Source organism: Ulvibacter sp. 2305UL32-6 (assembly GCF_058148545.1).
This window is the reverse complement of record NZ_JBYVKA010000001.1, coordinates 403,701-519,043: the sequence shown is the minus strand read 5'-3', so window position 1 is coordinate 519,043 and position 115,343 is coordinate 403,701. Positions and strand designations below refer to the sequence as shown.

General features: G+C 37.8%; 99 protein-coding genes, 2 pseudogenes and 1 riboswitch (2 of these 102 cut by a window edge). Of the genes and pseudogenes, 65 read left to right on the top strand and 36 right to left on the bottom strand.

Annotation, left to right across the window (positions count from 1 at the left end; genetic code table 11):
* The 10 genes and pseudogenes from pta to ACY2RU_RS02405 all read left to right on the top strand — a co-directional run.
* Positions 1 to 1,696, top strand: partial view of a phosphate acetyltransferase gene (pta, locus tag ACY2RU_RS02450; protein WP_490137465.1) — the 3' portion only. Its footprint begins 398 nt before the window's first position; the window shows 1,696 of its 2,094 coding nt (coding positions 399-2,094); its start codon lies beyond the left edge, outside the window; it ends in the stop codon at positions 1,694 to 1,696.
* Between the two features lie 14 nt (positions 1,697 to 1,710).
* Positions 1,711 to 2,898: an acetate/propionate family kinase gene (locus ACY2RU_RS02445; RefSeq protein ID WP_490136813.1), complete on the top strand. Its 1,188-nt coding sequence runs from the start codon at positions 1,711 to 1,713 to the stop codon at positions 2,896 to 2,898.
* A gap of 241 nt (positions 2,899 to 3,139) precedes the next feature.
* Complete coding sequence (locus ACY2RU_RS02440) at positions 3,140 to 3,601, top strand: carboxymuconolactone decarboxylase family protein (protein WP_490136812.1); 462 nt, start codon at positions 3,140 to 3,142, stop codon at positions 3,599 to 3,601.
* A 5-nt stretch (positions 3,602 to 3,606) separates the two neighbouring features.
* Positions 3,607 to 4,446, top strand: a pseudogene (locus ACY2RU_RS02435) (5'-nucleotidase, lipoprotein e(P4) family).
* Positions 4,447 to 4,533: 87 nt separating this feature from the next.
* The gene (locus tag ACY2RU_RS02430; RefSeq protein ID WP_490136811.1) at positions 4,534 to 4,920 is read left to right on the top strand and encodes a hypothetical protein; all 387 of its coding nucleotides are present in this window, start codon (positions 4,534 to 4,536) and stop codon (positions 4,918 to 4,920) included.
* A gap of 224 nt (positions 4,921 to 5,144) precedes the next feature.
* A complete protein-coding gene (gene ppsA / locus ACY2RU_RS02425; protein WP_490136810.1) occupies positions 5,145 to 7,535 on the top strand; it encodes a phosphoenolpyruvate synthase in 2,391 nt (796 codons plus the stop codon).
* A 405-nt stretch (positions 7,536 to 7,940) separates the two neighbouring features.
* Positions 7,941 to 9,362, top strand: coding sequence for a PAS domain-containing protein (locus tag ACY2RU_RS02420; protein WP_490136809.1), 1,422 nt, complete (start codon positions 7,941 to 7,943; stop codon positions 9,360 to 9,362).
* 5 nt (positions 9,363 to 9,367) lie between these two features.
* Positions 9,368 to 10,624, top strand: a complete 1,257-nt coding sequence (locus ACY2RU_RS02415) for an HAD-IC family P-type ATPase (protein WP_490136808.1) — start codon at positions 9,368 to 9,370, stop codon at positions 10,622 to 10,624.
* Positions 10,539 to 11,900 carry a cation-translocating P-type ATPase gene (locus ACY2RU_RS02410; RefSeq protein ID WP_490136807.1) on the top strand — a complete coding sequence of 454 codons (1,362 nt, stop codon included), beginning with the start codon at positions 10,539 to 10,541 and terminating at the stop codon, positions 11,898 to 11,900. Before ACY2RU_RS02415 ends, ACY2RU_RS02410 begins: the two co-directional genes overlap by 86 nt.
* 46 nt (positions 11,901 to 11,946) lie before the next feature.
* Positions 11,947 to 13,089, top strand: a complete 1,143-nt coding sequence (locus ACY2RU_RS02405) for a saccharopine dehydrogenase family protein (protein WP_490136806.1) — start codon at positions 11,947 to 11,949, stop codon at positions 13,087 to 13,089.
* 22 nt (positions 13,090 to 13,111) lie between these two features.
* Here ACY2RU_RS02405 and ACY2RU_RS02400 read toward each other — a convergent pair whose 3' ends face one another.
* From ACY2RU_RS02400 to ACY2RU_RS02380, 5 genes are all read right to left on the bottom strand, one after another.
* On the bottom strand, positions 13,112 to 15,943 hold the full coding sequence (locus ACY2RU_RS02400; RefSeq protein ID WP_490136805.1) for an NTP/NDP exchange transporter: 2,832 nt from the start codon (positions 15,941 to 15,943) through the stop codon (positions 13,112 to 13,114).
* Between the two features lie 341 nt (positions 15,944 to 16,284).
* Positions 16,285 to 18,390, bottom strand: coding sequence for a type I phosphomannose isomerase catalytic subunit (locus ACY2RU_RS02395; RefSeq protein WP_490136804.1), 2,106 nt, complete (start codon positions 18,388 to 18,390; stop codon positions 16,285 to 16,287).
* 9 nt (positions 18,391 to 18,399) lie between these two features.
* The gene (locus ACY2RU_RS02390; protein ID WP_490136803.1) at positions 18,400 to 20,046 is read right to left on the bottom strand and encodes a sodium:solute symporter family transporter; all 1,647 of its coding nucleotides are present in this window, start codon (positions 20,044 to 20,046) and stop codon (positions 18,400 to 18,402) included.
* A 212-nt stretch (positions 20,047 to 20,258) separates the two neighbouring features.
* Positions 20,259 to 21,569 (bottom strand): MGH1-like glycoside hydrolase domain-containing protein, encoded by a 1,311-nt coding sequence (locus ACY2RU_RS02385; RefSeq protein WP_490136802.1) that lies wholly within the window; start codon positions 21,567 to 21,569, stop codon positions 20,259 to 20,261.
* An 88-nt stretch (positions 21,570 to 21,657) separates the two neighbouring features.
* Positions 21,658 to 24,321 (bottom strand): TonB-dependent receptor, encoded by a 2,664-nt coding sequence (locus ACY2RU_RS02380; RefSeq protein ID WP_490136801.1) that lies wholly within the window; start codon positions 24,319 to 24,321, stop codon positions 21,658 to 21,660.
* 120 nt (positions 24,322 to 24,441) lie between these two features.
* Between ACY2RU_RS02380 and ACY2RU_RS02375 the strand changes: the two genes are divergently transcribed.
* Entirely contained in the window at positions 24,442 to 25,464 is a 1,023-nt protein-coding gene (locus ACY2RU_RS02375) for a LacI family DNA-binding transcriptional regulator (protein WP_490136800.1), read from the top strand.
* A gap of 100 nt (positions 25,465 to 25,564) precedes the next feature.
* Here the strand turns inward: ACY2RU_RS02375 and acs are convergent, their stop codons facing one another.
* The 12 genes from acs to ACY2RU_RS02315 form a co-directional block, all read right to left on the bottom strand.
* Complete coding sequence (gene acs, locus ACY2RU_RS02370) at positions 25,565 to 27,472, bottom strand: acetate--CoA ligase (protein WP_490136799.1); 1,908 nt, start codon at positions 27,470 to 27,472, stop codon at positions 25,565 to 25,567.
* 18 nt (positions 27,473 to 27,490) lie between these two features.
* Positions 27,491 to 29,386 carry an acetate--CoA ligase gene (locus ACY2RU_RS02365; protein ID WP_490136798.1) on the bottom strand — a complete coding sequence of 632 codons (1,896 nt, stop codon included), beginning with the start codon at positions 29,384 to 29,386 and terminating at the stop codon, positions 27,491 to 27,493.
* A 295-nt stretch (positions 29,387 to 29,681) separates the two neighbouring features.
* Entirely contained in the window at positions 29,682 to 30,047 is a 366-nt protein-coding gene (locus ACY2RU_RS02360; RefSeq protein WP_490136797.1) for a response regulator transcription factor, read from the bottom strand.
* A gap of 13 nt (positions 30,048 to 30,060) precedes the next feature.
* Positions 30,061 to 32,751: a sodium:solute symporter family transporter gene (locus ACY2RU_RS02355; protein ID WP_490136796.1), complete on the bottom strand. Its 2,691-nt coding sequence runs from the start codon at positions 32,749 to 32,751 to the stop codon at positions 30,061 to 30,063.
* Positions 32,752 to 33,062: 311 nt separating this feature from the next.
* Positions 33,063 to 34,838 (bottom strand): sodium:solute symporter family protein, encoded by a 1,776-nt coding sequence (locus ACY2RU_RS02350; RefSeq protein WP_490136795.1) that lies wholly within the window; start codon positions 34,836 to 34,838, stop codon positions 33,063 to 33,065.
* Between the two features lie 25 nt (positions 34,839 to 34,863).
* Positions 34,864 to 35,127, bottom strand: a complete 264-nt coding sequence (locus tag ACY2RU_RS02345; RefSeq protein WP_490136794.1) for a DUF4212 domain-containing protein — start codon at positions 35,125 to 35,127, stop codon at positions 34,864 to 34,866.
* Between the two features lie 11 nt (positions 35,128 to 35,138).
* Positions 35,139 to 36,383: a hypothetical protein gene (locus tag ACY2RU_RS02340; protein WP_490136793.1), complete on the bottom strand. Its 1,245-nt coding sequence runs from the start codon at positions 36,381 to 36,383 to the stop codon at positions 35,139 to 35,141.
* Positions 36,384 to 36,488: 105 nt separating this feature from the next.
* The gene (locus ACY2RU_RS02335; protein ID WP_490136792.1) at positions 36,489 to 36,902 is read right to left on the bottom strand and encodes an IS1/IS1595 family N-terminal zinc-binding domain-containing protein; all 414 of its coding nucleotides are present in this window, start codon (positions 36,900 to 36,902) and stop codon (positions 36,489 to 36,491) included.
* A gap of 407 nt (positions 36,903 to 37,309) precedes the next feature.
* Positions 37,310 to 37,438 (bottom strand): DUF2256 domain-containing protein, encoded by a 129-nt coding sequence (locus tag ACY2RU_RS02330; RefSeq protein WP_490136791.1) that lies wholly within the window; start codon positions 37,436 to 37,438, stop codon positions 37,310 to 37,312.
* Positions 37,439 to 37,533: 95 nt separating this feature from the next.
* Positions 37,534 to 37,818, bottom strand: a complete 285-nt coding sequence (locus ACY2RU_RS02325) for a TIGR03643 family protein (protein WP_490136790.1) — start codon at positions 37,816 to 37,818, stop codon at positions 37,534 to 37,536.
* A 10-nt stretch (positions 37,819 to 37,828) separates the two neighbouring features.
* Positions 37,829 to 37,996, bottom strand: a complete 168-nt coding sequence (locus tag ACY2RU_RS02320) for a Lacal_2735 family protein (protein WP_490136789.1) — start codon at positions 37,994 to 37,996, stop codon at positions 37,829 to 37,831.
* 3 nt (positions 37,997 to 37,999) lie between these two features.
* A complete protein-coding gene (locus ACY2RU_RS02315) occupies positions 38,000 to 38,686 on the bottom strand; it encodes an SDR family NAD(P)-dependent oxidoreductase (RefSeq protein ID WP_490136788.1) in 687 nt (228 codons plus the stop codon).
* A 96-nt stretch (positions 38,687 to 38,782) separates the two neighbouring features.
* Here ACY2RU_RS02315 and ACY2RU_RS02310 point away from each other — a divergent pair, with 96 nt between their 5' ends.
* Positions 38,783 to 39,244, top strand: a complete 462-nt coding sequence (locus ACY2RU_RS02310) for an RNA methyltransferase (RefSeq protein WP_490136787.1) — start codon at positions 38,783 to 38,785, stop codon at positions 39,242 to 39,244.
* On the opposite strand, the gene mqo is transcribed toward ACY2RU_RS02310, so the two are convergent.
* Positions 39,245 to 40,732, bottom strand: coding sequence for a malate dehydrogenase (quinone) (gene mqo, locus ACY2RU_RS02305; RefSeq protein WP_490136786.1), 1,488 nt, complete (start codon positions 40,730 to 40,732; stop codon positions 39,245 to 39,247).
* Positions 40,733 to 40,797: 65 nt separating this feature from the next.
* Between mqo and ACY2RU_RS02300 the strand changes: the two genes are divergently transcribed.
* A complete protein-coding gene (locus ACY2RU_RS02300) occupies positions 40,798 to 42,042 on the top strand; it encodes a cation:proton antiporter (protein ID WP_490136785.1) in 1,245 nt (414 codons plus the stop codon).
* A gap of 69 nt (positions 42,043 to 42,111) precedes the next feature.
* On the opposite strand, the gene ACY2RU_RS02295 is transcribed toward ACY2RU_RS02300, so the two are convergent.
* Together ACY2RU_RS02295 and ACY2RU_RS02290 are read right to left on the bottom strand one after the other, a co-directional pair.
* On the bottom strand, positions 42,112 to 42,261 hold the full coding sequence (locus ACY2RU_RS02295; RefSeq protein ID WP_490136784.1) for a hypothetical protein: 150 nt from the start codon (positions 42,259 to 42,261) through the stop codon (positions 42,112 to 42,114).
* On the bottom strand, positions 42,261 to 44,105 hold the full coding sequence (locus tag ACY2RU_RS02290) for a patatin-like phospholipase family protein (RefSeq protein WP_490136783.1): 1,845 nt from the start codon (positions 44,103 to 44,105) through the stop codon (positions 42,261 to 42,263). Before ACY2RU_RS02290 ends, ACY2RU_RS02295 begins: the two co-directional genes overlap by 1 nt.
* Before the next feature lie 19 nt (positions 44,106 to 44,124).
* On the opposite strand from ACY2RU_RS02290, the gene era reads away from it, so the two are divergent.
* Positions 44,125 to 45,018 (top strand): GTPase Era, encoded by an 894-nt coding sequence (gene era / locus ACY2RU_RS02285; RefSeq protein ID WP_490136782.1) that lies wholly within the window; start codon positions 44,125 to 44,127, stop codon positions 45,016 to 45,018.
* Here the strand turns inward: era and ACY2RU_RS02280 are convergent.
* Positions 45,015 to 45,518 carry a GTP-binding protein gene (locus tag ACY2RU_RS02280; protein WP_490136781.1) on the bottom strand — a complete coding sequence of 168 codons (504 nt, stop codon included), beginning with the start codon at positions 45,516 to 45,518 and terminating at the stop codon, positions 45,015 to 45,017. The two genes, era and ACY2RU_RS02280, sit on opposite strands and share 4 nt — an antisense overlap.
* A gap of 133 nt (positions 45,519 to 45,651) precedes the next feature.
* Here ACY2RU_RS02280 and der point away from each other — a divergent pair, with 133 nt between their 5' ends.
* Together der and ACY2RU_RS02270 are read left to right on the top strand one after the other, a co-directional pair.
* Positions 45,652 to 46,956: a ribosome biogenesis GTPase Der gene (gene der, locus ACY2RU_RS02275; RefSeq protein WP_490137464.1), complete on the top strand. Its 1,305-nt coding sequence runs from the start codon at positions 45,652 to 45,654 to the stop codon at positions 46,954 to 46,956.
* A 21-nt stretch (positions 46,957 to 46,977) separates the two neighbouring features.
* Complete coding sequence (locus tag ACY2RU_RS02270; RefSeq protein WP_490136780.1) at positions 46,978 to 48,543, top strand: helix-turn-helix transcriptional regulator; 1,566 nt, start codon at positions 46,978 to 46,980, stop codon at positions 48,541 to 48,543.
* A gap of 110 nt (positions 48,544 to 48,653) precedes the next feature.
* Here the strand turns inward: ACY2RU_RS02270 and ACY2RU_RS02265 are convergent, their stop codons facing one another.
* Positions 48,654 to 48,893, bottom strand: a complete 240-nt coding sequence (locus ACY2RU_RS02265; protein WP_490136779.1) for a hypothetical protein — start codon at positions 48,891 to 48,893, stop codon at positions 48,654 to 48,656.
* A 523-nt stretch (positions 48,894 to 49,416) separates the two neighbouring features.
* Here ACY2RU_RS02265 and ACY2RU_RS02260 point away from each other — a divergent pair.
* On the top strand, positions 49,417 to 51,276 hold the full coding sequence (locus tag ACY2RU_RS02260; RefSeq protein WP_490136778.1) for a T9SS type A sorting domain-containing protein: 1,860 nt from the start codon (positions 49,417 to 49,419) through the stop codon (positions 51,274 to 51,276).
* Between the two features lie 5 nt (positions 51,277 to 51,281).
* The gene (locus ACY2RU_RS02255) at positions 51,282 to 51,581 is read left to right on the top strand and encodes a hypothetical protein (protein WP_490136777.1); all 300 of its coding nucleotides are present in this window, start codon (positions 51,282 to 51,284) and stop codon (positions 51,579 to 51,581) included.
* A gap of 305 nt (positions 51,582 to 51,886) precedes the next feature.
* Here the strand turns inward: ACY2RU_RS02255 and ACY2RU_RS02250 are convergent, their stop codons facing one another.
* The 5 genes from ACY2RU_RS02250 to ACY2RU_RS02230 are packed head-to-tail and all read right to left on the bottom strand — an operon-like array spanning position 51,887 to position 55,127.
* Complete coding sequence (locus tag ACY2RU_RS02250) at positions 51,887 to 52,681, bottom strand: TPM domain-containing protein (protein WP_490136776.1); 795 nt, start codon at positions 52,679 to 52,681, stop codon at positions 51,887 to 51,889.
* A 26-nt stretch (positions 52,682 to 52,707) separates the two neighbouring features.
* Positions 52,708 to 53,151, bottom strand: coding sequence for a TPM domain-containing protein (locus ACY2RU_RS02245; RefSeq protein WP_490136775.1), 444 nt, complete (start codon positions 53,149 to 53,151; stop codon positions 52,708 to 52,710).
* On the bottom strand, positions 53,151 to 53,759 hold the full coding sequence (locus ACY2RU_RS02240) for a LemA family protein (RefSeq protein WP_490136774.1): 609 nt from the start codon (positions 53,757 to 53,759) through the stop codon (positions 53,151 to 53,153). The genes ACY2RU_RS02245 and ACY2RU_RS02240 overlap by 1 nt, the downstream gene beginning before the upstream one ends.
* 10 nt (positions 53,760 to 53,769) lie before the next feature.
* Positions 53,770 to 54,099 (bottom strand): MerR family transcriptional regulator, encoded by a 330-nt coding sequence (locus ACY2RU_RS02235; protein WP_490136773.1) that lies wholly within the window; start codon positions 54,097 to 54,099, stop codon positions 53,770 to 53,772.
* 50 nt (positions 54,100 to 54,149) lie between these two features.
* Complete coding sequence (locus ACY2RU_RS02230; RefSeq protein WP_490136772.1) at positions 54,150 to 55,127, bottom strand: M23 family metallopeptidase; 978 nt, start codon at positions 55,125 to 55,127, stop codon at positions 54,150 to 54,152.
* 119 nt (positions 55,128 to 55,246) lie between these two features.
* Here ACY2RU_RS02230 and alaS point away from each other — a divergent pair, with 119 nt between their 5' ends.
* The 9 genes from alaS to ACY2RU_RS02185 all read left to right on the top strand — a co-directional run bounded on the left by alaS (position 55,247) and on the right by ACY2RU_RS02185 (position 67,619).
* Positions 55,247 to 57,862: an alanine--tRNA ligase gene (alaS, locus tag ACY2RU_RS02225; RefSeq protein WP_490136771.1), complete on the top strand. Its 2,616-nt coding sequence runs from the start codon at positions 55,247 to 55,249 to the stop codon at positions 57,860 to 57,862.
* A gap of 30 nt (positions 57,863 to 57,892) precedes the next feature.
* Positions 57,893 to 58,843, top strand: coding sequence for a GSCFA domain-containing protein (locus ACY2RU_RS02220; RefSeq protein ID WP_490136770.1), 951 nt, complete (start codon positions 57,893 to 57,895; stop codon positions 58,841 to 58,843).
* A gap of 74 nt (positions 58,844 to 58,917) precedes the next feature.
* On the top strand, positions 58,918 to 59,433 hold the full coding sequence (locus ACY2RU_RS02215; protein WP_490136769.1) for a Riean_0653 family protein: 516 nt from the start codon (positions 58,918 to 58,920) through the stop codon (positions 59,431 to 59,433).
* Positions 59,434 to 59,671: 238 nt separating this feature from the next.
* On the top strand, positions 59,672 to 61,543 hold the full coding sequence (locus ACY2RU_RS02210) for an outer membrane protein assembly factor BamB family protein (RefSeq protein WP_490136768.1): 1,872 nt from the start codon (positions 59,672 to 59,674) through the stop codon (positions 61,541 to 61,543).
* A gap of 102 nt (positions 61,544 to 61,645) precedes the next feature.
* A complete protein-coding gene (locus ACY2RU_RS02205) occupies positions 61,646 to 62,368 on the top strand; it encodes a DUF6498-containing protein (RefSeq protein ID WP_490136767.1) in 723 nt (240 codons plus the stop codon).
* A 435-nt stretch (positions 62,369 to 62,803) separates the two neighbouring features.
* On the top strand, positions 62,804 to 64,765 hold the full coding sequence (locus ACY2RU_RS02200; RefSeq protein WP_490136766.1) for a tetratricopeptide repeat protein: 1,962 nt from the start codon (positions 62,804 to 62,806) through the stop codon (positions 64,763 to 64,765).
* Between the two features lie 61 nt (positions 64,766 to 64,826).
* Positions 64,827 to 65,063, top strand: coding sequence for a hypothetical protein (locus ACY2RU_RS02195; protein WP_490136765.1), 237 nt, complete (start codon positions 64,827 to 64,829; stop codon positions 65,061 to 65,063).
* A gap of 71 nt (positions 65,064 to 65,134) precedes the next feature.
* Positions 65,135 to 66,892: a tetratricopeptide repeat-containing sensor histidine kinase gene (locus ACY2RU_RS02190; protein ID WP_490136764.1), complete on the top strand. Its 1,758-nt coding sequence runs from the start codon at positions 65,135 to 65,137 to the stop codon at positions 66,890 to 66,892.
* Between the two features lie 76 nt (positions 66,893 to 66,968).
* Positions 66,969 to 67,619, top strand: a complete 651-nt coding sequence (locus ACY2RU_RS02185; RefSeq protein WP_490136763.1) for a response regulator — start codon at positions 66,969 to 66,971, stop codon at positions 67,617 to 67,619.
* On the opposite strand, the gene ACY2RU_RS02180 is transcribed toward ACY2RU_RS02185, so the two are convergent.
* From ACY2RU_RS02180 to ACY2RU_RS02170, 3 genes are all read right to left on the bottom strand, one after another.
* Positions 67,616 to 69,298, bottom strand: coding sequence for an amidase family protein (locus ACY2RU_RS02180; protein ID WP_490136762.1), 1,683 nt, complete (start codon positions 69,296 to 69,298; stop codon positions 67,616 to 67,618). The genes ACY2RU_RS02185 and ACY2RU_RS02180 overlap by 4 nt on opposite strands.
* A gap of 77 nt (positions 69,299 to 69,375) precedes the next feature.
* Positions 69,376 to 70,629, bottom strand: a complete 1,254-nt coding sequence (gene metK / locus ACY2RU_RS02175; RefSeq protein WP_490136761.1) for a methionine adenosyltransferase — start codon at positions 70,627 to 70,629, stop codon at positions 69,376 to 69,378.
* Positions 70,630 to 70,803: 174 nt separating this feature from the next.
* On the bottom strand, positions 70,804 to 71,358 hold the full coding sequence (locus ACY2RU_RS02170) for a hypothetical protein (protein ID WP_490136760.1): 555 nt from the start codon (positions 71,356 to 71,358) through the stop codon (positions 70,804 to 70,806).
* Positions 71,359 to 71,454: 96 nt separating this feature from the next.
* A riboswitch (SAM riboswitch) is annotated at positions 71,455 to 71,576 on the top strand.
* A 113-nt stretch (positions 71,577 to 71,689) separates the two neighbouring features.
* Between ACY2RU_RS02170 and ACY2RU_RS02165 the strand changes: the two genes are divergently transcribed.
* From ACY2RU_RS02165 to ACY2RU_RS02105, 13 genes and pseudogenes are all read left to right on the top strand, one after another.
* Entirely contained in the window at positions 71,690 to 72,859 is a 1,170-nt protein-coding gene (locus tag ACY2RU_RS02165) for a trans-sulfuration enzyme family protein (protein WP_490136759.1), read from the top strand.
* A gap of 72 nt (positions 72,860 to 72,931) precedes the next feature.
* Positions 72,932 to 74,014, top strand: a pseudogene (locus tag ACY2RU_RS02160) (homoserine dehydrogenase family protein); the annotation flags it as partial.
* A gap of 5 nt (positions 74,015 to 74,019) precedes the next feature.
* Positions 74,020 to 74,439, top strand: a complete 420-nt coding sequence (locus ACY2RU_RS02155; protein ID WP_490136758.1) for an OsmC family protein — start codon at positions 74,020 to 74,022, stop codon at positions 74,437 to 74,439.
* Positions 74,436 to 75,449 carry a homocysteine S-methyltransferase family protein gene (locus ACY2RU_RS02150; protein ID WP_490136757.1) on the top strand — a complete coding sequence of 338 codons (1,014 nt, stop codon included), beginning with the start codon at positions 74,436 to 74,438 and terminating at the stop codon, positions 75,447 to 75,449. The genes ACY2RU_RS02155 and ACY2RU_RS02150 overlap by 4 nt, the downstream gene beginning before the upstream one ends.
* The gene (gene metH / locus ACY2RU_RS02145; RefSeq protein ID WP_490136756.1) at positions 75,449 to 78,139 is read left to right on the top strand and encodes a methionine synthase; all 2,691 of its coding nucleotides are present in this window, start codon (positions 75,449 to 75,451) and stop codon (positions 78,137 to 78,139) included. Before ACY2RU_RS02150 ends, metH begins: the two co-directional genes overlap by 1 nt.
* 6 nt (positions 78,140 to 78,145) lie before the next feature.
* Positions 78,146 to 79,102, top strand: a complete 957-nt coding sequence (metF, locus tag ACY2RU_RS02140; RefSeq protein WP_490136755.1) for a methylenetetrahydrofolate reductase [NAD(P)H] — start codon at positions 78,146 to 78,148, stop codon at positions 79,100 to 79,102.
* A gap of 49 nt (positions 79,103 to 79,151) precedes the next feature.
* Complete coding sequence (locus tag ACY2RU_RS02135) at positions 79,152 to 79,568, top strand: RrF2 family transcriptional regulator (RefSeq protein ID WP_490136754.1); 417 nt, start codon at positions 79,152 to 79,154, stop codon at positions 79,566 to 79,568.
* Between the two features lie 66 nt (positions 79,569 to 79,634).
* On the top strand, positions 79,635 to 80,273 hold the full coding sequence (locus ACY2RU_RS02130) for a phosphoadenosine phosphosulfate reductase domain-containing protein (RefSeq protein WP_490136753.1): 639 nt from the start codon (positions 79,635 to 79,637) through the stop codon (positions 80,271 to 80,273).
* A gap of 41 nt (positions 80,274 to 80,314) precedes the next feature.
* Complete coding sequence (locus tag ACY2RU_RS02125; protein WP_490136752.1) at positions 80,315 to 81,259, top strand: pyridoxal-phosphate dependent enzyme; 945 nt, start codon at positions 80,315 to 80,317, stop codon at positions 81,257 to 81,259.
* Positions 81,260 to 81,287: 28 nt separating this feature from the next.
* Entirely contained in the window at positions 81,288 to 82,379 is a 1,092-nt protein-coding gene (locus ACY2RU_RS02120) for an acyloxyacyl hydrolase (RefSeq protein WP_490136751.1), read from the top strand.
* Positions 82,376 to 83,131, top strand: a complete 756-nt coding sequence (locus ACY2RU_RS02115) for a head GIN domain-containing protein (RefSeq protein WP_490136750.1) — start codon at positions 82,376 to 82,378, stop codon at positions 83,129 to 83,131. Before ACY2RU_RS02120 ends, ACY2RU_RS02115 begins: the two co-directional genes overlap by 4 nt.
* A 26-nt stretch (positions 83,132 to 83,157) precedes the next feature.
* Positions 83,158 to 84,291, top strand: coding sequence for an acyloxyacyl hydrolase (locus ACY2RU_RS02110; RefSeq protein ID WP_490136749.1), 1,134 nt, complete (start codon positions 83,158 to 83,160; stop codon positions 84,289 to 84,291).
* Positions 84,292 to 84,293: 2 nt separating this feature from the next.
* Entirely contained in the window at positions 84,294 to 85,055 is a 762-nt protein-coding gene (locus ACY2RU_RS02105) for a head GIN domain-containing protein (protein ID WP_490136748.1), read from the top strand.
* On the opposite strand, the gene gldA is transcribed toward ACY2RU_RS02105, so the two are convergent.
* On the bottom strand, positions 85,042 to 85,941 hold the full coding sequence (gldA, locus tag ACY2RU_RS02100; RefSeq protein WP_490136747.1) for a gliding motility-associated ABC transporter ATP-binding subunit GldA: 900 nt from the start codon (positions 85,939 to 85,941) through the stop codon (positions 85,042 to 85,044). The genes ACY2RU_RS02105 and gldA overlap by 14 nt on opposite strands.
* A 244-nt stretch (positions 85,942 to 86,185) precedes the next feature.
* On the opposite strand from gldA, the gene ACY2RU_RS02095 reads away from it, so the two are divergent.
* On the top strand, positions 86,186 to 87,058 hold the full coding sequence (locus ACY2RU_RS02095) for a prephenate dehydratase (protein WP_490136746.1): 873 nt from the start codon (positions 86,186 to 86,188) through the stop codon (positions 87,056 to 87,058).
* Positions 87,048 to 88,130, top strand: coding sequence for a chorismate mutase (locus tag ACY2RU_RS02090; RefSeq protein WP_490136745.1), 1,083 nt, complete (start codon positions 87,048 to 87,050; stop codon positions 88,128 to 88,130). The genes ACY2RU_RS02095 and ACY2RU_RS02090 overlap by 11 nt, the downstream gene beginning before the upstream one ends.
* A 47-nt stretch (positions 88,131 to 88,177) precedes the next feature.
* Here the strand turns inward: ACY2RU_RS02090 and ACY2RU_RS02085 are convergent, their stop codons facing one another.
* Entirely contained in the window at positions 88,178 to 88,633 is a 456-nt protein-coding gene (locus ACY2RU_RS02085; RefSeq protein WP_490136744.1) for a hypothetical protein, read from the bottom strand.
* An 88-nt stretch (positions 88,634 to 88,721) separates the two neighbouring features.
* Between ACY2RU_RS02085 and rsgA the strand changes: the two genes are divergently transcribed.
* The 15 genes from rsgA to dnaG all read left to right on the top strand — a co-directional run bounded on the left by rsgA (position 88,722) and on the right by dnaG (position 105,744).
* Positions 88,722 to 89,675 carry a ribosome small subunit-dependent GTPase A gene (gene rsgA / locus ACY2RU_RS02080; protein WP_490136743.1) on the top strand — a complete coding sequence of 318 codons (954 nt, stop codon included), beginning with the start codon at positions 88,722 to 88,724 and terminating at the stop codon, positions 89,673 to 89,675.
* A gap of 6 nt (positions 89,676 to 89,681) precedes the next feature.
* Positions 89,682 to 90,134, top strand: a complete 453-nt coding sequence (gene dtd, locus ACY2RU_RS02075) for a D-aminoacyl-tRNA deacylase (RefSeq protein ID WP_490136742.1) — start codon at positions 89,682 to 89,684, stop codon at positions 90,132 to 90,134.
* Between the two features lie 36 nt (positions 90,135 to 90,170).
* The gene (locus ACY2RU_RS02070; RefSeq protein WP_490136741.1) at positions 90,171 to 92,075 is read left to right on the top strand and encodes a DUF3858 domain-containing protein; all 1,905 of its coding nucleotides are present in this window, start codon (positions 90,171 to 90,173) and stop codon (positions 92,073 to 92,075) included.
* A 15-nt stretch (positions 92,076 to 92,090) separates the two neighbouring features.
* Entirely contained in the window at positions 92,091 to 94,115 is a 2,025-nt protein-coding gene (locus ACY2RU_RS02065; RefSeq protein ID WP_490136740.1) for a DUF3858 domain-containing protein, read from the top strand.
* Positions 94,116 to 94,118: 3 nt separating this feature from the next.
* Entirely contained in the window at positions 94,119 to 94,445 is a 327-nt protein-coding gene (locus ACY2RU_RS02060) for a nucleotide pyrophosphohydrolase (RefSeq protein WP_490136739.1), read from the top strand.
* Positions 94,445 to 94,681, top strand: coding sequence for a hypothetical protein (locus ACY2RU_RS02055; protein WP_490136738.1), 237 nt, complete (start codon positions 94,445 to 94,447; stop codon positions 94,679 to 94,681). Before ACY2RU_RS02060 ends, ACY2RU_RS02055 begins: the two co-directional genes overlap by 1 nt.
* The gene (locus ACY2RU_RS02050; protein WP_490136737.1) at positions 94,678 to 95,931 is read left to right on the top strand and encodes a 3-phosphoshikimate 1-carboxyvinyltransferase; all 1,254 of its coding nucleotides are present in this window, start codon (positions 94,678 to 94,680) and stop codon (positions 95,929 to 95,931) included. The genes ACY2RU_RS02055 and ACY2RU_RS02050 overlap by 4 nt, the downstream gene beginning before the upstream one ends.
* 81 nt (positions 95,932 to 96,012) lie before the next feature.
* A complete protein-coding gene (gene queA / locus ACY2RU_RS02045; protein WP_490137463.1) occupies positions 96,013 to 97,062 on the top strand; it encodes a tRNA preQ1(34) S-adenosylmethionine ribosyltransferase-isomerase QueA in 1,050 nt (349 codons plus the stop codon).
* A 130-nt stretch (positions 97,063 to 97,192) separates the two neighbouring features.
* Entirely contained in the window at positions 97,193 to 98,851 is a 1,659-nt protein-coding gene (locus ACY2RU_RS02040; RefSeq protein WP_490136736.1) for a T9SS type A sorting domain-containing protein, read from the top strand.
* Positions 98,852 to 98,943: 92 nt separating this feature from the next.
* Positions 98,944 to 99,981 carry a dual-specificity RNA methyltransferase RlmN gene (gene rlmN, locus ACY2RU_RS02035; protein WP_490137462.1) on the top strand — a complete coding sequence of 346 codons (1,038 nt, stop codon included), beginning with the start codon at positions 98,944 to 98,946 and terminating at the stop codon, positions 99,979 to 99,981.
* A 25-nt stretch (positions 99,982 to 100,006) separates the two neighbouring features.
* The gene (locus ACY2RU_RS02030; protein ID WP_490136735.1) at positions 100,007 to 100,984 is read left to right on the top strand and encodes a polyprenyl synthetase family protein; all 978 of its coding nucleotides are present in this window, start codon (positions 100,007 to 100,009) and stop codon (positions 100,982 to 100,984) included.
* Positions 100,985 to 101,178: 194 nt separating this feature from the next.
* Entirely contained in the window at positions 101,179 to 101,745 is a 567-nt protein-coding gene (locus ACY2RU_RS02025; RefSeq protein ID WP_490136734.1) for an RNA polymerase sigma factor, read from the top strand.
* Positions 101,732 to 102,532, top strand: a complete 801-nt coding sequence (locus tag ACY2RU_RS02020) for a hypothetical protein (RefSeq protein WP_490136733.1) — start codon at positions 101,732 to 101,734, stop codon at positions 102,530 to 102,532. The genes ACY2RU_RS02025 and ACY2RU_RS02020 overlap by 14 nt, the downstream gene beginning before the upstream one ends.
* An 83-nt stretch (positions 102,533 to 102,615) precedes the next feature.
* Positions 102,616 to 103,656: a hypothetical protein gene (locus ACY2RU_RS02015; RefSeq protein WP_490136732.1), complete on the top strand. Its 1,041-nt coding sequence runs from the start codon at positions 102,616 to 102,618 to the stop codon at positions 103,654 to 103,656.
* Between the two features lie 129 nt (positions 103,657 to 103,785).
* On the top strand, positions 103,786 to 105,744 hold the full coding sequence (gene dnaG / locus ACY2RU_RS02010) for a DNA primase (protein ID WP_490136731.1): 1,959 nt from the start codon (positions 103,786 to 103,788) through the stop codon (positions 105,742 to 105,744).
* Here dnaG and ACY2RU_RS02005 read toward each other — a convergent pair.
* Both ACY2RU_RS02005 and nadE read right to left on the bottom strand, forming a co-directional pair.
* Positions 105,741 to 106,373 (bottom strand): response regulator, encoded by a 633-nt coding sequence (locus tag ACY2RU_RS02005; RefSeq protein ID WP_490136730.1) that lies wholly within the window; start codon positions 106,371 to 106,373, stop codon positions 105,741 to 105,743. The two genes, dnaG and ACY2RU_RS02005, sit on opposite strands and share 4 nt — an antisense overlap.
* Before the next feature lie 145 nt (positions 106,374 to 106,518).
* Positions 106,519 to 107,310 (bottom strand): NAD(+) synthase, encoded by a 792-nt coding sequence (nadE, locus tag ACY2RU_RS02000; RefSeq protein WP_490136729.1) that lies wholly within the window; start codon positions 107,308 to 107,310, stop codon positions 106,519 to 106,521.
* 148 nt (positions 107,311 to 107,458) lie between these two features.
* On the opposite strand from nadE, the gene gldB reads away from it, so the two are divergent.
* The 3 genes from gldB to ACY2RU_RS01985 are packed head-to-tail and all read left to right on the top strand — an operon-like array spanning position 107,459 to position 109,131.
* The gene (gene gldB, locus ACY2RU_RS01995) at positions 107,459 to 108,421 is read left to right on the top strand and encodes a gliding motility lipoprotein GldB (RefSeq protein WP_490136728.1); all 963 of its coding nucleotides are present in this window, start codon (positions 107,459 to 107,461) and stop codon (positions 108,419 to 108,421) included.
* A complete protein-coding gene (gldC, locus tag ACY2RU_RS01990) occupies positions 108,421 to 108,759 on the top strand; it encodes a gliding motility protein GldC (RefSeq protein WP_490136727.1) in 339 nt (112 codons plus the stop codon). Before gldB ends, gldC begins: the two co-directional genes overlap by 1 nt.
* The gene (locus ACY2RU_RS01985) at positions 108,760 to 109,131 is read left to right on the top strand and encodes a GTPase (protein ID WP_490136726.1); all 372 of its coding nucleotides are present in this window, start codon (positions 108,760 to 108,762) and stop codon (positions 109,129 to 109,131) included.
* A 5-nt stretch (positions 109,132 to 109,136) separates the two neighbouring features.
* On the opposite strand, the gene yihA is transcribed toward ACY2RU_RS01985, so the two are convergent.
* Positions 109,137 to 109,751 carry a ribosome biogenesis GTP-binding protein YihA/YsxC gene (gene yihA / locus ACY2RU_RS01980; RefSeq protein ID WP_490136725.1) on the bottom strand — a complete coding sequence of 205 codons (615 nt, stop codon included), beginning with the start codon at positions 109,749 to 109,751 and terminating at the stop codon, positions 109,137 to 109,139.
* Positions 109,752 to 109,802: 51 nt separating this feature from the next.
* Complete coding sequence (locus tag ACY2RU_RS01975; protein WP_490137461.1) at positions 109,803 to 110,567, bottom strand: alpha/beta fold hydrolase; 765 nt, start codon at positions 110,565 to 110,567, stop codon at positions 109,803 to 109,805.
* A 257-nt stretch (positions 110,568 to 110,824) separates the two neighbouring features.
* Here ACY2RU_RS01975 and mraZ point away from each other — a divergent pair, with 257 nt between their 5' ends.
* The 5 genes in view from mraZ to ACY2RU_RS01950 are tightly spaced (at most 3 nt apart) and all read left to right on the top strand, a layout consistent with a single transcriptional unit that may run on beyond the window.
* Positions 110,825 to 111,295, top strand: a complete 471-nt coding sequence (mraZ, locus tag ACY2RU_RS01970; protein WP_490136724.1) for a division/cell wall cluster transcriptional repressor MraZ — start codon at positions 110,825 to 110,827, stop codon at positions 111,293 to 111,295.
* Positions 111,282 to 112,184, top strand: a complete 903-nt coding sequence (gene rsmH / locus ACY2RU_RS01965; protein ID WP_490136723.1) for a 16S rRNA (cytosine(1402)-N(4))-methyltransferase RsmH — start codon at positions 111,282 to 111,284, stop codon at positions 112,182 to 112,184. The genes mraZ and rsmH overlap by 14 nt, the downstream gene beginning before the upstream one ends.
* A 2-nt stretch (positions 112,185 to 112,186) precedes the next feature.
* The gene (locus ACY2RU_RS01960; protein ID WP_490136722.1) at positions 112,187 to 112,504 is read left to right on the top strand and encodes an FtsL-like putative cell division protein; all 318 of its coding nucleotides are present in this window, start codon (positions 112,187 to 112,189) and stop codon (positions 112,502 to 112,504) included.
* A gap of 3 nt (positions 112,505 to 112,507) precedes the next feature.
* Positions 112,508 to 114,508 carry a penicillin-binding protein gene (locus tag ACY2RU_RS01955; protein ID WP_490136721.1) on the top strand — a complete coding sequence of 667 codons (2,001 nt, stop codon included), beginning with the start codon at positions 112,508 to 112,510 and terminating at the stop codon, positions 114,506 to 114,508.
* Positions 114,505 to 115,343, top strand: partial view of a UDP-N-acetylmuramoyl-L-alanyl-D-glutamate--2,6-diaminopimelate ligase gene (locus ACY2RU_RS01950; protein WP_490136720.1) — the 5' portion only. Its footprint extends 625 nt past the window's final position; the window shows 839 of its 1,464 coding nt (coding positions 1-839); its start codon is at positions 114,505 to 114,507; the stop codon falls past the right edge of the window. Before ACY2RU_RS01955 ends, ACY2RU_RS01950 begins: the two co-directional genes overlap by 4 nt.

The following is a 115,343-nucleotide window of genomic DNA, read 5'->3' as shown; positions in this document are numbered from 1 at the left end:
GGGTGTGCCTGCAATAATATTGGCAAGCGGCGTAGGGAAATCATTAGAAGAACTGGTAGGGAATCTGCAAATTGCCTTTGATTCATTTAGAGATAAGAACGTTGAAGTTTTATCTGTCATTGCTAATAAAGTAGCGAGTGAAAATAGAGAAAAGATCATTAATGATTTACGAAATAAATTGCCCTCCCAGATAATAGTTAATGCGATTCCGTTAAATCCTATTTTGGCAAATCCTTCAATCAAGGAGATCGTAGATGCCCTGGATGCAAAGGTGCTTTTTGGAGAGGCGTATCTAAATAATCAGGCAGGATATTTTAGCGTTGGCGCGATGCAATTGCGCAACTATCTCATTCATTTAAAAGAAAATGGTCTGGTGATTACACCAGGCGATAGAGCCGATATAATATTGGGCGCATTACAGGCAAATATTTCAGCAAACTATCCTTCTATCTCGGGTATTGTGTTGACAGGTGGGTTGTTACCCGAAGATTCAATAAATAAACTTATTGAGGGTCTTTCTGATGTGGTTCCAATAATTTCAGTGCAAGGAGGAACGTATTCAGTTACTAATAGTATTGGGAATGTAAAATCACAGATCTATGCCGAAAATACCCAAAAGATCGAAACCTCCATAAAGGATTTTGAACATTACGTTAATGTAGATGCATTGCTTGGGCGACTTATTACTTTTCAAAGCGATGATATCACGCCCAGAATGTTTCAATATAACTTATTGAGAAGAGCAACTGCTCATAAAAAACATATCGTTTTGCCAGAAGGATTGGATGAACGTATCTTAAGAGCTACAAAACAACTTATTGATATTGATGCTGTAAACATTACATTATTAGGTGATAAAAAAGAGATTGCTGAAAAGATTATATCGCTAGATATTGAGCTGGATTTAGAAAAAGTAGCTGTGATCAATCCTGTGGAAAGCCCCTATTTTGAAACATTTGCCCAAACCTTATACGAATTGAGAAAACACAAAAATGTCAACCTTGCCATGGCAAGGGATCTCATGGAAGACGTCTCTTATTTTGGGACTATGATGGTCTATCAGGGCACGGCAGACGGGATGGTTTCTGGGGCTGTACATACCACACAGCATACCATTCGTCCGGCGCTTCAGTTTATTAAGACCAAACCAGGCGCTTCCATCGTTTCCTCTATCTTCTTTATGTGTTTGGAAGATCGAGTATCAGTATATGGTGACTGTGCCATCAATCCAAATCCTACAGCAGCGCAATTGGCGGAAATAGCAATTTCTTCTTCGGAAACGAGCCGTGCATTTGGCATTGAGCCAAAAATTGCAATGCTTTCTTATTCATCAGGTACTTCGGGAACGGGCGAAGATGTTGAACGGGTGCGTGAAGCAACAGCTTTAATAAAACAAAAGCGCCCCGATTTAAAAGTTGAAGGACCCATTCAATACGATGCGGCGGTAGATATGAAAGTAGGTAAATCAAAAATGCCAAATTCTGAAGTCGCCGGACAAGCGAACGTATTTATATTTCCAGATCTAAACACCGGAAATAACACCTATAAAGCGGTACAGCGAGAAACAAAAGCATTGGCTATTGGTCCAATCATTCAGGGGCTTAATAAACCAGTAAACGATCTCAGTCGTGGTTGCACGGTTGACGATATCTTTAATACGGTGATCGTTACGGCAATTCAGGCGCAGGGGTTTTAAAAAATAAAAGAAATATGAATGTATTGGTGATCAACACGGGAAGTTCTTCTATAAAATTTAGATTATTAGAAATGCCTTCCGAAGAAATTATTTGTAGCGGAATCGTAGAACGTATAGGACATGAGGATGCGGTTTTTATGTATAATACAAAAACTGCTGAGGTTATAATCACTGAAAGAATTGCCAATCATATGCAGGGGTTAGAAAAGATCGCGGCGCTACTATTGGATGAGGAAAAAGGAATTGTTTCAAGTATTGGTAAGATCGACGCTGTTGCCCATCGTGTGGTACACGGAGGGAAGTTATTTCTGCATACAACTCTTATTACTTCAGAAGTTAAAGATAAAATTAGATCGTTCATTTCCCTAGCGCCATTGCACAATCCGCACAATCTCGAAGGAATCAAGATAGCAGAAAAGCTTTTCCCTGCGGCAAAGCAAGTAGCAGTTTTTGACACAGCTTTTCATCAAACTCTCCCCGAAAAAGCCAAAAGGTATGCTATTCCAAATAAGTTTTATGAGGATGAAGGGATACAGGTATATGGTTTTCACGGAACGAGTCATAAATATGTTTCTGAAAAGGCCATTAACTATTTAAGATTAAAAACCTCTAAAATAATTTCCATTCATTTAGGAAATGGTTGCAGTATCACAGCAGTATTGAACGGTAAAAGTATTGATCATAGCTTGGGTTTTGCACCTTCTAACGGGTTGATCATGGGTTCTCGAAGTGGTGACATTGACCACGCGATTATTTTTTATTTTGTGAACGAATTAGGATATGATCTAAAAGATGTTGAACGCCTACTTATTAGAGATAGTGGGATGTTAGGGCTAACAGGGTTTACTGATCTAAGAGATGTTCAAAGAGAAGCTGCAGAAGGCAATAAAGACTGCATATTAGCTTTAGAAATGAACGCCTATCGTATTAAAAAATATATTGGGGCGTATATTACTACTATGAATGGACTGGATGTTATCATCTTTACTGGCGGAATTGGAGAGAATTCGAGCGTTCTTAGAGAAATGGTATGTACAAATATGGATTTCTTCGGAATTGTTCTGGACGATACTAAAAACAATCAGAAATCAAATGTATTACGAGAGATCAACCACGCTACAATTTCCGAAGTAAAAATACTCGTGATCCCAACAAATGAAGAATTGGAGATCGCCAAGCAAACGTTTCAATTGTTATCTTAATTAGTTCTTTTTTGTAACTAAAAGCGTACCACCTAAGCAATTTTGAACGGTATAATTTGTTCGTGGATAAAGGTGTAATAAACAGAATCACGAATAGGTACAGATCTGCCTTTGCTAAAGAAAGATATGTGTTCCGTCAACAATACCTATAAATCGAATCTGTCTTGTTGGGTTGTTAATATTTTAGGTCAGGTTTTTACAAATCACTTTTTAGCCATCTATTTATATTTTAATAAGCAATGTGATCAATCAATACTTAAATGACGAATATCATTTCAAAAGGGAAGTCATTAGTATAATTTCGGAACATGAAATCCATTTATTATTAATGAATTCAACAAAAAAAGGTATGAAAAATTATATTAAGAAGTTCGAAGAAGTTTCAACTCAGATGGAAAAACTTGGGGGTAAAATTCCTGAAACCATGAAGGGTTTTTCAGAATTGCATAAAGCGAGCGTAGCGGATGGCGCATTAACGTCTGTAGTTAAAGAACTCATTTCTTTAGGTATTGCCATTGCGGTACACTGTGATGGCTGTATTGCTTTTCATGTACATGATGCACTTAAAGGTGGTGCTAAGCCAGAAGAAATTTTAGAAACTATTGGTGTTGCAATTTGTATGGGAGGAGGTCCCGCACTGGTGTATGGTTGTGAGGCCATGGAGGCATTAGAACAATTTATGATTGCAGAAAAAAATGAATAGTCGTTATGAAAAATTATAGGTTAGTCATTTTGCTTGTACTTGTGTTATTTGTTAACTGCAAGTCAAATCAATCATCAATAGATCAGAATAGCAAACAATTTCCTAAGACAGAAGCCAAAGGTATTCCGCATCGTGAATATACTATTCAAGCTGTTTTATGGCAGCAACAGGCAGCAGAATATCGCGCACTAACCTATCAAGCCTTCAATACAGCTCGATTCCAACTAGATAACATCTTGGAAAAGAGAATTCAACATAGAAAACCTATTGCTATTGTCACCGACATTGATGAAACAATACTGGATAATAGTCCGTATGCAGGCAAGCAAATTGCATTAGATGAAGAGTATTCTAGCTTAAGATGGAAAGAATGGTTGTAAGAGAAAAAGGCCGAAGCAGTACCTGGATCTTTAGATTTTTTTAATTATGCTAAAAGTCAGGGAGTTGAGGTTTTTTATATTTCAAACCGATCAATAAATCAAAAAAAAGAGACTATTGAAAATATGCTTAAAGTCGGATTTCCTTTTGCTGATGAGAAACACGTTTTGTTAAAAAATATTTTAAGTGAAAAGAAATCCAGGAGAGATCTAGTGATGAAATCTCACGAAATTGTTTTACTTATTGGTGATAATTTATCCGATTTTTCTTCTGTGTTTGATGGGCGCACTACTATTGAAAGAAATAGAAGCGTAGACAGCTTAAAAACGAATTTTGGAAAAAAGTTTATTGTATTGCCAAATCCTATCTATGGTGATTGGGAAACTAAGGGTATACTGGAAGGAAAATACAATTGGACTTATTTTCAAAAGGACTCTATTCGGCATGTTAAGCTAAGATCCTATTGATAGTCTTCCCTAAAAGATGATATAAATCATTTTGAATGTGTTTCTGAAACATAATCTTTATAAAATAATATAATCAAAAATTATACTATGGAGAAAGAAGTTTTATATCAGGAAAATATGCATTTTGAACATCAACAATGGAACGCAGAACTGGCCTTTTGGAAAGATGAGTTAAAGTCGTTCAATAATAGGTTGAATGAGCTTGTAACCCGATGGACAAATAAGGACGTATTGGCAAAATTAGAGCATTATCAAAATGAATTTGTTTTACACGGAAATGTCATTGAAGATTTACAGGAGTCTATCGAAGAACATGAAATTCGTATTGCTGGTCAGTTTGAATCGGGTACCAATGCGCTCGATACAATAATGAGCAAAAAACATATTGAATTTAGAGACCGCATGGAAACTCAAAGAGAAATATATGCTGATCTAAAAAAGGACTTTTTCCGATTTTTATCCGAAAATATGTAATATTTACAATCCGTACTTCTAGTAGCTTATTGTATGAACTAAGTGTCTTCTTATTCTTTTAACAAAGCTCTTCTCTTAAGATTTATAGAGCACAAAGTAATTGATTATATCAATTAGCTTAACAGCTTAGAAGCGTTTAATTCATATCTGCACCTCGTTGACGAAGATCATGTGTGAAGTCAATTCGAGACGCTATTTTTATTATTCAGTAAAATAAAAAATCGATGATCTCAAAACTTAAAAAATTCAATGATATAGGCATTCAAGACCTAGCCATCGTTGGCGGTAAGAATGCTTCCTTAGGAGAAATGTACAATCAGCTTACTTCTAAGGGGGTTCGTATTCCAAACGGATTTGCAACTACATCGGCTGCCTTTTGGGCATTTCTGAAGGAAAACAATATTCAAGATCGTTTACAAGACCTCTTAACGCAACTCGATAGGAAACACTATTCCAATTTGGAAACTATTGGGAAGCAAGCCCGGGATCTTATTTTAAACGGAAATATGTCAACCTCTTTTTCCGAAGAGATCAAACAAGCCTATCATGCGCTATGTGAAAATCATGATGGTGCTGTAGCCGTTCGGAGTAGTGCCACGGCCGAAGATCTACCCAATGCCAGTTTTGCTGGTCAGCACGATACATTTTTAAACATCAGTGGCGATACACAATTGCTTAATGCAGTAAAAAAATGTTTTGCATCACTTTACACAGATCGAGCAATAAAATATCGCGAAGATAAAGGCTTTGTACATCATACCATTGCGCTTTCGGTAGGTGTTCAATTGATGGTACGGGCAGATAAGGGATGTTCGGGAGTTGGGTTTACAATAGAGCCCGAGTCTGGTTTTGAAAATGTAATTGTATTGTCTGGTGTTTGGGGATTAGGTGAAAATATTGTGCAAGGAACCGTAAGTCCAGACGAGTTTTATGTTTTTAAGCCAACGCTTAAGCAAGGTAATTATCCAATTATTCAGAAAACATTAGGGGATAAAAAGCTAACAATGATTTATTCTGAAGCTACTAGTGGGGAGCGAGTAAAAAACGTACACACGCCTTTAAGAATGCAAAATGAATACGTTTTGAATGACGAAGAAATTATCACTTTGGCTGGGTGGGCGCAACGTATTGAAGAACACTATCAAAAAGCAATGGATATTGAATGGGCGAAAGATGGTCTGTCTGGCGAGCTATTTATTACCCAAGCGCGACCTGAAACAGTGCACAACACTAAAAATAAAAGCATACATATAGTATATAAACTGTTGGAGAAAGGAAAGCCTTTGACCCAAGGAAATGCAGTAGGCTCTCAAATAGCTGTGGGTGAATCTGTACTAATAAAATCACCTAAAGATGTCGGTATACTAGCGCCAAATTCCATCATTATTACAGATACAATAACCCCAGACTGGGATCCACTATTAAAACAGGTAGCTGGAATTATAACAAACAAAGGAGGTAGAACAAGTCATGCAGCAATTGTAGCGCGTGAATTGGGGATTCCTGCTATCGTTGGTTGTGGAAACGCAACTTTAGTTATTGCCAATGGAGCAACGATTACCATTTCTTGTGCCGAAGGGAAAACAGGATATGTATATGACGGGAGCTGTGATTTTGAACAAGACAAAATAGATTTCTCAACCATCAAAATGCCCAAAACAGAGGTGAAGATGATACTTGCCGATCCAGAAAATGCCTTTCAACTTTCATTTTATCCAAACAATGGCATTGGATTGTTGCGTATGGAATTTATTATTACACATCTTGTAAAAGTACATCCCATGGCCTTGCTCCATTTTGATAGCATTAAAGATGATCTTGTCAAAAAAGAGATTTCAAGAATCACAGATTCCTATCCAGAAAAGGCAGATTATTTTATTGATAAACTCTCTCAGGGTATTGCAACCATAGCGGCAGCCTTCTATCCTAAAGAGGTGATCATAAGATTGAGTGATTTTAAAACAAATGAATACGCCAATTTATTGGGAGGTAAAGATTTTGAGCCAAAAGAAGATAACCCAATGCTTGGTTTTAGAGGGGCTTCACGCTATTACAACGATTTGTACCGAGATGGGTTTGCATTGGAATGCAAAGCGATAAAAAGAGTGCGCGAAACTATGGGGTTGATCAACTTAAAGGTAATGGTTCCTTTTTGTCGAACTGTAAACGAAGGAAAAAAAGTAATTGCTGCTATGAAAGATAATGGGTTGAATCAAGGTGAAAATGGACTTGAGATATATACAATGGTTGAAATACCTAGTAATGTGATCTTAGCGGAGCAGTTCGCTGAGATCTTCGATGGATTCTCGATTGGTTCTAACGATCTAACACAACTTACATTGGGAATCGATCGGGATTCAGAATTAATGGGGCGACTTTATGACGAGAATGATCCCGCAGCCAAAGAAATGATCGCGATGGCAATCCGTTCGGCAAAAAAGACAAGGACTAAAATAGGTTTGTGTGGACAAGCACCTAGTGATTTCCCCGATTTTGCAACCTTCTTAATAAATGAGGGAATTGATAGCATTTCATTTAATCCTGATGCATTATTTCAGGGAATCGAGAACATCAATAAAGCAGAAAAAAATATAGTTACAACTATAAACAAATGAGCTAAGACAAGCTTGACTTATTTGGTCATTTGAAAACGTCATAGGAAAGCAGTTTTCAATGAGTGAATATGGCTCATAATAGTTTAGACGAAATAATGTATTTGTTTTGCTTAAAAAGTTTAATACTTTTAGGAGTATAGATCAATGTGTTTTCAAATTATATAGTGTTTAGAAGAAAGAATTATAGCTTTTATTAAATAATCCTTTTCAACCATTTCATACTGTATAATTAGTAGTTGGTTTTAGTCAATATGTAATCGTAGCAAATACTTTGATGTACTAGAATTTTTGTGGTTTTAATGAGAAGAAGATTCACAAGAAGGGTTTTAAAATTAAATTAAAAACAATTATTGTAAGGATTCGCTGTGACGAATGATTTGCTATTAAAGAATTCAAATAAATACTATGAAAGTCTCTTTAGAAAGAAAAATTTTACTTGGCTATATCATAAATATGATAGTGATCATAGCTCTTGGGCTTATCTACTGGCAACAAATGCCTTTTGCCTATAATACGTTGTGGTATTGGGTTTCAATGGCTTTGATCATTCTTTCATTGGGGATGCTAACTGTTGTGTTCTTTGTATTAAAGACTCAACTAAAGGCTCGAAAGCAATCGGGTGAAGCCCTGATAAAAAATGAGAAATTACTACAATCGATCATTAATAATACTTCTAATGCTATTTCGGTAAAAAAAATTAACGGAGAATATATTTTAGTAAACAAACAGTACCAGTCTTTATTTGATTCAAAAGAAAAAAATCTCATCGGTAAAACAAATTACGAGTTCTTAGCTAAAGAAATTGCAGACACTTATCACCATGGAGATTTGGAAGCTATCAAAGCTCAGAAAGAAATTCAGGTAGAAGAGATTTTGAATACTCCTGAAGGTCCACACACTTATTTGTCGGTTAAATTTCCACTATTTGATTCGCTCAATAGGGTATATGCGATTGGAAATATTTCAACGGATATTACGGAACGAAAAAAAATTACGGAATCTTTACGAGCTGCCGACACCTTCTTTAATTTATCAATTGATAGTTTGATAGTCGCTTCAGAACATACCTTTTTAAAAATAAACGCCTCTTTAGGTAAAATTTTAGGGTATACTGATGACGAACTTTTAAGCAAACCATTTAGTACGTTTATATATGCTGAAGATGTAGCAATGACCCAACAGCATATTGTCAGCCTCAAGGAAGGAGGTAATCTAGTAAATTTCAGAAACCGATGGGTATGTAAAGACGGGAGTATAAAATGGCTTTCTTGGAATGCTACCATCGACAAAAGTACAGGTCATCTTTATGCCATTGCCAGGGATATTACTGAAATATTAAAATTAGAGAACGAACAGCAAAGAGCTATAAATGAATTGTTTGAAAGTCAACAAAAGTTACACACAATTCTTGAAAACGTTAGCGATGGTGTTTTAGTGGCTAATCCAGAAAAGAAAGTCGTTTTAGCCAATTATATGGTTCATGAACTCTTCGGAACAGAAGATGAAGCTAATATGTCTGCAGATTTTTCGGATCATTTCAATATTTTATTTCCGAATGGAAAAGAAACATTTCCTGTTCAAGATCTTCCGTCAGAACGTGCATTAGACGGAGAAATCGCAGAAGACGTTGAGGTGATATTGGAAAATTTAGTGACCCATAAAAAGCGAAGAGTTTTATTGAGTGGAAGACCTATTATAGATAATAAAAGCAATGTAATAGCTGCTGTAATAACCATTACCGATATTGGCAAATACAAAAAAATGGAAGAGAAATTAAAAAAGACAGAGCTCAAGTATCGCAAATTAATTGGTTTTAAGAACGAGTAGTAACAATGTCTATAGAAAATAAAGAAATACAAGGGCTCACAAATAATCAGGTACTTGAGGCGCGCAAGAAATACGGTCAAAACATATTAGATTTTAAAAGAGAAAATGGATTTTTCTACGCGCTAAAGAATCTTATGAAAGAGCCAATGGTTATTCTACTATTGATTACCTCTTCAATCTATTTTATAACCGGCAATAGTGGTGATGGTATTTTTTTAGCGGTTGCTATTGTTTTGGTTTCAGCAATTTCCTTATATCAAGATTCTAGAAGTCGGAATGCTTTAGAAAAGTTAAAAATCTACACTCAACCTAATTGTAAAGTAATTAGAGAAGGGAAGGTGATCGAAATTAAAAGTACAGCACTGGTTATTGGTGATAGTATGATGGTAGAGGAGGGCACTACAATTCCCGCAGATGGCATCATTGTTCAAGCTAACGATTTTTCGGTGAACGAGTCCATTCTCACAGGAGAATCCTTTTCGGTATATAAAAATCAAACTTCAGAAAATAACCAAATCTATATGGGTACAATGATAGCTAGCGGATTGGCTATTGCAACGGTAACCAATATTGGGAACGATACTAAATTAGGAAAAATAGGAAAGAGTATAGAAGATGTTTTAGAAGAGAAAACGCCTCTAGAGATACAGATCAACAATTTTGTAAAGAAAATGGTAGTAGCGGGTGTTGCCGTCTTTATACTTGTTTGGGCAATAAATTATTTCAGATCTTATAATATTTTTGACAGTTTACTCAAGGCGTTGACCCTAGCTATGAGTATTCTACCCGAAGAAATTCCAGTTGCATTTACAACATTTATGGCAATGGGTGCCTGGAGACTTATGAAAATGGGGGTTGTGGTCAAACAAATGAAAACTGTTGAAACACTTGGTAGTGCCACCATTATCTGTGTAGATAAAACAGGGACTATCACAGAGAATAAAATGAGTCTTGCTAAACTTTATACCTTCTCGAGTGAAAAGATAACGTCAACTGAAGACGAATTAAAAAATGATGACAAGGAGCTGATTCGAATAGCCATGTGGGCAAGTGAACCGATTCCTTTTGATCCTATGGAAATAGCGTTACATGAAAGTTATAAAGAAAATTTTCCTATAGATGAAAGACCAAATTATAAAATGTTTCACGAGTATCCATTAGGTGGGAACCCCCCCCATGATGACACATATTTTTCAAGATGCTTTAGGAAACCGAATAATTGCGGCCAAAGGGGCGCCAGAAGCTTTGCTAAAAGTATCTAAACTCTCCCCTGCTAAAATAAATGAAGTGAATGCTGCACTATTGGCACTGTCTAAAGAAGGTTACCGTGTTTTAGGGGTCGGGCAAACTATTTTTGAGGGTAATGATTTTCCTGCGAAACAGCAAGATTTTCAATTTACATTTAAGGGATTGGTAGCTTTTTACGACCCTCCAAAACAAAATATTCGAACTGTTTTTGAAGATTTTAATAAGGCAGGAATAGATGTAAAGATCATTACAGGGGATAATGCTGCAACGACTCAGGCTATTGCCAAACAGATTGATTTCATTGGATATGAAAAAAGTATCTCTGGCGATGAATTTATGAAAATACCGTCGTCAGAATTATCAAAGACGGTTTCAGAAACTCAAATTTTTACGCGTATGTTTCCTGACGCCAAACTTAAAATAGTCAATGCATTAAAAGCTAATGGAGAAATTGTAGCAATGGTAGGTGATGGGGTAAACGATGGTCCGGCACTTAAAACGGCTCATATTGGCATAGCCATGGGTAAGAAAGGGACTGAAATAGCAAAAAATGCGGCTTCATTAATATTAGTAGATGATGACCTGTCAAAAATGGTGGATGCTGTGGCTATGGGAAGAAAGATTTATAGTAATCTAAAAAAGGCCATTCAGTATATAATATCAATACACATCCCAATCATATTAACTGTCTTTATTCCCTTGGTTTTGGGGTGGGTATTCCCCAATATTTTATCTCCTGTTCATATTATTTTGTTGGAATTGATAATGGGACCAACTTGTTCCATTGTTTATGAAAATGAGCCCATGGAAAAAAATACTATGCAGCAAAAACCACGTCCGTTTACAGAGAATTTTTTTAATGGGAGGGAACTTACAACCAGCGTTATTCAGGGCTTGATAATTACTTTAGGAGTGCTTCTAATATATCAATATGCAGTGGCACAAGGATATAACGAAGCAATAACGAGAACAATGGTGTTTACTACACTTATGTCTGCAAATATATTTTTAACCTTTGTAAACCGTTCGTTTTATTATTCGGTATTCACTACGATTAAATATAAAAACCAATTGATGCCTTTAGTAATTGGAATCACCGTTGTTATTACCGCCTTATTGCTATTTGTTAAGCCATTTAATCAATTTTTTCAATTTGAAATTTTACGGGTTTCGTTAATATTTATAAGTGTTGGGATGGGGCTTGTGTCAGTAATTTGGTACGAATTGGTAAAATGGTATAAAAGAAAAAATGATAAGGCTTTAGAAAAATTAGTTGAAAAGATAGTTTAGCACGACCCATTGGGAATGAGCTAATAAGTATTAAAAATCGTTTAGTGTGAAAAAAAGTTATAACATCATAATAGCTGGGGCAGGTGGTATCGCAAGTGCTGCGGTATTGATGCTTGCAGAATGGAGCGATACAGAGCAAAAGATCTTTATTGGTAACCGAACACTCAGGAAAGCCGAAGAGACAGTGCAATGGATTAAAAACGGAACGATCAAAAGCTGTTCGGTATCAGCATTCCATCTTCCAGAAGATGGTATTCCGAATAAAATGAAAGATATTTTTACCCATGGCGATATTCTTCTCGATTGTCTGCCTGGTAGCCTAGCTCCTAAAATGGCCCAGTTAGCAAAAGATTTTAAATTGCATTATGCTAATTTAACTGAGTATGTTGACGAAACAAACCAAATCATTAAACTGGCAAAAAATGCAAGTACGGGGTTTATCTTACAAACAGGCCTTGCTCCAGGTTATATTGATGTGCTCGCGCATGGTTTGTTTCAGAGATTTTGCGATGATTTTGAGGTAGAGAAGGTTGATAAAGTGGAATTAAAAGTAGGAGCGTTGACCGATCATGCCGTAACGCCACATTATTATGGATATACTTGGAATCCAACTGGTGTGGCCACAGAATATATAAAAGATACAATTGGACTGAGAGATTATAAGAAAACTATTCTTCCCGCATTGTCTGAAAGATCTACCATCATCATAGATGGTATTGCTTATGAAGATGATCTTACCTCTGGCGGCGCTGCAGACCTACCAGATCTATTTGAGGGTAAAGTGCGTTCTCTCGATTATAAAACCTTAAGATATCCAGGGCATTACGCCTGGGTGCAACAACAAATTGCAAGTTTTAAAACAAGTTCGAATCTAATTGGAGATTTACAAAAAAAGATGGAAGCGACTATTCCCCATATTGAAAACGATGTTGTAATTATATATACGGCAATCGAGGGGAAAGATGCAGATGGTGTTTTAAGGAGAAGAGAGGTTGTTAAACATGTCAGACCTCAATTGGTAGGAAGACACAGGTTACGTGCAATACAGTTAACCACAGCAGCACCTTTGCTTCAAGCCGCACAACATTTGTTAGATTTTCCGCAACAGGGCGTCATTTTGCAAGGACAGTTGGATGCCGATCGATTTTTAAGGGGCAAATTTGTCAAAACGGTTTATGGAGACTATTAATTAAAATACAAGATCACCAAAGTTATAATTGCTTTATTTTTTTAGCTACTGAAGTAGCCAGTTTGCTAACAATTGGATTCTGGTCATTTTTGTATAAACTCGCTAATGGCAAAAATTTTATATCGGGAGTTTTGTCTATGAGCCTAAGAACAGCTAATTTTAGTTTAAGGTCATTTCGCTGGAGTAATTTTGAGAAAGATTCTAACTCGCTGGGGACTTTCATATTAAACTTTTGAATTTTCTCTTCGGAAGCGAGATCTACAAGTGTTGATTCAGCTATTGGAATAAGTTCTCGCTTTAATTTTGAATCCAGAATGTTATCCAAAAATTCAATGGCATGTATACGCTGTTCTTCCTTGCCGTCTAAAACTACTTTTAATACTGGGTCTATTTCGTTTGGAGGATATTTCATTCCCAAAAACTTAAAAATACGCTTAAGCTGTCGGTCTAATCGATTTTCCAGGAGTTCAATAAGAATGGTTCTTGCCTTTTTTTCTTGATTTAGCTCTAGACCTGCCTCCTTCATCTTGTATTTGGCAATGATCTGCGTATGGAGAGCTGCAAGAGTATCTTGATATAGATTGCATTCATCCAAAATCTTATCTACAATAAGTTGATCTTTTATCTCAATCTGGTTATTGCTCCATTTAATTAAACGAAGGGCTTCAATGGCTTCAATTTTAATTCCATGTTGGGTTCCTTCCGTTAGTAATAATAAAGCTTTGACTGCTTTTTTTGAATTAAACGATCCAATTACAGATGGAATTAATCTTGCATCTGCAAAATCGTAAATACCATTGACCGTGTTGTTGGTGAGTATATCTATTATTGATTCGCCGTAATTTACAAGTGCATCAAAGGCCACCTCTCTGTTTTCTTTTTTAGAAATATTTTGCACTATGGCATTAATAAATTGCGGGTCAAGTGTTTTTGATGCGCTTCTAAGTGCCATTCTCACCACTTCTTGGTCCGGGTTTACAAGATATAGTTCGATAAAAGAATAATATTTAGAAATTTTTCCATTTCCTATGGATGCTAATACAATAAGTATTTTGTTTTTAATGTCTGTAGCATCTTTTAGCTGGTTAATTTCTTCTATAGCGTTGGCTATTTTAGACTCCAAATTAAATTTTAGTTGCAGCTTTTCATGATTCCGTAGTTCAAGTGATAGTCCGAGTAATGAAGCATTGCGAATGGTAAGATCTTTACTCTTACCATATTTATCAAAGAGTTGAATAGTATCATTTTCGTAATGTTTTAATAAATATCGAAAGGCGGCGGTGGTCACTAATTGGTCGTGGTCATAAACCAAAGGTTCAATTTGTGAACACAGATTCTTGTTGGTTAAAAAATATAGATTTTCTATGGCCAGTGCTCGAACATCTGATGACGGATGTTTCAGAAGGGGTTGAATACTATCAAAAAACCTGTTGTCCTTTATTTCCAAGGTTTTTTTCAGCATATAAAGAATTTGGTTCTCTGTACCAGTACTTAGAACCCTTTTTACTGAAGAAATTATAGAAGTAATTGGAACCTCTTGTTTGTTGTTTTTCTTCTTTTCGTGTAGGTCTAGAAACAAACTCTTAAACGCATTTATGTATTCTCTTTTTAAAAGAACAATTAAATAGATCCATACTGATATTAATACTATTATTAATAAACTCACATATTTTGAAGGAATATCTAAGCCATTTATTAAAAAGATCAAGATAAATCCAGCAATCCCGGTAGCAACGCTATCAACCACCACATCTATAAATGTTTTCGTCTTCTTTTTGGTTTCAATAGGGATGGGGATTGAAAGGAGTTCTGTAGCCGCTCTGTTAACCGATTGTTTTAAACTACCATCTACAATCTTAATAAAAACAACCACCCAAAGCTGTGGAATTATTAATAGTAACACCGAACCTAATAATATACCTGTAGGCAACCATAAAAGTGAGTTTCCAACACCAAATATTCCTACGATCTTTTTTGTAAAGATCAATTGAACTATCAAGGAGACCACACTTAAGGTTGAAAGCCAAAAACCAAAGAATGACGCTAATTCTTCGGGATCTTCGATGAGCGTAGAGGCATAGTCACTGTATTGATAATCTATTAATTTTGCTACCAGTACACTGAGTCCTATAACAATAGCAATAAGAGAAAGTAATTTTGAATTTCTTATTAATTTGAAAGAATTTTCACTCCGGGTTTCAGAGCGTTTGTTTACCTGAAAAGCATTGAGCTTTAATACTTCATTTTTCCAGATATAGCGAATCATAGGGATGCAGAGCAATAATAGAAATGCTGCTACAAAGAGTAAATCTTCGGCTGCCATGACCTTAGCTAAAATTGAAGTGATATAACCCCCCGAGATCCCTCCTGCAATTGCTCCAGCTCCTATAAAACCAAAAATTCGTTTTGCTTCTCGAATGTTGTAAACCAAGTTTGCAAGAATCCAGAACTGCGAGGCTGCGAGCAAGCCAAAGATGGCTACCCAGATGTAAGGAATATAAAGTAATAGCCCTGTAGCGATGTTAAACTTGAATGCAATTCCAAATACAATTAACGAGATAATAGAGCCGTAAAAAGTGCTGACTATAATTTTGTTTAGGGGAAATTTTTCCAGTGCCTTACTGTAAAAAAATGAACCTATAATTGCTGCAATAGCAGTAAATACATAGCCTAATGGTAGTGCTTCGGAACCTAATTCAGAGAGAAATAAAGAATTTACGGTTGGTTTAACAATTAAAAGCGTGGTAATTATTAGGAAGATAGTTGCTTGAAGCAATAATGTTTTTTTGATCTCTTCTTCTTTAATATCGAAGACCCTGAGTGCGTAATTTTTTATTAAATCATTTTTTGGCATTCAGACACTATTTTTTTAATAAACCATCCGGCTAAAATTATACTATTTCCGCAAAATTAATCTTTATTTTGGCACATTGTTCAGATTGAATAAGGTATAAAACGGATTGTGATTAAAAAAAGATATTCCATCTCATTCAATTGACGGCTTTTCTCGTGAAAAACTCTATTCAAGTTTTCGCAGCGGCCTTGCACTAAAAGTATGTAAGTGTCTACTGTTACCTTGTCGTGTTCAATTTGATAGAACTGACCAAAATAAATGCCAAATTTGGATAATAAACAGGTCTTACCTATGTGTTGGAAAGCTCTAAATTTTTTGGATTGTAGGTTCAGATATTAGAATTAAAGAAAAACCTCTAATATTTTAGCATTTTCAGATTGAAAACTGAGATGATCAATACTTGCTGGTATTAAAATGGTTTCTCCTTGTTTGAGTGTAAAGTTCTGATTGTTGTAGTTCATTGTTAAGAAACCGTTTAAACAAATGTAGATAACAAATGAATCTAAGGTTGTCAATTCTCTTAATATTTCCTTTTCGATATGAATAAAATTGGTTTTAAAGTAAGGCGAATTTACTAATGTGTTTAAAGTATTGCGGTCTTTTTTATAGCTGGTTTTATAATTTTCATAATGGTTAAAATCAATGGCGCCTAATGCCAATTCGGTATGGAGTTCTCTTTTTTTGCCAGTTTTTTTATCTACTCGATCATAATCGTAAATGCGATATGTTATATTGGATGTCTGTTGTATTTCTGCTAATAATACCCCGCCTCCAATGGCATGAACACGCCCGGTTGGAATGTAAAATGTGTCACCTTCAGTAACCTTTTCAATATTCAAAAGATCTTTTAAAGAATTGTTTTTTAGATGATGTTTATAGTTTTCTTTTTCAACTTCTTGATTAAATCCTAGGATTAATTCGGCATCTTTTTCGGCTTGCATAACATACCACATTTCATTCTTTCCAAATGAATCATGCCGTTCTTGGGCCAATTGATTGCTAGGATGCACTTGAATGGACAAAGGTGTTTTGGCATCGATAAATTTTATTAAAAGAGGAAAATCAATTCCATAAGTTTTATAGACATGATCTCCCACAAAATTTCCTTTATAGGTTTTAATAAGATCTTTTAATGAGCTCCCTTTTAGTGCTCCCTCGCTTACATAAGTTTCGTTGTCTTTTACATCAGAAATTTCCCATGATTCACCGATACTTTCTTGGGTGTAATTTTTATTTAGTACTGTTTTTAATTTGTCTCCACCCCAAATACGATAGCTATAAACAGGATTAAATTTTAATGGATATAGGGGCGGAATGTTCTGATTTAGTTGCTCAACTGAGAACTTGATCGAAATATCTTTTAAGTAGGTATTTGCATTTTTTAGTGCATCATCCAGATTGCGAGCTTTATTCATAATTGAATCGGAATATGATATCCCTAGTCCTTTAATGTCTTTTTCGTCCAATTCATTGGAGCCACAGAATGTCGCAACCTTTATTTTTTGAGATTTTGCTGAATGTATAACGCCTTGAATTGTTTTTCCTGATAGTGTTTGAATATCAAGTTTTCCTTCACCTGTAATGATCCAATCTGCACCTTCAATTTTTTCATCAAACCGTGCAAGATTTTTGATTAGTTCAATACCGGGAAGCAATTTTCCATGTAAAAACACCTTTGAAGCTATTCCCATCCCGCCAGCTGCGCCGGCGCCACTAACAGATTGCGCATCTATGTTAAAAGTTTTATTGAGGATCTTCGAAAAGTCTTTTAGTCCAATATTTAGCATTTCTATATCATTCTGTGATGCTCCTTTTTGAGCGGCATAGACATAGGCTGCTCCATCTATACCGTATAACGGATTAGTGACATCGCAAGCAATTTCAAATTCAATCTCTTTCAAATTTGGATGCACATTTAAATCATTGATGGAAGTGATTTTCGATAAATTCGCACCAATGGGTTTTACTTCTCGATTGTTACTGTCTAAAAATTGATATCCTAAAGCAGTCGCCATACCAATTCCACAATCATTAGTTGCACTGCCTCCAATTCCTAGGATAATCTTTGTTGCTCCTTTATCTATGGCGTCAATAATCAGTTCTCCTGTACCTAATGTTGTGGCGCTTTTACAATCTAGTTCATTTTGTTTCAATAGTTTTATACCCGAGGCTTCAGTCATTTCAATAAATGCTGTTTTTAAGGATTTAGAATATAAATAACTAGCCTTGATGGGTTGAAAAAAGGGATTGTTGACCGTTATAGTGACTATCTCACCATTTAAATAAAAATTTACAACCTCAATCGTACCATCGCCGCCGTCTGCTAACGGAAGTTTAATAACTTCAATATTTGGATGAATCTTTTGGATACCTTCTTCCACGATATTGCAAAATTCCATGCCCGTTAAGGAGTTTTTAAACTTATCTGGTGCTACAACAATTTTCATGTGTAAAGTTTAACTTAATATGGATGGTAGGAAATAACTAAGTATCAAAATAAACGCAAAAAAGCCGAGAAGTATATAAACTTCTCTTATCATAAAATCTTCTTTTTTAATGGCTATGTTAAAGTTAGAAATACGTTTAATTTCAACTTTTTTGGTAAAAGCGCTCACTCCATAGGCTACTGCTAACGCAATAATAACACCTGTAAAGTTAAGCCAAATCCAAAAGATATTAATTCCTAAGTCGATGTGAAATAACTCTTGAATTGTTTTTGAAAATATTAGATTGATAAGTACTGCTGAAATAATACCAGCATTCATACCAATATGATTTACTTTTTTTGAGAAGAATGCTAAAAAGAAGGTTACTAATACGGGACCGTAAAAAACAGAACCTATTGCATTTATTATTTCTATTACTGCACTTTTACTACCTCCAAAAAGGAAGGCGCTTGCAATACATATCATTCCCCAAAATACTACAGAGCTTTTAGAAATAAACATGTATTTTTTCGGGCTTAACTTTACTTTTCCTCGATTAAAAAAATCTTCAACTGTTACCGCCGATAAAGAATTAACGGTAGAGCTTAAAGAAGACATTGCAGCTGATAAAATACCAACCATTAAGATACCAATAAGACCGTGGGGTAAGTATTTCATAATAAAAACAGGTATCATTAAGTCTGCTTTAATGCCATTCTGGGCATATTGTTCCGGGAAGTGTTTTTGAGTTGCTAAGGTTATATCGGCTAGAAAATCAGGTGCTAATGTAATTAAGCCACCAATAACCAATCCCATTATACAATACACCAAAACGACAGGAAACCGCAGAAGGCCGTTTGCCATTAAAAGAGTTCGAATGGTTTTTTCATCTTTGGCTGAAAGTAACCGTTGGGCTTGTGTTTGGTCGCAGCCGTAATATGATGCGTAGAGGAAGAACCCACCTATAATCATTGGTAACAATCCGTATTCGTTCCCTTCGCCTATACCTAGATTATAGTTTATTACTTGTAATCTTTCTGGATCAAACCCAGTTTCTAGTCCCCCGTGTTCTTGTAGCAGATTCCACCCAAAGTACAGGCAAATAATTAAGCTTCCAAACAAGATGATCATCTGTATAGCATCTCCCCAAACTACAGCTTTCATACCGCCTTGCCATGAATAAATAATGGTAATAACGCTTATAATTAGAATGGTATAAACAAAATCTATATCTAATACGGCCTGTAAAATAATAGCTATGGTATAGACCATTACTCCCGTTCCTAAGGCTCGGCTAATTTGAAAAACAATACTCAAAATTAGTCGAGTTGATACACTAAATCGTTTTTCGACAAACTCATAAATACTAACTACACCAGACCTGAACAGAGGAGGGATAATTACTATCATAATAAAAATCATCGCAAGTGGAACGGCGAACTCAAATGTTAACCATTTCATACCACCTCCTAATTTTAACCCAACAAACGCAGGGGCAGATATGAAACTTATTGCAGACAATTGTGTTGCCATGGTTGAAAGGCTTAGAGGAAACCAGCTCATATTTTTACCGCCTAAAAAGTAGTCTTTCGAACCCTTATTATCTTTAAAGAAAAAACCCATCCCCAAAAAGAAAATGATGTAGAATACTATTATACTGTAATCCAGCCAATTCATAATATATGTGTTTTAGTGAGATGGGTTAATTCTCAAATTTACCTTTTAATTCAGAATTTAAGTATTATACCACTCATTCGTTAAATGTTTAATAAGATAATATTTATTGACATTTTTTGTTTAGCGCTATGTTTTAAAACCTCCCTACAGTCAATATGTTTTACCTTCCGAAGTTGTCCTCATTTAACAGCGTTTGAATAATAGGAAACGATCTAATCGTTAGTATTTAGCAAATCGATTACTAAGGCAGCAGTCCATGAGAAATTATTTCCGCCGTATCCTCCATCACCATTTTTATGAAATTCTTTTCTCGAATCGAAATATTCATGAAACTCACTTTTTTCTATCATTTCAATAGTATCCTGCTTTACACGTTTTGCTATATCGTAGAATTTATATTGTTTTAGCCCATTGTAAACCATCCAATTAAGATTGACCCAAACAGGTCCTCTCCAATATTTTTTGGGATTAAACCTATCGCTCTCAGGATCAAAAGAAGCACACAAATATTGATGTTCTCCGCCAAATTTTTTCATCATGGTCTCAACCATTTTTTCTGCTCTTTCGGCAGTTGGAATATTTGCAAATAAAGGAGCGAAAGAGGAAGATGACACATGTCTTAAAGGCCGTTCGTTACGAAGGTCATAATGTATATATGCGCCTAGATCTTCGTCATACAGTTTATTATTAAAAGTTTTTTTAGCCTTTTCTTGCCATGTTTTTAGCTGTGATATTTTCGTTTTATTTCCCCCTAATAGCTCATAGAGTTCAATTAGACCTTCGTTTGATTTTATTAACATCGCATTGAATAGGGGGTCTTGTACTAAGAAAGGAGATAGTTCGGCTATTTTCGCATCATCATATCGATGTTCTTTAGCAATTTCTATGATATGTAAATAATGATCGTATTCTCTATTAGATGGTCTTTCTGAAGCATCAACATGTGTGGTGTCTCGCCTTTCAAAAGTATATTCTGGAGGATTCATGGTGTCCCAAATATCATCCCAGATTGGAGAGTTATCGGTGCCAGATTCCCAGTTGTGATAAATATAGACCAAGCCTTCGTTTTGCGGATCTCTGTGCTTGTAGAAGTATGCGTGGTTGTTATAAACTTTGTCGATCACACCAGCAATAAAATTGAGTGTTTCGGGCTTATTTTTACTGATTTTATAAAGCTCTTTTAACACAAAACCTGTAACTGGGGGTTGTGTCATTCCTGTAGATCTATATTTTTTAGAAGATTCAGGATGCAAGTCTGATCGGTGATAATCGGCTCCTGGAAAGTAAGTGTCTGTTTCTGTATGGAAAATAATATGTGGGATAAAACCGTTGCTCCACTGCGCATCCAACAATGTTTTCAATTCAGATTCGGCTTTTTCCATATCAAAATGAGCAAAACCAATCGCTATTAAACCAGAATCCCAAAACCATTGAAATGGATATAAATTTGCACAGGGGATGCTAAATCCGTCTTTCCAGTTTTTAATAAGTACTTCTTCGGCTTTTTTCTTCAGTAAATTCATAATTTTTTTTCAAATAAATAAAAAAACTCATCACCCGAGGTTACTACAAGTGATGAGTGGTTAAACAAGCTAATTAACAATTTAACACTTAGAAACTAAATGTTGCGGTTAAGAATAGTCTTCTAGGTAAAATAGGTCTTCCAACAAAGAAATCACCGTCGCCAGATTGACCCGCACTTCCGGCACGAGGATTACCTTCTGTGAGTCCGGAGTTATCAAATAGGTTAAAAACACTTATCCCGAAGCGCAATGAATTATCTTCTTGTGTTTCAAACGTGTAACCTGCTCCAACTCGTACCATTGTGATTGCGTCCAATTCAACAAGGTTGGCGTCATCGGCAAATTTTTTACCGGTATGATTTATAGTTACATTGGTATCAATAATGGTATCATCATAGTCCAGACCTAAACTTCCCAAGACGTTTGGCTGTCTTCCTATTTCATTTCCTTCATTTACTGTTGTGATGCCTCCGTTAATCAGATCTTCATTTTGATTTGTTGTTATTTCATGATCCTGATAAGTTAATGTACCGAAAAGGTTCAATGATTCTACAAGTTTGTAATTTCCATTAGCTTCCAGACCTATGGTTCTTGTTGATTGTTCGCTTCTTGCTTCATCTACTAACTGGCCCCCAGAAATAGCCTGAGTAATTTTAATACGATCACTTAAACCCACATAATATGCGGCAACAGATCCTGAAAATTTAGGAGTGCCAAATTTTGCGCCTAATTCTCCTTGAAGAATGGTCTCTGCATTGTAATCTGTTTCTCGAATACCAGGAGTGGGAGCAAAGCCACGTTGCTGTGGAAAGAAGAACCCTCTTGAAAAGTTGGCATATAAATTTGTGGCATCTGTTAAGTTATAAAGCCCTGCAAGTGATACGGCCCAATCTGTATCCTTTATTTCTCCTGTGATAAATGAACCGTCTTCGAAACTTACATTTTGTAAGTTACTTGTAAGTTCAGGATCTTCGTATACCTGTGTTTCTGATAAACCGCCTTTTCTGAACGTTCCCTTTGTTGATTCAATACGGAAACCAACGTCAAAACGCCATCTGTCTAAAACCATTTCATCAGTTAAATAGAAGGCTGTTCGGCTTTGAGATAAATGATTATTAGATGTCATTCCTATTCTATTATAGAGACCTCCCGTAGAATAGACCACATTGCTTCCAGTTGAATCGGTATACGTTAAATTTACTAAGCGAGGGTTATTGTTGAATTCTGAAAGAACTCGGTACTGATAATTTACATCTTCAGCTTCAGTTCTAGCAAGAAAAGTTCCTGCTGTGTATGTATGTATTCCGTCTTTAGACTTTAGAATGAAATTGGCTTCTCCAGAATAATCTGTCATTGGTCGTAAACGATCTACATGGAGGTTTTCTACCACTAGATCATTGCCGTTTATTTCTCCTCCAGCACCTCCTTGATATACCGCACTATACGCTGTGTTTCCTGGTGCAACAGCGGCCACATAGTCGTTTAATGTTATTGGCGTTCCGTAGTCTCCGTTTCCACCAACATACAATGCAAAATTGTGCTGATAGTTTGCATATTTAACTTTCGACTTGAATTTTAAATTTTCGTCAAGGTTATAGTTGAAATCGGCCATAACATAGCCACCTTTTGTGAATACACCATCCTCTATAGGACTTTCATAAACACCACCTGGGGTGAGAAAGGACGTGTTTGCCAATTCTCCGGTAAGGAGTTGTTGAACTGGTTCACCATCGTTACCATTTAATCGCTCTCGACTTGAACCATCTAATGGAATAGGAAGGTAGAACTGTGCTCTGTCATTTATAAATTGTCCGTGAACAGTAAAAGAACCTTTATCGAACTTCTTTTTGATATTTCCTCTAAATTGAACTCCTCTTGTAGCTAAACCAACATCAATTGGACCGTCATCTTTTCTAACAAATCCTGTAAAGGCATAAAATGTGTTTGAATCTTCTCCTCCAAGTTTTCCTCCTGAATAAAAATCTGTTTTTAATCTGCCTTGATCAGCCCATTCAACATGAATTAAAGTTTCATCATTTACATCTCCAGTTTTGCTAGTATAATTAATAATACCTGCAACAGATCCTGCGCCGTATAAAACTGCGGCACCACCTCTAACAAATTCAACTCCTTTAAAGCCTATATCAGGTCGAGCGTAGACATCATGTGCTGAAGAGTTGAGACCAAAAGTGCTCATCAAAGGCATCCCGTCATATTGCAACGGATTAAAAACATATTGACCTCCAGAGGGTAGTCCTCTTACAAATAAATTTGTGGCAGTTTCACCACCACCACCTTCCGCTGTAATACCAGGTACATTTCGTAATATATCGGCCTGACTATTTGCTGATAATTTGGTAATCTTTTCTTCCTTTATTGAACTAATAGACATAGGCGTCTCCTTTTGTGATCTGAAAGTTGAGGACGCAGTTAGTACAATTTCATCTAAAGAACTTCCTTCCTGTAAAACAATATCAAATTTAAGCGGAGTACCACTAAGGTTGATAGGTTGTATTTTCGATTGATATCCCAAATAGGAAAATTGAAGGGTTTGGTCACCCATAAGGTCTGTGGTAAAACTGAAGTTACCATCAAAATCTGCTAGAGTACCTGCAGTAGTACCAACTAAAAGAATATTTGCACCACTAATCGGTAGGCCTGCTTTGTCTTTTACGGTTCCAGAGATCTCTGTTTGTGAAAAAACACTAGAAACGCAAAAAACGCATAGCACTGTTAAGATAATTTTATTCATGTTACATAGAGATTAATTGATTGTTACCAAATTTATAATCAGATTCGTAATATTAGTGCTAAAAATTTATCATATTTGTACGCAAACGTTTGCGGGAACGTTTGATATAAAGAATTTGTTTTGAAAAAAGAAATAACGACCTTAAAAAAACTTGCTTTAGAACTAGATTTATCTATTTCAACGGTTTCAAGAGCACTAAATGATCATTCAGATATTAGTGCAAAGACAAAAGCTAGAGTAAAACAATTAGCGTCTGACCTCAATTATGTGCCTAACGTATTTGCCAAAGGATTTAGAAATCATAAGACCAATATCATTGGGGTTATTGTCCCTAATGTGACCCATTATTTTACAACTACTATTATACGTGGGATAATAGAAGAGTCCTCTGTTAGAGGGTATCGTGTTATTATTTCGGAAACCAATAACGATGTGATAAAACAAAAGGAAATGCTCAATACCATGATTCATTTTGGGGTAGATGGAATTCTCGCGTCACTTACAAAAATGACTCGCGATATTGACAATATATTACCAACTCTTAATACTCTTCCCTTAATTTTATTTGATAAAGGATCTGACAAGATACCTTGTACTCAAATTACAATTAATGATGAGGAAGCAACCTTTAACCTAATTGAACACTTAATAGGAATAGGAAAGAAGCGCATTGCAATAATTAAAGAAAGAGAGTTTTCATACACTTCAGAAAAAAGATATGCCGGGTATTTAAGGGCGCTTAATGAAAATGGGATTGAAGTAGATCCTAAAATTGTTATTAGTGTCGATGATATATCTTTAGCTGAAGGCAAGAGAATGGCGAAAACGCTGTTGAGTATTAAAAATAGGCCGGATGCCATTTTTGCCATTACAGATAGTGCGGCCATTGGTGTTATTCAAACGCTAAAAAAGCACAATATTAAAATTCCAGAGGAGATCGCGGTTGTCGGATTTAGTAATTCTATCCATTCGTTGATCATTGAACCTAACCTGACCACTGTAGATCAGCCAGGTGAAAAAATAGGAAAAACCGCCGTGAAATTTCTTATCGAAGAAATAGAAAGAGAAAACGACGACATTGCAAGTAAATTAGTTGAAATTAACTGTAATATTGTGATCAGAGATTCCTCTTTTAAAGCTTAATGCTTTAAAAATATCAAGCTTTCTCCTAAAAAATATACTAAAGTAAAAAGCAGCTATAAGTAATGATATAGCTGCTTTTTATTTCTGAAATAGAAATTATTTAAAGACTATTGTCCATAATCTCCTGAACCACTTCAGGATTTAAAAGCGTGCTTGTATCACCTAAATTACTAGTATCCTTCGAAGCAATTTTCCGAAGAATACGACGCATGATCTTACCGCTACGCGTTTTAGGTAGTCCATCTGTAAATTGGATTTTATCAAGTTTTGCAATGGGTCCAATTTGTTCCGTTATGACTTGGTTGATCTCTTTTCTTAAGTTGTCGTGATTTCTACTTTCTCCTGTTTCCTTTAAAGTTACATATCCGTAGAGCGCATTACCTTTAATATCGTGTGGAAAACCTACAATGGCGCTTTCTGCAACGGCAGGGTGTTCATTAATAGCATCTTCAATGGGTGCTGTACCTAAGTTATGACCTGATACAATAATTACATCATCTACGCGACCTGTGATACGATAATAGCCAACTTCGTCTCTTAATGCGCCATCTCCGGTAAAATACTTGTTTTCATATGCTGAAAAATACGTGTCTTTATAACGTTGATGATCACCCCAGATAGTTCTCGCCATACTTGGCCAGGGAAATTTAATACACAAACGTCCATCAACTTGATTCCCTTTAATTTCTTCGCCATGCTCATCCATTAGAGCAGGTTGAATTCCTATAAAAGGAAGTGTGGCGTAAGTGGGCTTCGTTGGTGTGCAAAAGGCGATGGGGGTTATCATAATTCCACCCGTTTCGGTTTGCCACCAAGTATCAACTATGGGTGATTTTTTCTTACCAACGTTGTCGTCATACCAATGCCATGCTTCTTCATTTATGGGTTCACCAACAGTTCCTAGCACTTTCAGAGATGATAAGTCATACTTTTCAAGATGTTCTACTCCCTCTTTGGCTAACGCTCGGATAGCAGTTGGTGCTGTATAAAACTGATTTACTTTGTGTTTTTCAACAATCTCCCAAAATCGTCCAAAATCGGGATAGCTTGGCACTCCTTCGAACATCACTGTAGTGGCTCCATTACATAAAGGTCCGTAGACAATATAGCTATGCCCTGTGATCCAACCTATATCTGCGGTACACCAATATACATCATCATCGATATATTGGAATACATTTTTAAAGGTATAGGCGGTATATACCATATATCCAGCCGTGCTGTGTACCATGCCTTTAGGTTTTCCAGTTGAACCTGAGGTGTAGAGAATGAAGAGAGGGTCTTCGGCATCCATTATCTCTGGAACGCAGTCTTTATAAGCTTCATCCAGTAAGGGCTGTAGCCATTTGTCGCGATCTTTTACCATATTGACTTCAGAATGAATTCGCTTTGCAACCAAAACGGTTTTGACGCAGCTACATTCTTCTAAAGCTTCATCAACAATTCCTTTTAGATCTATAGTTTTTGCGCCTCTATATGAACCATCGCTGGTAACAACCAATTTACAGTCACTATCGTTAATTCGTGTAGATAAGGCCGTGGAAGAAAAGCCAGCAAAAACAACCGAATGAATTGCCCCAATACGAGCACAGGCAAGGACAGAAACTGCCAGTTCTGGGATCATGGGAAGGTAGATACAAACACGATCTCCTTTTTTTATACCGTTTTCTTTCAATACATTGGCAAATTTGCATACTCTTTCGTGTAGCTCGTGATATGAAATATGCAGCGCTTCTTCGTCGGGATTGTTAGGCTCAAAAATAATGGCAGTTTTGTCGCCTTTTGTATATAAATGTCTGTCAATACAGTTTTCGGTGATATTCAGTTTTGCTCCTTCAAACCATTTCACTTGGGGTTTTGTAAAATCCCAGCTTAAAACCTTGTTCCATTTTTTTCTCCATAGGAAATGTTCGCCAGCAATTTCTTCCCAGAAATTTTCTGGATTAGCAATCGATTTACGATACACTTGATAATACTCCTCTAGGTGTTTTATATGATAATTACTCATGATTTTTTAGCTTTAAGATTATTTATGGATCCCAATTTTATTGATTTGATATATTAATTTTATTTCATCGATAATAGTACTATCATCAATGGTAGATGGTATGTTATATTGTTGCTCATCTGCGATATTCCGAAGCAATTTACGAAGGGTTTTTCCACTACGTGTCTTCGGCAAACGTTCTACCACCAAGACGTCTCTAAAAGATGCAACAGCACCAATTTCTCTTCTTACATCTTGTATGATCTCTTTCTGAACCTGAGCAGGATCAATCGTTTCAGCAAATTTTAAAACGACCAAACCTAAAGGTTTTTGACCTTTGATCTCACAGTGCACACCAAAAACAGCACATTCGGCCACATCTTTGTGTGAGGAAACAATTTCTTCCATCTCGGCCGTAGAGAGTCGGTGACCTGCTACATTTATAATATCGTCAACACGGCCAGTTATAAAAATATAACCGTCTTCATCTTTATAGCCTCCATCTCCCGAGAAATAATATCCCGGAAAGCGTTCCAGATATCCAGATTTAAAGCGTTCTGGATTATTCCATAAATTGGTTAATGTTCCTGGTGGCAATGGTAGTTTCACCGCTACATATCCTTCTACACTAGACGGTACTTGCTCGCCTTCTTCGTTTAAAATATCAATGTCATAACCACAAACGGGTAATCCGGCAGAGCCAGGTTTTACTTCTTGTAAATCAATTCCCACCATGTTCGCCACCATTGGCCAGCCACTTTCGGTTTGCCACCAATGATCAATTACTGGGACTTTCAATTTCTCCTGTGTCCAATTTAGGGTAGAGACATCACATCGCTCTCCCGCTAAGAATTGATATTTTAAACAGGAAATATCAAATTGCTTTAATAATGCAGCCTCCGGATCTTCTTTTCTTATGGCTCTAATTGCGGTGGGAGCGGTAAACATTGCCTTGACGTTGTGCTCACTAATTACGCGCCAAAAAGTAGACGCGTCGGGCGTTTTTATTGGTTTTCCTTCAAATAAAACTGTGGTGTTTCGGTTCAATAGCGGACCATAAACAATAAAACTGTGGCCTACAACCCAGCCTACATCACTTGCAGCCCAAAAAACATCTCCTTCGGTAACACCATATACATTTTTCATAGAAAATTTTAAGGCAGTTGCATAGCCACCGGTATCACGAATTATACCTTTTGGTTTTCCTGTTGTTCCGGAGGTATATAAAATATATGAAGGATGTGTTGATTCTACTGCAATGGCATCAATCGACGGAGATTGATTAACTAAGGTTTTATAGTCAATATCGTATTCTTTCATCGGAATTTCCACGCCCAGCTCTCTGTCAAACACGATGACCTTTTCAGGTTTATTTATCGCTTTGGAAATAGCTTCATCTACAAATGGTTTGTACGGAATAATCCGTTCTATCTCTATTCCATTGGAAGCGGTGATAATAGCCTTCGGTTTACAGTCGTCAATACGAATGGCTAACTCATGGGGTGCAAAACCGCCAAACACAACTGAATGAATCACGCCAATTCTAACACAGGCTAACATAGCATATAAAGCCTGAGGAATCATTGGCATATAGATAATGCACGTGTCGCCTTTCTCAAGTCCTAAGCGCTGTAAGCCACCTGCAAGCTTTGAAACTTGTAGATGTAATTCATTAAAAGTTATATGTGTTTTTGTGTTGGTTACGGGAGAATCGTAAATCACAGCGACTTGATCTCCATAACCATCTTGAATGTGTTTGTCAATACAGAGATAACTCAAGTTAAGCCTCCCGTCTTCAAACCATTGTGGATAGTTATAACTGTCTTTTGAAACTATAGTTGTTGGTCTTTTATGCCAGTCTAATTGATTGGCTTGTTCATTCCAAAAACCTTGCGGATCTATAATACTTCGTTGGTAAAATTCCTGATACTTCACGGTTATGATTTTTGACGATTAAACAAACCAAACCAATTTGGATTTAGTACTTTTAGTTTAATGAGAGCATAAAGTATTAATGCAAAGCTAATTCCAATAACCAAAGAATGCATGGCGCTAACGTTTATTTGATTCTCATACTTGAATCTGACAAACAGCGACACGACAGCGTAGATACTTATAAAAATATCTGATGCTAAAGGGTTTATACGAAATTTCATATCTTTTCTTTTTAATTAAACATTGTTTGTTTGCACACAAAATCAATATCTAAGTAAAAGACAAAAGAACAGTTCTAGGTCAATAGTTCTAATATTTCAGAAACTATTTTTTTTACGGAAAAAGGTTTAGTTAAATATTTATCAGCTCCAAGTTTTAAACCCTTTTCAATATCTGAAGCTTTATTTTTTGCTGTTAAAAAGACAACCTTAGTGTCTTTTAAACTATCTGAACTTTTAATATATTTTAATGTTTGATAGCCATCTACATTGGGCATCATTACATCTAACAATATAATATTTGGTACTTGATGTTTTAATATATCTATGGCCTCAACTCCATCTCTTGCGATATAAACTTCGAAATCTTGTTTTTTAAAAGCATATTCAAGAGACATTACAATATTCGGCTCATCATCTACGATTAAAATTTTGTTTTTCATACCACAGTACAAGTTACTTAAAAGGTATTGTGAAAACAAGGATAGCCCCGTTTTTTACGTGTTTTTTTGCCCATATTTTTCCGTTGTGTTTTTCTACAATCTGCTTTGTTATTGCTAGTCCGAGACCACTGCCTTGTGGTTTTATAGTGTTTTGATATTTTGATTGATAAAATTTGTCAAAAATGAATTCGTGATCTTCTTCGGAAACACCTTTTCCATTGTCGGTTACAGAAACTTCTACTACATTATTTCCGAGTTTATAATCGACTGTGATCCTGCCTGTCTCAGGTGCGCAAAATTTAATGGCGTTTGATAATAGATTAGTAAGTACCTGTAAAATACGATCTTCGTCATAGTCGATCTTAAACGAGTGCACATTTTCATTAACTATTTCAATTTTCTTTTTAGCGGCAATTTGAGATACGCTGGCAATCGCTTTTTTTATTGTTTTCTGAAGGTCATTGTAGGAGAGATCTAAATTTAAACGCCCAGTTTCTAGTTTTTCAAAATCTAATATATTATTGATCAATCGCCCTAAGCGATCAGAATCCTGAACTATGTTTTTTAAAAATTGTTCTTTTATGTCTTTAGGCATGTCATCGCCGTCATCCATTAATAATTCGGTGGCGGCTCGAATTCCTGTTATAGGTGTTTTGAGTTCATGCGCTACGGTGTCTAAAAACGCATCTTTTTGTTTGTCTTTACTAATTAATTCTTGATTAGCTTCTTTTAATTTGGTAGAGAGTTGAGAAAGTTCGTCTGATTTTTCCTTAAGCACTTTATTACTTACGATATGTTCTTTAGATTCTTCTAAAATTTTGAGTACTTCAGGCAGACTGATCTGTTCTTCCTTTACAACGCTGGCGATTAAAATTTTCGCAGAAGCGCTTCCAATACTACCCGTTAGTAATTTTTCAGAAAAATTGATTAGACGAGCATCCGCTAGTTGCGTATCTTGGGGTAATTTGTATTTTGTAAAAAATATCCTCAGGGCACGTGTAGCTCGATTTTCTCCTAAAAAACGAACAAGAACATTTTTGATATCTGCTACATAGGCTTCACCTCGCCAGACTAGTGCATTGTCTTGTAATGACGAGAAATTTCTACTATCCACAAACATTTCGGCATAATTACGTTCTCTATAGTTTCCTTTTTCTGTTAAAGAAAACACGAGATAACATAAAATATTAAATGTCATACTCCAAAAGAAAGCATGGGCTGGGGGGCTTAAAAAATCTATTCCAAATAGTGCATGTGGTCTTAAGCCAGAAATGCCTGCAAGTCCGTATTGTGTAAAATCATTACTCCCGGTGTACGCTGCTACCGTAAATGGCAAAATGAGTGTATAGAAAGAAACAAAGAAACCTGCTAGGATACCTATTACGGCGCCTTTTGATGACCCCCGATTCCAAAATAGACCAATAAAAAAAGATGGTCCTAATTGTGAAATAATAACAAAAGAAATCAAGCCAATTGAATAAAGCGAAAGTTCTTTCGAAAAGGAAACATAAAAGAAATAGGCGGTAATTATAATGATGAAAATTGAGATCCGTCGTATGTTCTTAATATATTTAGCATTGCGTTCAGGTTTGTTTTTAATGAATTTATCTAGGAATCCATACGGAATTATTAGGTTGTTACTCACCATGGTTGAGAGGGCGAGGGTTGAAACAATTACCATAGACATTACTGCTGAAAAACCACCTAAAAACACCAAGGTAGCTAAGAAAGTATTCCCTGATTCTAAAGGAAGTAACAGCGCGAAGTATTCATTTTTTTGTGTGTCACCAAAAGTTAGATTACCTGCCCAAGCAATAAAAATAACAAAGACATTAAACAACAAAAGATAGAGAGGAAACAGCCAAATGGCCTTTTTTAAATGTTTTTCTCTGTTATTTTCTACAACCGAAACCTGAAATTGTCTCGGTAGTAGAAATATTGCCATAAAGGATAAAGCGATCATAAAAAACCAATTAAAGCCTTCTTCCAAACCATTAAATGTGACCAGCTTACTAAAGTTTTCGGTGACCGACATTTTATTGTAAATATCAGTTGTGCCACCAAAAAGATAGAAAGTTACATAGCTACCAATTAGCAAAAAGAAAACCAGCTTTATGATTGATTCAAATGCAATCGACGCAATGATACCTTTGTGTTTTTCGGAAGCATCGGTATTTTGAGTTCCGAAGAAAGCGGCAAATATGGCTAACATCAGCGCCACATAAAATGTTGAGTCATCTATGATCGACGTAGAAATATAGCTAGTCTCATCGGTCATGATCTCAAAAGTTTCTGAAACGGCTTTGAGTTGTAGTGAAATGTAAGGCAAGGTTCCGAATAAACAGACCAAGGTTACCAATGCACCCAGAAACCTATTGTTTCCGTAGCGTAACGACATAAAATCTGCTATAGAGGAGATCTTGTGTTGTTTAGAAATTCTAATGACTTTTCTAAGTACGAGTATCCATAGCGGTGCTGCTATTACCGGACCTAGGTATATGGGTAAAAAATTTATTCCAGAATTGGCAGCTATGCCAATGCTACCGTAATAGGTCCACGCAGAACAGTAAACAGCCAATGATAAAGTATAGACATACGGATTATTAACCCACTTACTTCTGCCTTTTTTTTCAGCAAGAAAAGCAATACAAAATAGTACTGTTAGATAACCAATTATTATAGCAACCAGAGCGTAATTACTCATAATGACGTTTTAGTACGATATATGAAATAATTATTGAAACCAGCCATATTGAAAAAATAGAGAAGTATAATGAAGGAATCCCAAATACGGCCCCTTCAAAATTAAAGATAAAAATGAATGGGATGTTGAAGGCTAAAAAGAGTGCTATCGAGAGAACGATTAGTTTTTGTTCGTGCCGTTTTTTCATTTTTTTCTTTCTTTCATTCTGGAATGCTTAAAAGTAAGTAGTTTTTACAAATAAGAAATCAGCATTACCAAAGATAATGCTGATTTCAAACTAACCAAATTAATAAGAAAGCCTCATTTTTGTTTTAATGATTTGATGCTTCACCAGCTCCTGAAGGGATTCTAATGCTTTCAACCATTTCTTGAACATCTTTGGGTGGAGCGGGAGTCATTCGTGACACGGTGATGGAAATTATCACGTTTACTATCATTGCGATCGTTCCAAAACCTTCGGGTGATGTGCCAAACCACCATTCGCTTGCGGGTCTTGCGTCCATGATTCCTATAAGTCCCGTTTTATAACGTATCATATAAAATAACATTAGTATAATACCGACCACCATTCCGGCAATAGCACCTTCTTTATTCATACGCTTGTCGAATATCCCTAGAATTATAGCGGGAAAGAACGAAGCTGCGGCAAGGCCAAAGGCTAATGCGACGACGGCGGCCACGAAGCCTGGTGGATAAATTCCGAATAAACCAGCAATAATGATCGCTACTATGATCGCAATACGAGCTGCAAGTAATTCTCCTTTATCTGAAATGTTCGGCTTTATTTGTTTTTTGATTAGATCGTGAGAAATTGAAGTTGAAATTACGAGTAAAAGTCCGGCTGCGGTAGATAACGCTGCTGCCAAACCACCTGCCGCAACGAGTGCAATTACCCAATTTGGAAGGTTGGCGATCTCAGGATTTGCAAGTACCATAATATCACGGTCAACATAAAGTTCGTTAATTTCCGTACTTGGATTTGAAATTAACCGTTGACCACTAGAACCTCTAAGTTCAGTGTATATGGGCTTTTTACCATCTAAAGCGCTACCTTCTACATATTGTATCTTTCCATCACCATTTTTATCGGCCCATGCGATCAATCCAGTGTCTTCCCAGTTCTTAAACCATGCCGGGATCTCAGTATATTCTTGATTACTTACCGTTTCAATAAGATTAGTTCTTGAAAATACTGCAATGGCTGGCGCCGTAGTGTATAGAATAGCAATAAATAATAAAGCCAACCCTGCAGATTTCCGTGCGTCTTTAACCTTCGGAACCGTAAAGAACCGTACAATTACATGCGGTAATCCTGCCGTACCAACCATTAATGCTAGTGTAATGGCAAAAACATCCCAGGTAGATTTAGAACCACTGGTATATTCTTTAAAGCCTAGTTCGGTATGAAGTGTGTCGAGTTTATCTAAAAGAAAAGTTCCATCTTCTAAAGTGCCACCCATGCCAATTTGTGGAATAACGTTGCCGGTCATTTGCAGAGAAATGAAAATTGCGGGTACCATAAAAGCAAAGATGAGCACACAGTATTGTGCAACTTGCGTATAGGTAATACCTTTCATTCCACCTAATAAAGCAAAAATGAGAACTACGGTCATTCCTATAATAACTCCTAAAGTAATGTCAACTTGTAAGAATTGAGAAAACACAATTCCAACACCGCGCATTTGACCCGCGACATAGGTAAAAGAGACGATAAGGGCACAAATAACTGCTACCGTTCTCGCTGTGTTTGAATAATATCTATCTCCAATAAAATCTGGGACTGTAAATTTTCCAAACTTTCGGAGATATGGAGCCAATAGCAAGGCAAGAAGTACATATCCTCCGGTCCAGCCCATCAAATAAACAGATCCATCATATCCCATAAAGGAAATTAATCCCGCCATACTTATAAAAGAGGCTGCACTCATCCAATCTGCGGCTGTGGCCATACCATTTGCAAGTGGTGAAACACCGCCACTAGCTACATAAAATTCTTTTGTTGACCCCGCACGGGCCCATAGTGCAATTCCGAAATAAAGGGCAAAAGTAACCCCTACTAATATCCAAGTCCACGTTTGTACGCTCATAATGTTATCATTTTTTGGTTAGTGGTTACTCGTCGAAACCGTATTTTTTATCTAGTTTGTTCATTAATCGTACGTAAACGAAAATCAGTATTACGAATACATAAATAGAGCCTTGTTGGGCAAACCAAAACCCGAGTTTAAAGCCTCCAAGTCTTATTTGGTTGAGTTCTTCTCTAAAGAAAATGCCGCATCCATAGGATACAATAAACCATATGGAGAGTAAGATGGTCAAATACTTGATGTTCTCTTTCCAATAGGCTGTCGCGTGTTTTTGTTTCTCATTATTCATTGTTGAAAATTTTATAGGTAGATCATTGCTTGAAGAGTAATTATATTTGAATCTAATGCTCCAAACTCTTGCTTCTTATATTCTAAAGTAAGTTTAGAATTGTGACCGCTCATATAGGCGTTGAGACCAATTCCGAGCGTATTTCTGCTATCATCTACGGCGTCGTAGCTGTGTGTTCCATAGCTTAGATAAGGTTGATACCTAGTTTTAGTACTTTCGCCTTTAAATACGTAGCCCACATGCCCATACACCATACTACCCGTTCCGTATGCACTAAATAAGTAATTTTTACCATAATTGCTGTTTTGATAAACGGCGTATGCTGTAATGGCGCTTCCGTTTTCTCCAAGAGGTGTATCATAGAATGCATCTACTGCAAAAATTGATACATCTTCGCCTTGTAAATTTGGTTCTAATTCAGTGCCTGTGTCGATTACTGAACCACTAGGGTGTAAAAAGAAACCAGCTCCAACATTAAAAACTTTTTTACCGCCAAGATAGGTTCCTACCTTATAGGGCAAAAAGTTAGATTCTTGATCTAATAAATTATAATCGAAATATCCCGAATATGTTTTACTTGCGGCCTTAGATCCCAATGTGGCACGACCGTTATAAACAGCCTCACTGGCTAAAGCGGTACGACCATCTAAAGTAGATACAGAAGCATCATTGATTGCGACGCGATATTGTAATTTTTCAAATTTACCTTTTGCAAATACTCCTAGATGTCTCGCAAACTGGTCTGAAAGACCAATTGTAGCCCAAGACTGACGGTTGTTATCAAGCGTCATCATATTTAGAGTGCTTTGATTATTCAATCTGGAAATTCCATTAAAATAGTGTAACCCGCCACCTAGAGTATGATTGGCAGATAAATTGTACTGTGCCCATACGTCATGAAAAAATAACTGGGATCCATCTCCTTTGCCGGTAGGACTCAATTGCGAGCTGTTAAGGCTGTTTAATCCGAAGTGGGTTAAGATTAAAAATTTCTCATTGATCTGTGCGAACATTAGAACACGAGCTCGTCTTAAATTGAAATCTAACGGACTGTTTTCGTTGCCGTTTGCATCAAAAGTGTCATCGAGATTATAATTGGCTTGAACCTGTGCCCAAGAAATTATTCGAAGGTATTTAGAACCTTCCTCATTAAATGTCACCTTGAGACCTCCTGAGTAATCAGGAGATCCTTGGGCGATAATACATTGAAAAGACACAATTAATAGTCCAATCAATATAATAAAATGTCTTTTCATTGTTTTAGAATTAAGTGGTGAATAATTGATTCTGTGTGCACCGCTAAGCTCTAAAAAACAATTTGTTAACTAAAAATTAATATACTTATTTGCTAATAGTATATCTTACTCTTTGAATCGCTCCCATTTGATCAGCATGAATTTATCTCCCAATTCAGTAACAACAACGCCTGCACCTTTTATGTTTTCTGGATTACTGAAGTAAACACCGAGTTCGGTAGTATTTAAAATTTTATATGTTGGGTGATATTTTGAGTTGTAGGGGCGTTTGATGTTATATTTTTTCACCCAGTTCATTATGCTAACGTGAGAGATTCCAAGAATACGTTCTATTTCACGATAGGTGAGACCTTCTAAGTACAGTTGTAAAGCTTTATTAACGTAGTAATCATCAATCTTTTTACCCAATTTATCTACCGTAAAAAAGTAATTGCAATCTTTGCATTTAAAGCGTTGTCTGTTATTAATAATGCCGCTTTTAATATGATTTTCTGAATTACAATTAGGGCAAGTTCTCATTAGATATAGTTATTTAGCATAAATATAGTAAATTAGCAATAAAATTTTGTGTTTTGACTATTTCTTCTTTCCGAATGGCATGAGCAAAAGAGTGTGCAATTGCAATTATTCTGAAGCGTTACACAAATTAAAAAGGGATTGTCAATAACTAAAGTTCTTGCGTTTTCTTTGATTCGTGCAGTATTGCTTCAAAAGAGACCATACGCTCAATACACCATTTATAGCGCATAATTGAGATATAGGGCCATGTTGTTTTTTGCTTTTACATTTCGACGAAAAGATCTTGCTTTAGAGGAAGGGTGTATTTCGCACCAATTAAAAGTCTATTATAAACAAATTCGGCTCCAACGCGTTTATTTAATGCTTTGGGTATTGCAACGACAGAAGCTCTTAATTAAGTCATTCACTCATGGCTTATTTCGTCTGCAACGTTCACTACAATACCGAACTTCGTTCCAATCACGCGCCCACTTTTTTCGCCAATGAAATGATTTTTTACACACGAGGCAGATTTTTTCGGGTAACGGTTTTTTCATCTGACCCATTTTATAAGCTTACTATAAACGGTACCATAGTAGTGGCTAGTAACTTTACGTACAACTTTGAAGTGTTTTAAAAAATATAAGAGAACTTATCGTTTGCTTATTTGGTTTCCCGTGATTACTCGCTGTCGTGTTGATTTAAAGCGATTAATAGCTGTGTTTCTTTTTTTTGCGTGTTTGGTACTTACACCACTATTAACTCGTTTTCGCCACAACTTAAAGCTGCTTTCCTTTAAATGTCTGCGCATGGTTTTAATGACCTCCTTTTCGGGAAGGCCGAATTGATATTCGATGGCTTCAAAGGGTGTTCGGTCTTCCCAGGCCATTTCTATGATGCGGTCAAGTTGGCGCTCGGTAAATGTCTCTTTTTGCATGATAAAAGTTTTAAACGCCTAGCGCTTCAATTTTTTTCATGACTTCTTCAGCTTCTGCATATTTTTGATCACTTAATTTTCGGTTGGATATCGACGTATTTTTTGCCTCCTCCATCAACTTAAGGTATTGGGCGTAGAGCTTATCTTTTGGGTTTTTCTTTTTAAATAATCCGAACATGAGTTATATTTTAAATGTTACAATGCCACAATCCATTTCAAACACTTGCCCAGAGAGGGCAGCGGCTTTATCCGAAATTAAGAACGCAGCCATATTGGCTACCTCTTCTGGCTCTAAGAATTTTTTTAAGGGATGTCTTTCGGTAATATTTTCTATCATTTTTTTATTCCGAAGTAATTTTGAAGCTAACTCAGTATTTGTCACCGTAGGCGCTATAGCGTTGATGCGTAATTTTGGGGCGAATTCGGCACCAAGTGATTTTACAAGACCTTCAACGCCTGCTTTAGCGGTTGCAATACTTGCGTGATAAGGCATCCCAAGTTTTACTGCAACTGTACTAAATAATAAGATCGCTGGGCTTTCACTCTTTTTGAGTTGCGGCAAAAAGTGCTGAATAACTTTTACCGCGCCAATAACATTGATCTCAAAATCATCTTTAAAGTCGGAAACAGCGAGTCTTGGAAACGGTTTTAAATTGATGCTACCCGGACAGTAAATTAGGGCATCCACTTGATCAACTTCAGGAAGTTCATCATTTAAAACATCACAAGAATAGTGGGTTAAATTTGCATGATTAGTTTTGGGTTGCGACCTACTGATATTAATAACAGCCTCATCTTGAGAAAGTAATTGTGCAACAATCGCCTCTCCTATGCCTTTACTGCCTCCAATGATTATGTTTGTCTTCATTTTAGGTATTTTTATAAAAATACTAGTTGTTTAAAGATATTCAATATAAGTTAAACAAAAATTAACGTTTTGGAATGCTTTTTTTATTTTTGCAGGATGAAACCGAATAACTTTACTACCGATTTCTTCGGAATTGGGATTCTCCATGGGAAGACTCCCGAAAATTTAGGTGTTTTATGGCGTACGGCTCAGAATTTGGGAGCTAGTTTTATATTCACCATTGGAAAACGTTATGCAAATCAGGCTGCCGATACACACAACGCGGTAAAATCGATGCCGTACTACCATTACAAGAGTTTTGAAGATTTCTATGAGCATCTTCCCAAGGGTGTGCGGATTGTTGGTGTCGAGAAAACAGAAGATGCTTCTTCTTTAGAAGAGTTTAATCATCCAAAACGATGCGTGTATTTGCTAGGTGCCGAAGATCACGGCTTGACAAAAGAAGCTATATCAAAAGCACATTTTTTAGTTCAATTTCCTTCTGAATACAGTCTAAATGTTGCGGTAGCTGGGAGTATTGTGATGTATGATCGAACTCGTGATAAGCAATTCCAGTAGCTATAGTTTTAAAATATTTTTGGCATTGGCTAAAGCGCTTTCAAACCGGTCTTGAGTGACCTCTTTTTTCCAAGTAGGAACAATTTCTTCCAACAATGCCTTTCCCTTTTCCGTAGAAAGTATTTCTGGGAAGGCTTTTTCGAGCACTTCCAACATGATATTTGTTGCAGTTGATGCGCCTGGTGATGCTCCTAGAAGGCATGTGATACTTCCGTCTTTACTGCTAACTACTTCTGTGCCAAATTGAAGTTCACCACCTGTATAGGCATCTTCTTTAATGATCTGAACGCGTTGACCCGCGTGTACAATTTCCCAATCTTCATCTTTTGCATCTTTTACAAATTTCCGTAGCTCGTCCATGCGATCTTCAAACGACATAGAAACCTGCTCGATAAGATATTGAGTGAGCGGGAGGTTCTTCCAGAAGGCACCAAGCATAGGAGAAATATTGTCAACCGTAACCGATTTAAATAAATCGAAGTTAGAGCCTTCTTTTAAAAATTTTGGACTAAAACCTGCAAAAGGACCAAATAATAATTCGCGCTTTCCATTGATATATCGCGTGTCAAGGTGAGGTGTTGACATGGGTGGATCATTAGGGCCAGCTTTACTGTATACCTTGGCGTTGTGTTGTTGGATGATCGCTTCATTTTTACAGACAAGCCATTGTCCGCTTACCGGAAATCCGCCATAACCTTCCTTTTCATCGATCTCTACTTTTTGTAGCAAAAGTAAACTTCCGCCACCGGCGCCAATAAAAACATGTTTTGCATCAAAATGATATATTTTATCTGTTTTTGTGTTTTTGACCTCGGCGAACCATTCAACTTTTTCATCGGGATCAATATCAACTACTTCCATGTTGCAATGAACAGGCGTGTTATAGTCGTTTTCAAGAATTTCGAATAGCTGCTTTGTAAGCGCACCATAATTTACTTCGGTGCCTCTGTCGATACGGGAGGCAGCTATATTTTCACTAGGTTCTCGATCATTCATGATCAACGGAAACCAATTTTTCATGGTGGCGATTTCTTCGGTGTACTGAATGGTGTTGAACATAAAGTGTTCTTTCATCACCTCATATCGCTTTTTGAGATAGTTTACATTGTCTTTACCATGTACCCAACTATGGTGCGGTACCGAGTTTATAAACGATTGTGGATCTTTGATGTAATTTTTTCCAACCAAATAAGACCAGAATTGCTTTGAGATCTCAAACTGATTACAAATAGAAATCGCTTTGCTAATATCAACTCCGCCATCATTCTCTGGGCAATAATTTAGCTCACAAAGTGCCGAATGACCCGTGCCAGCATTATTCCAGGCTGCCGAACTTTCTTGAGCAACTTCGTCAAGACGTTCAAGAATCAAGATTTGTAAATTGGGGTCAAGTATTTTTGTTAGTAATGCAAGTGTAGCACTCATGATACCACCACCAACGCAAATAAGATCATAAACCCGTGTTTCTATTTTTTCTTCGGAAGGCATGTTCAATAATATTTTGAGTAAAGTTAATAATGTATCTTTACTTACAACCAACTTCAACAAATAGAATGAATTACTTTTTGATCATTACCGTCTTGGTAGCTTTGGCCGCAGGCTTTGGTTATATTAATGTACGCTTCTTAAAATTGCCCAATACCATTGGTTTAATGTTGATCACGATCGTGTTCACCTTGGCAGTTTTAGCAATAGGCTATTTTGATAGTACTTTGATCGATGCCGAACGCTACATCATTGCTCAAATAGATTTTAAAAGTGTTTTGCTAGATATCATGCTTAGCTTTTTATTATTCGCAGGTGCGCTCCACACCAATTTTGATCAATTAAAAGTGCAACGTTGGCCGGTTTTTGTATTCTCAACCGTAGGTGTGCTGGTTTCTACTTTTTTGGTTGGAACAAGTATGTATTATTTGTTAGCGGTTTTAGGATTAGATATAGCATATATTTATTGTCTACTGTTTGGGGCGTTGATCTCACCTACCGATCCTATTGCTGTTTTAGGAATATTAAAACAAGCTGGAGCTCCTAAAAAACTAGAAACTAAAATTGTAGGAGAATCACTCTTTAACGATGGTGTAGGAGTGGTAGTTTTTCTAACTATTTTTCAAATTGCCAGTATGAGCGGAGGGGATACTATTAACCCGATGGACGTAGTTGTTTTGTTTTCGCAAGAGGTTATTGGAGGAATTGTATTGGGGCTTCTTATAGGATGGATCACCTATCGTCTTATGCGGTCTATAGACGATTATGATATTGAAGTTATTATTACGCTCGCTGCTGTCATGGTGGGGACCGTTATTGCGCAAAAACTACACCTTTCAGCGCCTTTAGCTATGGTGACCGCTGGACTCATGGTTGGTAATGATACTATTAGAGAATCTGCAATGAGTGAAATTACGGAGAGTTATGTTGATAAATTTTGGGAACTGATAGACATACTTCTAAATACCATTTTATTTGTTCTTATTGGTATGGAAATGCTTGTTCTAGCTTTTGATGGCAGCTATATTATTGCAGGTTTACTAGCTATTCCTTTGGTGTTGGCTTGTCGCTATACATCTTTGTTGGTGCCGATAAAGTTCTTTTCAAAACGTTTGGACTTTGTGCCAAAAACTAATTTGATCATGACGTGGGGTGGTCTTCGAGGTGGTATTTCAATTGCCTTAGCGCTCGGACTAACAGAAGCCATGCATCGTGATCTGTTCTTGGTAATCACGTATGTGGTGGTGGTTTTTTCTATTCTAGTGCAGGGTTTAACCGTAGGTGCATTGGTAAAACGTGTTGCTAAAGAATAGTTTTTCTTCGGAAGTAACCATAAACTGAAAAAATGGGAGAAGAAATAAGCAAAGACCTTTTGTTGTTTACTATTCGTCTTTCTTAGATTGCGCCACGATCTCCTTTAAACGAGCTTTGGTCGCCTCCTTTTCTCTGCGCTCTCTTGCTTTTTTACGCTCCATAAGTTTAGCGTGTTTTGCTTTGTTTTTGGTATTCTTTTCCTTGCCTTTTTTTGCCATTATTTGAGGGATTGGTAGAGGAATTCGGGAGTATCCTTAAAGCGTTCCCAGTCTTCCATAATTGATTTATGCAAGGCTACAATGCTTGTCTTGGTTTCAGCATCTAATTCGTTAAAGCCATTGTTTTTTGTATAAATAATTCGCGAAAGATAAATAAGTAAATCTTGGCAACAACTTACTTGACCGCTAATAATTAATGCTTTCAACTTATCATCAAGATCGTCTTTTTCTGAAAACCACAAAGTAGTTCCGAAGCTGGCAGCATTGGTAGTATATTCCAGCATTTTTTCGCCAATTACCTCTTTTTGATTGTTTCCCTTAAAACCTAAATTGTGTTCACGCATAAAGGTGTAATCTCCCATTTCCCCCGTACTAGTATTTTTCCAATCACGCTTTTCATAGTCGATTTCGGTAAGTTCTTTGATCAAGCAGGCAGATCTTCTATAATAGTAGCTGTCATCTTCAAAGATCCTATTGTAGTGTAGTCTTCGAACTTGCTTTAGAAAAATATCTGGAAGCAATAGCTTAAGCGAATTGTATCGATCTAATAAAAGCGTTTCCAGCGTTTTGATCTTCATGTTTTTAAAATCAAACGAAGGAAGTCGTTTTAAAAAGTATTCAGGCATTTTATTGACAATATTTGTCAATAGCGATTTCCATTTGCTTTTGAGTACTTGTGTGATGACTAGCCAGATAAAGGCACCCAGCACACCAAAAGCTACTATGGATAAACCTACGCCAAATTGGGTTGAAGGCTCATAATTGCTTTTGTGAATTACTAAAACTCCTGCAATAATAACGAGTAGATTTAGCAGGTATCCGATCCATTGAACCCATTTCGCTTTCCGAAAATAGGACGCAATCGTATTTTCTCTAAAGGCCCCTTTTTTTTCTGTATGAAATTTAAATGCATCCAAGTAAGGTGAAGAAACATCTGAGAATAGAATAAGGTCAAAGGGCGTCGTCTTTTCATATTCTTGATACGTTTCAATACTGCTTATACCTTGGTTATCATGAATTCCCCCATCCATAAGGCCAATAGTACCAAGATCGCCAATCTTTTTCGATACAGAATGATGCTCTTCGCTGTCTGGCGAGAAGAAATCATTAGGCATTGAAATTGGTTCAAATCCGCCGCTAAAACCAGAGGAAGCCGCCATTATATCTCCCAGGCGTAATTTTTCGTATTCCGCTTTTTTTAATTTTAAATCATTTGATCCAACAAAACGCCTCCCTGAATATGCTTGAAATCGAAATCTATAACCCTTAAGAAATTCAGTTGCATTAAAACAAACAAACTCCAAATGCGATTTATTCATATCATTAAAAACTTGCATTGTTTGATGATCTAATAAAGAATCGTCATACAATTCAGCAAAGGCATTGATAATGTTTTTACGCTTGTATGGATAACGCCAGTGGCCATTCGGACTTAATTTTTCAAGGGCTGCTTTTACGAGATCGGTGGTAGTGATCCAGGCTACGAATTTGCTGTAAATTTCTTCAAAGGTCCTGCCTTCTTGGGTCATCGCAGCATAGTAAACTCCAATGATAGTTCCTCCCGAAACAGTAGAAATAGCCTTGACCTTTTGCAGCAAAGTTTCACTTTCAAATTTTTTTGAATTTAAATACGACATCATTCCTAATTGAAAGGTTGCCGCACGATACCCACCGCCAGACATGCAGAGCGCGATGCGTTGTAGCGGATCTTTAGGAACCTGAGGTGGAAGTTTATCTTTTTGGTCCATAACAGGATGTACAATTGGGTTATGGGGATGACGGATAAAGATACAAATAAAAGTTTCCAGTGAACGCAGATCATCAAAACTTCCAGCTTCCAACATTTCAGCCTATCTTTGCCATATGGAGGAAAGCAAACACAAAGCCGGATTTGTAAATATTATAGGGAACCCTAACGTAGGAAAAAGTACGTTGATGAATGCTTTTGTTGGTGAACGTTTATCGATCATTACAAGTAAAGCACAAACCACACGTCACCGTATTCTAGGTATCGTAAATGGGGATAATTTTCAAGTACTGTTGAGCGACACCCCAGGAATCATTAAACCTGCGTATCAGTTGCAGGAAAGTATGATGGACTTTGTAAAATCTGCTTTTGAAGATGCAGATATCTTACTCTATTTAGTTGAATTAGGAGAGAAAGACTTAAAAGACGAGGCGTTTTTCAATAAAATAAAAAGCGCTAAGATCCCTGTTCTATTGTTGATCAATAAAATTGATACGGGAAATGAAGCTTTGCTTAAGGAAGCATTAGCGATGTGGCAAGAAAAAGTGCCAAATGCCGAAATCTTTGCGATCTCGGCGCTAAAAAACTTTGGTGTGGCTGAAGTTTTTACAAGAATTATTGAGATGCTTCCCGAATCACCCGCTTTTTACCCAAAAGATCAACTAACCGACAAGCCCGAACGTTTCTTTGTCAACGAGGCCATACGGGAGAAAATATTAATACATTATAAAAAAGAAATTCCGTATTCCGTAGAGATCGATACCGAAGAATTTTTTGAAGAAGATCATATCATTCGTATGCGATCGGTGATCATGGTAGAACGTGAAACTCAAAAGGGGATCATTATTGGTCATAAAGGCGCAGCACTGAAACGTGTTGGTATGGAGGCTCGAAAGGATCTTGAAAAGTTCTTCGGAAAACAAGTTCATCTAGAATTATACGTAAAGGTGAACAAAAACTGGCGTAGCGATTCAAGGCAATTACGCCGATTTGGATATAATAATTCCTAAGCCGAAACACTCGTTAGTGTATTGCGCATAAATTCATTCATGGCTTCCATTTCTGGTCTGCCTTTGGCTTTTCCGGTTCGTCCGGCAAAGTAGAGCACAAACCAAATGATGATCATCGCTATGATCAACCCAAGTTGCAGTGCATAACTGTTCCCGAGACTAATATTGGTATAGGTCCATACGGCAAATCCAATAAATAATATGGCCACTACAAAATGGAAAAACATAAAAAGTGTCCAAACTGCAGGATTTGGCCCGAATAGGCCTTTTAACAAACTAGATCGATTGGCTACAGCGATAATTTCAAGATGAAGTTGTGGTGACCAAAAGTGTTGTTTTTGCTTCGGAATACGTATAAACACATGATGATCTACACGAGATATTAGGAAATCTGATTGTGATTCTTTGGCTGCTACAAAGGCATCTAAGGCATGTTCACTATCAATGTTTATTGGAAATGAAAAGCGAGGTCTAAGTGCGATTTCCTGCGGAAATTCCATATGATATCAATTTGAAGGGATCAAAATATTAATTTTCTTGAGTATATGAGCTGATTTATGTCAGACTTTGCAAAAAAGAAGCAAGTCTTGACGCTAACTAACAACTATATAGTACTTTTGCACAAAATTTAAAATCATGAGCATAGTTGCTATCGTAGGACGACCTAATGTAGGGAAGAGCACGTTTTTCAATCGATTAATTCAACGTAGAGAAGCCATTGTAGATGCAGTGAGTGGTGTAACGCGTGACCGCCACTATGGTAAAAGTGATTGGAATGGTAAAGAATTCTCGCTCATTGATACCGGAGGATATATTGTAGGGAGTGATGATGTCTTTGAAGCCGAAATTGATAAACAAGTTGAACTTGCAATTGACGAAGCAGATGCAATAATTTTTATTGTTGATGTTGAAGGTGGTGTCACTGGAATGGATGAAGAAGTTGCCTTATTACTTCGGAAAAGTAGAAAGCCAGTATTTTTGGTCGTTAATAAAGTTGATAGTTCAAAACGCGAAAATGATGCGGTTGAATTTTATAGTCTTGGTTTTGATAAATACTATACTATTTCGGCAATCAACGGAAGCGGTTCTGGAGATCTTTTGGATGACCTTGTAAAGGTGCTTCCGGAAAAAGAAGAACGCGAAGAAGAAAGTCTTCCGCGATTTGCTGTTGTGGGACGGCCAAATGCAGGGAAATCTTCGTTTATCAACGCACTCATTGGTAAAGATAGATTTGTAGTGACCGATATTGCCGGAACGACACGTGATAGTATTGACACAAAATACAATCGTTTTGGTTTCGAATTTAATCTGATTGATACCGCTGGAATTCGAAAGAAAAGTAAAGTAAAAGAAGACCTTGAGTTTTACTCGGTAATGCGTTCGGTGCGTGCTATCGAGCATTGCGATGTGGTTATTTTGGTTTTTGATGCCACCCGTGGTTTCGACGGACAAGTACAAAATATCTTTTGGCTGGCACAGCGAAATAATAAAGGAATCGTCATTTTGGCAAACAAATGGGATCTTGTTGAAAAAGACAATCAGAGTGTCAAAGAATTTGAAAAATATATAAAGCAACAGTGTGAGCCTTTTGTTGACGTACCTATCGTTTTTATGTCGGTGCTCACAAAACAACGAATTTTTAAGGCAATTGAGACCGCAGTTGAGGTTTTCAAAAACCGAAGCAAACGCATCAAGACAAGCGAGCTGAATGAAGTAATGTTACCTATCATTGAAGCAACTTCACCACCTCAACACAAAGGGAAGCACGTTAAAATAAAGTATTGTACGCAATTGCCAACGCCTTATCCTAGTTTTGCTTTTTTTGCTAACCTTCCGCAGTACATAAAAGATCCGTACAAGCGTTTTATAGAAAATAAGTTACGACAGGAATTTGATTTTCATGGAGTCCCTATTACGATCTATATACGAAAGAAGTAAATAGCGAATATTTTATATTCAATGAAATACAAGTTTTTACACTTATTGGTCTGCCTTGTTGCCCTTCAAATAGGGCGTGCCCAAGATAGTGAAATTGCTTTTGTACAATATTTAGATTCTACTTCAAAACATATAGAAACAGACCCTGAACTTGCCACTACCTATTTAGATTCTATAGCTCATCCTTCAGAAAAGAATTTAGGAAAGGAAATAGGGAGATATTTTTATCTGCGAGCATTAATAGAAGCTGATGATTTTGATCCTGCCAGTTCAACACATAATTTTTTTAAAGCAGTAAAGTATGCTGAACAGTTTGAAGATTATAAAACAGCGGCTAACGCTTCTGGAGAAATTGCGTCTAAATTATACCTATTAAAAAAAGATTCTCTAGCCGATGTCTATTTTGAAAAGGCTAAAAAGTATCATACACAAAACGGAGATCAATACGGTCTTTTGGACCTGATGCAATTTCCGGCGTATGCGAAGTATGTTAATTTTGAAATGCAAGAGAGTATCGATCTGGTTTTGGAGGATCTTGAAACCTATAAAAATGTTGAAGACGATCAAGCATATTATTCCTTTGCTATTTTCCTTTTAACTTCAAACTATTTGCATCTTGGGGAAATAAAAGAGGCATATAAGTATAATTCGATCTACAGATCTTTGGAAGACAATGAATATGTTGAGCCGTCTTATTACACCACATATGAGAATTCCATAAACACGTGTTTTGCCGAGTACTATTTTGAAAATGAAAATCTTGATTCGGTAAAGCATTATTTGGATAATGTACATATTAAAAGGGGAAGCAAAGATTTCAATATTCAGAAAAACGTCTACGATTATTATGTAAAGTACTACCGTTTACGAGGAGATGTTGAAAAGGAGAAGATATATCTAGATTCATTAAGGCTATTCAATGATAAAGTGATGGAGAACACCATCAATTCTTCCATGGAAGGCGTAGAGACGTTGTCAAAAACACAGTTAGAATTAGACAAAGAACGAGGCGTAAAAGAAAAAAACAGGATATATATTTATGTTTTAATCATAGGAATTGTTTTGCTTCTTGTATTGCTTTTACGCTATCTCAAAAAATTAAAGAAAAAAACATTTATTGTTTCCGATTTAGAAGCAAATGTCTCTAGTTTTAAAGCCAAACAAGAAAAGTTGACTGTTAAAAATATAGAATTGGAAGATTTCTTGATTTCATTACGGAAAGAGATCAAAGAAATTTCTACAATGAATTCTTTGTCAGAACAAAAGATCCGTATTAATGATCTCTATAAGAAGATCCATCTTAATCACAGTAATTTTATCAATAGTGACGATCATCTAAAGGTACTAAGTTCTATTAATGAAGCCTTTTTCTTTAAGGCTGAAAAGGATTTTCCACAGTTGGATGATCTGGAAGTTTTAATATGTTATTATTTGTTTACAGATTTTAAAAACAAGGAGATCGCTACCTTTGTTGATCGGTCGGTTAGGGCATTAGAAAGTAAACGATATAGAATAACAAAAAAACTCAATATCGACACTAGTAAGGAAACGCTAAAACAATTTTTAGACAGAACTTTCAAAGAATAATATTCCGAAGAAGTACCTGTTGCAAAACAAGGACTTACACAGGGTTTATTCGAAAAGCGAAGCACATCGCCCATTCATTAAAAAACGAGAAATTTTACCTGTGAATAAACCTAACTTTTTTCTTCTAACTTAGCGTAAACATAGGTTGATGCTGTACGATTTACAAGTCTGTAAGGGAACTTCGGACTGCTCTCATCTGTCATCGGACTAATAAAGTCAGTATTTCTCCATTTCTGTACAATGTTGATATGACTTGGGTTGATATAGTATTTTTTAGATTTATTTGATGCTAAAGTGATCCAGCTAGAATCATTTGCTCTGTTTACTATTTCTTTATATATTATATTCATATACGTTAATTCATTTTATTCTCATCATTCTCAAACAATGACTTTGGAGATTTACTATTAGGGGAACGTCTAGGCTTTAACAGTTATATTTATTTAAAGACTAATACAGTGCGAAAATCCAGAATCATATGAACACCAGCAAAAATTGAGCTACGCAAAGAGTACGCATTTTGAATAAAAATATTGTTTTCCAGATTAACGGCCGCATATCTTAGAGTGGCTCTTTATTTAACTCAAGACGTGTATATATAGGAATGCTACCATTTATGAGCTGTCTATTAGGATAATAGCAGATATCGCTTCTTATATAAAATGGAAATTACACAATGATAGGCAGAAAAACACATTCTCTAGATTGATTATTCAGACTAGAAAAATGAGCTTTTTTTAAATGCATTAAAATTTCAGTAAAAAAAGAAGTGAGTAGTAGGTGAGTAGTCCTTAATACAGCAATTGTTGATTGCATTATGCATATTTGTTTTAAGATAAACAACATGATGATTAATCAATAATTACTAGAAAAATGAGATTTAAAAAGTACATTTTATGTGTTGCTTTAAGTTGCGCATTTTTTGCGTTTTCGCAAGCACAAAATACTTCTACTGGTACCGAAATCAATTCCCCAGATGATTTTTTTATAACGGCACCTATGACAAGTTATCCAAGAGTCGATCCTCAAACAGTTAAAAAGAGAGAGGTGATAAGAGGAGGGTTAAGCGCAAAGAATATACAGAAGGGAGAGTTTATAAGTAACCTTTCTAAAAGCCGCTCAAGTCAAGACCCATTGGCCCAAGTAGAATTTGGGGCTATAGCTGGGAAATTACCAATTGTTAACTTCGATGGAATCAATCTAGATATTAGTCCGCCAGATCCAACAGCAGCAGTTGGTCCTAATCACATTGTACAAATGACCAACGGTTTATGGAGTGTTTGGGATAAAAATGGAAATGAAGCTGCAGGTTTTCCAAAAGATATTAATGACCCTTTGGGAGGTGTGATCTCTGGGGATCCTGTTGTCTTATATGACCGAGAGGCAGATCGATGGTTGATTACACAGTTCCAATTACCCGCTGCAAATCAATTTAAAATTGCTGTGTCAACAACTTCAGATCCAACAGGTTCTTACGCAGTTTATAGTTATAATGTGCCAGAAAATGATTATCCGCATTACGGTATCTATGGAAATAATTATGTGGTAACGGGAAATTTTAATCCTAGTGAATCTGGTAGATTCTATGCTTTTAACAGACAAAAAATGTTAAACGGTGATCCGTCTGCAGAAATTGCTACCTTAACATTACCTGGCTATGTGGGTACTGGAGGGTTTCAAGCGCCTCAGCCGGTACACTCAGAAGGTGCAGGAATTGCGAGCGGCCCAGCCTCAATTGTTTGGTTTCAAGATGATGCATGGCCTGGAATTACAGAAGACCATGTTAAAATTTGGGACTTAACTATCGATTGGAGTTCACCAGGAGGAGCAACTGTATCTGCTCCCCTTGAGATTCCATTGGCCGCTTTCGATTCTTTCTTAGAAGGCGTTGGAGGTGATAGCTTTGCTGTTTTACAACAGCCCGGGACTTCACAACGTATTGACCCTATTGTATTTGCTATGTATTTTCAAGCTCATAGATACAATTTTGGAACGCACGAATCTATGTTATTTAATTTTCCAGTTGAAGTTACTGATGGTTCAAGAATATCAGGAATTAGATGGGTAGAGCTAAGACGCCCTACATCTTCAGACCCTTGGACTTTGTATCAAGAAGGGACTTATCAAGATGCTGGTGGAGAAAGTGTATTTCTATCGGCTATTGCAATGGATCAAGAAGGTAATATTGGACTTGGATATACAAAAACCGGCGCAACAACATTCCCTTCTCTATATTATACAGGAAGATTTGACGGTGATGCCCTAGGCCAAATGACAATTGCAGAAACCCTAATTGTTGAGGGAAATAGTTCAATAACTTCTAACTCGAGATATGGTGATTACTCACAATTAGTAAGAGATCCACAAGACGATCTAACATTTTGGTTTACGGCCGAATATTCTGGAGAGCCAAGAAAAACAAGGATTACTTCATTTAAAATTTCAGAAACACTTTCTGTAGATGAATTGGATCTAAACACTTCCAATTTAATTGTTTCTTCAGTTGATAATACCATCTTTAACCTTCAACTAGATTCAGCTACAACGAGTGATATACTTAGACTTTCAGTCTATGATATTACCGGGAAAACGGTGTACAACGACCAAATATCAAAAGGAAAAACAGGGGTATACACTACTAGCATAGATATGTCTTCAGTAAGCACTGGCACGTATATCATTGAAATAGGAAATGCCAAGACTAAATTGAACAAGAAGATAATAGTTAAGTAATACTTATGAAATTTTTAATTTTAGTATTGTCTTTAGTTATACTGCTTTCTTGTTCTGGTTCACCAAAAAATGTTGGCGATAATTCTCTATCTGGTGTAATTGTACATTCTATTTTGGAGCGTGATTGTGCATATACTATCAAAGTATTTGAGAATCAGAAGGTGTATTTTTTTGATCCTATAAACTTAGAAACTAGTTATATGAAAGATGGTTTAAAGATCCAATTTCAACATAGACCTCTTCGAATAAAAAATAGATGTGATAAGGCAAACCCAATAAGTCTGACTTTTGTAAAAAAACTTTAGATTAATTTTTTGAATATTGTTTTAAGTTTAGAAGAGGCTGCCGAAAGGTTAGCCTCTTTCTTATTAGCAATGTAACAAAGTTAAGTGAGTTATCTAGTACCTAGATTAAATTGAAGATATGTCAGGCGTTTTGTTCGTTGTCTACAGAATAGCAATTATTACCATCCTCCAGAAGCACCTCCACATTCATTTTCTACGGAAACTGATTATTATTTTGTGTCAAAAAAAATTACAAAATAATAACCAAGAACCACCACCATAAGCGGTGGCTTTATACTTTTGATATATTTACAGCTTTTAAAACATTACCATCCTCCAGAAGCACCTCCACCTCCAAAGCCACCTCCGCCGAAGCCGCCACCGAAGCCACCACCGCTTGAGCCGCCCCCGCCGCCGAAGCCGCCAGTACGCCCCATATTGGAAAGAATGATGATGTCTAGTAAGCTGGAGCCATTTCCATAGCCACCACTATTTCCACCACCTCTACCATTTTTTTTAGCACGAAGAATGATGAGAATAATGACGAAAATAGAAATTATTATAAGGAAATTGTAATTAGGGGACTGTTCGCTATCAAAATCTCGATCTTCTGTAAATTCTCCATTTAATGCGGCAAAAATTGCATCTGCGCCTTGATCGAGTCCGGCGTAAAAATTTCCCACTTTAAATTCTGGGATCATTACCCTATTAATAATGCGTTCGGCATCTCGGTCTGATACGCGATATTCAATACCATAACCCGTATTAATATCGACTTGGCGATCATCTTTAGCTAAGATGATCAATATACCATTGTCCTTATCGGCTTGGCCAATACCCCATTTTTGTCCCCACTGGGCACCGAGTAATGAAATATCCTCACCTTTTGTGGTGCTTATCACAACCATTACGATTTGCGTGGAGGTTGAGTCCGCATAACGAATCAACTTATTTTCTAATGCTGTCTTTTGCGAGGCATTTAGTAGATCAATATAATCGTATAGGGATGTTTGTTTTTGTGGAACTTCCGGAATATCATATTGAGCAATACTTTTTTCAGAAAAGAGCATGGTTATTCCGAGGAAACAAGCCAATATGTATTTCTGAAGGGTAATATTCATAGATCTAGTGGTTTAGCATAGCTTATTTAGCCTACCGAAATATCGTCGGGAAGTTCATTAAGGTCTTTATTATTATAAGGAAAATATTTTTTTAACTGTTCTCCCGCTTTAAGAACTCCATCAACAAGACCTTGTTTCATGTCGCCAGCCTTAAAATGATCGATGATCAAGTTTTTAGTGCTTTCCCAGAAATCTGGGGCAACCACATCATTAATTCCTTTATCGCCCATAATAACCAGCGTACGGTCCTCAACGGCAATGTAGATCAACACACCATTACTTTGCTTGGTGTTGCTCATGTGAAGAAATTCAAACACTTCCGCAGCACGATCAAACGCATCTAGATCGGTATGTGCTTCAAGATGGACTCGTATTTCACCTGAAGTGTTTTTTTCTGCAAGTCGGATCGCTTCAACGATCTCTTGTTCTTCGATTTTGGTTAAAAAATCTTCTACTTTAGAGGCTGTCATTATTTTCCGAAGTCAAATTCAACCGTAGGCGCTTTTTCTGTACCTTCATCTGCTTCGAAATAAGCCATTTCTGAAAATTTCCCAATAAAATTATTGATAAAGTTATTTGGGAAGGTTTTAATATGCTTGTTAAATGGCTTTACACTTTCGTTAAAACGATTTCTTTCAACATTGATCCGGTTTTCAGTACGTTCTAATTCGTTGATCAATTCTTTAAAGTTTTCGTTCGCTTTTAGGTCTGGGTAGCGTTCAAAAACAGCCAAAAGTCTTGACAATGCTGAGGTAAGACCTTGTTGTGCTTGTTGAAACTGTTCAAGCTGTGCGGGCGTAATATTGGATGGATCAATTTGAATAGAGGTAGCTTTTGATCGAGCTTCCGTAACCTTGATCAAAGTTTCTTGTTCAAATTCTGCATAGCCTTTAGCTGTATTGACAATATTTGGAATAAGGTCAGCACGTCGCTGATAAGAACTCTCTACATTGGCCCATTGAGCGGTTGCATTTTCTTGGAGGCTGATACCTGTATTATAAAATTTTGGCCCCATAGCCAAACTAAAAATGGTTAGCAGCGCAACTATGGCAACAACAATAATAATTACTTTTTTCATCTGATGATTTTTATAGTTGGTCTTTAATTTTAAGCAATTCGGCTTTTACCGTTTCCAGTTTTCTAATAAGCTCGAAGTTATTTAGTGTTTTTTGTTTGTTCTCTTTTAGATGAATTTTAGCGCCATCTAGGGTAAAACCGCGTTCTTTTACCAAGTGATAGATCAATTCAAGATTTTTAATATCCTCTGGAGTAAATTTTCTGTTTCCTTTAGCATTTTTCTTGGGTTGCAGTACATCAAACTCTTTTTCCCAAAAGCGAATCAACGAGGTGTTGACGTCAAAGGCCTTGGCAACTTCGCCTATGGCATAGTATCTTTTTTCTGGAAGTTCAACGTGCATGTATTAAAACTTAATATTATATCTGAATTCAGAACTTGGTTACTACCAACCTAATCCAGCGACTGGTTTTCTTGTTGCGATAAACGTAAGATACGCGCAAATTCTTCGGGAGAGAGGTTTCCGTAGTAAAAGTTAATAGGATTAATACGTTCACCATCTTTAAAGATCTCATAGTGTAAATGAGGGGCTTCACTCCGGCCAGTACTTCCTACAAAACCGATCAGATCACCGCGCTTTACTTTTTGTCCGCTGCGCACATTGTACTTATATAAATGGGCGTATAAACTTTCATAACCATAGCCGTGATCAATGCGAATGTGATTTCCATAACCCGAAGCCGTATTATCTGCCCGCGTCACACGACCATCACCACTTGCATATACAGGTGTTCCTCTAGGTGCTGTAAAATCCATTCCGAAGTGAAACTTAGACACCTTTGTAAAAGGATCGGTTCTATAGCCAAATCCAGATGCCATACGGGTGAGGTCTTCGTTATTTACGGGCTGGATAGCAGGAATTGCCTCTAATAATTTTTCTTTTTCTTCCGCAAGAACAGCAATATCATCCAATGATTTTGATTGAACCACGATCTGCTTGGTTAGAATATCTAGCCGTTTATTTGAGGCAATTATAAGTTTTGAGTTGTCAAATCCTTCAAGATCTGAATATCGATTTACACCACCAAAACCAGCTTTTCTTTGTTCATCTGGAATGGGATTCGCCTCAAAATAGACGCGGTATAAATTATTGTCACGTTCGGCAACTTCCGTGAGAACACGTTCTGCCTGAGCCATTTTTTTATTGAGGATATCATATTGTAAACTCATAAAAGCAAGCTCACGCTTTAAAGTTTTTTCTTTGGGCGTTTCTACATACGGAAGGTTTAGGTAAACCAATAGCAGAAGAAATCCACTAAGGACCATACCCACCAAGCTAAGCATAAAGATGCCTAGTTTGCGCCCTTTTTTCTTTTCAATTTTGCGATACGAGAGGGTTTCGCTATCGTAGTAATATTTAACCTTAGACATACGTTAAAAAAACTTATTTTTGCTCGTTGATAGGTTGTGCTATATATAGTAACGAAACACAAATATAGAAATTGTTTTCTGCATTTCAGTAGTACACCTTTACACTTAAAATTATTTCAATGAAATCGCGCGAAATACGCTCCCAGTTTTTAGAGTTTTTTAAATCAAAATCTCACGATATAGTGCCCTCGGCCCCTATGGTTTTGAAAAATGATCCCACACTCATGTTTGTGAATAGTGGAATGGCACCATTTAAAGAGTATTTCCTCGGAAATGCCATACCTAAAAACAATCGTATTGCCGACACTCAGAAATGTTTACGTGTTAGTGGAAAGCACAACGATTTGGAAGAAGTTGGGTATGATACCTACCACCATACCTTATTCGAAATGTTGGGTAACTGGAGTTTTGGCGATTATTTTAAGGAGGAAGCTATTGCATGGGCATGGGAATTGCTCACCGAAGTCTTTAAAGTAGATAAAGACATATTATATGTCACTGTTTTTGAAGGAAGTGACGATGCCGATAATCTCGCAATGGATACAGAAGCATACGATATCTGGAAAAAATATATCTCAGAAGATCGTATTCTGAAAGGGAATAAAAAGGATAATTTTTGGGAAATGGGCGATCAAGGTCCCTGTGGCCCGTGTTCAGAAATACATGTTGATATTCGCTCTGCGGAAGAAAAAGCACAAGTTGATGGCAAATCGTTGGTAAATGAAGACCATCCTCAAGTTGTAGAGATCTGGAACTTGGTTTTTATGCAATTCAACCGAAAGGCAGATGGATCGTTAGAAAACTTGCCAAACAAACACATCGATACAGGAATGGGCTTTGAACGCCTATGTATGGTATTACAAGGGGTGACTTCAAATTATGATACAGACGTCTTTACACCCATCATTCGCGAGATCGAGACCATTACAGATACCGAATATGGGAAGGACGAAAAAACTGATATCGCCATTCGCGTTATTAGTGATCACGTTCGCGCTGTTGCTTTTTCTATAGCTGACGGACAGTTGCCAAGTAATACAGGTGCCGGGTATGTAATTCGACGAATTTTACGTCGTGCCGTACGATATGGGTTTACTTTTCTCAATAAAAAAGAGCCTTTTATTTATCGATTGGTTGGTGTGCTAAGCGCACAAATGGGAAAGGCCTTTCCTGAGCTTAAAACTCAAAAACAACTTATTGAGAATGTAATCAAAGAAGAAGAAGCTTCCTTTTTAAGAACCTTAGATCAGGGATTACTTCTTTTAGATCGAATGATCTCTAGTGAAGAGAAAAAGGAGATTTCGGGCGCAAAGGTCTTCGAACTAAAAGACACTTATGGTTTTCCTGAAGATCTTACCGATCTAATCCTGAGAGAACGTGGTTTTACCTATTCTAAATCCGAATTTGAAGAGAAATTAAGAGAACAACGTGAACGTGGTAAGCAGGCGTCTGAGTCGAAATCTGATGACTGGCAGATCCTTCTTGATGATACTGAAGAAGAATTTGTGGGTTATGACACCTTAGAAACACAAGTCAAATTAACCCGTTACCGTAAAGTCACCTCCAAGAAAGATGGTACCATGTATCAACTGGTTTTTAATCTTACGCCGTTTTATCCCGAAGGTGGTGGGCAAGTTGGTGATAAAGGATATTTAAGGATGCCGAATGGGAATGTAATTTACATTTTAGATACCAAGAAGGAGAATAACGTGATTATTCATCTTGCAAAGAATATTCCGGCTAATTTAACGGATACCATGAAAGCCGTTGTAGATGGAAAGCAACGGTTTAGAACCGAATGTAATCATACAGCAACCCATTTGCTACATCAAGCTTTACGTGACATTTTGGGTACACATGTAGAGCAAAAAGGAAGCGCAGTGCATTCAAAATATTTACGATTTGACTTTTCGCACTTTTCAAAAGTCACTGATGAACAACTCCGGGAGGTAGAGTCTTTTGTAAATTCTAGAATTGCTGGAAGATTGCCTTTAGAGGAAAATCGAAGTGTACCAATGGAACAAGCTATCAATGAAGGTGCCATGGCGCTTTTCGGCGAAAAATATGGTGATGCTGTACGTACAATTCGTTTCGGGCAATCTATTGAACTTTGTGGGGGAACACATGTTAAGAATACTGCCGACATCTGGCATTTTAAGATCGTTTCGGAAGGAGCTGTCGCCGCGGGAATTCGTCGTATAGAAGCGATCACCAATGATGCGGTAAAAGACTATTTTGCCGATAATGACAAAGCGTTTTCCGAAGTAAAAGCACTGCTTCACAATTCGCAAGAACCTGTTGTTGCTATTGAAAAGTTACAGCACGAAAACAATGATCTTAAAAAGCAAGTAGAGCAGCTTTTAAAGGATAAAGCTAAAAACATAAAAGGAGAATTAAAAACTGAAGTTAGTCAGATAAATGGAGTCAATTTCTTGGCAAAAGAACTCGATTTGGACGCTAGTGGATTAAAAGATCTTGCTTTTGAATTAGGGGGTGAAATAGATAATCTTTTTATTCTCTTCGGAAGTCGTATTGACGGGAAAGCTCTGCTAACCTGTTATATTTCGAAAGATCTTGCAGTTTCAAAAGACCTTAATGCAGGTGCGATCGTTCGCGAACTTGGAAAACATATTCAAGGTGGCGGCGGCGGACAACCATTTTTTGCCACAGCCGGAGGTAAGAATCCTGATGGCATTCCAGCAGCCCTTGAAGCGGCAAAAGGATATTTAGAATAGTTCAATTAAAATAATCGACAGTCTTGCAAGATGAAGCTACAAACAAGCATAGCGTTACCACCAAAGCAGCCGTCGATAGATTACGCCTCAAAACTAGTATTGCTAGGTTCTTGTTTTTCTCAAAATATTGGGGATAAACTCGCGTATTTTAAGTTTCAGCAAACGACCAATCCGTTTGGAGTCATTTTTCATCCTGTTGCCATCGAAAAACTACTTGAACGTGCTGTTCATGGCGCTTTTTTTTCGGAAAAGGATATTTTCTTTTATAATGAACAATGGCATTGTTTTGACGTGCATTCGGCTTTAAGTCGGCCAGACAAGCAAAACTTTTTAGATACTTTAAATACCCAATTATCGGTGCTGCGGAATTCGTTGGAAACGGCGAGTCATATTGTATTGACCTTCGGAACTGCTTGGGTTTATAGGCAAACAGAGACGGCTTCGGTTGTTGCGAACTGTCATAAGGTGCCGCAAGCGGCCTTTTTAAAAGAATTACTTTCGGTGGAGCAAATTTCAGAAAGCATCACAAATTCTATTCAGTATATAAAAGAGTTGAATGCAAATGCAACGATCATTGCCACCCTTTCGCCAGTGCGTCATCTCAAGGATGGATTTACTGAAAATGCACGAAGCAAGGCGCATCTCTTGGCAGGAATTCACCATGTTGTTGACACAGCGGCACTTCAATATTTTCCTTCGTTTGAGATCATGATGGACCAATTACGCGACTATCGTTTTTATGACGAAGATCTTATTCATCCAAATAATACCGCGATTAGAATTATCTGGGAAAAGTTTAAAGGGGTGTGGATCTCTTCGGAAACGAAAGAAACACAAAAGGAAATTGCTTTGATTCAACGCGGCTTACAACATCGTCCGTTTTTCCCCGAAAGTGAGTCGCATAAGGTATTTTCCGAAGGTCTTCAGAAAAAAATAAAAGTCATTACAGAGCGTTTTCCGCACATAAAGTTCACAGTATAGGGCAATTGCCTTATTGAATTGCGTTGAGTTTCACAGCATCTTTGCCGTGTAATTAATCATTTAAACTCAACATTATGAAAATTTTCAAACAAGTATTACTTGCGCTTTTTGTAAGCTTGGCAGTAACAGCCTGTAAAAAAGACGACGAGGGTGGAGACGATCCACAAGGAGGCGAAGGAACACTAACAGCTAAAATTGACGGACAATCTTTTAGTGCAGATATTGCGGTTCAAGCGCAGATCTCAGATGCTGGACAGACCGATGTTCTTGCCATTTCAGGAGGTACCTCACAATCTGAAAACTTACAAATGATCATTCAAGGTTTTGATGGTGTAGGAACCTATGACCTTAATTTTACAAATATTGGAACGTATAGCTATCTGCCAGATCCTAATAACCCAGACCCAAATACGGTAAAGATTTATATCAGCATCAACGGTACACAATCAACTGGAGAAGTCAATGTTTCAAGTTTTGACGGTGACAATATTAAAGGCACTTTCAGTTTTACAGGTTATGACGTAAATAATCAATCTGATTCGGTAACTGTAACCGACGGGCAGTTTAACTTGGCGGTTACCAATAACTAATTGAACGCATATAACGAAAATCTCATGTTGGGATTTTTATGTGGATCGGGAGCAAGACAGCTGTTTTGTTTCCGATTTTTTTTATGTAAAGCGTAATGCCCAAAGTAGCAAATACGCGTATTGCACTTCAATCTTTTACCCATCATTAATCACCAAGCATCATTATACGTCAATTGCCCTATTGAAAGACTTTGATTACTAATGCATCTTTACCATATCAAATACTAAAACCATAATTATGAAAACAACATTATCACAAATACTGTTTCTAGCAGCTGTGCTTCTGCAAGCTATCACTGTTTTTGGGCAGCGCGCGGAAACACCAGATTTTAGATATGATACTGGAGCTAAGATCAACGAAATGACCCTAACCCAAGGTGGTACAATGGTTGTTGCCACTAATGATGGTTTGGTGGGGATCAAGCCAGGAAGCAATGAATTGCTTTTTAATTTTACCGACTACGGAAGAGTAAAACCAGAAGAACTTTTCTTTACACCTGGAGCGCCGTACGTAATTGTAGGACAAGTTGGATTCGCAAATTTGACAGCCAAGAAAGCCGTGATCGACTATCTCTCTGGAAAAAAACTTTTTAGTACCGAAGATAATGGCTGGAAAGCTGTTATGACCTGTGATGTCATGATGCCGCAAAACAAATTAGTGGTCAGCGGACAGCGACGTTCTGAGGAAAAATACGCCATGCAGGTGGCTGTATACGATTTAAACACAGGAAATGAAGACTATCGTTTTAATCTCGACGAACCAGGGCGGGTTGGAATCGCAAAAGACTACAGTGTGACTGGAAAACCCCTTTTATTAAAAAATTCACTTGTTATCCCAACAGCACAAGGTTTGGTAGCTAAAAAAGCGCAAACGGGGGAAACCCTTTGGGATACTAAAATTAAAAATGTAGAATGGTTAACAGCAAATGCTTCGGAAACCGACATTTATGCTTTTGATACCAACGACAGCTATAGCAATACTAAGATCTATAAAATAGGAACCAATGGCGAAGAACTTTGGAAAGATGAGGCTAAAGTTAAAGGTGTAGTTACCAATTTTGAAATATTACCCCAAGGTTTGGCCGTGGTAAGTAATACATACAATGAGGGAAAAAGTATACTTGCTGGCCGTTCGGAATCAAAAATTGCGATGCTCAATGCGGCTAATGGTGAAGATCTTTGGGAGAAAGCCCCAAAAACAAAAGGGTATGTACAGCATTTCTATATCATGGAAGATGGTATTCTCTTCGGAATTCATGAGGGCGGTATCAATAAAATATCGTTTGACGGAAATACCTTATTTAAAAAGCCGCTTAAGACAGGTGAAAATATTTTAACAATGGCCGAAACCCCGCAAGGCCTTATTTATATCACTTCCGAAGATGCTAACATTGTAAACTTAGAGACAGGGGAACAGGTTTGGAATAAGCCCTTAAAATACAAACGCGCCAATGCTGTAAGTTCTACATACGACAGTAAGGATAGTCGTTATTTAATAAGTGCAGACGACGAGCTGTTTGCCGTAGACGCTAACTCGGGAGCCGTTTCAACCTTAGCGGAGTCTAAGTTTGACGGTAAAGAAGATCCTACAGGCGTTGAAATGCGCGAGGGCGGAATTCTCCTAACGAGCGATCAGAACTTGATGTTGTTAAATGGTGAGGGTAAGCAGAATTGGCACGAGTATTATCGTGCTCCTGGTAAAAGCGCGCTTGGGGCGATAATTGCAGGAGTAGCGGCTGTAGCCACTGCAACAACGGCAATGGCTTCATATAATGCCGCCAATCAAAATAGAAATAAATTAGGTTCATATACAGATCGCGGACAACGATATGCAGATTTTGGCGATGGGATGGCTGCTGCGAGTGGCGCTTCCGTAGCAGAAATGCTCAAGCGCTTTAAGGCTACTGCTGCAACCGAAAACGCACAATTTATTCTTACTAAATTAGACGAGGGCGTAGGTTTAGTAAAAATTAATAAAGACACAGGAACAAAGGAAAAGGAGATCGTTTTAAAAGATAAAAATCCGGAGTATCAAGTAGATGATTTTGGCGGGATACTTTATTATAAAGCCGATAACAACTCGATTTTCGCATACGATCTTAATAAGTAATCAGCTAACTAACCAAGTTGATGTGGGTTGTAGGCATTGAGGAGAGTCTACGAACACACTAAGACCCCATATGTAATGTATGGGGTTTTAATAAATAAAATTATGCTTAAAATTATATTTACCCCAACAAGAGAGAATACCCCTATTTGGCTAACCACCATTTTCCTGTGCATCATGGTCGGTTTTCAGCTTGTGAGCCCCTTAAGTGTTGTTTTTGGCTATTTTCTGGAAACGATTGTAATCGGGATCTTTCACGTTGTTAAACTGAGACTTACCCAAAAATATGGTATTCCTGTTAAAAATGACGGAAAGACACCGCCAGGTATAGGTTTACCTATTTTTTTTGCTTTTCATTATGGTTTCTTTGTTGCTATCCAATCTATTTTTGCGTTTAGTTTTTTTGAAACAGAGATTCCTGAGATTAAAAGTGGCTTTAATCTACTAGCAAATTATGAATATGTTTTGTCACGACCCGATATGCTTTTCGTAATAGTACCTATTGTTTTAACCAACCTAAGCTACTTTATTACTAATTTTTTAGTTCCAAAGCAATACAAGAACTACAGTGCAGACCAATTGCTCTTTAAACCCTATGTGCGCATTTTTATTCAACAGTTCGCGGTTATTTTAGGTGGATTCTTCTTTGTAATGGGAGCACATATTGCAGCGGCTCTCTTAATTTTATTACTGCGCTTTTTGGTCAGTAGCCTGATGATGAATATAAAGCGAGATTCAAATTTTTTAGACCGTGTTGCGCAAAAAGTGTCAAAAACGACAGAGCAATATGAAGAAGCAAAACAAAAATTGCAAGAGTTCAGCGAATAATAGTTAAATGTTCCAAGACAAATGATATTTATTAAAAACACCCCAGCTTGGTATGAGCACGTTTGGGTATGGGTTAGTATGAGTACCATAGCATCTTTTGCCGTTTACTTTCTGTTGCTAACCTTAACGCGATGGAGAATCCGAGATCTAAATAAACGGATCAGTACTTATCAGTTTTTTGCTATACTGTTTAGTGTGCTAAGTTTGATCACGAGCTGGATGTGGTTTTATTATTTTGGGATAATTTCCACTTTTCCTGCGTGGATCTTAGCGCTGTTATTTACCATAGAGAGCATTCGTAAACATGGTTTTACCAAAAAAAATAAAGGAATTTTTCTTCTATTGTTGCTAAGCTTAATATGCATGTGTTACGGAATTTACGTTTGGTTCATTGCGTAATCTATTTTTCGTATTTTGATGAACTAAAACCAATCGATGAAGATTCAATTTTGCTTCCTATTTTTTATGTTTTCCTTCGTTGTTTATGCCCAAAATCAAGAGCGTAAAATAGACAGCCTGCTACAAGTTGCCAAAACCGCAGATGATTCAACAAGATTCGCTATTTTAAATGATGCTGGTTTTTATTACATATTTAATAAGCCAGAAAAGGCGAAAGAATTACTCAATAGAGCACTTACTGATGCCCAAAACACCTCAGATCAGTATAGTATAGCTCGGTTAACCAATACCTACGGAATCTACTATGATGTATCGGGGAAATTTGATTCTGCACAATTTTATTTTAGAAAAGCTCTTGATCTGAGTAAAACAAAGGGCATTAAAAGTATAGAGGCGCGTGCGACCAATAGCTTGGGGATGTCACATTGGAACCAAGGGAAATATCAGGAGGCCTTAGATTACTTTTTTAAAGCCTTGGCTCTCAATCGCGAAAATGGTGAGCCGGTAAATGATGCGAAGTATTACAACAATATCGGCCTCATTTATCAGGAACTCAACCTTGTAGATAAGGCATTAGAATATCACTATAAAGCATTGGCACTTCGGAAACAGTACAATGTATTACGCGACATTCCGAAGTCATTAAACAACATTGCGATCAACTTACAAGATAAGGGTGATTTTAAGGAAGCTGAAAAAATATTAAAAGAGGCTATTTCAATTTCAGAAAATAATAACGACCTGGCGACTTACTTTGAGTCGTCACATAGTTTGGCGCGACTGTATCAAGAATTAGGTCAGAATGAGAAAGCTATTCCTATATTAAAAAAAGCTATTGAAGGTAGACTTTCATCAGGTGTAGATAAAGTAGGCACCATTGCTTCTGTCAATAATATAGCCGAAGCCTATCTCGATACGGGGAATGTAAAACAGGCTTTAACGTATTTAGCTTTGGGAGAGGAACTTCTGGAAGAATTTCCCGATGAAAAGGTGACTTCCTTTGAGTTGTATTACTGCTTGTCTCGCGCGCATTTCATGAATAACAATCCGACTCTGGGAAATGCGTATTTCGTGAAAGCCTTGGAAACAAAGGATGCTGTTTTTTCTGAAAAGAATGCAGCTACGATTGCAAACTTGGAGACAAAGTATAATGTTGCCGAAAACGAAAAACAACTTGCTGAGACCCGCGCCTATTTGGCCGAAACAGAATTGGAAGTGGAACAACGAAATGTGATGATCTACGGTGGTGTTGCGCTTGTAGCAATCTTCGCGCTTATTGGGTATTTGTTTTTTAGTAGACAAAAAATGAAGAATAGGCAACTGCAAAAAGAAAGTGAACTTCGGGAAGCACTTGCCAGAATTGAAACGCAAAATCGATTGCAAGAACAGCGTTTGCGTATTTCTCGAGATCTCCATGATAATATTGGAGCGCAACTCACCTTTGTGACGTCTTCAGTAGATAATCTGAAATACGGTTTAAAAGATAAACAGAAGGAGGTAGGGGAGAAATTAGAAACCATAAGCGCCTTTACCACACAAACCATCTATGAACTTCGCGATACCATTTGGGCTATGAATAAAAATGACATCACCCTGGAAGATATGCAGGTTCGGATTGCAAATTTTATTGATAGAGCCCGATCTGCTGCGTCAGCGGTATTGTTTAATTTTGAAATAGATTCGAGCTTATCTATAAATAAGACATTTTCTTCTACGGAAGGAATGAATCTCTATCGCATCATTCAGGAAAGTGTAAATAATGCGCTAAAGTATGCTAACCCGAAGCATATTGATGTTCGTATTTCCGAAGATAAAGAGCAACTAATAGTGACCATTTCTGATGATGGTAATGGTTTTGATATTAAAACCACACCTAAAGGAAATGGATTACTAAATATAGAAAAAAGGGTTCGAGACCTAGGAGGTTCTATCAAATTAACCTCTGAAATAGACAAAGGAACCACGGTGATCGTCTCCCTTCCCAAAACATCGATATAAGGCAAATGCCCTATGGCAATCAACTGTGATATGAACTACTTTTAGTATTCATATTTGGGGTATGCTTTTATTGATCACCATTATAACTATTACTACTATAGCTGCAATCACGGCTGTCTTCGCGCGAAGTAGACATCAACTGCAGCAGAAACATCTAGACCTAGTTTCTAACTATCAAAATCAATTAGATATTCATAATAAACAGTTGGCGTATAGACAACGCAAACTTGATACCTATCATTTTCTAAAGTATAACTTGGATGAATCATTGCGAATTCAAAAAGAAATAGTGCTCTAGTTTTAACAATTCACCATATGTTTCTAAGGATATTTTATGTTAAAGCACCGTTTTCACTATGTGTCCTTTTGATGTTTTTACCAGTCCTTGTTGTTTCTCAAAATGAAAAGCAGATTGATTCGATCAACAATTTGTATGTACAAGGGCTTAATATTCCGCAGGAAAAGATCATTGCTCTTTTCAATGATAATATAAAACAAGCGCAACATATTAATTACCAAAAAGGAGTTGCCGATGCCTTAGCAAAATTATCACTCATTTACGGCTATCAAGGCGTCTATGATGAAAGTACAAAATACGGTTTGCGCGCCATAAAACTATACGATTCCTTAGGGATGCAAGATGTAATTGCCTATAGCTATGCTCAATTGGGCTATAGTATGAAATATTCAAAGCTTGATAAGGCCTTAGAATATATGCAATTAGGAAAGAAGGTTGCCGAAAGAGATTCTATAACAACGGTTTTAAAAGATATTTATAATAATTACGGTGTCTTAAAGGAAATTCAACAGGATCTCGATAGTGCGCTTTACTATTACAACCGTAGTCTTAGCATCAAAAAAGAAGAGCGGGATACTGTTGGGATTCCATATAGTTTAAGCAATATCGCGGGCGTTTACGGGCTTCAGAAAAAATTTAAGGAAGCTAAGATGTATTTCAATACCTCCTTGCAAACCAGACTTCGTTATCAGGATTCTACAGGTGTGGCAGAAAACTATACACAAATCGCTGAGGTGTATATGGCAGAAGAAAAATGGCAGCAGGCAATTTCTTATGTGCATCAGTCACTTCCCATGGCACAAGCAAAACAATATCGGAATCTCACACAATACAATTATAAACTACTTTCCGATATTTATAAAACTCAAAACAATGCAGATTCTGCCCTTTACTATTTTGAACAGTACGCCACTATAAAAGACAGTATGCATAATATTTCGGTAAACGAAACAATTGCCAAATTGTCAATTGAGTTTGAAACTGAAAAGAAAGAGAAAGAGATCCTTAAACAACGCGCCACTCTTGTTGAAAGAGAAGCGGAAGTTGATCGAAAAAATACGATGCTATTTGGTAGTTTATCCGCTTTGGTGTTGGTAGGATTAGTGAGTTATTTGCTGTACCAACAGCAAAAGCTAAAAAATAGACAGATCAAAAAGGAGGCCGAACTAGAAACAGCTTTAGCAAGAATAGAAACTCAAAATAGGTTGCAAGAACAGCGCCTCCGAATTTCTAGAGATCTTCACGATAATATTGGCGCGCAACTCACTTTTATTATTTCAAGCATTGATAATTTGAAATATGGATTTACCGATATGAGCGAAAAGCTCGCTGCAAAATTAAGCGGTATTAGTGGATTTACGAGTCAGACGATCTATGAATTACGCGACACGATCTGGGCGATGAATAAAAACGAAATAACCTTTGAGGATCTTCAGGCGCGCATTAGTAACTTTATTGAAAAGGCTCGCGATGCTTCTCAGAATACGGCTTTTTCTTTTCAAATTTCTTCGGAAGTGGACATGGCGTATACCTTTACATCGGTTCAAGGAATGAATAGCTATCGCATCATTCAAGAGGCGGTCAACAACGCGCTTAAATACGCCGAAGCTACGAGTATATCTGTAATGATTTCCGAAGAGAACAAGACCCTGAATATTTCTATAATTGACGATGGAATTGGATTTGCTACTTCCGAAGTAATACTAGGAAACGGACTCAACAATATAAAAAAGCGAGCCAGAGATGCGGGTGGTGAGATCGAAATTTTAAGTGAGTCTAACAGGGGGACTGTAGTTAAAGTGATTATCCCTAAAACACACAAAAATTAAAAATACGTATACGGCAATTGCCCTATACACCGGTGCCTTGTTTTTTTTCTATCTTTAAGCAACTAACACCTTCTGTATGAAACTTAAAATTGCTATCGTAGACGATAATTCATTTCTTATCAATGCCGTTCGGGAAAAATTATCCTTTTTTGATGACATTACAGTAAAACATACTTCACTTAATGGTAGTGAATTGTTGGTCAAGTTGGAAGAAAATCACAATGTTGACCTTATCCTTATGGATATTGAAATGCCCGTGCTTAACGGAATAGAAACCACCCAGGTGGTAAAGCAAAAATACCCACAGATCAAGATCATCATGCTTACCGCTTTCGATAATGATGAGCATATTTTTAATGCTATAAAAGCAGGAGCCGATGGGTATCTATTAAAAGAGATCAATCCTACAGATCTTTATAATGGCATTCATGAAACCCTTAATGGCGGTGCTGCCATGAACCCTTCGATAGCGTTGAAAACGCTGAAATTGTTGCGAAACCCTAGTAGCATTCAAAACAAAAGCGATCAAGAAGAAATTTCGCTTTCCCCAAGGGAGGTTGAAGTTTTAGAACAACTAAGCAAAGGATTGAGCTATACAGCAATTGCCGATAATTTATTTCTTTCACCAAGTACGGTGAGAAAGCATATTGAAAATATCTATAAAAAGTTACAGGTACACAGCAAGATCGAGGCGGTTCAAAAGGCGAAAAACCATAATATAATCTAGCGATAATCTGCTGGCGGCACTCGCGCCTGTAATACCTGCTCTATCTCTAGACCCATCTTTAAAAGCTTCGCTTCTTCATACGAATTTGCGATTAGTGTAATAGCCATGGGTTCACCCGTTGTTTTAAGTCCCATAGGAATGGCAAGACATGGTCGTAAACCAACAGCAGCATAGGCAGAATGATAGTTGTTAATGGAAAGAATGGCGTCTAATTGATTTGTTTTCATGGTTTCTTCAAAAAAGGCATTTCCGTTTATGAGCAATTCCTTCCGAAGCAATTCAAATCCGGCTACACTTGTTGTATCGGCCATAATTCCGTCAAATATTCCTTGACTGTAAGGCATGTTAACAATACTGTCTTTACGGTTAAAAGTCATAATCTCTGCTAAGTTTTTTAGAGAAATATTTTTTGAGGCGTGTGTTTTTAAGTACTTCGGAAGCTCCTCTTTCATTTCCAAATTTAAAAGTGTTGAAAACCCGTCGAGTGGTTTGCGTTCTGGATCAATTTCGATCACCTCAATGCCCGAAGCTTTTAATTTTGCAACCGCAGCTGCATAAAGTGGTTCTTCCAAAAGATCCTTGATCACACCAAAACGAAACATAAAAGAATCATTTTTTTCTTTTAGTAGGTATGTTTCATTCGAGCGTACACTTTTATGATCATTAACATCTTCACCACGCATGGCGTCCATTAGAATACTAGCATCCACAACGCTCTTCGTCATAGGTCCTGGCGTGTCTAGGGTGTGTGAGATGGGAACGATGCCCGTTCTGCTCAACACTCCGGGAGTGGGTTTTAGGCCCACAAGTGCATTCTGACTCGAAGGAGAAATAATAGAACCAGCAGTTTCGGTTCCAATAGCCGCAACAGCATAGTTTGCTGCAGTTGCTGTTCCGCTTCCGGCGCTGCTTCCACCCGTTTCAAATTCACGAATGCCATACGGATTCAAGGTTTGTCCGCCAACGGCACTATATCCCAACGGACAACGTTGGCAAAAGTAATATGCCCATTCGCTGAGGTTCGCTTTCCCAAGAATAATAGCGCCATTTGCTTTAAGTCTACTTACAATAAAAGCGTCTTCCAGCGGCTGATTCTCTTTTAAGGCGGCAGCTCCGGCCGTAGTTTTCATGTCTTTGGTATTGATGTTATCCTTTAGCAGAATGGGCATTCCGTAAATTGAATGATGTTGGCCAGTTTTATTTGCATCGCGCTTCTTGGCTTCAGCAATCGCATTGGGGTTTAGCGCAATGATGCTATGCAATGATCGTGACGAATCAAGCTCGATATTGGCAATTCGTTTTAGATAAAAAAGCGTTAATTCTGTATACGTAAAGGTGCCATCCGCAATGTGCTGTTGCAGGGTAGGGATGTCTTGCTCGAGAATTAGCGGTTTTAAACTGTTATATCGCGCTATCGGAAAGTTGTCAATTTCCGTTTTTACTTCGGAAAATATTTCGGTCTTATCGATGATCTTAGATTCAATAAGCTTGAATTGCATTCGATCTAAGGGATGCGCTTGCTGCTTCTGAAGCAGTTTTTCTTCGGAAGACATTTTTCCAGCAATACCAGAAGAAATTAAGGAGTCGAGTTTGGTTTTTTGGGAGATTTTGGTCTCACTGTTTTTACAACTTCCGAAGCACAAAAAAAACAGAAAACAAGTCTTTAGTACAAATCGCATAGCATATTTTTTCCTAAAGATAAGAAAACCATCTCGTGGTGAGATGGCTTTCAAAAAAAGATACTTTTCAAATTTTATTAAAGTCCGAAGGCCTCTTTAACCTTGTCAATATAATCAAGCTTTTCCCAAGTAAATAGTTCTACTTCTTTAGTCACACGTCCGTTGTAAGGGCTTTCAAACACTTTGGTGATGGTTCTTGGCTCACGTCCCATGTGGCCATAGGCTGCCGTTTCAAGATAGATCGGATTGCGTAATTTTAGTCGTGATTCAATAGCCGATGGGCGCATATCAAATACCTTCGCAACGATCTTAGCGATCTCGCCATCGGTCATTTCTATGTGTCCCGAGCCATGAGTATTGACCAAAATAGAAGTAGGTTCAACAACGCCAATAGCGTAGGAAACTTGTACTAAGATCTCATCGGCCACTCCAGCAGCAACCAAGTTTTTAGCAATATGTCGCGCCGCATATGCCGCGCTTCTGTCTACTTTACTAGGATCTTTTCCGCTAAAAGCTCCACCACCGTGAGCTCCTTTTCCACCGTAGGTATCAACAATGATCTTACGCCCTGTAAGACCAGTATCACCATGCGGACCGCCAATTACAAATTTACCGGTTGGGTTTATGTGATAGGTAATTTCATCATTAAAAAGATCTTGCACATATTTAGGCAACAAAGCCTTTACGCGAGGCATTAAGATCTCAAGAATGTCTTTTTTAATTTTAGCTAACATAGGCTCATCGGCATCAAATTCGTCATGCTGCGTAGAAACTACGATCGCTACTATTTTCTGCGGAATATTATCATCGCTGTATTCAATGGTCACCTGACTTTTAGAATCGGGTCTTAAATACGATATCTCGTCGTTTTCACGACGAAGTTTAGCTAGTTCAATAAGGATCTTATGCGAAATGTCTAATGCCAAAGGCATGTAATTTTCGGTCTCTTTAGTTGCATAGCCAAACATCATTCCTTGATCTCCGGCACCTTGTTCTTCTTTATCAGCACGATCAACACCTTGATTGATGTCTTGAGATTGCTCATGAATTAACGAAATAACCCCACAAGAATCACCACTAAACTGGTAGGCTCCTTTTGTGTAACCAATATTGTTTATTACCTCTCTGGCAATAGTTTGAACATCTAAATAGGTGTCGCTTTTAACCTCGCCGGCAAGAACTACTTGTCCGGTGGTCACAAGGGTTTCACAAGCTACTTTCGATTCAGGGTCGAAAGCTAAAAAATTATCAAGTAGCGCATCGCTAATTTGATCTGAAACTTTATCTGGGTGTCCTTCAGAAACGCTTTCTGAAGTAAATAAATACGCCATAAACAGGTTTTAATAATGTAACAATGAAGGGGATTTGACGAAAGCTAGCTGCTTACTTTACAAAGAATACCTAAATTAATTTAGCATTTTTAATTCTGAAATAATTTCGGAATGGAGGTTGCAATCGGTCAAATCTTTCCTCGGGGCAAAGGTACATATATTTTTAATTCTACCTTACGATTTAACTTTGTTAAGTACGGCGCGTTGAACGACTTTGATCGGGTATGATATTACTTCAGGAATCTCCTCGGTGCTTTTTCCACTTTTGATTTTTTCTGAAGTATTTGCAAAGATGATCTCGAAAATAAGGTGATCTTCATGGAAGGTGATGAAGTTGGTTAGTAGGTTTCCTCCAACTTCAAAAAGCGTGTACAATCGATTTTCAACCACCTGCGTATCGAGTAAAATTCCATTATTTTCATCAATCACAAATTGCCCCTTAGCGGCATCTTTTGTGCGAATTGTATACCTTCTTTCTTGTCTTGTTTCGCCCTCGCCATAGATCAAAATATGGTCAAATTTACCAATGGAATCTGTTGGAGCAAGATGAAATTCCATCGGGACTTCACTCATGCCTTTTTCAGAAGAAATATGTAATATTCCAGTATATTTTCCGAAGAAATCCTGCGGAAAGGAAGCTGATGTGTCAGTTTGTGCATTACTGCTTGTAACAATTAATAAAATAATTACAAGCTTTAAGCGCTTATAAATCAGGGTTTTGAAGTTCATTTGATTTTTAAATTTATTAAAAATACGAATTATTTTTTGGTGGTTACAAAGCTTTTTCGCAACCTTTGTACTCACAAAGTTCAGAACTTTATTGAAATGTTATCAAGAAAGGTGGAGGGATTAGACCCTTTGAAACCTTAGCAACCCTTGTGCTCTGTAAAAAGACCAAGAAGGTGCTACATTCTACAACAGCAAATTTTGCTGGAGATAGATAACCAACACACAATGCTTTCGGCATTGCTGTATATATTCTTATAACATTTTTCTATTGAAGTACGCCCTGAGGTGTACGCCGACTTTTGATTTATTTTTTAACTCAAAAACTAGAAAAATGAGTGCAACAAACATTATCCATTCAATCCCAAGTGATCCACTTACAGGCGCTATTTCTGTGCCAGTGTATCAAACATCTACTTTTATTCAAGACGCTCCTGGCGTAAATAAAGGCTTTGATTATGCCCGAAGTAACAATCCAACACGTAAGGTTTTAGAAGACATTGTTGCCAATCTCGAAGGAGGTCATGGCGCTTTTGCCTTCGGAACAGGCCTTGCAGCAATTGACGCTGTTGTAAAACTACTTTCAGCAGGCGATGAAATTATTGCGGTCGACGACATCTACGGCGGTGCGTACCGTCTTTTTACACACGTTTACCAAAAATTAGGGATTCAAGTGACTTATGTTGATACTACCGATGCAGAAAATATTGCTCGTGCTATTAGTAGTAAAACCAAACTAATCTGGATCGAATCCCCTACAAATCCAACGCTTAAAATTTCAGATATTAAAGCGATCTCAGCTATTGCAAAAAGCGTCGATGCTTTATTGGTGGTTGATAATACTTTTGCCAGCCCTATTGCGCAACAACCTTTGTCTTTGGGAGCAGATCTCGTGATTCATAGCGGAACAAAATACATTGGTGGTCATAGTGATCTGGTGGCTGGTTTGGTGGTAACCAAAACTGAAAGTCTTTCAGAAAAGATCAAATTTATTCAAAATGCTTCAGGCGGGATATTAGGTCCGTGGGACTGCTTTTTAACTATTCGCGGTATCGAAACCCTTGATATTCGGTATAGAAAACAATGCCAAAATGCCGAAAAGGTCGCTCAATTTTTATTGCAGCATGAAGCCGTAGATCAAGTGTTTTTTCCAGGTCTGGAAAAGCATAAAAACCATGCGATCGCCAAGCAACAACAAAATGGTTTGTTTGGCGGAATTATATCGTTTACACTAAAAGATGATACCGTAGCAGCCGCGAATGCTTTTGTAACAAGCACGCAGTATTTTAAACTTGCCGAAAGTTTAGGCGGTGTAAAAAGCTTGTTGTGTCATCCACCACAAATGACACACGCTTCGGTGCCAAGAGAAGTTCGTTTAAAGGCTGGAATTAAAGATTCGCTCATCCGACTTTCCTGTGGAATTGAAGAAGCAGAAGATCTGGTAAGAGATTTAGATCGTGCTTTTTCAGAAGCGACAAAAAACAAGAACACAGTACTTGCATAATCTAAAAGAATCATGAGTTTACAAACAATTGAACAGTCGAAAGCAAAAATTGACTTAGAACAGATCAAGCGAAAGCGCGTAAATATTGCCGTTTTCGGACACGGAAATGTAGGCAGTATTTTAATAGATCAGATTTTAAAAGCTTCAAAAGAGCTTTCTCAACGCCGCTTGTTAGACTTAAGAATCGTAGCTGTGGCTAATTCTTCTAGTATTCTATTAGACAAAAATGGCCTTGACGAAAACTGGAGAGAACGTAAAAAAAAGCAAGGGTCTTCATATACCATTGAAACGTTTTTAGCGTATACTTCAACCTATGGCTTAGAGAATTTGATTGCCGTAGATAATACCGCAGACAGCAATTTTGTAGCGAAATATAAAGATCTAGTTACTGCTGGTTTTAACTTGGTGTCATCGAATAAGATAGCCAACACATTATCTTTAGATTTTTATCAAGACGTGCGAAACTTACTCACTGAAAACAACAAGAGTTATCTGTATGAAACCAATGTTGGCGCTGGTTTGCCACTTGTTGATACCATTAAATTACTTCACCAATCTGGCGAGAATATTACCCGTATCAAAGGGGTGTTTTCGGGATCACTCAGTTATCTTTTTAATCATTTTTCTGAAAAGGAACAGGCCTTTAGCGAGGTGCTTAGCGCTGCCATTCGGTTGGGTTATACTGAACCTGATCCGCGGGAAGATCTCTGCGGAAATGATGTAGGTAGAAAGTTGCTCATTTTAGCAAGGGAATTAGATCTTCATTGTGAGCTGAGTGATGTAACTATTCAGAATTTAATTCCGAAAGAACTTCGGAAGGTTTCTAAAGAAGAATTTTTTGCGCAGATTACCGACTTTGATGTGCCTTTTCATATAAAAAGATCCAATCAGGCTAAAGAGCATGTGCTGCGTTACATAGGTGATTTGCACGGTGATCTTTCCAAAGAAAAAGGCGCGCTACTCGATGTAAAATTGGTTTCAGTTCCTAAAAATAGTATGTTAGGTCAATTAAAGGGAAGCGACTCTATTTTTGAGATTTACACCGAAAGTTATGGTGAAAATCCAATTGTCATTCAAGGCGCAGGCGCGGGTGCCTCAGTAACTGCACGTGGTGTCTTTGGAGATGTTTTGCGACTCAGCAACACACTAAACTAAAAAGTATGAAAGTAACACTTGAGAGAATTAATGATGATTATTTGTTCGATGCGAAAGGCCCAAATGAGGTTTCGGTGCTGATCGATAATAAAACAGGCAATACGGTTCAAGGCGCAGGGCCCATGGAACTTATTTTAATGGCTGTTGGAGGCTGTAATGCCATCGATATAATTTCGATATTAAAAAAACAAAGACAGCCAGTAAACGCTTACTCCATAATTGTTACGGGGAAAAGAAAAGAAGTGCGTGAAGCTAGGCCTTTTGAATCAATTCATGTGGAAGTTTATCTGGAAGGCGATGTCGTGCCAGCAAAAGCGAAGCGAGCGGCAGCTTTAAGTTTTGAAAAATATTGTTCTGTGTCTATCACTTTAGAAGGTTCTGTAACAATAACCTATCAAGTATTTGTTAACGGAAAAGAAGTATGAGCAACATAAAAGAAGCACTGCACGAACGTATTTTAATTTTGGATGGAGCCATGGGAACTATGTTGCAGCGCTATGGCTTTTCTGAAACCGATTTTAGAGGAGAACGATTTAAAGATATCTCTACTTCTGTTAAAGGTAATTACGACTTATTATCTATAACACAGCCGCAGGCCATTGCAAAGGTGCACGAACAATATTTTGAGGCAGGTGCCGATATTGTGGAAACGAATACCTTTTCAGGAACCACCATTGCTATGGCAGATTATGGCATGGAAGATCTAGTGTATGAATTGAATTACACATCTGCTAAGATCGCAAAAGAAGTTGCCCAGCGCTTTACCAAAGCAGAACCGCATAAACCACGATTTGTAGCGGGTGCTATGGGACCCACCAACAAAACTGCAAGTATGTCACCAGATGTGAATGACCCGGGATTTCGGGCAATCTCGTTTGAGGATTTACGTGTTGCCTATAAACAACAAGCAGAAGCTCTTATCGATGGAGGCGTGGATATGCTTTTGGTTGAAACCGTTTTTGATACGCTCAATGCGAAAGCAGCTTTGTTTGCTATTGAAGAAATTAAAGAAGAACGCAATATTGACATACCTGTAATGATCAGCGGAACGATCACCGACGCTTCAGGAAGAACACTTTCCGGGCAAACCGCTGAAGCCTTTTTGATTTCCGTTTCACACATACCGTTGTTGAGTGTGGGCTTTAATTGTGCCTTAGGTGCAAAACAATTGACACCGCATTTGGAAGTATTAGCAAGACAATCGGAGGTCGCGGTTTCTGCACATCCGAATGCTGGTTTGCCGAATGCCTTTGGAGAATATGATGAAAGTGCTAAGCAGATGGCAGCTCAAATTAAAGAGTATTTAGATAAAAGTCTTATTAATATTATTGGTGGTTGCTGCGGAACAACACCCGAACATATCAAAGCGATCGCCAACATAACGAAGGGCTATCAGCCAAGAAAATTTCAGCTAAAAGAAAACGTACATTATTAATGGGAGCAACAGCCATACATACAAAATCACCGCGCTATTTAACGCTTTCCGGACTCGAACCTTTGGTGGTAACACCTGAAAGCAACTTTATTAATGTAGGTGAGCGGACTAATGTTGCGGGTTCTCGTAAATTTCTTCGACTTATAAAGGAAGGAGATTTTGAAGCGGCATTGGAAGTGGCTAGGCATCAAGTAGACGGCGGAGCGCAAATTATAGACATCAACATGGATGATGGTTTGCTCGATGGTAAAACTGCTATGGTTCGGTTTTTACAACTGCTTGTTGCAGAGCCGGATATCGCCCGTGTTCCTATTATGATCGATAGTTCAAAATGGGACATTATTGAAGCTGGTTTGCAAGTTGTGCAAGGTAAATGTGTTGTGAATTCTATTAGTTTGAAGGAAGGAGAAGCGACATTCATTGAACAGGCTAAAAAAATTAAACGATACGGTGCGGCAGTGATCGTGATGGCTTTTGATGAGACAGGTCAGGCAGATACTTATGAACGCAGAATTGAAATAGCGAAACGGAGCTATGATATTTTGGTAGAAAAAGTTCAATTCTCGTCTGAAGATATCATCTTCGATCTCAATATTTTTCCAGTCGCAACAGGAATGGAAGAACACCGAAAGAACGCGATTCATTTTATTAAAGCTACGCGATGGGTAAGACAAAATCTGCCATACGCCAGCGTTAGTGGTGGTGTGAGTAATGTTTCTTTTAGCTTCCGCGGAAATGACACTGTACGGGAAGCCATGCATTCTGTTTTTTTGTATCACGCTATTCAAGCGGGAATGAATATCGGGATTGTAAATCCGGCTATGCTGGAAGTGTACGATACCATACCTAAAGAGCTTCTCGAATACGTAGAAGATGTGATGCTCGATAGAAGAGAAGATGCTACCGAACGTTTACTCACTTTCGCGGAAACAGTAAAGCAAACTTCAAAAGAACGTATTGTTGATGCCGCTTGGCGGGAAGGTACACTGCAGGAAAAGATCACACATGCCTTGGTAAAGGGCATCGATGCTCATATTGTTAATGATGTGGAAGAGGCGCGATTATTGGCAGCACGGCCCATTGAGGTGATCGAAGGTCACTTAATGATCGGGATGAATGTCGTGGGTGATCTTTTTGGGAGCGGAAAAATGTTTTTACCACAAGTGGTGAAATCGGCACGGGTTATGAAAAAAGCAGTCGCGCATTTATTGCCTTTTATTGAGGAAGAAAAGGACGGTCATATTCAGGCTAACGGCAAAATTTTAATGGCTACCGTTAAAGGAGATGTACACGATATTGGTAAAAATATTGTGAGCGTGGTATTGGCCTGCAATAATTATGAGATCATCGATCTGGGTGTTATGGTACCTCCAGAAAAAATTATTGCTGCGGCAATAGAACACAATGTAGACGTCATTGGATTGAGTGGTTTGATCACTCCTTCTTTAGATGAAATGGTTTATTTGGCGGAAGAATTACAGCGTCAAAACCTTCATATTCCGTTGCTAATTGGCGGAGCTACCACCAGTAAAGCACATACTGCAGTAAAGATCGATCCGCATTACCAACAGGCTGTGGTACACGTAAACGATGCTTCGCGGGCGGTTACCATTGTTGGAGAACTGCTTCAGAAGGAACAGTCAAAAGATTTTGTGAAGGCGCTAAAAACCGAGTATTCGGTATTTAGAGAACGCTTTTTAAATAGACAAACCGAAAAACAATATCTCACCATTGAAGCTGCTCGAAAAAATAAATTACTGTTAGATTGGAGTGCTTCGGAAATTTCTATTCCGAAAGAATTGGGGATTAAAGTGCTGCATGATTTCGATTTATCTCTTTTGGTTGAATATATAGACTGGAGTCCGTTTTTTAGAAGTTGGGATCTACACGGAAAGTATCCTGAAATTCTCAATGATAAAGTAGTTGGGGAACAGGCCAACGAACTGTTCCGCGATGCTCAAAACATGTTAAAACGGATCATTTCTGAAAAGTGGCTCACAGCAAAAGCGGTTTTCGGCTTGTTCGAGGCAAATTCTATCAGCGATGACGATATCGAGATCACGATCAATTCCGAAGAAAAAACACACTTTAGAACGCTGCGACAACAAAGTAAAAAAGCAGCTGGAAAACCGAATATAGCGCTAGCCGATTTTATTGCGCCAAAAACTACTAAAAAGCAAGATTATATGGGCTGTTTTTGTGTTAGCACAGGTTTTGGAACGGCAGAACATGCGAAAGCGTTTGAAGTAGGGTTAGACGATTATAATTCAATTATGGTAAAGGCATTGGCAGACCGACTCGCAGAAGCGTTTGCCGAATATTTGCACAAACAGGTACGTATAAAACATTGGGGGTATGCAACGAATGAAGGCTTGACGAATGATGATTTGATCAAAGAATCGTACCGCGGTATTCGTCCGGCGCCAGGGTATCCCGCTTGTCCGGATCATCTGGAAAAACAAACCATTTGGGAGATTTTGGATGTTGAAAATAAGATTGGTGTTGTTTTAACAGAAAGTCTTGCCATGTGGCCGGCAGCGTCTGTTTCTGGATATTATTTTGGACATCCCGATGCTCGATATTTTGGCGTAGGAAAAATCAAGGAAGATCAAGTAGCCGATTTTGCTCGCAGAAAGGAAATTTCCTTAGCAAAAGCCACTCAGTGGTTAAAACCAATTATAGCCGATTAATGTTTTATGAAAGTACAAGAGCACATAGAAGCCAGTAAAGGAAAGACGCAGTTTTCATTTGAGATCCTTCCGCCTTTAAAGGGGCAGAACATGCAATCGATCTTTGATAATATTGACCCGTTGATGGAGTTTAAACCACCATTTATAGATGTTACCTATCATCGTGAAGAATATGTTTATGAAGACGCCGGAAATGGTTTATTGGAAAAGAAGATCGTAAGAAAACGCCCGGGAACTGTTGGTATTTGTGCGGCTATTCAGAATAAATATCAAGTAGATGCCATCCCACACGTGTTGTGCGGAGGGTTTACAAAAGAAGATACTGAAAACTTTTTGATCGACTTAGATTTTTTGGGGATTGATAATGTGATGGCCCTGCGCGGAGACGCGGTAAAAAATGAGACCTATTTTGTTCCAGAAAAAAATGGGCACCTTTATGCCGAGGGACTAGTAAAGCAAATTTCAGCCTTAAATAATGGGGAATATTTAGATCCAGCATTACAAAATCACGCAAAGACTCATTTTAGTATTGGGGTGGCGGGTTATCCAGAAAAACACGCAGAGGCTGCTAATTTAGAAAGCGACATCTTTTATTTAAAACAAAAGATCGAGCAAGGCGCGTCATATGTGGTCACTCAATTATTTTACGACAATAAAAAGTATTTCCGTTTTGTGGATGCATGTAGAGAAGCAGGAATCACAATTCCTATCATTCCTGGTTTGAAACCTATTTCAACCAAAAAGCAATTGAGTATTATTCCACAACGGTTTAATGCAGAATTACCTGAGGAACTGCGGCGTGAAGTGGCACAATGTAAAAGTAATACTGAGGTCCAACAAGTAGGAATTGCATGGTGTGTGGCTCAAAGTAAGGAGCTCATGACAAGGGAAGTACCGTTTTTACATTATTACTCTATGGGCCGAAGTGATAACGTTTATGCGGTTGCTCAACAATTATTTTAACGTTCCATAACAATTATTTAAAGTATATTTATCAACGTATATTCGCGCTATGATCTCCAAAAAAACAAAATATGGTCTTAAAGCTCTTGCCTATTTGGTAAGGCAAGAGGAGCAACGTCCTATTCAGATACATGCTATTTCTGAGGCCGAAAATATTTCACAGAAATTCTTAGAGAGTATTTTATTGTCACTTCGGAAGGCAGGTTACTTAGGCTCCAAAAAGGGTAAAGGCGGCGGTTATTATCTTCTTAAGGAACCAAAAGATGTGAGTATTGCAAGCGTTTTTCGCATACTGGAAGGTCCTATCGCTATGGTACCATGTGTAAGTCTTAATTTTTATGAAAAATGCGACGACTGCCCGAATGAGGATACTTGCAGCGTTCACAACCTCATGATAGAGGTGCGAGATAATATGCTTGACATCTTCGAAAATACCTCGCTGCAAGATTTAGTGGATAAAGAATAATCTTCTTCTTTTTAGAACTTAAATAAAAACGTACTTTTGCATACTCTAGTAAATCTATAGGATTATATGTTGAATAATGAAATTACCCCTCAGAATATTGACCTATTTAATCAAAATCTCAGATATGAAGATCCGCAGACCATCATTTCTTTTGTGCTTGAACTTTCTAAAACCCCAATTGTAACCACTAGTTTTGGCACTAATGCCGCAGCTATATTGTATGCTACTACTAGGGTTGAGCCTGCGATTCCGGTGATTTGGTGTGATACAGGTTACAATACGGCTGCAACCTATGAGCACGCACAAAAGTTGACAGATCGCTTGCAGTTAAACCTAGATGTTTTTGTTCCCAAACGCACCACTGCTTATTTAAATGCTTCGTTGGGGCAGCCTTCTTTAGACAATCCCAAACATGAAGCTCTGTCTGAAATAGTTAAGCTAGAACCTTTTGCCCGGGCAATGAAAAAGTATCAACCTGATGTTTGGTTTACCACGATTAGAAAGAATCAAACGGCGTATCGCGATACTTTAGATATTTTGAGCATCACAAAAGACGGGGTTTTACGTGTGAGTCCGTTTTATCATTTTTCAGATGCAGCAATGGATAGATATTTAAAAGACCATAATTTACCTGTTGAGTTAGATTATTACGATCCAATAAAGGCGATGAGTAATAGAGAATGCGGGATACAGCTAGCCAATTAATGGTAGTATAATTTCTTCGGAAGTTTACTATTTTTATACCAATGAACTTTCCAACCATAACAAATTTACAAGAGACCTATGCTAGGGTGAAACCGCATGTGCATCAAACCCCGATTCTAACATCAGTTTTGATCAATGATCTGGCAGAAGCCGAATTATTCTTTAAGTGTGAAAACTTTCAGAAGATGGGTGCTTTTAAAATGCGGGGCGCTATTAATGCGATCTTAAACCTTTCCGAAGAACAAAAAAAAGCTGGTGTGGTAACGCATTCATCGGGTAATTTTGGGCAGGCGGTTGCTAAGGCAGCAAAAACCCTTGGCGTTACAGCCTATATTGTTATGCCAAAAAATGCCCCAGAGGTTAAAAAAAACGGAGTCATTAGTTATGGTGGTCTTATCTCAGAATGCGAATCTACTTTGGTAGCCAGAGAGCAAGCGGCTCAAAATATTGTACTATCAAAAGGAGCTACTTTTTTACATCCTTCCAATCAGTTAGACGTGATTCTTGGCAATGCTACGGCAGCGATGGAATTACTCGCAAAAAAACCGGACCTCGATTATATATTGTGTCCTGTGGGTGGTGGCGGACTGTTAGCTGGTACGGCATTGGCAGTACATCATAGTGGCAGAAATTGTAAAACTATTGGTGCTGAACCTTTTGCTGTTGACGATGCCTATCGTTCAATGCAGTCTGGGAAAATTGAGTTTAATACTACTACAGAAACGGTGGCTGACGGGTTACGGACGCATCTTGGAGACATCAATTTTCCGATCATTCAAAAGTGTGTTTCAGAGATCATTCGCGTAGAAGAAGACGAAATAGTTTCGGCCATGAAACTAATTTGGGAACGTATGAAAATTGTTGTTGAACCATCTGGAGCGGTTCCTCTTGCGGCCGTGTTGCGCTCACAGCGGCTCTTCAGTAGAAAGAAAGTAGGAATTATTCTTTCTGGTGGAAATGTAGACCTTGGTAATTTGCCTTTTTAATTTCGTAAACTTTCCGTTTATTTGCGGCATGTCCCGAAGTATTGTTTATGTCCTATTATTCATCTCCACGACACTCTTTTCACAGGAGCAGTCGGGTTCATTTGTGGATGCTCAATATTTCTACGGAACGCTTTTACGCCACAACAAAAACATTGCCAATTTAGTTAGAGAACATCCTTCTGGTTTTATCTTGAGCTACAATCGCGAAACTTTTGGTGAAAAACGTTGGCAGCGGGAATATAATGATCCAGATTGGGGTGTTTCTTTTCTCTATCAGGATTTTAAGTACGATGTTCTTGGTGAAAATTACGGTCTGTTTTTTCATTACAATTTTTACTTTCTCAACAGGAACCTGCAGCTTCGTTTTGGACAGGGTGTAGCCTATACAACCAACCCTTTCGACATAGAAACCAACTTTAAGAATATTGCCTACGGAAGCGAGCTCTTAGCATCAACTTATTTGATGCTCAACTATCATAACCCTGATATTTATAAGGGAATTGGAGTTCAGGGTGGTTTCGGATTTATTCATCATTCAAACGGAAGTATTAAGGCCCCCAATTCTGGAACCAATGTGTTATCCTTTAATTTGGGTGTGTTGTATTCTTTGGAAAAAGGAATACATACCGCTCCTGAAGAGTTGATCGTTGATACCCCGTATTCCGAAAAAATAAAATATAATTTTGTATTGCGAGGAAGTTACAATGAGGGCGACTATTACAATCTTGGGCAACATCCATATTTAGTTATTTCGGCATTTGCCGATAAACGCTTAAGTTATAAAAATACGATACAGTTTGGGGTTGATCTGGTTTTAGCAAAATTTCTAGAAGCCGAGATAGATTATCTTTCTAAGGCTTTTCCGAATGGAAGTGTAACAGGCGATGAGGATTGGAAACGAGCGAGTTTATTTGTTGGGCATGAGTTTCGCTTAGGAACAATGGCTTTAGTTTCACAATTTGGCTACTATATATATTATCCCTACGAATATGAAACGCGCTTCTATACACGTATTGGCGCAAAACACTATATAACCGATAAGCTATTTGTGGTAGGAACGGTTAAAACACATGCCGCAAATGCCGAAGCTATTGCTTTAGGTTTAGGAGTACGATTATGATCAAGAAAATACCTTTTATTATCTTACTGTTGTTGCACTTTGGATGTGACAGTCCGAGTACACCCGATTGTTTTCGCAAAGCAGGGAACATTATACAAGAAGAAATAGAGCTTCCTGTGTTTACTAAAATCACCATAGAAGACGATATATCTTTAGTTATCAGGCAAGGTGAAACCCAGCGTGTTTTTATTGAAAGCGGGGAGAATTTAATTGACGATGTTTCGGCAATAGTTGAGGGCGAAACACTTCGTGTTCGCAATAATGCGAGTTGTGAGTTGGTTCGAGGGTACGGTATTACACGTGTTATCGTGACATCCCCTAATATCACGCGAATTAGAAACAGTAGTGCTTTTGATGTTTTTGGCGATGGAGTACTGTCATATCCGCGTTTGGTTTTGGTTAGTAATACCACCGCAGGGGTCGATAATCCCAAGAAAAGTGGTGATTTTAGGCTCACTATTGCTTGTGAAAAGTTTGATGTTCAGGCAAATGGCCAAAGCGCATTTTATATAGATGGATTTGCCATAAAAGCAACCCTTGCTTTTGAGGATGAAGCGCCGCGTTTTGAAGGCGAGAACTTGAAGGTAAATGAGTTGGTTGTTTTTCAACGCAGTGCAAATAAAATGATCGTTAACCCACAAGAATCAATCACAGGAAAAATTTTTGCAACAGGTGATATTATTTCAGTAAACCGGCCACTAGTGGTAGATGTGGAAGAATTTTTTACAGGGCGTCTCGTTTTTCAAGATTAGTGTATATTAGCGCAGCCAAAAAAAATATGAAGCACTTTTATTCTGTTCTCCTCATTATATTATGTAGTATTTCGGTAGTCGCCCAAGATTCAGAAACAGAATTAAAACCATATTCTCTCGAGCTTGATTATTACTATGGAAGTATCCTAGAGCATAATCCTGATATCGCACATTTAATTACAGATCATCCGCAAGGAATATCTATATCCTATAACCGCAAGACCTTTGGTTTTAATGAATGGGAGCGTCGTTATCGCTATCCAGACTGGGGGTTTACATTTATTTTTCAGGATATGAAAAATGAATACCTAGGAGAGAACTATTCGTTATACGGTCATTATAATTGGTATTTCTATAATAGACATCTTGTAATACGTCTTGCACAGGGTATTTCCTATACTACAAACCCTTACGATTCCGAAACCAATTACATCAATAATGCATATGGTACGCAATTCTTGAGTTCTACCTATTTAAAGGCAAACTTTGTACGAGAGAATATATGGAATGGCTTCGGATTTCATGCTGGATTTGGGATTATTCACTATTCAAATGCAAACATTCGCGCTCCCAACAATAGCACAAATACCTGGGAGTTCAACTTAGGTTTAAGTTATCAGGTAGATCATGAAAATTTTCCAGATTATATTCCACTAGATACTTCCGAAGATAAAAACGAGGACGGCAAAAATAGATTTGCAGAGCCTATTAGGTATAATTTTGTGTTCCGAATTGGCTCAAATGAAAGTGATGAAGTAGGTCATGGGCAGTTTCCGTTCTATGTAGCTTCAGTTTTTGCAAGTAAAAGAATCAATTATAAAAGTACCTTTACGGCAGGGGTAGATCTTTTTCTGGCTAAATTCTTAGAAGAAGAAATTCTGTTTCAATCTATAGCCTATCCAGATTCTGGAGTAACTGGTGACGAAGATTGGAAACGCGTAGGAATTTTTCTAGGTCATGAATTAAGATTTAATAAAGTTGCTTTTGTATCTCAGCTAGGGTACTATATTTATTGGCCGTACGAATTTGAGAACCGTGTATACAATAGACTCGGTTTAAAAAGATATTTTTTTAATGATAAATTTTCGGCATCTGTGACTGTTAAGGCCCATTATGCTAAGGCCGAAGGTGTGGAATTTGGTATTGGTTACAAATTATAGCTATGAAAAGAATCGGGAAATTTTCACTTATAGTAGTTGTTTTGACTCTTCTTTTAGGATGTGATTCGGAAAAAGGACTGAACTGTTTTCAAGCTTCTGGAGAAATTATTCAAGAAGAGATGAGCCTTCCGTTTTTTGACAAAGTAATTGTTTGGGAACGAACGCAATTGATCATAAGCCAAGGGGAAACACAAAAGGTCGTTGTTGAAACCGGAGCCAATTTATTTAATGATGTTGAGGTAAAGGTCAAGAACCAACAGCTAGAAATCATCAACAATAATGGATGTAATTTGGCACGTGATTATGGCATTACAAAAGTTTTTATCACCGTGCCTAACCTTACTGAAATTCGAAATAGCTCTGGATTGCCAGTTGAAAGTAGAGGCGTGCTAAAATTTCCAAACTTAGTTTTGACCTCTGAAGATCGTGAAAATGAAGATCAATTTCATATTGATGGTGATTTTATCCTTACTGTTGAATGTGAGAACCTAGAATTGGTTGCTACAGGACTCTCAAATTTCTTCTTGACGGGAACCGCAGATAGGGCATATTTTGCTGTTTTTTCTGGGGATGTTCGTATAGAAGCAGCTAATTTGATTGTAAACGACGTCGCTATTTATCACCGCGGAACAAATAAGATCATTGTAAACCCGCAGGAACGATTGACGGGTAGAATTGTAAACTCTGGAGATGTGATCTCTAAAAATCGTCCGCCTGTGGTAGAGGTGGAGGCTCTATACCGTGGCCGACTTATTTTTGAGTAGTTAGCTCTATAAAAAGCTTTTCTAAGGTTGTGTTTTTTTGATGTAATTGTAGGATTTTGAGTCCGTTGTCATGAGCAAAATCAAACACTTGTGCTCGCATATCTCTTTCAGTGTCAAAATAAATTTGATATACAAATCCGGCGCTGTTTTCCACTTTTGAAACATTAGGAAGCTTATTGAGAGCCACTTCTTCCACTCTATAGTCAAATTCTACTTCAACAATTTGAGCCTTACCTTGAGTTAGTTCTGCAAGTTTTTTATCGAGAACGATTTCACCTTTATTAATTATGATAACACGGTCGCAAATGGCTTCAACCTCTTGCATGATGTGGGTAGACAGTAACACCGTTTTTGTGCTACCAACACTTTTAATGAGTTCTCTTATTTCTACCAATTGATTAGGGTCTAAACCAGTTGTGGGTTCATCAAGAATTAATACCTCTGGATCGTGGAGCAGTGAATTAGCCAAACCTACGCGCTGCCGATACCCCTTTGAAAGTTGACCGATCTTTTTGTGCGCTTCCGGTGTTAATCCTGTTTTTTCGATCGCTTGAGTCACGGCATTTTTGGAGCATCTGTAAACAGCTGCACTAAAAGCCAAATATTCCCGAACATACATGTCTAAATATAACGGATTGTGTTCGGGCAGGTAACCAATGCTTTTTTGAACGTCTTTCTTTTCTTCGGAAATATCAAATCCGTTTACCACGGCACCACCTTCCGAAGGAATTAAATAGGTAGTGAGTATCTTCATTAAAGTCGATTTTCCAGCGCCATTTGGGCCAAGAAAACCAACGATCTCACCCTTGTTGATAGAGAAAGACACATTTTTTAACGCAAGTTGCGTTCCGTAGACTTTAGATATATTTTTAACCTCTATTGACATATACTTTCAGTGAAACAAAATTACATAATTATAAAAGCGTAAAAAACAGTTTAATTTTATTTAGTTTTAGCTACATTAGCTATTCAGAAACGTATAATGTACAATTTAATTACATATTTCAATTTTTGGTTTTTCTATTTTACGGAAAGATCCGAGCTTGATATGTGATTAATTCAAAATATTAATTAGTAGTAAAGTCTCGGAGTTATCTTCGGGACTTTTTTTATGCCTAAAAATCAAAACTATGTCTATAAAAATCGCTATCCAAGGAATTGAAAGCTCATTTCATCATCAAGCTGCAATAAAGTTATTTCCAAACAATACAATTGAACTGGTTACCTGTGATTCTTTTGAAAATGTAACCCAAAACGTAGCTCGTTTTAAAGCAGATGTAGGTGTGATTGCTCTAGAAAATTCGATCGCGGGTTCTATTTTACCTAACTATAACCTGATAGACGCTGGTGATTTTAAAATTCTTGATGAAACGTTTTTAACCATAGATATGTATGTAATGGCCTTAGAAGGCGAGACAATTCATACCATTGACGAGATCCATTCTCATCCAGTAGCATTACAGCAGTGTAAGAATTACTTAATGCGTCTGCAACCTCATTGCAAGATCATTGAAGGAAAAGATACCGCCAGTGAAGCAAGAAGAATTAAAGAATTGCAACTTAAGGGTGTTGCCGCTATCGCAGGAAAGCAAGTTGCAGAAAAATTCGGACTTACCATTTTGGAAGGCAGTGTTCAGAATATTAAGGAAAATAAGACACGTTTTGTTGTTATTGGCCGGGAATCGGCAGAAATAAGCAAAATTGTCAATAAGGCGTCTCTAAAATTTGAATTGGACCATTCTATAGGAAGTTTGTCAAATGTATTACAATTGTTAAGTACCTTTGACATCAATTTGACCAAAATACAATCCTTACCGATCATAGGAAAACCCTGGCAGTATGCCTTTTTTATAGACGTACTTTTTGAAGATTACAGCCTCTTTCAGGAAGTTACAAATATTCTTGAAAAAGCTGTTAAAGAATTAAAAGTATTAGGTGTTTACAAGCATAATTTAGAAAATACACCAAGCGAATTGAATAATATTTTGATACATGGAAAATAATAAAAACTTACGCAACTGGCTAAATAAGATGGAACTTGCACATCCATTAGTAATTGCCGGTCCGTGTAGTGCTGAAACCGAAGAACAAGTACTTAAGATAGCACATCAATTAAAGGACACCGATGCTACAGTGTTGCGCGCAGGTATTTGGAAGCCTCGAACCCGCCCGGGTAATTTTGAAGGAGTTGGTGCCTTAGGATTAAAATGGCTTCAGAAGGCAAAAGCAGAAACGGGAATGCTTACTACTACCGAAGTGGCTAATGCGAATCACGTTGATCTAGCATTAAAGCATGATGTCGATATCCTTTGGATAGGCGCTCGAACCACAGTTTCACCATTTATTGTACAAGAAATTGCGGATGCCCTTAAAGGAACCGATAAGGTGGTGCTTATTAAGAATCCTGTCAATCCAGATCTAGCGCTATGGCTGGGGGCGGTTGAGCGATTTTATGAAGCAGATGTTAGAAATCTAGGGGTTATTCACCGTGGGTTTTCAACCTATGAGAAAAATACCTATCGTAATAATCCCGAATGGCAAATACCTATAGATCTGCAAAATCGTTTTCCTGATCTGCCTCTAATTTTAGATCCTTCACATATTGCGGGTAGGCGAGATCTTATTTTCGATTTATGCCAAACAGCTTTAGATCTCAATTATGACGGGCTAATGGTTGAAACACATTTTGATCCAGACAATGCCTGGAGTGATGCTAAACAGCAAATTACACCGGCAACACTTGATCAAATGACAGTTGATCTACGAATACGAAAAGAAGAAGGCGATGCCATTGAGTTTAAAAACAAATTAAATACGTTACGAACGAAGATTGATGTAATGGATCATCAGCTTTTAGAGGTTTTAGGTAAGCGTATGATGATTTCAGATGAAATAGGAGCTTTAAAAAAGAAGAATAATGTGGCCATTTTGCAAACAAAACGTTGGAACGAAATTCTAGGCAAGATGATCCTGGAAGGTGAAGAGTATCATTTAAGTGAAGAATTTATTCTGAAGATTTATAAAGCGATTCATCAAGAATCTATAAATCATCAAAAACAAATCATCACAAAATAGTATTAAAAAAGCCCGTATTTACGGGCTTTTTTATGGAATTTTATTAACTATTGTTTTATGCGTTTAAAAATATATCGGGTAATAAAAATTCCTTGTCCGTCGTCTTTCCCCGAATCACTTTCTACTGCAGAAGACACAAAGGCAAGATCCCAGCCTTGCATGAGCATATCATTTATTTTTGAAGTCATCAAAGCGTCATTAGCTGCAATGTTTTGAAATCTAATTCCGCCTAAGTTGTAAAAATTCAACAATTTTGTTTCGTCAAAATCTTTTACACGAATGTCTGAGCGATCCGATTTGTTTCGGCCGTTGTCGTCTTCAGACTGGGTTGTTGTAAATTCTTTGTAGTCGCGATCGGCATTTGCAGAAATAAGGCGGGATCTCCCCAAGCCGTTGGCCACAATAGATTCAACGCTGGTGATCACCTTCATTTCATATTGTTGTGCGTACATTTCCGAAGCAAAAACAAGAGTTAGCAGCAGAGCAAAAAATACTTTTTTCATATCAATAGGTTTATGTGTTAGCAAATTACATTTAAAAGTAAATCAAAAATGGGTGCTATCTGCTTTTATTTTCTGAATTTTGCAGCAGATGAAAGGAACGGTTTATAAATCTACGGGAAGTTGGTATACAGTAAAATCTGAACAAGGTATTTTTTTTGAATGCCGAATTAAGGGTAAGTTCCGTATGGAAGGTATCAAAAGCACAAACCCTGTGTCTGTGGGCGACCATGTAGAATTTGATGTGGAAAAAAAAGGTGATGAAACGGTTGGCGTGATCAAAAAAATTGAGCCTCGCGATAATTACATCATTCGTAAGTCGGTTAATCTTTCAAAGCAAACGCACATTATTGCTGCCAATATTGATATTGCATTTTTACTGGTTACACTCAACAATCCGCCTACATTTACCACCTTTATAGATCGTTTTCTGGTAACTGCCGAAGCCTACGATATCAAGGCGGTATTGCTTTTTAACAAAATTGACACCTATAATGAGGACGAGCTGCTCGAGATAAAATATATGGCAGCCATGTATCGAAAGATAGGGTATGAGTGTATTGGGATTTCGGCTGTGACGGGCAAAAACATGGACAAGGTAAAAGCGTTGATGAAACATAAGGTAAGTATGTTTTCTGGGCATAGTGGTGTTGGTAAATCAACCTTAGTAAATGCTTTAGAGCCAAGTTTAGGATTAAAGACTTCGGAAATATCAGAACAACATATGCAGGGGCAGCACACCACAACTTTTGCAGAGATGTATGATCTGTCATTTGACGCTCAAATTATTGACACTCCTGGAATTAAGGGTTTTGGTGTGGTTGAGATTGAGAAAGAAGAATTAGGAGGATATTTTCCAGAATTTTTTGAACGTAAAAAGCATTGTAAATTTAATAATTGTATGCATATTGAAGAACCAAAGTGCGCTGTAAAAGAGGCTTTGGAAACTGGAGAAATTGCCTGGTCACGATATAAAAGTTACTTGCAAATTTTGGAAGGGGAAGAAGAGCATTACCGAAAAGATATTTACAACGACGAAAGCTAATTTTTTATGCGCATTGTAATTCAAAGAGTTCGAGAAGCATCGGTTACAGTTGATGAGAAAATCGTTTCAAAAATTGGATGCGGTTTCCTTATTTTATTAGGCATAGAAACCGAAGATAACGATGAGGATATTGCCTGGCTCTGCGGAAAGGTGTGCAAGTTACGTGTGTTTTCAGATGAAGAAGGAGCTATGAATCGATCCATCGTCGATGTCGATGGTGATATTATAGTGGTTAGTCAGTTTACACTGCATGCAAGTACAAAAAAAGGTAATCGACCATCATTTATAAAGGCTGCTCGACCTGACGTTGCAATACCGTTATACCAACAATTTGTGCAACAATTGCAAAAAGATTTGAATAAAAAAGTTCAAACGGGTACATTTGGTGCAATGATGGATGTTTCGCTTGTCAATGATGGACCGGTTACAATCATTATAGATTCGAAAAACCGGGAATAGTTTAAGCTTTCCTAAATTTCGCCCCAATACATAGACATGATTAAAAATATTCGCTACTTGCTACTTTTTATGGTTGTTCTTGGACATGCTCAAAAAAGAGATTATGCCGTATTACAACTAGACAAAAAAATTACTAATAACGCCAATAGCGTTATAGTTGAACAAATTACAGAAATAGACGTCACCAAAAATGACAGGATGCTCACCACCTTCCGTCAGGTCATAACCGTACTTAATAAAAAAGGCGATAAAGAGGTCATAGACTATGTTGCATATGATGACGACGTTAAGATCAAAAACTTAGAAGCTACCATTTATGACGCTTCAGGAGAACGAATTAAGCGGTGTCGAAAAAGCGATTTTGTTGATCGAAGTATTTTTGACGGAGTATCCATTTATAATGATAATCGGCTATTGGTCATGGGGTATACTCCTGCATCATATCCGTATACTTCGGTCATAGAATATACTACTGAAAGCCGTACTACGGCCTTTATTCCGCCTTGGGAGCCTATTGATTCCTATTATGTGACCACTTTAAAGGATGAATATATTTTAAAATATAATCCAGAGAATAAACCTCGAATGAAATCTCAACATCTAAATGAGTTTAACGTGGAGATTTCGGAAGGCCCTAGCGAAATAAAATATACAGCAACAAATCTTGAAGCCATTCGATATGAAGAGCACAGTCTTTCATTAGATAAATTTACTCCAAATGTCAAATTTGCTTTAAATGAGTTTTATTTGAAGGGCGTTTCAGCTACAGCTAAAAACTGGAAAGAATTTGGGGATTGGATGCAAAATAAGTTACTGCACGATGTAAGTGAGTTGCCCGTAAGTGCAGTTGAACAAGCAAAAGCACTTACCGCAAATGAGACGACCAACATTGGTAAGGCAAAAAAAATATACGATTATCTGCAAAGTAAGGTGCGATACATCAGTGTGCAAGTAGGTATTGGAGGCTGGAAACCTATGCTGGCTGAAGATGTTGATAAACTTGCTTATGGAGATTGTAAAGCATTAACCAATTATACCAAAGCGATGTTAGACGCTATTGGTGTTCCATCTTATTATACGGTGCTTCACGCAGGAGATTCACAGAAGAGCATGGATCCCGAATTTTCTACCATGGAGGGCAATCACGTTTTACTTGGTGTTCCCGATGGCGAAAAAATTTGGTGGTTAGAGTGTACGAGTCAGAGTACACCTTTTGGTTATAACGGAAGCTTTAGTGATGACCGTGATGTCTTAATTATTACAGAAGACGGCGGTAAGATTGTACGTACTAAGGCTTATACTTCAGAAGAAAGTAAACAAGTTAATAATGTTGAGGCTACAGTTGGGGTTAAGGGCGGACTAAAAGCTAAAGTGAGTACCATTTCTACAGGGCTTCAATATGAGAACAAGTATTGGCTTGATCGTAGAACCGAAAGTGAACAAAAAGAGTATTACAAGGATTTTTGGGATTATATTAATGGTTTTAAACTAACCAGCATACAGTTCGAGAATGACCGGGAGGCCATTGTATTTAAAGAAAACCTGACAATAGATATTCCTGGATATTGTGCGAAAGTTGGAAATGACTATTTGTTGGCTTTAAACGTGTTTAATAGAAGTGATTACATTCCACCGCGTATTCCGAGTAGAAAAAGAAAGCTTTATCTCTCGCAATCTTATTTAGATACAGATACTGTTGATATAACGCTTGCAGACAACCTTGAGGTCGCTTCGATCCCAGAACCTGTGCGTGTTGAAAATAAATTTGGTTTATATACTTCCAAAGTTGAAAAGATCGACGATAAGACCTATCGCTATGAGCGTACATTAATGATCAACAAAGGAGTTTATCCAAAAGAAGATTATGCAAAATATCGTAATTTCCGCAAGGAGATCGCGAGACACGATAAAGTGAAAATATTACTTACAAATAACAACTAACTATAAACCAAGAGTATGAAATTTAAAATAATCCTTCTTGCCTTTATGTTTACTGGCATATATGTAAATGCGCAAGACTATCGCTTCGGAAAAGTGAGTGTTGAAGAAGTTGCCCAAAAACAGCATCCTGTCGATCCTGATGCGCATGCAGCTATCCTCTATAGAGAGTATAAAACTGATTTTCAATATGCCGAAGATGATGGTTTTTATTTAATGACGGAAGTATTTGAACGTGTAAAAATATATGATAAGGAAGGCTTCGATTGGGCAAATAAAGCGGTAGAGCTATATCAAACTGCAGGAAGTCAAGACGAAGAACTAACGGGGCTGAAAGGATATACCTATTCACTAGATTCCAATGGACAATTGGAAGAAACCAAATTGAAAAGAGATGGTATTTTTGATGAGGAAGTAAGTAAGTACATGGAACTGAAAAAGTTTACCATGCCTAATGTAAGTGAAGGTTGTGTTATTGAATATCAGTACACAATCAAGTCACCCTTCTATAGCAATATTGATGCCTTTCGTTTCCAAGAAAGCATTCCAGTTGAGAAATCAGAAATGCGATTTGTGAGTCCAGAATATTTTTCATTCAAAACGCACAGTCGTGGTTGGATCCCTTTTAATATTCTAACAGAAGGAAAGACACGAACGATGACATATCGTTATACGGTTCCAGCCAACCCAGGTATTCGCGGCGGGAGAGCTGTTCCATCAACACAAACAACCGACGTTACATTTAAAGAGGATGTCTATACAGTGAGTATGGAAAACGTACCAGGAGTAAAGGAAGAAAAGTATGCGGGAAACATAGATAACTTCATGTCATCTCTTAAGTTTGAGCTTTCTTATACCAAATTTCCTAGTTCAAATATAAATAGCTATACAACTAATTGGGAAGCCGTTTCGAAATCTATATATGACAGTCCTTCTTTTGGAGATCAATTAAGTACTAAAAACTTTTTTAAGAAAGATATTGATGCGTTATTAAGCGGTATTAGCAATCCCGAAACCAAAATGATCAAGATTTTCGAATTTGTTAAAGCTAAAATGGCTTGGAATGGGTATACAAGTTTTTATGCAAATGAAGGCGTTAAAGATGCTTATAAAAAAGGGACTGGAAATGTTGGTGACATTAATTTGATGCTCACTGCCATGCTTCGTTATGCAGGACTTAATGCCAACCCTATATTAATAAGCACAAAAAATCATGGAGTCCCTATTTTCCCCACCAGAAATGGCTTTAATTATGTGATCGCTGGTGTAGAAATTCCTAACGGTGTTTTATTGTTGGATGCATCAGATAAGTTTAGTGAGGTTGGTATTTTATCTGAAAAACTACTCAATTGGCAGGGTCGTATTATTCGAGAAGAAGGAAGCTCTGCTTGGGTACCACTAGTTCCTACAAAGCCGGCCACTGAAAGTGTAATGTTAAATGCAACGTTAAATTCTGATCAGTCATTGGAGGGAGATTTACAATGTCGTTTTTCGGGACACTATGCTATGAGGCATCGCGAGATATATCATAACCTTGATGATGAGTCAAAGCGAATGCTTTTGGAAAAAGATAAAGGTGAAACGGAATTATCAGAAATAGCCTTTGAAAATTTAAAAAAACTATACATCCCTGTTAATCTTTCTTATTCATTCAAAACTACGGACGCGGTAGAAGAAATAGGTGATAAACTGTATTTAAGTCCAATGCTTTTTCTTGCGTTAAAAGAAAGTCCCTTTCAAATGGAAGAAAGACAATATCCTGTAGATTTTCAATATCCAATGAAAGATAGGTACATTATCAATATAACCATCCCAGAAGGATATGTAGTGGAAACCATTCCAGAGGCGATTGCATACAGTTTAGGAGAAAACGAAGGAAGCTTTAAGTATGTTGCTAATCAAAGAGGTGCAATTATTCAGGTGTCGACCGAGTTTACAATTAGCCAGGCGCTTATTTCTTCGGAAAAATATGGAGACCTTAAAAAATTCTACCAATTGATAATTGATAAACAAAACGAAAAGATCGTACTTTCTAAAACATAAAACATGAATATTCAAGACGCCCAACTAGCCGTTGATCATTGGATCAAAGAACACGGTGTTCGTTATTTCAATGAGTTGACCAACATGGCACAACTCACCGAAGAAGTAGGTGAAGTTGCGCGTATTATTGCACGACGTTACGGTGAGCAAAGTGAAAAGGAAAGTGATAAGAATAAGGACTTAGGTGAAGAACTTGCTGATGTTGTTTTTGTGGTGCTGTGTTTAGCAAATCAAACGGGTGTTAATTTACAAGAGGCTTTCGATAAAAAGTTGGACCTAAAAACCAAACGTGATCACGATCGTCATCACGGCAACGAAAAATTAAAATAATGCTCAAAAGAGTCGTCACGTATAAAGGATTTTGGAAGTCGGTCATCGTATTGAGCTTTGTATATGCTATTGTGCTTTTTCTTTTGCGATGGGGGTTTTCAGGTTTTACTTCTGAAGTAAAAAACCTGTCCGCTTCAAGCTATTTGGTGTTTCTTCTATGCGGTTTTGTGGCGAGTGTTTTTGTGACCTTCGGAAAGTATTGGGCCAAACTTAAACGAGAAGATCAAAGAAAATGAATGCGCATTTATCTTTTACCGAACGATCTTCTCAAGCAACTGAAATTTTAGTCACAGGTTCAAAAAGCGAATCAAATAGGCTGTTGATATTACAAGCCCTTTTTGATTCTATAACCATTGAGAACATCTCAAATAGTGATGATACTCAGGTGCTTAAAAAGGCATTGTGTTCAACAGATAAAACCATCGATGTACATCACGCAGGTACTGCCATGCGTTTTTTAACCGCCTATTTCGCTTGTCAAGAGAATAGAGAAGTAGTGCTTACTGGTAGTGAGCGAATGCAGCAACGACCTATTGCAATTTTAGTCAATGCGCTGCGAGATCTCGGTGCAGACATAACCTATTTAAATAAAGAAGGATATCCGCCGCTTCAAATTAAGGGGAAAGGCCTATCGCAAGCTACAGTAACAATGAAAGCCAATGTAAGCAGTCAGTATATTTCTGCGCTGATGTTAATTGCGCCATCATTGCCAAAAGGATTAAAGATCATTCTTGAGGGAGCGGTAACCTCCGTTCCGTATATCAATATGACACTTCAATTACTTGAAGTTTTGGGAGTTCGTTGCCATTTTTTTTCTTCGGAAGACGAAAACGCAACCAGTGAGATTTCTATTAATGCTATTACTGAAATACCCAAAAAGACTCTAACGATTGAATCTGACTGGAGTTCGGCATCTTACTTTTTTAGTTTGGTAGCTTTATCAGATGATCTTCAGATCACGTTAACTAGTTATAAAAAGGAAAGCCTTCAAGGGGATCGTGCACTTGTTGATATATATAAAAACCTAGGAGTTTCTACTGTTTTTGATCCTTCCGAAGAGCGTATCACACTGTCAAGAATTCCTATTGATGTTTCAAAGAAAGTCACCCTTGATCTTGTAAACACGCCCGATATTGCTCAAACGATCGCGGTTACTTGCTTCGGACTTGGCATTGGGTGTGATTTGACAGGGCTACACACTTTAAAGATCAAAGAGACCGATCGATTGGAAGCCTTAAAAACTGAATTAGAAAAATTAGGTGCAGTAGTTAGAATTTCCAATGATTCACTGCAGCTAGAACCGTGTTCTAATCCTGTTTCGGGTGTTACTATCAAAACCTATCAAGATCATCGTATGGCTATGGCTTTTGCGCCTTTGTCGTTGCTATTTCCAATCGTCATTGAAGATGCCATGGTGGTTACTAAATCATTTCCACAATTTTATGATGCTCTAGAGAAGCTGGGGATTGCGATCGATTTAAAATAATAAATGGTCATTTACTTGACATCCCCTATGCTGAGGTTGTATATTTGCAGCTTTTCACAATAAAACCACTTACCTATGGGGATGAAACTCTCAAATTTTAGCTTTGAACTTCCTGAAGAATTATTAGCGGAATACCCTTCGCCTAATCGCGACGAGTCGCGCTTAATGGTTCTTAACAGAAAGGAAAAGACCATTGAGCACAAAATGTTTAAAGATCTCATTGATTATTTCAAGGAAGATGATGTGTTGGTGCTAAATAATACGAAGGTTTTTCCTGCACGTTTATTCGGTAATAAAGAAAAGACCGGAGCGCGTATTGAAGTATTTTTATTACGAGAGCTTAACAGTGAAACTAGACTTTGGGATGTTTTAGTTGATCCTGCAAGAAAAATTAGAATTGGAAATAAATTATATTTCGGCGACGATGAGTCTTTGGTCGCTGAAGTAATTGACAATACAACTTCTAGAGGAAGAACATTACGTTTTTTGTTTGATGGTTCTTATGAAGAATTTAGAAGTAAATTAACTGAGCTTGGTGAAACACCACTTCCAAAATATATCAAAAGAGAAGTAGAGCCTGAAGATGCCGAGCGCTACCAAACGATCTATGCGCGTGAAGAAGGTGCAGTAGCTGCTCCTACAGCAGGATTGCACTTTTCAAAACATTTGCTTAAGCGTCTCGAGATCAAAGGAGTTAATTTTGCTGAGGTAACCTTGCACGTTGGACTCGGAACTTTCAGTGCTGTTGAAGTAGAAGATCTTTCGAAGCACAAAATGGATAGCGAAGAGATGAGTGTTGGACAGGAAGCTGCCGATATTATCAATAGAGGGATTTCAGAAAAAAGAAGAGTTTGTGCCGTGGGTACTACAGTAATGCGAGCCCTAGAAAGCTCTGTGTCTTCAGACTATAGGCTAAATGCCTATACTGGATGGACAAATAAGTTTGTGTTTCCACCACATGATTTTAGTATTGCCAATGCAATGGTGACTAATTTTCACACGCCAAAATCTACCTTGTTGATGATGGTGTCGGCCTTTGCAGGACACGAATTCATTAAAGAAGCCTACGCCGAAGCGATCAAAGAAAAATATCGTTTTTACACCTATGGTGACGCGATGCTGATTATCTAAACAATCGCCTATATAACTTAGAAAGCTCAACAATTTGTTGGGCTTTTTTTATTTTATAGCAATTCTCTTTCCTAATGTCGTAAGAATCAACTAAATTAGTATATTAGATTAATGACTAACCAATAGTTTTATGCAACGCAGTCTGTTATTTATAGCGCTATTTTTGAGTGTGACGTTTTGCTTCTCGCAAGAGAGCCAAGACGCACAACCACTTAGTTGGTCGCTTGATCTAGCACGTAGCATGAACGGTATTGAGCTGCCTCCTTTAGACCTGAGCGCAGTACAGCGTGAAGATAGCATCAATGATCTTGATAAGACCATGCCCTGGCGCTACGGTATCTCAAGGCCAATAGCTATTGATACTGAAACTAGTGGTGAATGGACTGTATTGCCAAATGGCGATCGTATCTGGAGAGTTTCTATTCGCTCCCCTCATGCGATTAACATGAGCGTAAATTTTAACAATTTTTATCTTCCTGAAGGAGGCCGACTTCAACTTTACAATGGCGATGGAAGTGATTATTCAATCCCGTATTACAAAGGACAAAATACACCAACAAATAAATTAGGCTCATGGTTTGTTGCGGGAGACCTTATCTGGATCGAATATTACGAGCCATATCAGGTATCTGAAAATTTCAAGCTTGAAATAGGTAGTGTAATTCACGGATATCGCTTAGGGAAAGTCAATCAATTTGTTGAAAATGCACGTGGGCTAAATGATTCGGGAGATTGTAATTACGATGTAAACTGCCCAATCGGTTCCGATTTTGATGATATTAAAGACCTCGTAAAGAAAACGGTTGCCTTGCTAAATTTGGGTAATGGATTTCTTTGTTCAGCATCGCTTATCAATAATTCCGCAAACGATAAAACACCTTATTTATTGACAGCAAACCATTGTTTGCAAAATAGTGATCCAAATTTATGGTCTATCCGTTTCAATTGGATGAGTCCAAATCCTATTTGTGCAGATTCAGAGGAAAGTCAGGATATTTCGACCAATTTTACCATGAGTGGCGCACAGTTACGCGCAACAAATACAGCCAGTGATTTTGCACTTGTTGAATTATATAGTCAAATTCCAAATTCTTGGGACGTGGCCTTTGCAGGTTGGGATGCAACAGATGCGCTGCCACAATTTGAAGTTGGAATACACCATCCTAATGGTGATATCATGAAGATATGTAGAGATGATAGTGGTGCTGTAAAAGATACTGCAAATGGCACTGAGGTATGGCTAATTGGCGGCGTTTCTGTTGGAACAGGAAACGGCTGGGAGATTGGCACTACCGAAAGTGGTTCATCGGGATCTCCATTGTTTAATCAAGACGGAAGGATTATTGGGCAATTGTATGCTGGGCAATCTTTTTGTGTTGATAATGAAAATAATAACGACTACGATATTTACGGAAGATTCGCAGTTTCGTGGGACCATGGGCAAACTTCTGAAACGCGTTTAAGCGATTGGTTAGATCCGAGTGGTTCTGGTCAGACTTCAGCAGATACCATGCAGAATCTTTTGAGTATACCCGATGTAGAATTAGAGGGTTCTTTAGATATCTATCCAAATCCTGCTTCAGATTATTTAATCGTAATGAATGGAAAATATCCTAACTTACAATTTCAATTCTACAATGTAACTGGGCAACAATTATTAGCTGGTTCATTAAGTGCTTCTGAAAGCAGTATCAATATTCAGGCGTTTGAAGACGGAATTTACTTTCTACATTTAGTTGATGAAGACAGTGATCAAAATAGTACAAAGAAGATTATTATACGCAGATAACGAACATAAATAGAAGGGATGCCCTGTTTCTACCGAAACAGGGCTTTTTTTATGACTATGGTCTTTAAAATTGGTATTTTTGCACGGTGAGTATTTTAGAAAAGAAAGATATTAGAGCATTGTCTAAAGAAGAACTTCGTGACTTCTTTGTCAGTATAGGCGATAAAGCCTTCCGAGGTAATCAGGTATATGAATGGCTTTGGAGCAAAGGCACGCATAGTTTTGAGGATATGACCAATATCTCGAAAGAGACCCGCCAGCATCTAGAAGAAAATTTTGTTATCAACCATATTCAGGTTGATAGTATTCAAAAAAGTAATGACGGAACCATTAAAAATGGTGTCAAATTACATGATGGTTTGGTGGTTGAATCGGTTTTGATTCCTACAGGAAGCAGAACTACAGCTTGCGTTTCTTCACAAGTAGGTTGCAGCTTAGACTGTCTATTCTGTGCAACGGCAAGACTTAAGCGTATGCGAAATCTCAATCCAGATGAGATCTATGATCAGGTGGTGGCGATAGATCGGGAGAGTAGATTATATCACAACCGCCCATTATCCAATATTGTATTTATGGGTATGGGTGAGCCATTAATGAATTATAAAAATGTACTATTAAGTATTGATAAGATCACTTCCGAAGAAGGCCTTGGCATGTCTCCAAAACGCATTACTCTTTCAACTTCGGGCGTTCCTAAAATGATCCGGAAACTAGCCGATGACGAGGTGAAGTTCAATTTGGCGGTATCGCTGCACTCGGCAATTCAAGAAACTCGTGAGCAAATTATGCCTTTTGCTAAATCATTCACACTTGTAGATCTTAAAGAATCATTGGAATATTGGTATGAAAAAACCGAGCGTCGTATTACCTATGAATATGTAGTTTGGAAAGATATTAATGATGGTGATGAAGATATTCAAGCTTTAGTTCAATTTTGTCATTATGTGCCTTGTAAGGTTAATATTATTGAATATAACCCTATTGATGATGGGCAGTTTCAACAAGCTCCCAATCAAGCGGTCGATGCTTATATACAAGCCTTAGAGCGCTCTCATATTCCTGTGACAGTAAGAAGAAGTAGAGGCAAAGATATTGATGCGGCCTGCGGACAGCTCGCAAATAAGAGTTAACGCAAATGTATATCCTTGAAAACCGATGAAGATCGTCTCACAAATAAAGCTGCCTATCGAATACGAAATGGAACTTTTCGAAAAGAAATTTTCCCTTTCCATGTCTTCTAAAGTTTCTTTGCTGAATAAGATCACACATTATGTTGTAAACCGAAAGGGAAAACAAATGCGCCCTATGTTTGTGTTCCTTATTGCAAAAATGACCAATAAAGGCGAAGTAAACGATAGAACGTATCGGGGTGCTTCTGTCATTGAATTGATCCATACCGCGACTCTGGTTCACGACGACGTGGTTGATGATAGTAACCGAAGGCGTGGCTTTTTTAGTGTTAATGCGCTTTGGAAAAATAAAATTGCGGTATTGGTGGGCGACTTCCTATTGAGTAAAGGCTTGCTGCTTTCTATTGATAATAACGATTTTGATCTTTTAAAGATCATTTCGGTAGCCGTTCGGGAAATGAGCGAAGGGGAGCTACTTCAAATTGAAAAAGCTAGAAAACTTGATATCACAGAAGAAGTTTATTTTGAGATCATTCGGCAAAAAACGGCCACATTGATTGCAGCTTGTTGTGCTATGGGCGCCCAATCTGTGAATGCCAGCGCACAAGAAGTAGAAACCATGCGTAAGTTTGGAGAATTGATAGGAATGGCCTTTCAAATTAAAGACGACCTGTTTGATTATGGAGAGGACAAGATCGGTAAGCCTACGGGGATCGATATTAAAGAGCAAAAAATGACGCTTCCCTTGATTCATGTGCTCAACCAAGCTACTCCGAAAGATAAAAAATGGTTGATCAATTCGGTTAAAAACCATAATAAAGACAGCAAACGCGTGCGCGAAGTCATCAATTTTGTAAAGAGCAACGGCGGACTCGAATACGCGATTGACAAAATGAAAGCCTACCAGCAGGAAGCACTACAACTTTTAATGTCTTATCCAAAAACACCTTTTAAAGACTCCTTAGAATTAATGGTGAACTATGTAATTGACAGAAAGAAATAATTTTATATTTCATCATTAGTAGGATCTATCCTCTAATTAATGAGAAAATGGTTTCCCCAAAAAAGACCAACATCTCGCACCCAACATCACGCTCTCAACACCTAAGTTCTTCACTCAAAAAAAAAATCTACCTTCAGGCAACTATTTGTTTTATTTGAACGTCTAGTAAATAAGAAGCAAACGCAAAGCATATTTTGAAAGTTGTATCACTACATAAAAATTACACTGTCCTTATAAAAAAGGCAAAGAAAGGTCAGCGAAGAGCACAACACGAGCTGTTTGAATTGTTCGCTCCTAAGATGAAGAGTGTGTGTAGGCAATATCTTAAGAGTAACGATATGGCTGAAGAGGTAATGCTGATAGGATTTATGAAAGTCTTTACACATTTAGATTCGTTTAGCGGACAAGGAAGTTTTGAAGGTTGGATTCGAAGGATCATGGTTAATGAATCAATCACACAACTTAGAAAGGACAAGAAGCTTGGTTTTACGGCAGAGACAGAAATTGAAAACTCAATTGATCATGTGGCCTATATTGAAACAGAACTTGAGGTGGCGGAAATTCAAAAGTTGATAGATGCCATGCCAGACGGTTACAAAACTGTTTTTGTGTTGTATGCGGTGGAAGGTTACAAACATAGTGAGATCGCTGAGCTGCTAAATATCAGTGAAAGTACATCTAAAAGTCAGTTGTTTAAAGCACGCAAATTGCTTCAGAGTAAAATGATCAAAGAAAATAATATTAGTTATGGCACCCATTAAATTAGAAGATAATATTCGCGAAAAGCTGCAAGAGCGGGAGCTAGCTCCTAGCCAGACGGCTTGGGATAAGCTGGAAAGTACGTTGCCTAAGCAGCAAGATAAAGGAACAAATAAATTTTTTTGGTATGCGATTGCAGCCAGTTTTGTAGGGTTGCTCGTTATTGGTTCGATGTTCTTTAATGATAAGACTGGTGTTACAACTACGGAAATCGTCATAGAAGAACCAACAACGCTTCCTCAAGAAGAAGATACCAACAATGAGATCGTAACGCCTAAGCAAGAGGAGATAGTTCCAACTGTGAATAGCACGATCGCGGAAATATCACAAGATGAGTCCGAAGTCCCTAAAAAGACTAAAAAAGTTCAAAACTCAAGGTTAGCACAACAGAAAAGAGACATAACAGAGAATAATGCAAACGCAAAAACTGCGATAGCTAAAGTTTCCGAAGAAAATAAAACGGTAAAACCAGAAGACAAAATACAGATCAACGATCTTTTTAAGAAAGATGCGGTGGTTTCCAATAAAGTAGATGAAGTAGTGGCGCGAGTAAAGGCGATGCAGGAAGCGAATAGTGCGGTGACAGCTACAGAAATTGATCTTTTATTAGCACAAGCACAACGAGAAATTCAGACCGAAAGAATCCTAAATTCAACCAAGGTAGATGCTGCAGCGCTACTAATGGATGTTGAATTTGATCTGGAACGTAGTTTTAGAGATAGAGTTTTCTATGCACTCGGAGATGGATTCTCGACTATTAGAACCGCCGTGGTAGAACGGAATAATTAAATAATCATTCATCAATCTAATCTACGCCTTCCTCCTTTTATTGAGGAGGATGGGGTGTGGGTTAAAATCAAAAAAAACAAATTATGAAAACAATTACTTTTTGTACTGCACTAGTCATGTGGGCACTCGCTGTAGCCCTAGGGAATGCCCAAGAAACTGAACAAAAGCAAGGTTTGGAAGAAGCCAGGCAAGTTGTTGTTGAAAGCGAAAAACAGGCGCTTAAACGAGCCGTAGAGAACATTAATGATCAATTGGAGGCGGGAACGATTACCGAAGGTGAAGCCGACAAGCTTAAAATGGAAGTTGCTGAAAAGCACGCCTTAAATATTGAAAATAAACTGGCGATCATTGATAACAAAATAGCCTTGCGTGAGCGAAATGGAGGAGAAGAAGATGAGGATGACAGTGTTAAGATCAATCTCTTTAGTAAAGGTGAAATTGTCAATTTTACGTTTAATGACAGCGATCACAAGCGAAAATATGATCGAAGAACATCGAGCCATCTTACCTTTGCTGTAGGGTTGAACAATACGCTCATTGACGGGCAGTCATTGGATGATTCTCCTTATAAAATAGGAGGCAGCCGTTTTGCCGAATTGGGTCTTACATGGAAAACGCGTGTGTTTAAGGAAAGCAATTGGTTACGTCTTATGTATGGGGTTTCATTTCAATGGAACGGTCTAAAACCAATTGATAATAATTACTTTGTAGATACGGGATCACAAACCGAATTGCAGGAATTTCCAGTGAAGTTGGACAAGTCGAAATTTAGAATGGACAATTTAGTTTTTCCAGTACATTTTGAGTTTGGTCCGTCTAAGAAAATTGAAAAAGAGGATTATTTTAGATACAGCACTCATAAGCAACTACGCATAGGCTTGGGGGGATACGCAGGTTTTAACTTAGGATCGCGGCAAAAGCTGAAGTACAGTGATGATGGAGAAGACGTGAAAGAAAAGTTGAAGGCGGGTTATAACACCAATAATTTTGTCTACGGACTTAGTGGTTTTATAGGCTTTAGCGACATTTCGCTCTATGCTAAATACGATTTAAACACGATGTTTAAGGACAATCCGATCGAGCAAAGAAACGTTTCTTTAGGAGTTCGTTGGGATTGGGATTAAGCGCGATACTACCGTAAATTATTTAAGGCCTTCTTCGGAAGGTCTTTTTTTATGGAATGTTGTTTCAAAGTCTGTAGAGCGATCTCAAATAAGTATATTTGTGTATCTTTTTCTTCTGAATTTATAGCCTTGATAGCAAGAACCACCATAGATAATGTATTTGAAACCGCCCGTGTTGAAGAGGTGATCGGTGATTTTGTGCAATTGCGAAAATCTGGAAGTAACTTTAAAGGGTTGAGTCCGTTTTCTGACGAACGCACCCCTAGCTTTATGGTTTCTCCGGTAAAACAGATCTGGAAAGATTTCTCTAGTGGAAAGGGAGGAAATGTAGTGGCTTTCTTAATGGAGCACGAACATTTTACGTATCCCGAAGCAATCAAATACTTAGCAAAAAAGTACGGTATTGAGATCGAGGAAACCGAACAGAGCAATGAAGAGAAGGCCGCGGCCGACGAGCGTGAAAGCTTGTATTTGGTTAGTGAATATGCGAAAACATATTTTCATAATACTTTACTGAAAACCGAGCAGGGGAAAGCTATCGGTCTTTCTTACTTTAAAGAACGCGGATTTACTGACGAGACCATTAAAAAGTTTGAACTGGGTTATTCACCCGACCAATGGGATGCATTTACCAGTGAAGCCATCAAAAAAGGATATAAGCTCGAATTTTTAGAAAAAACCGGGCTTACTATAGTCAAAGAGGAAAAGCAGTTCGATCGTTTTAAAGGAAGGGTCATGTTTCCTATTTTGAGCATGAGTGGCAGAACACTAGGTTTTGGCGGTCGTATCTTGACAAGCGATAAGAAAGCGGCGAAGTACCTTAATTCGCCCGAAAGTGATATTTACCATAAGAGTAAAGTACTCTACGGGATCTATACAGCTAAGCAGAGCATTGCTAAGGAAGACAATTGCTATTTAGTAGAAGGTTACACCGATGTGATCCAAATGTATCAGGCTGGGATCCACAACGTGGTTTCTTCATCAGGAACAGCACTTACACCAGATCAAATACGATTGATCAATAGGCTTACACAAAATATAACCGTACTTTTTGATGGAGATGCCGCCGGACTTCGTGCTTCTTTACGCGGTGTTGACCTTATTCTGGAACAAGGGATGAATGTAAAGATCTGTACATTTCCGCAGGGTGAAGATCCAGATAGTTTTGCGCGTAATAACTCGCTTGAAGATCTTACCTTATATCTGGAAGAGCAATCGCAAGATTTTATTTCATTCAAAGCTTCTTTGTTGGCTTCGGAAGCGAAAGACGATCCTATTAAGAAAGCCGATACCATACGTGATATGGTGGTGAGTATTTCTAAAATACCTGATGTTATAAAACGTGAAGTATATATCAAAGAGTGTTCACGGATCATGGATATTAGCGAACAAGTTTTGTTTAATACACTTGCGCAAATACTTCAAAAAGAACAAAGAGAAACGACAAAAAAGACCTCGGCTACAAAACCTATGGAGGTGGTTCCGCAGCAACAGGAAACCACGAAAAAGATTGACGTTCAGTTTGAATTGGAGCGCAAGATCATCGAATTGTTATTGCTCTATGGAAGTAAGGAAGTTGAATTTGAGGATCTAATATTAGAAACCAATGAAGCTGGTGAAATTGCTTTTAAGCCAGAGATCGTAACCTCGAAGGTATTTGAGAAGATCTACCTGGATCTTCAGGATGACGAAATTGAGTTTGCAAATGAAGCGTTTAAAGCACTTTATTTTGATATCATCACAAAGCTGAATCAAGAACAACAGTTTCAGTTAGACACTTTTATCAATGAACTTCAACCGGAAAAAGCTTCAGCAGTAACCGACATCTTAATGGATGAGGAACGATACACGCTGCATGATTGGGAGCGTAATGAGATCTTTGTAAAAGCCAAAGAAGTGTCTGTTTCTCAAGTAGTGAGTGAAACTATATTAAACCTGCGGCGTCAATTGGTCTCTCAAAAAATTGGTGAGCTTTCGGACGCAATGAAGACATTAGATTCTTCAGAAAAAGAAAATAGCCTACAAAATATTGTAGACTATATAACTTTAAAGAAGGTGCTGTCGGAAAAACTAAGGCGTGTACTTTAGCTAAATTGGAACATGCGCGACTGATGAATCAGATCGGCAAGGTTATCCACTTTTAGTTTTTTCAATAGACGCGTTTTGTAGGTACTTACCGTTTTTTCATTAATATCAAGTGCGTTTGCAATGTCTTTATTGCGTTTTCCACTTGACAACAAATTAAGTACTTCTATTTCTCTTGACGATAATTTTTTGTAGCGACTAATCGCACTCGATTCGCCCACATTTCTACTGGTAAACGTAGAAGTCAATTCTTCGTTTAAGAAAATACCCCCTTTAGCAATTTGTTTTAATGCTTTTAAGAACATTTTGGTTGATGCTGTTTTTGGAACATATCCTGCTGCTCCAGACTTTATAGAGCGAAGCGCATAGATCTCTTCAGGATGTGTTGAAAAGATAAGCACTCTTGTTTCAGGAAATTCTGTTTTTATACTTCTAAGAGCATTTATGCCGTTTATGTTGGGCATATCTATTTCCATGATCAATATATCTGGCTTGTCGTTACGAAGGCTTTCATATAATTCTTCTTTATTGCTTGCTTTTCCAACAATAGAAAAATTAGTGTTCTTCTTTAACATACAAGCAACGCCTTTGCGCGTAACAGGGTGGTGGTCTGCAATGACTAATTTCTTCATTCTTCGTTATTTCATTCATAGGATGAAAGTACATCCTGATAAAACTGTGAGGTTTTGTAATATAAATACTACAAATCAAAACTATAAAAAAGAAAGGTGCTGTAGGAGAAATTTCGTCCAAATCCTAGAATACTCGTTAAAGCACCTAAACTTTTAGTTTTAGAGGGATTTCACACACCGGTATTGGGTTCATTTTATGTTGATTGGCACGATTTAAAAGCGAATAGAGTTCAAAAACAATTTTTTCTCTGCCGGTAAAGTCGTTTGCTTGACTTCCTTCATTTTTCTTATGCATAGCCCATTCTAGTTCATCGTAACTGGCGCCAATTTGATCTTCATCCGTTCGACTGTCACCAAAAAGACCATCTGTGGGCGCAGCATTCATGATCTCGTCAGGAACATCAATAAAGGCACCTACTTTGTAAACTTCACTTTTCATAAGATCTGCTATGGGGCTTAGATCAACGCCGCCATCGCCGTATTTGGTATAGAAACCAACTCCAAAATCTTCCACTTTGTTACCCGTTCCGCAGACCAAATAGCGATGAAGCCCTGCAAAATAATATAAGGTTGTCATTCGCAATCGTGCGCGGGTATTGGCAAGAGAAAGATCAAGATAGGTGTCATCTTCGGTAAAGGGAGCCGCCGTTTTGAACGATTCAAAAACTGGTGTAAGGTCTACACGTACGTCACTTACATTGGCAAAACGTTTTTTTAATTGTGAAATATGGTCTTGTGCACGGGTCACTTGACTTACTGCTTGATGAATGGGCATTTCAACACAAAGCGTTCGCAAGCCTGTCATAGCGCATAAAGTTGAGGTAACTGCCGAATCAATTCCGCCACTCACGCCTATTACGAAGCCATCCATTTTGGCCGTAGTTGCATAGTCTTTTAACCAATTTACAATGTGTTGAGTGACTTTTTCGGTTTGCATGCTGTTCTGTTTGAAGGTTATTGCTGTGTAATAACAGCGCTTTGATTGTGTTAAAAAAGAAAGGATAACTGTACCTTTGCACAACAAATGTAAGTGAAAACCGATAATTAGTAAAACCATTTTACATTAAACAGCTTTGAAAATTAGTATGATAAAAAGAATTGTTTTAATCGTGTTTGCCGCAATGCTTTTGGCTTGTGACAACGATAGTAAAATTGAAAGTGAGATCGCTGAAATTCCTATGGAGGTAAAGATCATGCGTTTTGACCGTGAATTTGGGCAGGCATCACCCGAAAATTTGGCATCCTTAAAGGCAAAGTATCCGCTGTTTTTTCCAAAACAATTTCATGATAGTATTTGGGTAGGAAGGATGACCGACTCCCTACAGCAAGAATTAGACGGAGCAGTGGCAGCTCAGTTTCCTTCCGAAGAAGGAATGGAGACAGAACTTTTGGGTCTTTTTCAGCATATTAAATATTATTTTCCCGAATTTAAGGCACCAACAGTTGTAACAACTACAAGTGATGTAGATTATCAAAATAAAGCGATTGTAGCAGACACTCTATTAGTGTTGTCACTTGACACCTATTTGGGTGCCGAACATCCTTTTTATGATGGTATTCAGCGCTATATTGCAGCAAATCTAAAGGCTTCTCAGCTCCCGCAAGATGTGGCACAGGCATATGCCAGACAGCTTATTACTAGGCCGCGCTCCAGAACGCTTTTAGCTCAGATGGTTTACTTCGGAAAAGAGCTTTATCTAAAAGATCTTTGGTTGCCAACAACAAGCGATGCCGAAAAAATTGGGTATACTGAAGCGCAAATGAATTGGGCTAAAGAAAACGAAGAGTATATGTGGCGCTATTTTGTGGAACGTGAACTATTGTATAGTACCGATGCTAAGCTACCTTCACGCTTTATCGTTCCAGCACCCTTTTCAAAATTTTACTTAGAAATAGACAACGAATCACCAGGCATGGTTGGGCGTTATTTAGGATGGCAAATTGTACGAGCTTATATGGAAAAGAATCCAGTAAGTGTAAAGCAATTGATGATCACTGATGCCGAAACCATTTTTAAAGGATCAAATTATAAACCGAAGAAAAACTAATGGCAACACAGCACAAATCTAAAATAGCAATAGACGTATTACTAGACGAAAACAAAGTACCTGAAAAACTTCACTGGACAGCCGAAGACGGTGGTGTAAGTAATGAAGAAGCGAAGGCTATCTTCCTTTCAGTTTGGGACCATAAAACGAAAGAATCACTACGTATTGATCTTTGGACTAAAGAAATGCCCTTAGACGAGATGAAAATATTTTTTCATCAAACACTCACGGCTATGGCAGATACCTTTGAACGTGCTACCAACGATGATAAAATGAGCGCTACCATGCGTGATTTCTGTGATTACTTTGCAGAAAAACTAGAGCTAAAACAAGAGTAGGTGTCTTTGCCTACACGACTCATTTTTATTTATAATGCCAATTCTGGTCAGTTTTCAGGTTTGCGAGACACCCTTCATAAAGTTGTTTCACCTCAAACCTATGCGTGTGACTTGTGCGCTTTAACATATGGGTTTTTAGCTGAAAAAAAAGCGTGGAAGCATTTTAGAAATACTTCGGAAGTGGCTATGGTCTTTCTTCATAAAGACGAATTTTTAAAACAATATCGATCTAAGTGGCTTCGGAAGTATGATTTTCCTGTGATCCTTTCTGAAGAAGACGGCAAACTCGAGATCTTTATGAATTCCGAAGAAATAGGACAGATGGAAAATTTATCAGAATTTATTCGGCAAGTAAAACTAAAGTTAAAGTAAAATTCCTATTCCGCCGTATTGTTGGCTAGATCGTTATTGATCTCTTCAATATAATTGAGTACTTCATCGCGCCCATCACTATTGCTGGCAGAGGTAACAAAGTATTGTGGCATTTCTTCCCAAGTCTCCAGCATTTTTTGTTGGTAGGCCTCAATATTGCGTTTTAAAGCGTTGGGCTTTAACTTGTCTGATTTCGTAAAAATAATAGAAAACGGAATTTGATTTTCTCCTAAATATTGCATAAAATCAAGATCGATCGGTTGCGGTTCGTGCCGGCAGTCAACCAAAACAAAGGCTAAAACCAATTGCAGTCTTTTTTCAAAATAGTTGGTGATAAATTTCTGAAAGGTCTTTTTTGCTTTTTTTGAAACTCTAGCGTAACCATAGCCTGGAAGATCGACCAAATGCCATTCATGATTGATCAAAAAATGATTGATAAGTTGAGTTTTCCCAGGGCGACCGCTCGTTTTAGCAAGGCTTTTACGCTCCATGAGCATATTGATGAGCGACGATTTCCCAACGTTTGAACGCCCAATAAAGGCGTATTCTGGAATTTTATTTTTTGGGCATTTGTCAACTTCGCTGTTGCTCATGACAAATTCGGCCGACTTAATTTTCAAAATCGTATTCTTTTAGTGAGAAAAATATAGGGAGATCTTCGCTTTTAAAGCCTAAAAATCTCGTTTCTGTAACCAAGCGTAAAGTAATTCGTTGAATTTGTCTGGATGTTCCATCATGGCTGCATGACCGCATTTTTCGATCCAGTATAAATCTGAATCAGGTAGCTTTTCATGAAATTCCTCTGCCACTTTAGGTGGTGTAACATTATCGTCTTTACCCCAAATAATACAGGTGGGAGTATCCATGTTTGGTAGGTCCTTACCCATATTATGGCGAATTGCACTTTTGGCAATTGCAAGAGTTCGAATTAATTTATTTCGATCGTTAACCGTATCGTAGACTTCATCAACAAGTTCTTTGGTAGCGATCTTTGGATCGTAAAAAACGTTCTCGGCTTTCTTTTGAATATAATCTCGATCTCCACGTTTGGGGTAACTCTCGCCCATGGCGCTTTCGTACAAGCCTGAACTACCCGTTATTACTAGTGCTTTGATCTTTTCGGGATAAAGTTTCGTGCATAGCAAGCCAATGTGACCGCCCAGCGAATTTCCTAGTAAAATAACGTCCTTATATCCCGTATGATTGATGAAATCATTTACGTATTTCGCAAAGTTTTTCACGTTGGTTTTTAGGATCGGCATATTGTAAATAGGCAGCTCTGGGATGAGTACTTTATAGCCTCTTTCAGGGAAAAAGTTAGCGACACCGTCAAAGTTGCTTAAGCCTCCCATCAATCCATGTAGAATGATGATAGGTGTGCCTTCGCCTATTTCGAGATAACTGAATTTACCTTCCTTCTTTAGTTGATTAATCATTACAGGTGTTAGAATTACCGAAAACAAAAATACACTTTTTTTCATGAAACAACTCAGCTATTTCTATCACTTGTTTTAACTCAAATTTGGTCTTGTTGACAAGATAGTAGCTTATTGAAAATCAATAATATACACTGATTACTTATTGCTGAATGACTAAGGAGTGGTAAAACTTATCAACATTGTGGTAAAATGTGGTAAAAAGTGGTAAAAAGTAGCTATATTTGAATCAATCAAGATGAATTAGGAAGATCCTCATGCTCAATCTAATAGGGACATACGAATGCAAAGCTGACGTCAAAGGGCGGGTCATGGTGCCTACTGCTTTAAAAAAGCAATTAGCGCCAGTTGCTAGTTCTGGCTTCGTGATCAAGCGTGCTGTGTTTCAACCATGTCTTGAATTGTATCCAATGGAGGAGTGGAATGAGCTTATGGCTAAGATGGGTCAGTTGAACCGTTTCAATAGGAAGAACAACGACTTTATCCGCAGGTTTACTGCTGGCGTAAAAACAGTTGAGCTAGACGGTACCGGACGCCTCAATATTCCTAAAGATCTTGCGGCTTTTGCTGGGATCAGCAAAGAAATTGTGATCTCCACAGCTATCAATATTGTGGAGGTTTGGGATAAAGAAAAGTATGAACAGGCCATTGATGATGCTGCCAGCGACTTCGCAAATTTGGCAGAAGAGGTAATGGGCGATGCAGACGCTACAAATGAAATATCATAATCCGGTTCTTTTAGCCGAAACAGTTGAAGGTTTAAACATCCATCCTGATGGGATCTACGTGGATGTCACTTTTGGCGGCGGCGGACATTCAAGAGAAATCCTCAGCAGGTTGGGGGAAAAGGGGAGGCTAATAGCTTTTGATCAGGATACAGATGCCTTAGATAATGCTATTGACGATCCTAGGTTTTTGCTGATCAATGAAAATTTTAGATTTCTTAAACGCTTTTTGCGTTTCCACGGAATTAATGAAGTAGACGGTATTTTAGGTGATTTTGGAGTGTCGTCTCACCAATTTGATGTTGCTGAACGTGGATTTTCAACACGTTTCGAAGCCGATCTTGATATGAGAATGGATCAGACAAGCCCATTTTCGGCTTATGATGTAATCAATAAATACGAAGAATCACAATTACGGTCTGTGCTTTTTCAATATGGTGAGTTACGAGCAGCAGCAGGGATGGCTCGCGTGATCATGGAGGCTCGAAAAGACGGACCTATAAAATCGAGTGAACAACTTAAAAAAGCATTAGGTCGCTTTCTTCCGAAGCATCGAGAAAACAAAATACTGGCGCAGATCTATCAAGCCATTCGTATTGAAGTGAACCAAGAGCTTGATGCGCTCAAAGAGTTTTTGTTGCAAACCATTGAAGTTTTAAAACCTGGTGGTCGCTTGAGCTTGATAAGTTACCATTCATTAGAAGACCGTCTGGTTAAAAGATTTATGAAGAATGGTCTATTTGAAGGTGAGCCGGAGAAAGATGTCTTCGGAAGAGTGGAAGTGCCATTAAAGCCGGTTGGGAAGTTTATTATCCCTTCCGAAGAAGAAATAAAAGCGAATAACAGGGCTCGCAGTGCCAAGCTTAGAGTTGCTGAAAAAATTAAGAAGTAATATTGAAACAAGGGTTTTACAATATCATCAAGGGAAAGTTTTTAGTGAGCGACGACGCACTAAAGAATTGGCGCTTTATCATTTTTCTTTCGGTTTTAGCTCTTGTGATGATCGGAAGTTCACATACGGCTGATAAAAAAGTACATCGCATCGCTAAATTGAGTAATGATGTAAAAGAGTTAAAAAGTGAATATTTGGATGTGAGGAAGCAATTAATGCAACTTAAAATGGAAAGCCGAATTTCCATAGCGATGGCAAAACGCGGATTGATGCCTTCGGAAACACCTCCGCAGAAAATAAAAATTATAGCAAAGAAGTAAGCTTTGGCAGTAGGAGAGAAAAACATATTGAACCGTTTGTATATTGTGGCTGGATGCATGTTCATCTTTGCCATTGCTATTGCAGTAAAGTTGGGCAATATCCAGTTTATTGAGGGCGACGCCTACCGTGAACTCGCACTTAAAAACACGACCAAAAATTTTACCATTCCTGCGAATCGAGGTAATATTTATTCAGATGATGGAAGCCTTTTGGCGAGTTCAGTGCCTAAATACGATATCCGTTTCGATGCCGTAACAGTTTCTTCCGAAGATTTTAAAGAACAGCTCGTTCCTTTATCAAAAGCACTCAGCAAAAAGTTTGGAAAATCTAACTCCTACTATCAAAATATCCTTAGAAAGGCCCGTGCTAATAAAAACCGGTATTTGTTGGTAGCGAAAAATTTAGGTTATTCAGATTATATTCAGGTGAAGAATATGCCGCTCTTCAGAAAAGGTCCTTATATGGGTGGAATTATTGTTGAACAACGAACTGTACGCGAACATCCTTTGGGTAAAATTGCCGAACGTTTGGTGGGTAATGAAGACCGCGAAAACCCAGGTTACTATGCGGTAGGGCTCGAAGGTGCATTTCACAAACAATTGAATGGCAAGGAAGGGCATCGCTTAAAGCAAAAAATTGCTAAAGGTCAGTGGAAACCAGTTTACGACGATAACGAAATTGAGCCGCAGGATGGTTATGATGTGATCTCTACCATTAATGTAAATATGCAGGATATCGCGCATCACGCATTATTAAAACAATTAGAATACTATGAGGCAGATCACGGTTGCGTGATAGTGATGGAGGTTGCTACAGGTGAGATTAAGGCCGTTTCAAACCTAGGAAAAGGCAAGCGTGGTGGTTATTACGAACGACTTAATTATGCCGTAGGCGAGTCGTCTGAACCTGGCTCAACGTTTAAAACCGTTGCCATGACAGTTGCGCTGGAGGCTAAAAAGATCGACACATCGACCGTTGTGGATACCCAAAACGGAACTTTTCGTTTATACGGACGAAATATTAATGATTCGGGGCGTGGTTATGGTGAAATATCTGCGGCGCGTGCCTTGGAAGTTTCTTCCAATATAGGTATGGCGCGTTTGATCAATGAAGCCTATAAAGACAATCCAAAGCAATTTACCGATAAGGTGAGAAGTTGGCATCTAAATGAAAAAATAGGGATACCTATTAAGGGAGAAGGGAAGCCTAATATTCCTCAGGATGGTGACGATAACTGGAGTAGAAATGCACTGCCGTCAATGGCTTATGGTTATAATCTTCGGCTAACGCCCTTGCAGATTCTCACATTTTACAATGCGATCGCTAATGACGGTACCATGGTTAAGCCTCAATTTATTAAGGAAATCCGTGCGTGGAACCAGACTATTGAGAAAATGGACGTAGAGGTGATAGAAGATCAAATTGCTTCCGAAGGTACAATTAGTCAAGTGCAAGATATTCTGAAAAATATCGTAAAACGAGGTACGGGAAAGAGTTTGTATTCTGAAAATTTTTCGATGGCAGGTAAAACAGGGACAGCACGAACAGAATATGCCAACTTTGATCAATGGATAAAGGACAGAAAGTATGTGTCTTCTTTCGCTGGATATTTTCCTGCTGAGAATCCGAAGTATTCTTGCATTGTTGTCATTCATAAGCCAAGCACTAAAAAGGGCTATTACGGCGCAGACGTTACCGGTCCGGTGTTTAAGAGAATTGCGCAAAAAATATTTACAGATTCGCCATTGAAAACCGAGTTGAATAATATTGAGGCTGAGGATCCCGCAATGGTATCAGATTATGATAAATATTATGAAAATGCCCGGAAGCACTTTCAGAAATTACCCAATTTAAAAGGAATGGCCGGAATGGACGCAGTTTCGCTTCTTGAAAACCTAGGTCTTAAAGTACGTATAGTTGGAAATGGAAGTGTTACGAGTCAGTCGATCCCTTCCGGAGAAAGTTATAAAAAAGGACAAGAAATAACATTACAATTATCGTGACGCTACTAAAAGACATACTGTATAAGGTAACCCTCGAAAAGATCGTAGGCAGCACAGCAGCGTCCATACGCGAAATTCATTTCGACAGCAGATTGGTAGGTTTAGATGATGTGTTTGTTGCTATTCGAGGCACGCAAAGTGACGGGCATTCATTTATAAAGAAAGCTGTAGATCAAGGTGCACTTGCAATTGTTTGTGAAGAATTGCCAGATGAATTGGTAAACGGAATTACCTATGTGCAAGTGGCTAACAGTCAGCAAGCCTTGGCAATGATGGCTGCTAATTTCTACGGAAATCCTTCGGAAGAATTACAACTCATTGGGGTCACGGGAACTAATGGGAAGACAACCATAGCAACCTTATTATTTAATCTTTTTACAGATGCTGGTTACGAAGTAGGATTGCTTTCTACCGTTCGAATTCGGGTTGGTAAAAATACATATCCGTCAACGCATACGACGCCAGATTCATTAACCATCAACAGGTATTTACGTCAAATGGTTGATACGGGTGTTGAATTTTGTTTTATGGAGGTTAGTTCGCATGGAATTCATCAAAAAAGAACAGAAGGGCTTCAATTTCGGGGAGGGATATTTACAAATTTATCACATGATCATCTCGATTATCACAAAGATTTCAAGGAATATCGAGATGTAAAGAAGTTGTTTTTCGATCAGCTTCCGAAGCAAGCATTTGCCTTGGTGAATATAGACGATAAGAATGGCGAGGTGATGCTACAAAATACAAAAGCAAAACAATACACCTATGCATTAAAAACAGTAGCCGATTACAAAGCGAGGATTTTGGAGAATCAATTTGGCGGATTGCTATTAAA

Bases quoted from the DNA above. Each gene is read 5' to 3' on its own strand.
- ACY2RU_RS02240 (WP_490136774.1), bottom strand. From the start codon at position 53,759: ATGAAAAAAGTAATTATTATTGTTGTTGCCATAGTTGCGCTGCTAACC.
- ACY2RU_RS02270 (WP_490136780.1), top strand. From the start codon at position 46,978: ATGAAATACAAGTTTTTACACTTATTGGTCTGCCTTGTTGCCCTTCAA.
- ACY2RU_RS02330 (WP_490136791.1), bottom strand. From the start codon at position 37,438: ATGAAAAAACCGTTACCCGAAAAAATCTGCCTCGTGTGTAAAAAATCA.
- ACY2RU_RS02030 (WP_490136735.1), top strand. From the start codon at position 100,007: ATGAAGATCGTCTCACAAATAAAGCTGCCTATCGAATACGAAATGGAA.
- ACY2RU_RS02310 (WP_490136787.1), top strand. From the start codon at position 38,783: ATGAAACCGAATAACTTTACTACCGATTTCTTCGGAATTGGGATTCTC.
- ACY2RU_RS02320 (WP_490136789.1), bottom strand. From the start codon at position 37,996: ATGTTCGGATTATTTAAAAAGAAAAACCCAAAAGATAAGCTCTACGCC.
- ACY2RU_RS02060 (WP_490136739.1), top strand. From the start codon at position 94,119: ATGAATATTCAAGACGCCCAACTAGCCGTTGATCATTGGATCAAAGAA.
- ACY2RU_RS02250 (WP_490136776.1), bottom strand. From the start codon at position 52,681: ATGAATATTACCCTTCAGAAATACATATTGGCTTGTTTCCTCGGAATA.
- ACY2RU_RS02415 (WP_490136808.1), top strand. From the start codon at position 9,368: ATGTCTATAGAAAATAAAGAAATACAAGGGCTCACAAATAATCAGGTA.
- gldB (WP_490136728.1), top strand. From the start codon at position 107,459: ATGATAAAAAGAATTGTTTTAATCGTGTTTGCCGCAATGCTTTTGGCT.
- ACY2RU_RS02265 (WP_490136779.1), bottom strand. From the start codon at position 48,893: ATGAATATAATATATAAAGAAATAGTAAACAGAGCAAATGATTCTAGC.
- ACY2RU_RS02170 (WP_490136760.1), bottom strand. From the start codon at position 71,358: ATGAACTTCAAAACCCTGATTTATAAGCGCTTAAAGCTTGTAATTATT.
- ACY2RU_RS02390 (WP_490136803.1), bottom strand. From the start codon at position 20,046: ATGAATTGGCTGGATTACAGTATAATAGTATTCTACATCATTTTCTTT.
- ACY2RU_RS02070 (WP_490136741.1), top strand. From the start codon at position 90,171: ATGATTAAAAATATTCGCTACTTGCTACTTTTTATGGTTGTTCTTGGA.
- ACY2RU_RS02180 (WP_490136762.1), bottom strand. From the start codon at position 69,298: ATGCGATTTGTACTAAAGACTTGTTTTCTGTTTTTTTTGTGCTTCGGA.
- ACY2RU_RS02380 (WP_490136801.1), bottom strand. From the start codon at position 24,321: ATGAATAAAATTATCTTAACAGTGCTATGCGTTTTTTGCGTTTCTAGT.
- ACY2RU_RS02230 (WP_490136772.1), bottom strand. From the start codon at position 55,127: ATGTCTAAGGTTAAATATTACTACGATAGCGAAACCCTCTCGTATCGC.
- ACY2RU_RS02110 (WP_490136749.1), top strand. From the start codon at position 83,158: ATGAAGCACTTTTATTCTGTTCTCCTCATTATATTATGTAGTATTTCG.
- ACY2RU_RS02400 (WP_490136805.1), bottom strand. From the start codon at position 15,943: ATGCCAAAAAATGATTTAATAAAAAATTACGCACTCAGGGTCTTCGAT.
- ACY2RU_RS02235 (WP_490136773.1), bottom strand. From the start codon at position 54,099: ATGCACGTTGAACTTCCAGAAAAAAGATACTATGCCATAGGCGAAGTT.
- metF (WP_490136755.1), top strand. From the start codon at position 78,146: ATGAAAGTACAAGAGCACATAGAAGCCAGTAAAGGAAAGACGCAGTTT.
- ACY2RU_RS01975 (WP_490137461.1), bottom strand. From the start codon at position 110,567: ATGATTAATCAACTAAAGAAGGAAGGTAAATTCAGTTATCTCGAAATA.
- ACY2RU_RS02015 (WP_490136732.1), top strand. From the start codon at position 102,616: ATGAAAACAATTACTTTTTGTACTGCACTAGTCATGTGGGCACTCGCT.
- dtd (WP_490136742.1), top strand. From the start codon at position 89,682: ATGCGCATTGTAATTCAAAGAGTTCGAGAAGCATCGGTTACAGTTGAT.
- era (WP_490136782.1), top strand. From the start codon at position 44,125: ATGGAGGAAAGCAAACACAAAGCCGGATTTGTAAATATTATAGGGAAC.
- ACY2RU_RS02255 (WP_490136777.1), top strand. From the start codon at position 51,282: ATGAAATTTTTAATTTTAGTATTGTCTTTAGTTATACTGCTTTCTTGT.
- ACY2RU_RS02200 (WP_490136766.1), top strand. From the start codon at position 62,804: ATGAAGATTCAATTTTGCTTCCTATTTTTTATGTTTTCCTTCGTTGTT.
- ACY2RU_RS02430 (WP_490136811.1), top strand. From the start codon at position 4,534: ATGGAGAAAGAAGTTTTATATCAGGAAAATATGCATTTTGAACATCAA.
- ACY2RU_RS02245 (WP_490136775.1), bottom strand. From the start codon at position 53,151: ATGACAGCCTCTAAAGTAGAAGATTTTTTAACCAAAATCGAAGAACAA.
- ACY2RU_RS02210 (WP_490136768.1), top strand. From the start codon at position 59,672: ATGAAAACAACATTATCACAAATACTGTTTCTAGCAGCTGTGCTTCTG.
- ACY2RU_RS02040 (WP_490136736.1), top strand. From the start codon at position 97,193: ATGCAACGCAGTCTGTTATTTATAGCGCTATTTTTGAGTGTGACGTTT.
- ACY2RU_RS02385 (WP_490136802.1), bottom strand. From the start codon at position 21,569: ATGAATTTACTGAAGAAAAAAGCCGAAGAAGTACTTATTAAAAACTGG.
- ACY2RU_RS02135 (WP_490136754.1), top strand. From the start codon at position 79,152: ATGATCTCCAAAAAAACAAAATATGGTCTTAAAGCTCTTGCCTATTTG.
- ACY2RU_RS02290 (WP_490136783.1), bottom strand. From the start codon at position 44,105: ATGTTGGAAGCTGGAAGTTTTGATGATCTGCGTTCACTGGAAACTTTT.
- ACY2RU_RS02335 (WP_490136792.1), bottom strand. From the start codon at position 36,902: ATGAGAACTTGCCCTAATTGTAATTCAGAAAATCATATTAAAAGCGGC.
- ACY2RU_RS02395 (WP_490136804.1), bottom strand. From the start codon at position 18,390: ATGAAAATTGTTGTAGCACCAGATAAGTTTAAAAACTCCTTAACGGGC.
- ACY2RU_RS02125 (WP_490136752.1), top strand. From the start codon at position 80,315: ATGAACTTTCCAACCATAACAAATTTACAAGAGACCTATGCTAGGGTG.
- ACY2RU_RS02155 (WP_490136758.1), top strand. From the start codon at position 74,020: ATGAAAGTAACACTTGAGAGAATTAATGATGATTATTTGTTCGATGCG.
- ACY2RU_RS02115 (WP_490136750.1), top strand. From the start codon at position 82,376: ATGATCAAGAAAATACCTTTTATTATCTTACTGTTGTTGCACTTTGGA.
- ACY2RU_RS02065 (WP_490136740.1), top strand. From the start codon at position 92,091: ATGAAATTTAAAATAATCCTTCTTGCCTTTATGTTTACTGGCATATAT.
- ACY2RU_RS02095 (WP_490136746.1), top strand. From the start codon at position 86,186: ATGTCTATAAAAATCGCTATCCAAGGAATTGAAAGCTCATTTCATCAT.
- ACY2RU_RS02325 (WP_490136790.1), bottom strand. From the start codon at position 37,818: ATGCAAAAAGAGACATTTACCGAGCGCCAACTTGACCGCATCATAGAA.
- ACY2RU_RS02295 (WP_490136784.1), bottom strand. From the start codon at position 42,261: ATGGCAAAAAAAGGCAAGGAAAAGAATACCAAAAACAAAGCAAAACAC.
- ACY2RU_RS02350 (WP_490136795.1), bottom strand. From the start codon at position 34,838: ATGAGCGTACAAACGTGGACTTGGATATTAGTAGGGGTTACTTTTGCC.
- ACY2RU_RS02205 (WP_490136767.1), top strand. From the start codon at position 61,646: ATGCTTAAAATTATATTTACCCCAACAAGAGAGAATACCCCTATTTGG.
- ACY2RU_RS02055 (WP_490136738.1), top strand. From the start codon at position 94,445: ATGCTCAAAAGAGTCGTCACGTATAAAGGATTTTGGAAGTCGGTCATC.
- ACY2RU_RS02345 (WP_490136794.1), bottom strand. From the start codon at position 35,127: ATGAATAATGAGAAACAAAAACACGCGACAGCCTATTGGAAAGAGAAC.
- ACY2RU_RS02150 (WP_490136757.1), top strand. From the start codon at position 74,436: ATGAGCAACATAAAAGAAGCACTGCACGAACGTATTTTAATTTTGGAT.
- ACY2RU_RS02120 (WP_490136751.1), top strand. From the start codon at position 81,288: ATGTCCCGAAGTATTGTTTATGTCCTATTATTCATCTCCACGACACTC.
- queA (WP_490137463.1), top strand. From the start codon at position 96,013: ATGAAACTCTCAAATTTTAGCTTTGAACTTCCTGAAGAATTATTAGCG.
- ACY2RU_RS02050 (WP_490136737.1), top strand. From the start codon at position 94,678: ATGAATGCGCATTTATCTTTTACCGAACGATCTTCTCAAGCAACTGAA.
- ACY2RU_RS02085 (WP_490136744.1), bottom strand. From the start codon at position 88,633: ATGAAAAAAGTATTTTTTGCTCTGCTGCTAACTCTTGTTTTTGCTTCG.
- ACY2RU_RS02445 (WP_490136813.1), top strand. From the start codon at position 1,711: ATGAATGTATTGGTGATCAACACGGGAAGTTCTTCTATAAAATTTAGA.
- mqo (WP_490136786.1), bottom strand. From the start codon at position 40,732: ATGCCTTCCGAAGAAAAAATAGAAACACGGGTTTATGATCTTATTTGC.
- ACY2RU_RS02215 (WP_490136769.1), top strand. From the start codon at position 58,918: ATGAAAATTTTCAAACAAGTATTACTTGCGCTTTTTGTAAGCTTGGCA.
- metK (WP_490136761.1), bottom strand. From the start codon at position 70,629: ATGGCGTATTTATTTACTTCAGAAAGCGTTTCTGAAGGACACCCAGAT.
- ACY2RU_RS02280 (WP_490136781.1), bottom strand. From the start codon at position 45,518: ATGGAATTTCCGCAGGAAATCGCACTTAGACCTCGCTTTTCATTTCCA.
- ACY2RU_RS02355 (WP_490136796.1), bottom strand. From the start codon at position 32,751: ATGAGTAATTACGCTCTGGTTGCTATAATAATTGGTTATCTAACAGTA.
- ACY2RU_RS02020 (WP_490136733.1), top strand. From the start codon at position 101,732: ATGGCACCCATTAAATTAGAAGATAATATTCGCGAAAAGCTGCAAGAG.
- ACY2RU_RS02315 (WP_490136788.1), bottom strand. From the start codon at position 38,686: ATGAAGACAAACATAATCATTGGAGGCAGTAAAGGCATAGGAGAGGCG.
- nadE (WP_490136729.1), bottom strand. From the start codon at position 107,310: ATGCAAACCGAAAAAGTCACTCAACACATTGTAAATTGGTTAAAAGAC.
- ACY2RU_RS02300 (WP_490136785.1), top strand. From the start codon at position 40,798: ATGAATTACTTTTTGATCATTACCGTCTTGGTAGCTTTGGCCGCAGGC.
- ACY2RU_RS02190 (WP_490136764.1), top strand. From the start codon at position 65,135: ATGTTTTTACCAGTCCTTGTTGTTTCTCAAAATGAAAAGCAGATTGAT.
- ACY2RU_RS02090 (WP_490136745.1), top strand. From the start codon at position 87,048: ATGGAAAATAATAAAAACTTACGCAACTGGCTAAATAAGATGGAACTT.
- ACY2RU_RS02260 (WP_490136778.1), top strand. From the start codon at position 49,417: ATGAGATTTAAAAAGTACATTTTATGTGTTGCTTTAAGTTGCGCATTT.
- rsmH (WP_490136723.1), top strand. From the start codon at position 111,282: ATGAAATATCATAATCCGGTTCTTTTAGCCGAAACAGTTGAAGGTTTA.
- metH (WP_490136756.1), top strand. From the start codon at position 75,449: ATGGGAGCAACAGCCATACATACAAAATCACCGCGCTATTTAACGCTT.
- ppsA (WP_490136810.1), top strand. From the start codon at position 5,145: ATGATCTCAAAACTTAAAAAATTCAATGATATAGGCATTCAAGACCTA.
- ACY2RU_RS02005 (WP_490136730.1), bottom strand. From the start codon at position 106,373: ATGAAGAAATTAGTCATTGCAGACCACCACCCTGTTACGCGCAAAGGC.
- ACY2RU_RS02420 (WP_490136809.1), top strand. From the start codon at position 7,941: ATGAAAGTCTCTTTAGAAAGAAAAATTTTACTTGGCTATATCATAAAT.
- ACY2RU_RS02360 (WP_490136797.1), bottom strand. From the start codon at position 30,047: ATGAAAAACAAAATTTTAATCGTAGATGATGAGCCGAATATTGTAATG.
- acs (WP_490136799.1), bottom strand. From the start codon at position 27,472: ATGAGTAATTATCATATAAAACACCTAGAGGAGTATTATCAAGTGTAT.
- ACY2RU_RS02130 (WP_490136753.1), top strand. From the start codon at position 79,635: ATGTTGAATAATGAAATTACCCCTCAGAATATTGACCTATTTAATCAA.
- ACY2RU_RS02195 (WP_490136765.1), top strand. From the start codon at position 64,827: ATGCTTTTATTGATCACCATTATAACTATTACTACTATAGCTGCAATC.
- ACY2RU_RS02165 (WP_490136759.1), top strand. From the start codon at position 71,690: ATGAGTGCAACAAACATTATCCATTCAATCCCAAGTGATCCACTTACA.
- ACY2RU_RS02340 (WP_490136793.1), bottom strand. From the start codon at position 36,383: ATGAAAAGACATTTTATTATATTGATTGGACTATTAATTGTGTCTTTT.
- ACY2RU_RS02410 (WP_490136807.1), top strand. From the start codon at position 10,539: ATGATGACACATATTTTTCAAGATGCTTTAGGAAACCGAATAATTGCG.
- ACY2RU_RS02220 (WP_490136770.1), top strand. From the start codon at position 57,893: ATGAAGCTACAAACAAGCATAGCGTTACCACCAAAGCAGCCGTCGATA.
- rsgA (WP_490136743.1), top strand. From the start codon at position 88,722: ATGAAAGGAACGGTTTATAAATCTACGGGAAGTTGGTATACAGTAAAA.
- gldC (WP_490136727.1), top strand. From the start codon at position 108,421: ATGGCAACACAGCACAAATCTAAAATAGCAATAGACGTATTACTAGAC.
- ACY2RU_RS02105 (WP_490136748.1), top strand. From the start codon at position 84,294: ATGAAAAGAATCGGGAAATTTTCACTTATAGTAGTTGTTTTGACTCTT.
- ACY2RU_RS02185 (WP_490136763.1), top strand. From the start codon at position 66,969: ATGAAACTTAAAATTGCTATCGTAGACGATAATTCATTTCTTATCAAT.
- alaS (WP_490136771.1), top strand. From the start codon at position 55,247: ATGAAATCGCGCGAAATACGCTCCCAGTTTTTAGAGTTTTTTAAATCA.
- mraZ (WP_490136724.1), top strand. From the start codon at position 110,825: ATGCTCAATCTAATAGGGACATACGAATGCAAAGCTGACGTCAAAGGG.
- gldA (WP_490136747.1), bottom strand. From the start codon at position 85,941: ATGTCAATAGAGGTTAAAAATATATCTAAAGTCTACGGAACGCAACTT.